Consider the following 109422-nt stretch of genomic DNA (forward strand, 5'->3'; position numbering starts at 1 on the left):
GCGCGCGGTCTGCTCCGCAGACGCGACGCGGAGCCGCTACGCGGCTCTTCCCTTGATCGCTCCGCGATCAAGGACGCCGGTCCACTCCGTGGCCCTGCGTGCCCAGGGCCGCTTCGCGCCCCGGGCGCCAACCGGCTGATGCCGGTTGTGTCCAGCGCTCCGCGCTGGCAACTCGCCTGCTTCGCAGCCGAGTTGACCCGCTTCGCGGGTGGCTGGCTACGGGGTGGGGGTGGCCGGGGTCGGCGTGGAGCGGATAGGTCCGGCGCAGACCGGACAGGATCCGGAGCGGGCCGCCCCGGGCGGGGCCCTGAGTGTGCGTCAAAACTGTACCCCCGCTGGCTTGTCTCAGGAGCAGGCACATGCACCCCGGGCCCGGACCGCTCTTCCGGTGCGGCCGAAGCGGTGAACCCGCGTACCGGCCAACGGAGTTGAGCAGCCGGGGGCGGCGCTGCCCTCCCTCGGATCCCTGGGGCCCGCTACACGTTCACCCTGCCGTTTTCACCGGGATTCGGCGCCCGCTTTCAGCGCCCACTCGGCGTCCCGGGTTCAGCCCACCCGCCCCCTCTCACGCCACGCACCGTGGCACCGCCGCTGAAAGCGGAACGCCGAACCGCTGAAACACCAACGCCGAGCATCACCGGCCGGTGGCCGCGCGGACCTCGGGCCCGGATTCCGGCCGCGCCCCGCGCTCCCCTCCTGACACCCACCGAGAAACCACTACACGCCCCCTCAGAGGCCCCGGAACACCACACCGGCACCAGGGCCGGTAGCGGGTCACAAGCCGTCAGAACGCCGCACACGGCGTGCTGGTGGGGGCGGGAGCGCAGCGACTGCACCCGACCCGGACGTGACCTCACGAATGGGCGGGTTGTCTCGTCGGAGTGGTGAAGGCCGTTCCCGGCACATGGCATAAACGAAGGAGTAGATGGTGAAGCGCGCTACATCGCTTTCTAAGATCAACAGGATCGGTCTGGCCTTGGGTACTGCCACCACTATCGTCGTCGGGTTCAGCAGCGCTGCTCACGCGGACGGGACCAACGTCATGACAGCCTCCCCTGCCCAAGCTGCCAGGGCCTACAAGTGCACCAACTGGAAAACAGATGCCCGTGGTTGGACCGCCGACTGTCAGGTCTTCTGGGGCGAGGCTCGCGCATATGTGGGGTGTACCGACGGTTCGTCGCACTTCGGACGATGGATGGGGCCAGGTAACTGGAAGTTCGGCATGAGCTGCGGCCGCAGCCTGATGGGCGAGTGGGGCCCGGAGTGGAGGAGGTAGCGCCTCTGCACGCCCTGCGGTCCTGCACCTAGCGAGGGGTCCGGCCGCCGCCGTGTTCGCTGCGGGCGGCGGACGGGAGCGTGGGTCTCTCCCCCAAGGGGGGCGACACGGCCCGGCCGGGGCGGGACGCTGCACAGAAAGCCATGACGGGGTCAACCCGGTCCGCCGGCCCCACGCGCGCACACCGCGGCGCACTCATGGCAGCAGGGCCCGTGCTCTTCCGGTCCCCCGAGAGTGTGGGTCCTGCCCCTGCTCGCTGCTGTGCCAGGACGTCCCGCAGGTACTCGGGCGAGTCGACCGGGCCGCACACGACCGCCTTACCCGGAAAACGACAGCGCACTTCACCAACCTGGCGACACCCGTTCCTTCAACAACACCGCCCACCCGGGCCCAACAGCAGTGCAACCACCTGACGCCCACCCGGTGAAAAAGACACGACGCGCATCAGTACCGGGGTCAGTGCCGGACGGCTGGACGGTGATGTGGACGTTGCCGGTGTGCAGGACGAGCGCGGCGTCGTCCGCGACGGCCAGGACGCCGTCCCGGGCAGCCGAGGGGGTGGGCGCCAGGTCGATTCCGAGGTCTGGGTCGGCAAGGTTCAACTGGCGGTACTCCACCAACACCGCGACGGGGCCGCTGAGGGTCATGTGCCGTTCACCCAGAACGCGTCGCCGTCGAGGAGTCGCGGGTCCTGGCAACTCTTCTCGACACAGCGGGGATCGACGATCTCGTCGAACTCGACGCGCCAGGTTAGGTCGGTCCCCTTCATCCCCACCTCTGTTCCCCCGGAACCGCGGCCGCAGACTCAAGTCGACCTTCATCTGGAATCAGCCTTTGTTGGAACAGCAGATGAGCCGGGCGTCAGGTCGTGGTGCTGGTGAGGAGATACTCGCGTTAATAATCGATCTAGGGACAGGGGCGAAGAGTGACTAGCGGGGGCGTGTGGGCTGATCTGGAGGCGTACTGGCCAGCGCAGCGGTTGCTGCGTGATGCGGACCGGCTGCTCGGCAAGATCGAGCAAAGTTACCGGGACGCCCACCCGAACGGAGAGGACCCCTCGACGGGGGATGTGGCCTCGTGGCGGGAAAGTCTGTACGAACTGGCGACCGCGCTGGCCGACGAGGGGCTCGGCCAGGTGTGGATGTTCGTGGAGTACCGCGTTGATCAGCGCATGAACCCCATCGATGTGGTGCTCGCCGGTGTGCACCCGTCAGGCGGCCTGAGCTACGCCGTTTTTGAGCTGAAGCAGTGGGGCGACATCCACCGCCCGCAGCTAACCCCGACCATGGGCCTGTGCCCGGTATGCCGTACTCCGGGCACGGTCTTGCTGTGCCAGTCATGTGCCACCGGCCTCGTCTACGCACCGTTCTACGGGAAGCACAAGAAACATCCGGCCGTGCAGGTGTACGACAACATGGTGGACCTGCGGAAGTACCACAGCATGTTCGACGACCGGTACGTCAAGCTTGTCGGCGCCGCCTACCTGCACGAACTGAAGAGGCAAGACGCCCAGTGGATCAGCATGGTGGGCCCGCACGGGAACATCCCGACGTTCACCGCACGCCAGCCTGCCGCCCTTCGCACGTTCCTGCGCACGCACTTCAGCACGGAATCCGGTGCCGAAGCGTCCGAGTCGCTGCTCACGGGGCGGCGCTCCGGAAGCCTGCTGTCCGATGACATGGGGGCGATCGCCAACGGCCACACCCGGTTCAGCCTCGTGGAAAACCAGCGCAAGGCCGTCGATGCAGTGATGGACAGCGTCACCTCGGTGTCGCCTGCGGCGAAGAAGGTTTACGTCGTCAGTGGCCGGGCCGGCAGTGGGAAGTCCCTTGTTGCCCTGACCCTGCTCGGCGAGGCACGGGCCAAGGGGCATCGCGCGAGCTACGTATCCGGTGGGGCGGCATCCTGGGACAACTTCAGGCGTGGCGCCCGCGGGCACGGCAAGGCCTTCGAAACCCTGAACAGGATCGCTGACAAGCGGGTCCCAGACGAGCTCGACCTCCTGCTGTGCGACGAGGCACACCGGTTGCCGGAGCGGCCGTTGAAGGGCTCCTTCCACATGCGTGACGGCGAGTCGTCAGTGGCCGTCGTCGTCAGCAGGGCACGGGTACCTGTGTTTTTCATCGACGGGGATCAGCGCCTGTTCGCCAATGAGATCTGGACACCCGACGCCCTTCGCAGGGAGATCGCCTGCCTCGGGGCGGAAATGGTCCCCATCCACTTGGACCGTGTGCTGCGCGCCGTCGGAAGCGCCACCTACGACACGTGGGCCCAACAACTGCTGCACGGGCAGCCAGTGCCGTGGGACACAGGCGATCAGGCGGATCCCGAACCGTTCCAGTTGTACTACACCGACCGGGCCGCGCGGATGGAAGAGTTCCTCCGTGCCACTTCAGAAGATCAGGCCAGTGCCAGGATCAGCGCGGGGATGTGCTGGGAGTGGAACGACCTAAGCGGCACCGTCCCCGAAGTCGCCCCCGAGCCAGAGTGGGCGCGGCCCTGGAACGCCGGTGACAATCACAAGACGCCGGGCGTTCCGAAACGCAAGTTCTGGGCGACGCACCCTGGAGGCTTCGGCCAGATTGGCTGCGTTCACACCGCGCAGGGCCTGGAGTACGAGTGGGGTGGTGTGATCATGGGACCTGACCTCACCCGAGGCGCCAACGGGTGGGTGGTGCACCGCGAGCATGTGAAAAGCAAAGCCCGTGACATCAGCACGGACGACGACCTGCTGCGGGCCATCCTCAATGCATATGGGGTGCTGATGTCGCGTTCCATCCGGGGAACGGTGCTGTACTCGGTCGATCCGGCCACCCGGGAGCTGTTCGCCGACCTCGGCGTGCCGAAGCTCTGAGCAACTGGCGGCAGGAAGCGAGTCGGTGGGCCGAAGCCCGGTCGCATGTCCTGCCGCCATACCTTCATCATGCCGTGCCGAGGAGGAGCTGCACACCGTCTGGGCAGGGCTCAACTCACCGACGCCCACCTCCAGGCCCCACACGGTGGGCCGGAAATGACTCTCCCTGTGCCCGGCAGTCACCATTTTCCCTGCCGGACGGGCGGATGCGGTGGGGCATGGCCCGGGAAGTATGTATGGAACTAAGTGACGAGGCGGCTGAACTGCCAGCCGTACGGCACTCGATACAGGCCAGTTCCGGGTATCTCCCCAGGATCCGGTCGCCCGACAATCGTCACTCAACGTGCATTTTCTACGGAAAAGTGTGAGCCAGAACCACAACCCGTGAACAAGGCCAGCGGGCGAGGCGAGTGTCCAATAGACGGCGGATCCGATGATCAAGGAGACGCCTGAAGTGAGCGAGACCATCACCGAGCACGAGGCCGGGCAGGAGCCGGTCGTCGAGCCGGTCGCGGAGGCCGTGTCGGACGAGCAGTTGATCGCGATGCTGGTCGACCGCGCCCGGACGGACGGGCTGCAGTTGACCGGCGAGGGCGGGCTGCTGCAGCAGCTGACCAAGCGGGTTCTGGAGTCTGCCCTGGAGGGCGAGATCACCGATCACGTCGGCTATGACAAGCACGACGCGGCAGGACGGAACAGCGGCAACTCACGGAACGGCACTCGGTCGAAGACGGTGCTGACCGATGTCGGGCCGGTCGAGGTGAAGGTGCCCCGCGACACCGCCGGCACGTTCGAGCCGCAGCTCGTAAAGAAGCGGCAGCGCCGGTTGACCGGGGTCGACGAGATGGTGCTGTCGCTGTCCGCGAAGGGCCTCACGCACGGGGAGATATCGGCGCATCTCGCCGAGGTGTACGGGGCGGAGGTGTCCAAGCAGACCATCTCCACGATCACCGATGCGGTGATGGAGGGCATGGCCGAATGGCAGGCCCGCCCACTCGATCGCGTCTATCCGGTGGTCTTCGTGGACGCCATCAACGTGAAGATTCGCGATGGCAAGGTCGCCAACAGGCCAATCTATGTCGCCATGGCCGTCACGGTCGACGGCACCCGGGACATCCTTGGGATCTGGGCCGGCGACGGCGGCGAGGGCGCCAAACACTGGCTCCAGGTCTTCACCGAGCTGAAGAACCGCGGAGTTGAAGATGTCCTGATGCTCGTCTGCGACGGGCTGAAGGGCCTGCCGGACGCGGTCGAGACCGTCTGGCCCCGGACTGTGGTTCAGACGTGCATCGTTCACCTGATTCGCAACAGCATCCGCTACTGCGCTCGGCAGGACTGGGACAAGGTCGCCAAGGATCTGAAGCCCGTCTACACCGCACCGAGCGAGGCCGCCGCGACCGAGCGGTTCCTGGAGTTCTCCGAGAAGTGGGGCGGCAAGTATCCGGCCGTGATCAAGCTGTGGTCGGACGCCTGGGCCGAGATGGTGCCCTTCTTGTCCTTCGACGTCGAGATCCGCAAAGTGATCTGTTCGACGAACGCGATTGAGAGCGTGAACGCCCGCATCCGCAAGGCTGTCCGGGCACGCGGCCACTTCCCCTCGGAGGGCGCCGCGTTGAAATGCGTCTACATGGCGCTGATGAGCCTGGACCCGACCGGCAAGGGCCGACGTCGCTGGACGATGCGCTGGAAGGCCACGCTCAACGCCTTCCAGATCGCCTTCGACGGCCGCCTCACCCCCACCAACCAGCGATAACTCAACAACCAAGATCAGCCGTTGACTGGACAGACCCCCCCAGACGGTCCTCCGGAGAAGGAACAGCATGGTAGGTCGCGCACCTGTTGCACCCCGGGAGACCGCCGGCCGCAACGTTGCAACAGCCTCCTCGGCCGGACGCACACAGGCGGCAACGCCCGAGATCCAGCTCAGCGGGATGCTGCTGAGGCTGCCGGTGTTGCCACGACGGGAAAATCGGCAACACCGATGCCAACCCCCTGGTGGGCGATGCGGCCGTGCCGTCAGCCGCACCGCCCCTGGGGCTGCCGCCCGGTCACCCCGCGCACGGCCGTGTACCGGGCCGCTCCCCGGTCGACGGCCAGGTCTGCAGGAGGTAGTACTCGCCGGAGTCGTCGTCCGGGTCGGTAGTGTCGAGGGCTTGTGCATGGGCGCGCCCCTGGTTGTGGAGGCGCAGGTGGTAGGTGCCGGGGCCGTACGGGGTCAGGGTGGGCAGGTCTTCGAGGGGGCCGTCCTCGTAGCCGTAGACCACGAGGGTGCCGGTGGTGGAGGTGAAGGTCGCCTCGATACTCCGCTTCCCCGGCGCTGAGGACGTGCCTTCGCGAAGACCTACGGGGCCAAGTGGCCCAAAGCCGTCGTCAAGACCACCGATGATGCGGAGGAACTGCTGGCGTTCTACGACTTCCCGGCCGAGCACCGGATCCACCTGCATCGAGTCGACGTTCTCCACGGTCAAGCTGCGCACCAAGGTCACCCGCGGGGCCGGCAGCCCGGCCGCGGCCCTGGCGATGGTGTTCAAGCTGGTCGAGTCCGCCCAGGACCGCTGGCGCGCGATCACCAACGCCTCCCTCGTCGCCCTGGTCCGCTCCGGCGCCAGGTTCGAAACGGCCTCCGGGTCGAGCGCGAGGAGGCCACCGCAGCCTGATCGCACGTCACTCCATCCGACGACAGCTTCTCGACAACGTCCGCAAGCGGGACGGCGACTGACCGACGAACGGTGGGCGCAGCTCGATGCGCTGGGCATGCGGTGGACGGCAGGCACGGCCAGGAGGAACACGAAGTGACCAGCGGCAACACGATGAGCCTGGGCGCGTACCGCAGCGGGCCGGTGGACCGGGCGGCGAACAACGTACGTTAGGAATAGTTCGGGTGTCTCATGGGCCCTGATGTCTCAGTTGACGGTGGCCCCGCAGGTCTTCGCGACCTAGCGACGCGAGGGTGGAGGTGTCGCAGAAGATGACGTCAGAAGTTATGCGCTCGTGACCTTTCGGTCCTCCCGCGGGGGAGGACCCACTCATGCGGCATACGAATCCCGAGGAACGGATCACCCTTCTCCGGTGATCGCATGCAGCAGCGCGACAACGGCGATCGCGAGGCTGAGGGCGACCGTAAGTCCGGGGTAGTGGACAGCGAGCGCGAACACCGCCGCCGCGATGAGAGCGATCAGCAGCCAGCGCATCGGCAGCCGATCTCCCTGCCCTCCGCTTCCTGTGCTCATGGAGTCCTCTTTCTGACCGAATCTGACTGTGCCAGCGCATGCGCGGAGCAAGTGCGACCGAGGCAATGCCCCTCGGTGGAACCAGACTTGACCATGGCCACCCCGCTGACCAGTGTTGCCAGGGGCTCATACTTGGGGAGAGGGCTCACGTGACGAGAACGACAGAGGAAGGGCCTGATGAGAGGCCTTATGAGGAAGTCTTCGGTGCTGGCGAGGAGACGCTGACCGTCACTCTAAAAGACGGGGCCGAAGCCTGTTTCGGCACCGATGGGGCGGTCACGGTCCGGGCTCCGATGGCTGTCGGCCTGGTGTGCGTGGCCGAGTTCAAGCCCGTGGGCGGCCGACTGCACCTCACCCGCCAAGAGGTGACGAGCGCTGCGGGTGAAACCGACATCAAACCCGACGCTGTGGCCTTCACTCTGAAGCAGCTCCGAGCGGATGCCCGGGAAGCGTTCGACGTGGCCTGGGACAAGCGCGGCGCGGCCTTCGCGGAGCGGAGGATCCGGGCCCTGCCACGGCAGGGCGTGAGCCGTGACGAGGAGCAGATCTTCCAGGCAGCGATCGTCTATAACCTGGCGCTTCTCTTTGGGAAAGACCCCACAAAGACGGTCATGGAGCGCTTCGGATGCTCCAAGGCAACGGCCAAACGCTGGGTGGGCAGAGCGCGCGACGACCTGAAGCTCATCAAGAAACCTGATGAGCTCAAGAACAGGGGCTTCCCCGAAGACGAGATCCCCTGGCTCGAAGCGGACGATCCGCAGTTCATGGCGAACTTCGTCAAGGTCATGGACGAGATGGCCATGATCATGCCGCCCCGCATGTACCACTTGGTGCGGGGAGCGATGTTCATAGAGATGCTCAGCCAGGTCATGGATGGCGAGGGCAGCGGAGGTGAGGGCGCCGATGAGGAGATGCGTTCGGTCGCCCAGCAGTTGCTGTATGCAATAACCGGCACCACAACGCTCGCAGACGAGGACAACGACGCGACGCCCGCAGCGCCGAGTTCCTCCGCGCAGTCCGCAACGTGAGCGGACGGCATCCCCTCCGAGCCACTCGTCCCGTACCAGCGAACGTCCCCAGTCGCGTACGACTCCGTCGTGCACCATCGCGTACAGACCTATGTGCCCAGAAGCGTTTTCGAGCTGGGAGGCTTGCGTCAGCTGCCCTGGGCGGGGACGACGGCCAGCCGCTGGCGGCTGCCGAGCTTCTTCTTCAGCGCGAGGTTCTCCGCATAGAGGTTCGCGGCAACCGTGGCCAGGGCGTCGAAATTTCCCTGGGTCTCGGTAACTTGGGCTTGGGCCTCCCGCAGCTGCTTGCGGAGGTTGGCGATCGTCTCGTCCCGCTGGGCCTCTCCGGGGGTCCGCAGGACCGGGCTGGCAACCTGGGCATCCCACTCGGCCAGGATCTCCTCGGCCCGGTGGACGGTTGCATGGCTGACCTTCGCCTCACGGGCGAGGTTTTCTTTGGTGAGGGCTCCGTCGGTGTATAGGGGCTCGCCGGCCAGCAGCCGGACCATGGCTTCCCGCAGTTTCGTCTCGGTGACGGTGGACACCGGCATCAGAGATCGCCTCCGTTCTCCTTGAAGGTCCGGGTGATCAGCCGGACGTCCGTCAGTCGCAGTTCCAGGGACTCCATGCGAGGAGGCGCCAAGCGCCTCTCGGTAAGGGGGGTGACCAGGTCCTTCTCCTCGGCCAACCAGATCGGTGCGTGAGCGCGGGTGATGGTCGAGTTGCGGCACTTGGCGGGCTGGCGCGGCCCCTGGCCACGCTGGGCGTCCGGGAGCCCTTCCTGGCGAGGGCCTCGGGGCCGGTGGCGGGCACCTTCTTGTCAGCGGTCGACGACGTCCTTGTCGAGGTCGCGGTGGACGAGGTCGACGGTCAGGTGGCGGTCGGTGAACTCCTGGGCGGCCTCGGCCAGTCCGTACAGGGCGGCCTGGACGACGTCGCCGGAGACCACCGCGCGCAACGCCAGTGCCGTCGTCGCGGCCCTGTGGCGCCCGCCGACGCACTGGGTGACGACCGTGATGGGGGCGGGCGTCGGCCTGGCGAGGTACGCCTCGATCTGCAGCACGTCGCCACGAGCAGGGGGCGGATGCCGGGGGTGTCCATCACGGTGTCGCGCACCGCCTTCTCGTGGGCGGTCTGCCCGCGCAGTTGGGGGCTGACCCGGTACGGGTCGGCGAAGTGTGTCCGGAGGTCGAGGGCGATGGTGGCACGGTCCAGGATGTCGGCGTACGAGCCCTCGGCACTGTCGTGCAGGTGGCCGATGGACACGATCGTGACGTCGGCCGGGGCCACACACGGCGTCCAGGTGGGGGCGGGAGCGCAGCGATCGCACCCGAATCCATGAAGCCGCCCCAAACCCCCGAGGAGCGTCTTGTACTGCTGCCCCGCTCTTTTTCCCAGGGGTGGCGGTACAGGAGGCTGTGAGGGGGTTGTCTGGGTTTTTCAGGGGGCTTACCACGGGGGTTGACCAGGGGGAATGCGTCCGGGGCGCCGAAGGGGTGTCACCCCTCCTGTCCTACCCCCTGTCTCCCCTCCTGCCGCTCCCCCTGTCCACCCTCCTATGCGGAGGCTCCTAGGCCACCGCCCGCCCCACCCCTGCCCCCGGAGAAGCCACCATGAGCGAGTCCTCCCGCCCCCTGTCCATCCATGTCGACGGGCGCGAGTTCGTGAGCCGTGAATGGATGGCCCGGTACGCCGGGGCCAGCAAGGGAGCCGTGGCCACCTGGTACAAGAAGCGCGACGAGCAGCCCGAGGAGTCCCGCTTCCCCGAGAAGGCGCACAAGGTCGACCGGGTGGACTACTTCGACCGCGAGGCCTTCGAGCGGTTCCACGCCGCGCACATGGCGCGCAAGGAACAGGCGGTGCTGCCCGCCGCCCCCGAACTGCACACCGGCGACCCCGAGGAGCTCGTACCGCTCCGAGAGGCAGCCAGGATGCTCGGATTCTCCAACGGGTCGGTCATCCGCAAGTACCTGTCTTCCAACTCCGGTTACTTCCCCGAGCCGACCGGGACCGTCATTGTCGAGGGAGGGCAGAGCGCACGGGCGTTCCGCCGCAGCGACCTCCAGAACTTCGACAACCGCCGCACCGGCGACAACACCGGGGCCGCCGGACGCCCGAAGGGCGGGCACCCGGCGCGAGGTATCTCGCCGAAGGTCGAGCAGCGCATCGCCGTCGCCGAGGAGTACCTGAAGAAGATCGGCGGATGGCGCCGCGGCGCCGGGGCCGCACTGGCCGCCCGCCTCCAGGAACCCGAATGGAAGTGGAACCGCGCCGTCGCCGAGGCCCGCGCCCGGCTCGCGGAGCGCGACACCCACTGACCACGGCAACCGGGGCCATGGTCAGTACCCGCCCCGGCAACGGACCACGGAATTTGCGGCACTGACCACGGGGGTGCCGCACTGACCACGGGGGCGCCGCACTGACCACGGGAATGCGGCAGCTGACCACGGGAATTGAGTCCGTCTCATAATCGTGGTCAGTACCTGGTGGTAAGCAAACCGGTAAGCCCGGCACGGGAGATTGACGGCACGCCAGCACTGCCGCCCCCTGCTCCCCGGAGCCCTCCCGTGCACTCCCCCGCGCCCGCCCCACCACACCCGCACCACCAGGCCGCGCCGCGCCCCTGCCCCCGCCGGTGCCGTCCCGTGCCGGAGCGCCCGGCTGCGCCCGCCGCTCGCGGCACCACCAGGCCAAGCCCCCTTCCGGCCCTATGGACCCGCGCCCGACGAAGGGGCGGGGGGCACGGTCCGCACGCGGCCGGGCGTGGACGGGGACCACCCGCACCGTCCACCGGCCCCGGCCCCTCTGCTGGCTTTTGCTGCCGCCCGCCCCGACCGGCCTGCCGGTTGCAACGAGGGCCCGCCCGGATCCCCGCCCGGCGCCCGCCCCCACCGCCGCGCACTTTAAGAGATAGCAGCAGGCCTCTGAACTGCGCTTTTGCCGGAGATATATTCACCAGCATGCATAGATCGATGCTCCCGCACCCCGAGATCCATTCACGCTGCGCGAATACATCGCATCCGTCAAGCAGCAGCGGCACACCGGTGAATGGAACGCGGCGGAACATAGCCCAGAAGCGATATTCCGAGGCTGTCATCCAAGGAAAGAGCCGGTTGCAGTGGTTCAGCCCGCACCACCATGCCCCGCCCCGCGGGGCCGCTGCCCTCGCTGCCCCCGCTGGCCGCCCCCGCCCAGACCAGTGCACCGAGCGCATCGTCCGAGCAGAAGCTGGTCGAGGCGCTCGCCCGGATCAGCCGCACCGGCGGCAGCTACCAGTTCGCGCCCCCGCCCCGGCCCTACGAGTTTTCCGGCCAGACCCACCTCAACGCCTCGCAGGAGATCACCCTCCACCTGTGGCGCTTCCGGCTGACCACGACCGCCCGCGATGTGCTGGACCACCTGGCCGTCACCCACGACGAGCACGGCATCGTCGCCGTCGCCCAGAGGGTGCTCGCCGCCTACTTCGGGTGCAGCCAGGCGAAGATCAGCCGGGCACTCGCCCAGCTGTCGCACCACCACTTCGTCTGGAAGGTGCGGCGCGGCCAGTACCAGCTCAACCCCCGCTACGCGTACCGCTTCAGCAGCCGCAAGCACGCCGTACTGATCGCCCGGCTGGGAGAAGCGACACTGAAGGAACACGCCATCGCGATCCCCGAGACGAGGGTTTGAGATGAACGAGCCGCCGATCGCCAGCGTCCACAACCCCGCCATCTGGGAGCAGTTGCCGAACGCGAAGCTGACCTCCACCGCACGCGACGTCTTCGACATCCTCACCGCCCGCCAATCCCCCGGCGGCGAGGTCCGCATCAAACAGAGCGAACTCGCCGAGCGTCTGGGGATCCCGCCAAGCACGGTATCGCGGGCGATGAGCGAACTGCGCGACCGCGGCCTCATCGACGCCCGCACCCGGCACGGGCGTGTTCTCATCCACCCGCTGTTCGCCGGATACGAGTCACTCGCCCACATGGTCCACCACATCCAGGACCCCGACACCTTCATCTGGCCCCTCCACTTCGACTCCGGCGACATCCGCCCGCCCCGCCGCAACGACCCCCGCACCGGAACCAGCTTCGACCCCAACCCCGGCCCGGACCCCGACGGCGGCGCACCCGCACCCACCCCACGCCCCGACCTGCGCCTCGCGGGCTGACCCCGGCCGCCCGATCGTCAGCGGCAGATCCAGTGACTGCCACCCGCCGGGTACCTGCAGTGCTCACCGGACGGGCGGGTCACCACGACGGCGCCGCCCCCGTACGAGACACGGTCGCCCGCCGCAACGAACACCGGCCGGTCCAGGCCGACATGGAAACCCGAGTCGAGCTGGAACCCGCTGACGAGCAGCATCCGCGGCACCGGAGTGACTCCGTCGAAATCAAAACGCATGGGCCCAGCATCCCCAACGCCCCCGTGCGACCGCGACGGGTTTCCCGCCCCCAGGGCTGCACCAGCCAGCCCCTGGCCAAGATCACCCGCCCGAGGGGCGGCATGCACAGGCGGCAGCACCGGAGAGGCCCCGCCTTACCAAATAGAACACCTGCGCGAACATGAGGGCATGGCAGGCAGACCCACACACACCCAGGCAGCACCCCGTACCCGGGTGCCGCCTCCCGTGCGTGTGGCGCTGCCGGACGGCGAGGTGCGGGCGCTCCTGGCCCGCCAGCAGCAGACCGCCCGCGGCACCTGGGTCTGCACAGTCGCGCTGCGGGCATGGGCAAGCCGGGCCGCCAGCACCGGCGAGGACCTGGTCGAGATCGACGCCCCCGCCGCTCGGGTCGGTAGGGTGCCCGGCGTCTCCTACGACGGGGTCCCGGTCCTGCGCGCCCCGCGCCCCACCGCACCCCCGCCCCCGCCGTCGGCTCCGCGCCGGGTGCCCGCGCCGCCCCCCGGCACCCGAGCCGCCGGATGCGCTCGCTCGGCCTGGCTGGCGCCGTCCGCGGGAAGACCCAGAACCACGGTCCCCAACCCGGCCGATTCCCGGGCCCCGGAACTGCTGGGCAGCAACTTCACCTCTCCGGTACCGGACCAGAAGTGGATCACCGGCTTCGCCTGCGTCCCCACCTACGTGGCGTCCAACGTGCACTGCTTCTCCCAATCGAAGACATCCGGCCCTCGACCGGCAGCGTCGGCGACGCCTACGACGGCTCTGCAAGGCCGAGTGCATCCGCACCAAGGTCTTCCACGACGGTCCCTGGAAAACCGTCTCCGACGTCGAGTACGCCACCGTCTCAGGGGCCGAGTGGTACAACAACCGCCGTCTGCAGGGAAGCCTGCGCATGACCAGCCCCTCCGGGTACGAGGCAGCACACCACGCTGACACAGAATCACGAGCCGACTGATCACCGGCCCCACAAACCACCGGCAGGAAAGTCGGAACGGTTCAGTGATCCCGGCTAATCTCTTGCGGTAACACAAGAGACTGTGTGGTCCCCGCGCACGCGGGGGTGATCCCTGGGGATCTCTAGCGCGTATCTGCTCCCCGCCCATGCGGGGCTCGTTGTTGAGGCTCAGGAAGCCGCCGCCCTCAGCTGTCCGCTACCGGTAGTCCGTTAAGCCCGGCGGCAGAGATCGAGGGGTCTTCCGGCGGTGACCGCGTCGAGGAGGGCTTGGAGTTCGAGCGGCGGGTCATGGCCGGTCCAGGCCCGCCACCAGCGGGCCAGACTGATCGCCGGGTTGAGCTAGGAACGGACGGCGCGTAAGGCCCTGGGCCAGCAGGGCGGTTGGGGCTGGTGGGGCGCGCCGGCTCCCCTCTCTGTGCCCTTGGCGGGGCAGGGGCCCGGTGCGGTGGCGTCCAGCGGTCCGGACGGGGCAAACCACTGGTACCAGCAGAAGGAGAACGCGCAGTTGACCAGAGTCCGGTGGCGGTGGATGGCTCTCTCGGAGCGGACCTGGAAGTCGGCCCGGCCGGGTTCGTCCCTGATCTGTTCGTAGCTCTGCTCGATCCGCGGCCGAAGCCCGTAGATCCGGACGATCTCGGCGAGTCGGCGGGCGGGTACGTGCTGGTGACAGCGCGCGGAGCGTCAGGGTGGGGCAGGTTGGTGGTCAGGTACCAGGTGGCCTTCTCCGGCAGGGTGCCCGGGTCGGTGGTGGCTACGACCAGCACGGGCTCTTGGAGCCGTAGCCGCCCAGGCGGGCGTCGGCGGCCCGCCAGGTCTCGGTGTGCCCCTCGCGACATCCTCGTTCAACCGGCCTCCACCCGCCCGGATGGCCGGGACCGGCCCCGGCCAGAGCGCGGGCGGCGCCGATCGGGGTGTGTGGCTCGTCGGCTCGGGCCCAGCTGCCGCGGCGCAGCTTGAGCGCCACCACGGCCGAAGAGCGGAGCGAGTTGGCGCAGCGTCAGGTTGGTGCGCCAGTACGCCGCAACCAGCCGGTCCTCCAGCGTCAGGCTCCACGGCCGTCCACGCCGCGGCTCATCCGAGACCTCGCGCCGCACGACGGCGATCAGCTGGCCGAAACCACGCGAGCTCAGCCCGGTGAACGGGGCTATCCGGACACCTCACGAAGCCGTGACCAGGTATTACGGAAAACTTTCAACTGGGGATCTCAAGCGCGTCAGACTTTCGGGCGAAGATTCTTTTCCAGATCACCACTCGTAGCTGCCGCGCGTACGTAGGCTGCTGCCTGTCAGCCCTCGCAGCGCGCCCGTCCACGCAAAACGGCCGGACCCGCTGCGCCTCCCCATGCAGCGAGGAGGCCGGGTCCGGCCTGTTCCCACAAACCAGCGACCGAAGGAACTCAGCCATGGTATTACGTCCAAGTCGCCGCTCGGATGACCCGTCCGAGCCGTTCACCGCTCCGTACGCCGTGCTCGCAGCGCTCCTCGCCGCCTGCCCCGCTACGCCTTCTCCGTACGCACCGTGGGTGTGGGGTGCCGTAGTGGTCGTGGTCATCGTTCTGGTGATCGCGTCGCCGCAGTGGGGAGGACGCCGGGCCTGACGGCTGTGCTGCGGTCGGCGTCAAGGATGCGCAGTGCCGACCGCCTGCGCCAGGCGGTCGGCTTCCCTCTACGCCGCTCTACACCGTCCGCCGCCAGTCCCCCTATTCTTTTCGCCTTTACCGTCTCTGTGAGGGCTCGGACCTGTCCCATGTACCCGTGATGCCACCATCCCCAGAGGGTGGAGCGCCCTTCGCTCGACTCTCCCAGCCCGCCCGCACTGCTTGGGCGAAGCATGACCGCAAGACCGACGGTCACCTGCCCCTGTGGAGACACCTGGCCGACACAGCAGCTGTGGCCGGGAAACTCTGGGATGAGTGGCTGCCTGCCCACGTCAAGTCCCTTGTCTCCGAAGACCTTTCGGGGAACGAAGCTGACGCGCGGCGCCTCGTGGTGTTCCTCGCGGGAGTTCATGACGTGGGCAAGGCGACGTGTGCCTTTGCGTGTCAGGTCCCCTCGCTCGCGGACTCCATGCGTACCGCCGGCCTGGAAATGCTTACCGCCGCGCAGTACGCGACGGATCGCCGCTTGGCTCCACACGGGCTCGCCGGGCAACTGCTGCTTCAGGAATGGCTCGACGAGCGTTACGGCATGAGCGCGCGGGTGTCCGGCCAGTTCGCGGTCGTGGCGGGCGGACACCACGGCACACCGCCCGAACATCAGCAGATTCACGATCTTCAGCTCCGCCCCTGGCTGCTGCGGTACCCGGGCGATGCCGAGGAGCTCTGGCGCAGCGTGCAGTACGAGTTGATGGACGGCTGTGCGGAACTAGCGGGCGTTACAGAGATGTTCGCGGAGTGGGGGGGCGTACGGCTTGCCCAGCCGGTGCAGGTGGTCCTGACAGCAGTTGTGATCCTTTCGGACTGGATAGCCAGCTCTGCCGAGTTGTTCCCCTACGATCCTCACTCTTGGCAACCGGTCAGCGCAGCCGGTGAGGCACGCCGTGTCCGAGCTGCCTGGGCGGGACTCGACCTCCCCGGCCCGTGGGCACCCGCGGAGCCGGACCAGTCCGTCGAAGCTCTGTTCGCCGAGCGGTTCGCTCTCCCTGCCGGCGCGAGGGTTCGACCGGTTCAGGTTGAAGCCGTGCGCAAGGCACGCGAGATGGAATCCCCCGGGCTGCTGATGATCGAAGCCCCCATGGGAGAGGGGAAGACCGAAGCTGCATTCGCAGCGGCGGAGATCATGGCCGCAAAGAGTGGGGCCGGTGGGCTTCTCGTGGCGTTGCCCACCCGCGCCACGGTGGATGCCATGTTTCCTCGGCTGCTGGGCTGGCTTCATCGGCAGCCTTCCGACGGCTCGTGGTCCGTGGTGCTGGCGCATGCCAAGGCGGCACTCAACGAGGTCTGGTCCGGATTCATGCATCGCGGGCATCGCACCATCACCGCGGTCGAGTTGGACAGGTCGGAGCAGTTGAGCCCGGTACGTTCTCCTCGCTCCGAGCCTGCTGGATTGCAGGCTCATCAGTGGCTGCGGGGGCGGAAGAAGTCATTGCTCGCCTCGTTCGCGGTGGGGACCATCGATCAGGTGCTCTTCGCCGGGCTCAAAAGCCGGCACCTGGCGCTGAGGCATCTGGCCGTGGCGGGCAAGGTCGTCATCATCGACGAGGTGCACGCCTACGACGCGTACATGGGCCGATATCTCGACCGCGTCCTGGAGTGGCTCGCCGCATACCGCGTACCGGTGATCATGCTCTCGGCGACGCTTCCGGCGGGGCGCAGGCAGGCACTCGCGGCCAGCTACGCGGGAACGTCGTTCGAGGACAGTGCCGTTGAGCAGGATCCTGACGCCTATCCGCTGGTCACTGCCGTGGTTCCCGGCGCCCCGATCCGGTCCGTACGACTTCCTGCCGCGTCGGAGCGTCGGACCGATGTGGCGTTGGAACGCATGGATGACGGCCTTGACCAGCTCGCCGATCGTTTGACGCACGAGCTCCGGGACGGCGGCTGCGCGCTGGTCGTACGGAACACCGTCCAGCGCGTACTGGACACCGCAGACGTCCTGCGCGAGCGGTTCGGTGCGGAGAACGTGACCGTCGCCCACTCCCGGTTCCTGGCCGCCGACCGAGCCGCCCGGGACGCCGAACTGCGGGACACCTTCGGTCCGCACGGCAAACGGCCCCAAGGCGCGCACATCGTGGTGGCGAGCCAGGTGGTCGAGCAGTCTCTCGATGTGGACTTCGATCTGCTGGTCACTGACCTGGCACCGGTGGACCTGATGCTCCAGCGGATCGGAAGGCTGCACCGACACCCGCGGCGACGCCCGCCGCGGCTGGCCCAGGCGCGCTGCCTCGTGACCGGTGCCGCTTGGACATCGGACCCGCCACAGCCCGCGCCCGGATCGGAGTTCATCTACCGGCGGCACGCTCTGCTGCGTACGTTGGCCGTACTCGGGCCGTGCCTCGACGGCGAACCACTCGTGCTGCCCGACCACATCAGCCCGCTGGTACAGGCGGCCTACGGTGAGGGCGAAGTCGGCCCACCGCAGTGGGCGGAGCACTTGAGTGCGGCGCGGACGGAGCACTTCCGCCATCTCGCGGACAAGCGTCAGAAGGCGGAGGCCTTCCTCCTCGGACCCGTCAAGCGGGCCGGCCGTCCGATCTACGGCTGGCTCGGGGCCAACGCCGGGGACGCCGACGACAATCCGGCGGGCCGGGCCCAGGTGCGCGACAGTGAGGAGAGCCTGGAGGTACTGGTCGTTCAGCGGCTGCGTGACGGCTCGCTCGCCACCGTGCCCTGGCTGACGCAAGGGAGGGGCGGTCTGCCACTGCCCACGGACTTCCCGCCCGAGCGGCGTGCTGCCGAAGCCGTGGCAGCGAGCGCGATCACGCTGCCACGGCTGTTCACACATCCCGGGGCGATCGATCGGACCATCGATGAGCTGGAGCGTTTCCTCATCCATGGCTGGCAGGTGAAGGAATGTCCCTGGCTGGCAGGCGAGTTGGTGATCGTTCTGGACGTGGATTGTCAGACCCGCCTGGCAGGCTACGACCTCCGGTACAGCCGTGACGACGGACTGCGGGTAAGCAGTGGCTTTGAGCCGCCGCGCCCCGCGACCGTGCCATTGGCTGCGAGCAAGCCTACGGAGGATGGCGAACATGATCAGAAGCCGGCCCGCGCTATCGCTGCCGCCGACCCCGGCAAGGAGCTGAGCCTGGTGTCACAGGAACCTGTTCCGCCGCAGGGCCCGCCCTCTTTCAACCTCGTGTCGTCAGCCTGGTTGCCGGTCCAGCGCCTCGACGGGAGCACGTCCGAGCTGTCGCTCCTGGAGGTGTTCGCCCAGGCTCCGGACGTACGACGTCTCGTCGGTGATCTGCCCACACAGGATTTCGCTCTGCTGAGGCTGCTGTTGGCGATCGTCCATGATGCGGTCGACGGTCCTGCAGAACTCGACGACTGGGCGGAGCTGTGGGAATCGGACGACCCTTTCAGCGTCATTCCCGACTATCTCAACCGGCATCAGGACCGCTTCGACCTGCTCCATCCCAAGAAGCCCTTCTACCAGGTCGCCAATCTGAGCACGGCGAAGGACGAAATTGCCTCCCTCAACCGGCTCGTCGCCGACGTGCCCAACGGAGAGCAGTTCTTCACCATGCGCCGCACCGGCGTGGACAAGCTCTCTTTCGCCGAGGCCGCACGCTGGCTGGTTCACGCACACGCCTTTGACCCCTCGGGGATCAAGTCCGGGATGGTGGGCGATCCCCGGGCCAGGTCCGGCAGGGTGTATCCGCTCGGTGTGGGTTCCGTCGGCAATCTCGGCGGCGTCTTCGCCGAGGGCAGTACCTTGCAACAGACCCTGCTCTTGAACCTGATCGCCTCCGACGAAGGCGTCGTCGAGCAGCAGAAGAACGACCAGCCCGCCTGGCGCCGCCCCCCGTCCACGGCAGCCGCATCCGACGCCGAACGGCTCGCTGGCGGCCCCACGGGGCTGCGTGACCTTTACACCTGGCAGTCCCGGCGGCTGCGCCTGCACACTGACGCAACCGGTGTGACCGGCGTCGTCCTTGGCTACGGAGACCCGTTGGCGCCGTACGCGCCGTGGAAGCTGGAGCCCATGTCCTGCTGGCGGCGCAGCACGGCGCAGGAGAAGAAGCAGGGGCGGCCGCTGGTCTACATGCCGCGCCAGCACGATCCGAGCCGGGCAGCGTGGCGGGGGCTCGGCGCCCTTCTTCCCGCAAGGCGCTCAGGCTCGGAGGACACCGGGCGCGGCATCCCTGAGTCGCTACCCGCCGGGATCGTCACTTGGTGTTCGATGCTCGCCTCGGAGGGTGTGCTGGATCAACGGTCACTGATCCAAGTGCGGCTTGTGGGCGTGGTGTACGGCACACAGCAATCCGTCGTGGACGAGGTGGTGGACGACTCGGTGGTCCTGCCCGTGGTCCTCCTGCACGAGGAGAACCCGGCTTTTGGCGCCACGGCGATCGACGCAGTGCACGATGCACAGGGCGCGGTCACGGCACTGGGGCAGCTGGCCGGGAACCTGGCGCGTGCTGTCGGCTCGAACCCTGACCCGGCGAGCAGCAGCGCCCGCGATCTCGGGTACGGCGCGCTCGACGGACCGTACCGGAGGTGGCTCGCCGGACTGCGTCCGGACGTTGATCCGCAGGAAGCCCGGACCCTCTGGCAGGCCACCGTCCGGGAGAACGTCGTAGGGCTCGGACTGAAGCTGCTCGACTCCGCGGGGCCCGTCGCGTCGGAAGGACGGATGGCCGATGTCCCCGGCTCCGGTCGCCAGTGGGTCAATGACGCCCGTGCGGAGCAGTGGTTCCGAAGGCGGCTGAACCAGGTACTTCCCTGCCCGCAACGAGAATCGGACGAAGGTAGCTGAATGACCACCGTCATGTCGTCATCATCCGAGAATGCACCGAAGGGACCGTCGAGCGGTGGCTTGCGCCGCCCTTCCCTGAAAGCCCCGGGACAGGCGGTCGACCGCTGCATCGGGCGTCTTCAGGCTCTGTACCGGCAGGACAACTCCAGTGCCGTGGCGGCGCTGGCCCGTCTGCGGCGCGGCATCGGCAAGGCCGCACACGAAGCCCCGGAAAGCTGGGGCAACGACGGCCTGGAAGAACTGTCCACGATCCGGGCGGAACGCGAGGGCGCCGGCCCAGCCGGGGCGGGAGACGATGCCTCGGCGAAGTACTACTCCGCCGATGAGCGCCGGTGGAGCGTCCGACGCGAGCAGGCCGAGGAAAGGGCCGTATTTCTCGCGATCACACTGTGGGCTCTCCACCAGCAGTCCATTCGGGATGCCAACATGCACGGCCATGACTGGGGGCTTGGCCGGTCCGTCCGGTACTTGGCGCAGGGGCCACTGACTGCGGCATCCTTTGAGGCCGCAGCAGTAGCCGACACGAGGCTGAACGAGGAGCTGAACGAGGCTCTCCGTAAACGGTTCGTCCGGATCGGCACATCCACATCGTTCGAGATGCTCGGGGTGAGACTGCGCGAGGTGGTGCTTCTGCTCCGAGGGGCCCGGGTCCCGCTTGACTACGCACGCCTGGCCGATCAGCTCTCCGACTGGCAGGACCCGCCCCGGCAGGCCGAGGTCCGTCGCACCTGGGGCCGTGACTTCCACCTGTCCTCGCGTCGCAGCACCCGTGACAGCAGCGGCACTGCGGGCGACAAGGACGGTATGGACGCCCTACCCGACACCGGCGATTAGAGACCGGTAACGCTTCTGATCGGCTTCACCTCACCCGTTGGCACACCGAGAGGGAACTCCCGTTGACCCGCACCATTCTTGACATCCACATCCTTCAGTCCGTACCGCCCAGCAACCTCAATCGCGACGACACCGGCACCCCCAAATCCGCCCTCTACGGCGGTGTGCGTCGGGCCCGCGTATCCAGCCAAGCGTGGAAGCGAGCCACACGGAAGGCTTTCGCCGACCTGCTCCCCTCCTCCGAACTGGGTGTCCGGACGAAGAAGGTCGCCGATGCGCTCGCCGAGCACATCACCGCACTGGAGCCCTCGTTGGCGGCATCCGCAGCCGTGGAACTGGCCGCGGAAGTCATGCGGGCCGCCACCGGTTCCAAGGTCGACGTGCCCAAGCGCAGGGCCAAGGACGAGGCGGGAGAACGCGAACCGGGCCCCGAATCCTCGTACCTTATGTTCCTCAGCGGTCGCCAGCTCGCAGCGCTGGCGGCAATCGCGCTGGAGCGCAGCCCCGGCGGTGACCTCAAGGCCTTCAAGGAAGCTCTGAAGGACAAGGAGTACAAAGCCCGTATCAAGAGTGCGGTCGACAGTCGTCACTCCGTGGACATCGCGCTGTTCGGCCGTATGGTCGCCGACTCCGCCGGCCTCAATGTCGAAGGTGCCACTCAGGTCGCCCACGCGATCGGGGTGCACCCGTCCGAGATCGAGTCGGACTACTACACGGCGGTGGACGACCGCAACGCCGACGACGAATCCGGAGCCGGAATGATCGGCACCATCGACTTCAATTCGGCGACCCTTTACCGCTATGCCGCTGTCGACATCGACGAACTCCACCGCAACCTCGGCACCGGGCTCCAGGAGAACGAACAACCGACGACACCGGCGCAGAAGGCGGCGAGCGCCTTCCTCGAAGCGTTCATCACCTCCCTGCCCACCGGGAAGATCAACACGTTCGGCAACCACACCCTGCCAGCCGTCGTGATCGTCAAACTCCGCGACAAACGACCCATCAGCTTCGTCGGCGCGTTCGAGGAACCAGTGCCCCAAGGCACGGAAGGCGGCTACGTCCGGGAAAGCTGCAAACGCCTCGCGGCCTACATCCCCGACCTTGAGCGCCAGTTCGACGTCGCGGACGACCAGCCGACATGGGTCTTCCGCGTGGGCGAGGAAACCCGGGCACTCGCTGCGCTGGGCACTGAGGTGACCCTCGGCGCCCTGGTGAATGCCGTCGAGGACGCCATCGCCCAGCGTCTGGGATCACCGGGGTCGGCAGCATGAGTGTGCTGCTCCTCCGGCTGGCGGGCCCTCTCCAGTCGTGGGGGTCCGCCGCCCGGTTCGCTCGCCGTAGCACCGAGAACGCCCCGACCAAGAGTGGCGTCCTCGGCCTGCTCGCTGCGGCCCTGGGCCGCAGCCGGGAAGAGGATCTCTCCGACCTCGCAGCTCTGCGGTTCGGCGTACGGATCGACCAGCCGGGCTCCCGGCTGAGGGACTTCCACACGGCCCACCACAGCGACTCCGGCCGGGCCATGCCCCTCTCCGAGCGGTTCTACCTGGCCGACGCGGTCTTTCTGGCAGGCGTCGAAGGCGACGCCGACCTGCTCCACCGGCTCTACGAGGCACTCCTCGCACCGCACTTCCTTCCGTATCTCGGCCGCCGTTCCTGTCCGCCCTCGCGCCCCGTCACCATCGGCCGGCCGCAGAACACCGCCCTGGAACAGGCGCTGAGGGAAACCGAGTGGCAGGCCTCCGCCTGGTACGTCAGGCAAACCCGGGCGCGGCGGAGCGACGCAACAGCAGCCACCGCAACGCCGACCCTGGACATCCTGATCGACAGTCCTCCCTCCGAAGTCCCGGACTTCTCCGTGCGGGACATCCCGCTGAGCTTCGACCCGAAGCACCGCCAGTACGGCCTGCGAGGCGTCCGCACCCACCAGACCCAGACCCCCGCAGCCCCACGCCCCTCCGCGACACCCCATCCAAATCCCTCGCCCCACGATCCGACCCATGGGCTCCCGCCAGCCGGCAGAACGACTGCACGCCCCAAGCCCTCGTCGACGCCACCACCGGAATCCGGACTCCCGAGGATCCACTGATGTATCTGACCCGCTTCCGCTTCAACACCGCCCGCTCCGGGGCCCGTCGGCTGCTCGGTTCGCCCCACCTGCTGCACGGTGCCGTGAACATGGCATTCCCCGTGCGACCGGCCCGCGACGGCGAGGGCCCGCGCGTCCTGTGGCGCGTCGACCGCGACCACCAGTCGCAGGTCCAGCTGTACATCGTCAGCCCCGCCCAGCCTGACCTGACCCATCTCGTCGAGCAGGCCGGCTGGCCCACCTTGGCCGAACCGGGATGGGCCACCTTCGCCTACGACGGTTTCCTCGGCGCGCTGGCCGCCGGAGACACCTGGAGTTTCCGGCTCACGGCCAACCCGGTCCACAACATCCGCCTGCCCCAGGACAAACCGGGTGACCGCACCCGGCGCACGGCCCACCGCACACCGCGTCATCAGATGCGCTGGCTGCTGGAGCGGCAGGAAAGGGCAGGCTTCGAAGTGATCCGCAAGGCCGCCGACCAACAGCTGACCGAGTCCGGTGACGCACACGAGCTGATAGTCCGGGACCAGGTGCCACTCCAGTTCCACCGCCCGCCGACCGAACGCTCCCGCCAGGACGTCCGCTTCACCCGGGTGACCTTCGACGGACGACTGCGGATCACCGAGCCCGACGCCTTCCGCCGCACCCTCACCCAAGGGCTCGGAAAGTCCAAGGCATACGGATGCGGGCTGATGACACTCGCCCCGGTGAGCAAGCCATGAGCACCGTCGGACGCAGGCCGACGTCCACGCCCCGCGAACTCACCCGGGCCGGAGACCGGGTGTCCTTCCTCTACCTGGAGCGGTGCACCATCCACCGCGACGACAACGCGATCACCGCGACGGACGCGGCCGGCGTGACCCATGTGCCCTCGGCGACCATCGGCACGCTGCTCCTCGGCCCCGGCACCCGAGTAACGCATCAGGCCATGGCCCTGCTCGGAGAATGCGGCGCGGGCGTGACCTGGGTCGGCGAGTTCGGCGTCCGCTTCTACACAGGCGGCCGTGCCCTCACCCGCTCATCAGGACTGATCGAAGCCCAGGCCACAGCCTGGGCGAACCGACGCACCCGACTCGAAGTAGCCCGCGCGATGTACCGGCTCCGCTTCCCCGATCAGGACCCCGCCGGTCACTCCCGCCAAGAACTCCTGAGCATGGAAGGACACCGGCTCAAAGAGTGCTACCGCCGTGAATCAGCCCGCACCGGGGTCCCCTGGCGACGCCGCGACTACCACCGCGACAACTTCTCGGCCGGCGATCCGCCCAACCAAGCAATCACCGCCGCCGCCCAGTGCATGTACGGCGTCGCCCACTCCGTCGTCTCCGCCCTCGGCTGCTCCCCCGGCCTCGGCTTCGTACACTCCGGCCACGAGCGGTCCTTCGTACTCGACGTAGCTGACCTCTACAAAACAGACGTAGCGATCCCGGCCGCGTTCGACGCAGCCTCCGAGGGAGCGGAAGACGTCGCCTCCCGAACCCGCAGAGCACTGCGCGACCGCATCAACGAAACCCGCCTGCTTGACCGTTGCGTCCGCGACATCAAAAACCTGCTCCACTACACGGGAACCCGCGAGACAACAGAGACCGACCAGGACCGCATGTCCTTGCACTCCGACGGCGACACGCACGTCGAAAGCGGGCGCAACTACGGCACAGACGAGCCGATCTGGTGACGGTCATCGTGCTCGCCAACTGCCCGCCGGGCCTCAGGGGCTTCCTCACCCGCTGGCTCCTGGAGATCTCCCCCGGCGTCTTCCTCGGAGCACCCACAACCCGTGTACGAGACATCTTGTGGGCGGAGGTCCGCCAGTACTCCGGCCAGGGCCGCGCCCTGCTCGCCTACCAAACCGACACGGAACAAGGTTTCGCCTTCACAACACACGACCACGCCTGGCACCCGGTGGACCACGAGGGCCTGACCCTGCTCCACCGGCCCTCACCACACGCCCCTCGTCCAGACGGCAAGGGACCGACGCCCCCTCGCCAAGGATGGAGCAAGGCATCGAAAAGGCGCCGGTTCGGCGGCCGGTGACAGCAGCGGAACCTCATTCTCGACGAACCTCACAGCGCGAAAATACACTAAAGGAGCAGTATGTCGGACTCTGCGGAAGTAAGTAAAAACTGCTGTTCCGAAGCATAAACACCCAGGCCGGCTGCTGTGATCCCCGCGCATGCGGGGGTGGTCCCTGGGGGCTCGGCTCATCGCGGCCGGCCATGATGTGATCCCCGCGCATGCGGGGGTGGTCCCCACTTCCGCTTCACCAGCGCGTCCCGGGAGATGTGATCCCCGCGCATGCGGGGGTGGTCCCTGCTTCGCCTGCGCGACGCGCGTGGCGAGGGTGTGATCCCCGCGCATGCGGGGGTGGTCCCCCTCTGGGAAGCCGCCTGACCGCTGATCCGGTGTGATCCCCGCGCATGCGGGGGTGGTCCCCGCCGCTTCGTGGCCGTCGATGCCGCGCGCCAGTGATCCCCGCGCATGCGGGGGTGGTCCCGCACTCGTCATCGTTGTCGGGGTTGCGCTTCAGTGATCCCCGCGCATGCGGGGGTGGTCCCGTGTCGAGCGGCATCTGAGTGGTCGTCAGGGTGTGATCCCCGCGCATGCGGGGGTGGTCCCGCGGCGCACGCGGCTCCTCCGCCAAGACCCAGGTGATCCCCGCGCATGCGGGGGTGGTCCCGTCGGGCCGATGACCTGCATCAATCCGACGCTGTGATCCCCGCGCATGCGGGGGTGGTCCCTCACCGTGCGTCCTGTCCCGGCCGATCTGATCGTGATCCCCGCGCATGCGGGGGTGGTCCCTGAGCTGGGGCACCGGGTCCACCCTCGGCACCGTGATCCCCGCGCATGCGGGGGTGGTCCCGCGGCAATGCGGGAGCGTAAGCCCAAGCCGAAGTGATCCCCGCGCATGCGGGGGTGGTCCCCCACCCAGCCGCAGCCCCCACAGGGCGGCCGGGTGATCCCCGCGCATGCGGGGGTGGTCCCACTGGGCAAGCGCGCAAGGTTTTCGCTTACGTGTGATCCCCGCGCATGCGGGGGTGGTCCCGTGGCGGGACCCGCTCCGACTCCCTGGTCCTGGTGATCCCCGCGCATGCGGGGGTGGTCCCTGCGCCTGCAGCCTGATTCGTTGGCGGCCCAGGTGATCCCCGCGCATGCGGGGGTGGTCCTCTCAGCGGCAGCACGTCGGCGCTGACGACCCCGTGATCCCCGCGCATGCGGGGGTGGTCCCCGGGCTGCCTCGATGCGGTGTGCCTCGCGGCAGTGATCCCCGCGCATGCGGGGGTGGTCCCCCCCGGCTCCCGATCCCGCGCCGACCCCGGCGGTGATCCCCGCGCATGCGGGGGTGGTCCCAAGACCGCCACCGCCACCGAGACCCACACGGGGTGATCCCCGCGCATGCGGGGGTGGTCCCGGCAACTACTGACCTGGTGTCGCTTGACATCCGTGATCCCCGCGCATGCGGGGGTGGTCCCTACGCCAGCACCAGGGAGACCGCCTGATGGAGGTGATCCCCGCGCATGCGGGGGTGGTCCCACCGCGCAGGCCTGCGCCACCCTCACCGCCACGTGATCCCCGCGCATGCGGGGGTGGTCCCGCCTCCCAGTCTTTTCGGGCACAAGAGGATTGGTGATCCCCGCGCATGCGGGGGTGGTCCCGCGGCGATGGCGAGCTCCGCCCCGCGCACGGTGTGATCCCCGCGCATGCGGGGGTGGTCCCTGCCAAGGAGAGCGGCGTCTCGGGGTGTTTTTTGTGATCCCCGCGCATGCGGGGGTGGTCCCCGGGCCGCGCAGGACCTGGTGGCCATGCGGAAGTGATCCCCGCGCATGCGGGGGTGGTCCTGCAGAGCCCGCGCATGCTCTCCTGGCCTGCGGTGATCCCCGCGCATGCGGGGGTGGTCCCAGCAGCGGCATCGCCGCGTGGTAGACCGCGCCGTGATCCCCGCGCATGCGGGGGTGGTCCCTGGAGAAGCCAGCGGGAAGGCAAGCATGAGGGGTGATCCCCGCGCATGCGGGGGTGGTCCGCGGGTACGGCGCGGTAGGTAACCCCGTTCAGGAGTGATCCCCGCGCATGCGGGGGTGGTCCCTTCCTCATCGGGGCACCTCCTTTGCTGGTCTGGTGATCCCCGCGCATGCGGGGGTGGTCCCGGCACCAAGATGACCCCGCCGGCTCGGGTCTGGTGATCCCCGCGCATGCGGGGGTGGTCCCACCGCAAAACGACAGGGAGTTGTGACCATGAGGTGATCCCCGCGCATGCGGGGGTGGTCCCGCCGATGAGGTCGCGCTGCTGGACTACGGGCCGTGATCCCCGCGCATGCGGGGGTGGTCCCTGCTCCGCCGGGCCGCCGTGGCCGCGAGCACCGTGATCCCCGCGCATGCGGGGGTGGTCCCCGCCCCCGGAGGCGCTGTCCTTGGCGGTGTTGGTGATCCCCGCGCATGCGGGGGTGGTCCCAAGACGCGCTTCGACCTCGTCGGAGAGCAGGCGTGATCCCCGCGCATGCGGGGGTGGTCCCCCTGTGGGCCTCATCCACGACGATCAGGTCCCGTGATCCCCGCGCATGCGGGGGTGGTCCCGCCCCGTTGATCGCATCGTCCTGACAGGCGTCGTGATCCCCGCGCATGCGGGGGTGGTCCCTTCCCGGCGTACCCGTGCGCCGTCCAGCGCCGGTGGTCCCCGCGCATGCGGGGGTGGTCCCTCTGCCAGGTTGACGAGGTACGGATCGTGGCAGTGGTCCCCGCGCATGCGGGGGTGGTCCCCGCCGGACGCAGGTCTGCCTGTACGACCTGGTGTGGTCCCCGCGCATGCGGGGGTGGTCCCCCCCCCAGACCACCCAGGGCGACCACGGCGCCGATGTGGTCCCCGCGCATGCGGGGGTGGTCCCGAGCTGCGGGACGGATTCGGAGTTGGGTCGTCCGGTGGTCCCCGCGCATGCGGGGGTGGTCCCTCCGACCGGGGCTTGTAGGTCCGGCACGTTGACGTGGTCCCCGCGCATGCGGGGGTGGTCCCGGCGGTGACCCCGAGGTCTCGGTGATCCCGATGTGGTCCCCGCGCATGCGGGGGTGGTCCCCGGAACGACATCCCGTTCACGGAGCCCTCGGAGTGGTCCCCGCGCATGCGGGGGTGGTCCCAGCCCGGGGGTGCGCGCCTGGCTCGCCCGCTCGTGGTCCCCGCGCATGCGGGGGTGGTCCTTCCCTCCATCTGCGGCTTCACCGCCAGGCTGAGTGGTCCCCGCATGCGGGGGTGGTCCCGCGTCCGTCGACGGGGCGACCGCCGCCCTGGTGTGGTCCCCGCGCATGCGGGGGTGGTCCCCGGTGTGCCGGTGCGGGGCTGGGGTTGGGGCCGTGGTCCCCGGGCATGCGGGGGTGGTCCCAGATCTGGCGTGACATCACAGTGCCACCACTGGTGGTCCCCGCGCATGCGGGGGTGGTCCCGCAGCGTCCGGCATGGGTGCCGCTCATGGCCTGTGGTCCCCGCGCATGCGGGGGTGGTCCCTCCAGGCCCGCCGCACCCGTGCTTCCGATCCGGTGGTCCCCGCGCATGCGGGGGTGGTCCCTGGCAGTGCGCTACGAAGCATCGAGCAAGACAGTGGTCCCCGCGCATGCGGGGGTGGTCCCCGCAGGCCAGAAGATTCCGGACGATTCACGCTGTGGTCCCCGCGCATGCGGGGGTGGTCCCCTCAAGGCTTCCTCAGAGACACCACTGAACCAGTGGTCCCCGCGCATGCGGGGGTGGTCCCCGACCAGGGTGAACGCCCACCCCAGGGCGATGGTGGTCCCCGCGCATGCGGGGGTGGTCCCCGACCAGGGTGAACGCCCACCCCAGGGCGATGGTGGTCCCCGCGCATGCGGGGGTGGTCCCCGGTCGTGCTGCCTGCGGGGCCCGCGATCTTCGTGGTCCCCGCGCATGCGGGGGTGGTCCCCAGTTCACGCGCCACCGCCAGTGCGCTCCGCGGTGGTCCCCGCGCATGCGGGGGTGGTCCCGAGGGCACCACCGAGGACGTACGCCTGCGCGCGTGGTCCCCGCGCATGCGGGGGTGGTCCCGACACCACGCGTGGTGACAACGGTCTCGTCATGTGGTCCCCGCGCATCCGGGGGTGGTCCCGGGCAGTGCAGGCACGGGGGGTCAGTACGCGCGTGGTCCCCGCGCATGCGGGGGTGGTCCCTACGGGGCGCAGCGCTCGGGCCTGGTGGTGTTGTGGTCCCCGCGCATGCGGGGGTGGTCCCGCCAGCGCCACCATCGCGACGCCGAAACTGACGTGGTCCCCGCGCATGCGGGGGTGGTCCCCGCTTCGCCTCGGCCAACCGCTTCGCCGCTTCGTGGTCCCCGCGCATGCGGGGGTGGTCCCTCCACGCCGAACAGCTCGAAAGTGGTGGGCTGGTGGTCCCCGCGCATGCGGGGGTGGTCCCGCGGTGGTGACGGTGGCGGTCGGCCCGCCCCGGTGGTCCCCGCGCATGCGGGGGTGGTCCCAGGGCTCGCCTGTCTTCAGGAAGTGCTGGAACGTGGTCCCCGCGCATGCGGGGGTGGTCCCCTTCAGGACGACGTTCACGAAGCCCCCTCCAGTGGTGATCCCCGCGCATGCGGGGGTGGTCCCTTGAACGCCGCGCGGCCTGCCTGCGCCAGCTCGTGATCCCCGCGCATGTGGGGGTGGTCCGGCGCGACGGGGCCGGCACCCTGCACCTGAGCGGTGGTCCCCGCGCATGCGGGGGTGGTCCCTACTCGGCTCGCACGGTGGTCGCGGTCCTGTCGTGATCCCCGCGCATGCGGGGGTGGTCCCGGGTCGGCCGACTGAAGTACGAGCGGTACCAGGTGATCCCCGCGCATGCGGGGGTGGTCCCAGCCTCCGTGAGACGGCCTACCCCGAGGAGGCGTGATCCCCGCGCATGCGGGGGTGGTCCCCGCTTCCCAGCTTCCTCCCCGTATTCACGGGTGGTGATCCCCGCGCATGCGGGGGTGGTCCCTCCTCGCCGACCTCGACAGCCCCTCACTCGGCGTGATCCCCGCGCATGCGGGGGTGGTCCCTGAGACAAGCAGAAGGGATCGGTCCTCCATGGGTGATCCCCGCGCATGCGAGGGTGGTCCCATCCTCTGGCGGTGGGGAATGTTCGCCTTCGAGTGATCCCCGCGCATGCGGGGGTGGTCCCAGCATGCTGTGGCGGCTGGGCTCGGACGTGCTGTGATCCCCGCGCATGCGGGGGTGGTCCCGCCTTGTGCCATGGCCGGGTCAACGACGGACGGTGGTCCCGCATGCGGGGGTGGTCCCCCCGGACGGCGCTCGGGCCGTAGGCCCGTGGTGTGGTCCCCGCGCATGCGGGGGTGGTCCCTCGTCCGAGGCGAGGGCATCACTCTCTTCCGTGTGGTCCCCGCGCATGCGGGGGTGGTCCCTTCGCTTCGCCGATGGGTACCGGGCCCATGAAGTGGTCCCCGCGCATGCGGGGGTGGTCCCTTGTAGGCGTCCTGCGACGACGTCGACATGTCGTGATCCCCGCGCATGCGGGGGTGGTCCCCTGTTCGGCGAGCGCGGCCGCCACCCGGACGCGTGATCCCCGCGCATGCGGGGGTGGTCCCGCGGGCGTCGGCCACACCGCAGGCACCCTCGGGTGATCCCCGCGCATGCGGGGGTGGTCCCGGTGTTGCCGTCGCGGTGCCGTACGACGGCGGGTGATCCCCGCGCATGCGGGGGTGGTCCCGGGGTGCTAGCGCGCGGCGAGAGCGCGGAGAAGTGGTCCCCGCGCATGCGGGGATGGTCCCCTGGGACAGCTGGAACTGGCCGCCCCGGCCATGTGATCCCCGCGCATGCGGGGGTGGTCCCGACGGCGACGCCTCCCCGCTCGCCTCCGCACTGTGATCCCCGCGCATGCGGGGGTGGTCCCCAGGTGCCGGTGACCAGGACGTGGACGGGCCCGTGATCCCCGCGCATGCGGGGGTGGTCCCAGAGTGCCGATGGCCATCGCTCCGTTCCGGAGGTGATCCCCGCGCATGCGGGGGTGGTCCCTGCTGACTGTGGTCAGCGTCGTACCCGATCACGTGATCCCCGCGCATGCGGGGGTGGTCCCCGGGTGCGGGCGGTGTCGTCGAAGACGGGGGGGGTGATCCCCGCGCATGCGGGGGTGGTCCCAACGTGCCCTACTTCCACCGTGACGCGTCCCCGTGGTCCCCGCGCATGCGGGGGTGGTCCCTCCCTGGCCCTCGGCGGGCTCGGGTCGGGCAAGTGATCCCCGCGCATGCGGGGGTGGTCCCGACGCCATCGTGGCCATCCCGATCGAGACTGCGTGGTCCCCGCGCATGCGGGAATGGTCCCGTCGACGAACAGCCCGATGTCCCGGGGTGCGATGTGGTCACCGCGCATGCGGGGGTGGTCCCGGGGTGATGATCCACCACACCGTCACCAGTCGGGTGGTCCCCGCGCATGCGGGGGTGGTCCCGACGGGCGCAGACTCTCGTCATGAGCACCACGGTGGTCCCCTGAGGTGACGGCGGTGCCCAGCAGGATGGCCGTAGTCCCCGCGCATGCAGGGGTAGTCCCGGGATGGAGCCTCTCACCCTGTCCGGCCTGCTGTGGTCCCCGCGCCTGCGAGGCTGGCCCCCTGCTCGAGCTCATCAAGAAGCTGGACGCCATGTGCTCCCCGCGGGGCCAACGACCAGTGGCCAGTGGCCACTCATCGTACGGAAGCCGCCCCATGGTCAGTGCGTCCAAGGGCATGGTCAGTGCGGCCACCGGCCATGGTCAGTCACACGGGTGCGCCCCGTCCACCACCCCCGCGACCAGTGCCACAACCGGCACGAAAGAGGCGCGGTCAGTCCCCTGGTCAGTACGCGGAACGCCATGGTCAGTGCCCCGGGCGCCCATGGTCAGTGCGCAAAAGCTCATAATCAGTGTGCAGAACGCCGTGGTCAGTCACCTGGTCAGTGACCGCTCCGTCTCGCCTCCATGGTCAGTGTCGAACCGGTACGCAAAAGGGGGCGTGGTCAGTCACCTGGTCAGTTGGACCGGTGGCCGCTCCGCCCCTCTTGCGGCCACCGGCCATAACGAATGGCCAACGGCCAATGGCCGCACGCCCCGGCCACCGGCCAACGCCCCGCGGCCGCCGCGGCCACTGGCCACTCTTCGTACCGGAATCCGCCCCGTGGTCAGTCCCACGGCCGACTCCCCGTACGCCGCCCTCGGGACACGGCCAAAACCGGCCCGCGGAGGGGCGTGGTCAGTTCCATGGTCAGTGCAGCCGCTGAGGCAGCCATGGCACTTCCCGGAGGGTTATTTCCAGAAGTCGGCCCACGCGCGAGCGGCCCGGACGGTCGTCTCCAGGCCGGTGACGCCGTACGCCTCCCAGTCCGCCCACGATGCTGCTTCTGCCTCGGCCAGCACCCGCACGGCGTGGCGGGGCGCCTGGGCAAAGGCGGGAACGGTCCGCGCCCAGTCCGCGGCCTGCTGGGGAGACTGCCCGCCGTCCAAGACCAGACGCAATCCCCACAGGGCTGTGTCGATCCACCCCGGTCCCCGCGCTGCCCATGCCCAGTCGACGAGCCAGGCCTGTCCGTCACCGGCGATGAGCCAGTTCGTCGCCACAGGATCGGCGTGCACAAGCTCCTGTCCTTGGAGGTGGGGCTGGTCCTCGGGGTCGCAGTAGTAACCCCACCGGTCCCACGCCGTCCTCAGCCCGACATCCGGGGCGGGCCAGGTGCTCAGCTCGCGAAGCGCTGTCGCGACGGGCTCCAGGTGCGGCGTTCCTGGGCGGAAGTCTGCCCAGGGAGTCGCCGTCACGCCCTCGAATCCGAGCAGCCGCCAGCCAGCCGCCGACAGGTCCCACAGCAGCTTGGGGGCGAAGGCCGGCAGAAAGGCGTTGACCTTGGCCTCGATCTCCAGCTCGCCAGCCCGCTCGTGATCCTCGGGAAGGCCCTTGAGGAACACCTTGGTGCCGTCCGGGAGGAAGAAGAGAGCGGCGGTGCCTGAGCTTTCCCCTACGGCCATGTCCGTGCTCGGGCAGGCTCCCCCCAGCCGGTCTTCGACCGCCGCGCGGGCTGCTGCGGGGAGCTGCCTGAAACTGCGCCGTTCCACCCGCACGGTCAGGAACCCGCCCCGGGCGGGTTCGGCGGGAACGGCGGGTTCTTGTCCGGGGCCGGACCACTGGGCGGGCGTCCCGGCGGCGGCTTGGACGGCGGACGTGCAGGAGGCTTCCGCGCTTCGACAAGCATCGACAGTGCCATGGGCCCATCCTCCACCAGAGGTACGCCGGTTGAGGAGTTGAGGAGAGGACAAACCGCCCGGGAACGCGTACCACCGGCCAACACGCGTGGCCCGCGTGGCACTGGCCACTGCAGAATCCACCCCCACGGTCAGCGCGGCCAACCGCGTGGTCAATACGACCGCCGCCCACGGTCAGTACGCGGAAGCCCGTGGTCAGTCGCATGGCTCCAGTTGGGCCGGTGGCCACCCCGCCCCTCTTGTGACCACCGGCCGGTACGTACGGCCAGCGGCCAACACCCGTGGCCAACGGCCAATGGCCGCGAGTCTGCGGCCAACGGCCGGCGCGCCGCGGCCACCGTGGCCACCGCCAAAACCGGCGCGGAGAGGGGCGTGGTCAGTCCCATGGTCAGTACGTTGGACGGCATGGTCAGTGCGCGGAACACCGTGGTCAGTCCCATGGTCAGTGACCGCTCCGCCCCGTCCTCATGGTCAGTGCCGAAGGGGCGCATGGAACGCCGTGGTCAGTGCCGTGGTCAGTGCCGCTTCGCACTGACCACGGCACTGGCCGCGGAAAACGTGACCGGTGCGTGACCGTGGTAAGGCCGATCTGGTAAGGGAACCGGTAAGGGCCGGTGGGTTGTCTGCGGGTGTCACCTCCTCCGCAGACAACCCTCCCGGGAGTGCCCGTGTCTCCGCGTTCCACTCGTACTACCTCCTCCGACGAGGCGCCCGCGCCCGTCGCCGACCGGGCCGCGCTCGGTGCGGCCCGGCGCCGGGTGTCCGCCGGCCGGATGGCCGTCTGGGGTGCGCTGGCCGCCGGTCCGGCCGCCCTGGTCCTGGCCGTGCTGCCCGCCCCGCGCACCGTGGCCGCCACCCCGAAGAAGACGGCCACCGTCGTGGCCACTCCTGCTGTGGCCGCCGACCCGTCCGGGTACGCCGAACTCCTGGTGTCCTCCTGGCTGGCCAGCAGCACGAAGACGGTGTCCGAGCCGTCGCGCCGGGTGCAGGCGATGGCGCCGGGCACCGCCCTGCCGGACACCGCCGCTCCGGCCACGATGGCCAGTGCGATCAGCGTGACGGCGACCGCGCCGGGCCGCTGGCAGGTCACCGTCGCCGCCACCGCCAAGGACGGGGCGGTGCGGTACTTCGCGCTTCCGGTCACCGCCGATGGTGACGGCCGGTTCGCCGTCCCCGCCGGACCCGCCCAGGTGGCCGCCCCGGCCCCGGCCGCCGAGGCCACCGAGTCCGGCTACCCGGTGACCGTTCCCACCACCGGGCGGCCGCTGGCCGCCACGGTCGCGGAGTTCCTGACCGCGTACCTGTCCGGCGGGCAGATCGACCGCTACGCCGTGCCCGGGGTGCGGCTGAGTGCCCCTCAGGCCGCCTACCGCAAGGTCGAGGTGGAGCAGCTCGGCGCCGATGAGCAGGCCGCCGCGGCGGAGACGGTCGCGGCCGACAACACCCGGGTGCGGGTGCGGGTGCGGGTGAGGGCCGAGGACACGGCGGGCGGTGCCTGGCCGCTGGACTACGGACTGGCCCTGACCGCGCGGGCCGGACGGTGGGAGATCTCTGCCGTCACCGCCAGCGGCCTTGCCGGGGGTGCCCGGTGACCGAGCTGATTCTGGCCGGGCAGGTCGGTGTGCTCGGCGACTCGTGGATCGCGACCCTGGCCGGCTGGGGCGACAAAGGGCTCAAGGCCGCGCTGATCGTGATCGTGGTCATCACCGTCATCCGCCGCGCCAGCCTGAAGGCAGGCATCGGTGCCCTGTTGCTGATGGTGATCGCGCTCGCCCTCTACGACTCCCGCAATGCCTTGTCGGACAAGTTCGAGGACGAGGTCAACAACCCGGGGCCGCCGAAATCGGCCGCGGTAATGCCGGTCCGGCCCGTGGACCGGGTGCTGTGAGCGGGGCACCGGCGCGGGTCGGCCGGAACTACACCGCCGCCCGCCGCCACCCCTGGGTGCTGGGGCGGGTCGGCGAGTGGAAGCTGCCGTTCGGCCCCTACACGCCGATCCAGCTCACGGTCGCGTTCGTCGGTGCCTTCACCCTGATCAAGACCGTCGACTGGTGGGCGCCCGTCCTGGGCCCGATTCCGATCGTCGGCTGGGGCGTCGCGGTCTGGGCGGTACGGGGCGCACGGGTAGCGGGCCGCGAACCGGTGTCGGCGCTGCTCGGCTGGATCAGCATGCTGACCCGCCCGCACGCCGGACGAATCAACGGACGTACCGCCCGCGACCGAACCCCCCGCACGTTCCGTGGCGGGTTCGTCATCGAGGCCGCCCCCGGCGAACAGCCCGGCGGGGTGGCGTCGCCCGCCCCGGCCACCCGGCGGCCGGCGACCCAGCAGGCGGCGGCCGCCCGGCGGAGCCCGCCCCCGCGACGGCGGCCATCCCGCGCCACCGGCTCGCCTCGTCCCACCGCCGCACGCCCGCAGTCGCGTCCAGGCAGCCGGACTGCCCCAGCGCCGTCCCCTTCCCCGGCCTCGTCCTCGGTGGCCGCCCCTCTGTCCCCGCTGCACCAGCGGCTCGCCACCGCCGCCGCTTCCACGTCCAGTTCCACGTCCAGGAGTTCGTCATGAGGGTCCCCATCCGGCACATCGCCGGTCACCTGCTGTGGTCCGTGCAGGGCACCACCTGGGCACTGTGGCGCATCAGTCCCGAGGGCGGCCGCTACCTCAGCGGCCAGGTCCGCGAGGAAACCCTGACCAAGGTCACCTCCCTGGTGCGCTCGCTGGCCGGAGCGCCCCGGTTCTTCGGTCTGTGCGCGCAGACCGATCCCGGCGAGGTCGCCCTGAAGATGATCGACGGGGTGGCCATGCCGCCGGGCCCCGACGGGCAGCAGCACCCGTGGGCGCAGACCACGGAGGCCGCACTCGATCTGCTGGACGGACAGGAGATGCACCAGCGGACACTGTGGCTGGCCGTCCCCCTCGATACCGCCTCCCGCCGCCACGAGGCGGGGGCTGCTCTCGCTTCCCTGTGGGCGGAGGTGTCCGCCGAGCTCGGGATGCAGGCCGCCCCGGTGCGGCGCAGCGAGGTGACAGCGTGCCAGAAACAGGCCGACCGGATCGCCGCGGCGATCGGCTCCGCGCTGGAACTGCGTCCGGCGACGCCAGCGGAAATCGTGTGGATCATTCAGCACTCCCTGCACCGCGGGCAGCCCGAACCGCTCCTCGCGGAGGCGGCGACCTGCGGCCTGTACGGCGGGCGGGTACACGGCGGGGTACTGCGCTCCCCCTCGTACGCGGACCTGGGACAGGTACGGCTGACCGAAGGCGGCCAGGACGACAGTGCCACCACGGCCGACGACGACCAGGAGAACGAGCCGAGCCACGTGCGGCGCCGGGGGCTGGCGGGCCTGTTCGCCCGGCGGCCTGCTGGGGCGGGTTCGCCGCTGGCACGGCGGTGGCTGGCAGTGGAGACCGAGGACGGCACCGGCTACCAGGCCCACCTCGTTCTCTCCCAGCTTCCCCCGGCGGTAACGGCGGACAGTGCGGATCTGCTGGCCCAGCTCGAAACGCTCCCCTTTCCAGTCGACTTCACCGTTGACATGGAGATCCTTTCGGCCGCGCAGTCCCGCAGGAAGATCCAGCAGAAGAAGAAGGACCTGCACGAGCAGGCCGATCAGTACGGTGCGCAGGTCACCGGGATGCCGTCCTCAGTCCCCGAAGCAGTCGGGGACCTGAACGAGATGGACGCGCGGATGTCGCGGACGTCGGTGGAGGTCGAGGTCCAGTCGGTGACCGTGCTGACCGTGTGGGGAGCCTCCGCGGCCCAGTGCGACACCCGGGCACGTGCGCTGGCCGCCGTGCTGACGCAGGCCGACTACCGGGCGGTGCGCCCCACCGGACGCCAGGAAACCCTCTTCACCCTCGGGCTTCCCGGCACTGCCCGCCCCGCCTCACTGCGCGAGTTCGTCCAGCTGCAAGTGTCCGAGGACTGGGCGTTGATGGGTGCGGTCACCGGCGGGGAATCCGGGGACCCGACGGGGATCCTCATCGGCTATGACCAGGACTGCGGCACCACCCGCCCGGTACTGATCGACCCGGCCGACGCCCCCGCACAGCACGCCTCCGCCTCCCTCGGAGTGGTCGGGGACTTGGGGTCGGGGAAGTCGGTGCTGCTGAAGCTGCTGAAGTCGGGGGTGGTGGACCGGGGCGGGCGGGCCATCGTCATAGACCGCACCCCGGTCCGCGAGTGGGCCGCCTACGCCCAGGGCGCCGCCCCCGGCCGCCACCAGATCGTCGACGCGGCCACCGCCGCGGTGTCGATCGACCCACTGCGGATCTTCGGCGGCGCCACCGGCGCCCACTACGCCCTCTCCTACCTCACCCTCCAGCTGGGCATCGGTGCGATGACGACGGCCGGGTCGGTGCTGCACCGGGCGGTCGAGGAGGCCGCTGCATCTGCGGAGCCGACGATGGCCGGGGTGCTGACCGCCCTGGAAGAGATGGCCGCTGCAAAAAGCGGAGCGAGCGCCCGGCGGGACGCGGCCGCCACCCTCACCGACCTGTTGCAGATCGTGGCCCGCAACCCGCTGGCCGCGATGATCTTCGATCCGACGCTGCCGCCACTGACCCTGACCGGTGGCCCCGGCTCGGACCTGGTGGTGGTCACCACGGCCGGTCTCACCCTGCCCCCGCGCGAGGCGTTCGCCCAGCCCGAAGTGCTGCGGCAGCAGCCGCTGGAGGCGCTGATCGGGCGGGCCGTGCTGTACCTGATCGCCGCCATCGCCCGGCAGGCTGCGTTTGCCGACACCTCCCAGTTCTGTGCTGTGGTCACTGATGAGTGCTACTGGCTGACCGGGTCGGCGGAGGGCACCGCCCTGGTCCACGAAATTCTTCACGACGGCCGCAAGCACGCTGCGGGGATCTTCATGGGCGGCCACGACGCCGAGGAACTCGGCCCCGACCGGGGCCTGCTCGCCTACCGGGTACTGGCCCGCACCTCCGACCGCGCTCGCGCCGCCCGGGGGCTGAAGTGGCTCGGCCAGGACCCCACCGACGAATCCCTCCTGCGCACCGTCACCACCGACCTCTCCCCCGTCGGGCAGAAGGGCCGTGAGGGCGAGATGCTGCTCACCGCACCGAGGCAGAACACCTGCCGCCTCAAGGTCATCATTCCGGCGCTGGCCCGGATCCGCGCCGGGATCTCCACCACCCCAGGTACTGCGCGGCCGCGTCCGACCGCGGAGACCGCACGCCCCAGCCTGGCCAAAGCCGTTCAGGGATCCGTTCAGGGGGCGGGAGTATGAGGGGGCGTCTGCGCCGGCTGGTGCCCGCCCGGTTCGACCGGGGCACTCTGCGGGCCGCCGGGTTCGTTGTGCTGCTGGTCGTCGTGTTCACCGTGGTCGACACCCAGGTCGCGGCCGCCGCCGACGGCAACGGCGGCGGGGGAACGGGGCTGCTGGCCCCGTTGAATCTGACCACGTCCGAGGGGGCCCCGCTGGAGGGCTACCGGCTGGGCTCGAACCCCGGGATCATCCTCAACGTCGCCGACAACCTGCGGGCGTTCCTCCTCAGCGGCGGTTTCTCCGTGGTCCGCATCCTGGTCGGCATCGCCGGGTGGCTGGTCGAGTTCGTCTTCACCTTCCCCCTGCTGTCGATGCTGCTGCGCCCGGCGCAGGAACTCTCCGACACCTACAACCGGCTTGTGGTCGACACGCTCGGCCTGAAGGGGCTGCTGCTGGGCTGGGCGTTCGTCTTCGGGCTGATCCTGTTCGCGCGGGGCAAGGCGGCCCGCGGGCTCGGCGAGATCCTGCTGACGCTGCTGATCGCCGCGTTCGCCGCGTCCGCGCTGATCCGCCCGGACTACCTGCTGGCGAAGGACGGGCCGCTGGACCAGGTCCACCAGGCCGCCGCCGAGGTCGCTGTGGCCACCGTGAACTCCTACGACTTCAACACCCACGGCGAGGCGCCCTGCGCCGGACTGCCCGCGGCCGCGGTCGCCCCCTGCGAACAGCGCGAGGGCGCCAAGGCCGACCCCAACCCCGGCAGCATCAAGGCCAAGGACATCGCCAAGCCGATCCAGGACGTGCTGACCAACGCGCTGGTCGTCAAGCCCTACATGCTGGTGCAGTACGGGCGGATTCTCGACCCGGTCAAGGACGCCAAGGCCTACGCCGTGCACCTGAAGTGGGTCAACGGCAAGTACGACCCGAAGCCCGGCGGTGGCGCCTTGCAGGGCGAGGAGAAGGAGAAGCAGGAAGAGGCGTGCAGCGCGCTCAAGGGGCGCGCGTACGACTTCTGCATGGCGGGCCCCGACGGGCCCTCTCCCGCCGAGATCCCGGGCGAGGACACGAACAGCCCGGTCGACGTGCTGGGATATCTGTCCCCCGAATCGGTGGAGTTCAACAAGTTCGTCGACGAACTGTCCAAGACCGGCCCCACCGGGGCGGCGGCCTCCGAGTACGCGAAAGACAGCTCCTGGGAGCGGGTCGGGGCGGTGGTGCTGCTGGTCATCGCGGTCGTCCTGATCGCCGCGATGGTCGTCGCGATGACGCTGGTGATGCTCGGCACGCAGGCCGCCGAGGTCGGCGCCAGCGCCGGCGGCGGGGTCGCCCTGGTGTGGGGGATGCTGCCCGGCCCGAGCCGGTCCACGGTCTGGAAATGGCTCATGATCTTCATGGCCTCCACCCTGCTCATGTTCGCCGTCGCCGCGTTCATCCCGTTCTTCGGGATCGCGGTCGATGTGGTCCTCACCGACGGGCCCGACCTGCTGCTGGAACGACTGCTGCTGATCGACGCCATCGCCGTGCTCGGACTGGCCTTCCACCGCCGCCTGCTGGCGTCGGCCACCGGGCTCGCCGAGCGCCTCAAGACCCAGATGCGGTTCGCGAAGGTCGGCGGCACCCACCTGTCCGGCGACTCCAGCGAGATCGGCGCCGCGCTGGCCACCTACGCCAACAGCGGCGGCGGGGTGTCGAGCGGGATGCTCCTCGGCGGTGGTGGCAAGGGCTTCAGGGCCGGGCTGCTCGGTACCCGCCAGCGGCTGATGAGCCGTCTTGCGGCGCTCTCGGACGGCACCGGCATGCCGGTGAATGCCGGGGGCATCCTGCGGGACGCCGGCGCCGAGGCCCGCCGGGGCCTGGCCCCGGGCATGATCGCCGCGACCGGTGGTGCGCTGGCCGCCCGCGGGGCGTACGCGCTGCTGGTCGGTGGTCGCCCCGGCGACGACAAGCTCGCCAAGTGGCGGGTGGCCACCGACCCTAAGCTCCCGCCCGGCCAGGAGAAGGAGGACGGGCCGCCGGTCAGCGGTCCGCACGGCACCGGCCCCAACGGCCCCCAGCCTCCCGGCAGCGGAAAGGGCGGCCCGGGAAGCGGCGGCCCGCACGCGCCGGTTCGCATCAACAAGGACGGCGAGGTCCTCCACGACCCGGCGACCGACCGGCCGCTGCTGGGAGTGCGGGCGCACAACCGGCTGGTGCGCTTCCGCGGCTACCGCCTCGCCCGCCGCACGGGACTCGTTGCCTACGGCAGTACGTACGGGCTGCCCGCCACCGTCAAGCGGGCCAACCAGGCACGCTCGGACCTGTGGGCCGACGCGAAGCAGCAGGTCAGCGTCACCAAGGGCCAGTGGGGCGAGGACGGCAGCGAGTGGGAGCCGGTCGGACGGCCCCTGAAGGCGGCCGGGCAGGCCGCCGGGCGGGCCGCCCACCAGGCCGCCGTGAACACAGCGGTAGCCGGCACCATCCTCTCCTCCTCCACACGCAGCGCCTCCACCACTGGCACCTCCCCTACCCCGGTCTCCCGGCCCGCCGAAGGCGCCTCCTACACCCGCCAGCGCGTCAACGATGCCCTGTTCAAGGCACAGCGGGAGGACTGGGAGGCCCGCCGCGCCGAAGAAGGCAACGGGAGCGCCCCGCTGAAGGCGAATCCCCGGCCGGAGCCGGTGCAGGTGCCTGATGAGGTCGCTCCCCGCTCGCCGCAGGACGGGCCGTGCGCGAAGTGTGGCCAAGTCACCCGCAGGTACGGCGTCGGCGGCAACCCGCTGTGCGGGTCATGCCGTACGGCCGCCCCTCCCCTACCGCAAGCGCAGCCCGCACCCGAGCCCAAGCCTGAACGGCGGCCCCGGCAGCCGCAGGAGCCGAAGGGACAGCCGGACAACTTCAACGAGAACGACTGGACTTGGACCACCTACGACGGAAGTGGCGGGGCATGAAGGCCAAGCGGAAACTCGGCTGCCTCGCGGTCCTGTTGCTGGTCAGCGTGGTGTGCTGCGCCGCCCCCGTCTCCGGCGCGCTCAGCGCGCTCAGCGCACTGGCCGCCCAGCCCGAGCAGGGAACGGACGACAACGCGGGCGGCGGCGAAGGGACGTCCGCGGACATCCCCGACCGGATGCTCGCCGCGTACAAGAACGCGGTCAGCAAGATCGGCGGGGAAGTCTCCAAGTGCCGGGGGCTGACGTGGCCGGTGCTGGCGGGGGTGGCCCGCATCGAGTCCCACCACGCCCAGGGCAAGAACATCGCGGCCAACGGAGACATCAGCCCGCGCATCCTGGGCCCGCTCCTCAACGGCTCCTGGGTCGGCGGCAACACCACCGTCTTCAACGACACCGACAACGGCCGGTGGGACGGCACCGCCACCGGCGAACGGGCCGTCGGACCCTTCCAGTTCATGCCCGCCACCTGGAACGGCAGCGGCCGTGACGGCAACGGCGACGGGCAGCGCAACCCGCACAACGCCGACGACGCCGCACTCGGAGCGGCGGTCTACCTGTGCGGAAACGGCCGCAACCTCACCGACCGGTCCCAGCTGCGCAAAGCGCTCTTTCAGTACAACCGCAGCACCGAGTACGGCAATGAGGTCCTCCAGTGGATCGACACCTACACCGAGGCCGCCCGCACCTCCTCCGGCACCAGCGGCACCGGGGTATCGGCGACCGGGCGGGCGAAGAAGGTCATCGACGCGGCGCTCAAGATGCGGGGCACCCCGTACTCATGGGGCGGCGGCACCGCCAAGGGCCCCAGCCGGGGCTCCTGCTGCTCCCCCAGCGGCAAAAGCGGGACCGGCATCAACGGGTTCGACTGCTCCGGGCTGACGACGTACGCGTTCGCGCAGGTAGGAATCAGCCTGCCGAGGACGGCCGCCGCACAGGCAGGGAAAGGGAAGCGGATCCCCGCCTCCGCCGGACAACAGGCGCTGCGCCCCGGTGACCTGGTCTTCTACGGCTACGTCGCCACCCAGAACTCGTCAATACACCACGTCGGGATCTACCTCGGTGGCGGTCGCATGATCAACGCTGCCCGGCCCGGAACCGTGGTGCGGATCGATGCCCTGTCCTCCATGCCCGACTACGCAGGCGGGGCGAGGCTGCTGTGACCCGCCCACCTACCGCCCCGCGGTCCCCGCTCGTACTGCTCGCCGTGGGCGCGCTCCTGGCCGTGCTCGGTGTGATCCTGCTCGCCGAACCCGCCCCGCAGCCACCACCCGCACCCCGCCCGCCGGCCGCCACGTCGACTCCGGGAGGGCCGGGCGACCGTGCACCCGCCAGCACGCCCACCGGTTCCGGTTCCGCTCGCGCACGGTCGGCGGACCCCACTGCCGAAGGGCCCGCGGGACGGCCGAACGCGCTGCCGGTCTCCGGCGAGGGACCACGGGGCGACCCGGCCATCCAGAAGGCGGTGCGGGCGGCGGTGCCCGACGACCTCCCGAAGGAGACCGCGCGGGTGCTCGCCCAGCTCGGCCGGACAGTCCAGGTCGCTGAAGCCACCGGGCGGGGACGCCACTTGTGGCCCACGTACTTCCCGCCGGATCAGCCGGTGCGGGCCTACACCCGGGTCCGGATCCAGGCCGCCGCGGCCCGCGCGGACGGACCCGGCCGGGCGGCCGTGCACCTGGTGTGGGCGGGCGCCGACCCGGCGGGCACCTACCGCAACGGCCGGCCCGCCACCCTCCGCTTCCAGCACACCCCACTCGCGAAAAAGACGACCACTACTGAAGGAGAGGCGTGGACATCGTGGATCCCCGTTCGCTGACGCTGGCCGAAGGCGCGGCCGTCGTGGACTGGGCGGTTGCCCTGGTGCGGCTGATCGCCGACCTTGCCGACTGGGTCACTGCCAGCTTGTGGTGGCTGCTGCCCCTCGCGGCGCTCCTCGCTGTCGGCGGCGAGGTCCTGGTCCGCCGCCTCGCGGACCACGCGAGCCAGTCGCGGATGGCGGTGGAGCTGGTGCCGCACGACGGGTTCGACCCGTCGCTGGAGCAGGTGTTCCGGTACGGGGTGCAGATGGTGCGGGCCTCCGGGAGCGGTTCCTGGTATGTGCCGCGCCGGGCGAAGGCGGTGCGGGTGCGGATGCGCGCGGACGGCCGTACCCCGCTGGCCTACCGGGTCGAGGGCCCGGCCGGGGCCGCGCTGCTCATGCGCACCACTCCCTTCGCCCCGGCGGTCACCTGCCGTGAGGCTCTCCCGCTGAAGAATCCGAAGGCCCAGCACACGGTGCGGGCGGAGTTCGTGCTGCGCGGTCACACGGTGGGGATGCTGCGGGAGGTGCCGTTGGACCCGGATCCGTTGCAGCCGCTCGCCGACGCGGTTGCCGATCTGCGCGCCGACATGGGGGATCTCGCGGAGATCTGTCTCGACATCCAGCGTGCTCCGGCGTGGCAGTTGCGGGCGCGGCGCTGGCAGGCGGTCCAGGAGGCCCGGCGGGGCGAGCACCGCGAGGCCGGCCGGGCGTCGTCGTGGGTGCGCCGGGATACCGAGCGTGCCGAGGACAGTGTGCTGAGCGTGCTGCGGGAGATGTTCAGTACGGAGCGCCGGGGGGAGGGGCGCAGGTGGGTGATGCCGCCCGCTCCGCGCCGGGTGGACCGGGACAAGGCGCTCGGCAAGCTGACCGGCACTCATCTGGTGCGGGTGCAGGTGCTGGTGCGGTGCACCTCCGATGAGGAGGGGCGGGCCCGTGCGCGGCTGCGCCAGCTCGAAGCCGCGCTCGATGTGTTCGGGGGCCAGGCGCGCTGGCAGATGCGGGGCTGGCACCTGGGGCCGTGGCACTACTCCAGCGACAGCCGCCCGGCGTCCCAGAGTTTTGACCACCGGTGGGAGACGGGGCAGATCCGTGCCCCGCGCTCGAACTGGGTGACGCTGGACGAGGTGGCCGGGATGCTGAAGCCCCCCACCATGCACTGCCGTCTGCCGCTGTTGGCCACCATGGTGCCCAGCTGGCAGCCGGGCAACCCGCGTCTGGAGTTGCAGGGGTGGCACCGTACCGGGGACGGCGAGCGGCGGATGCTCGCTACCTTCGAGGCGGAGACGCTGTTCGAGGTGGCGGTCGGCAAGGCCGGGTGGGGCAAGACGGAGCGGGCTCTGTGTCAGGCGGTGGCGCGTGCGCGGGCCGGCGGCGGGCTGCTGTTCGCCGACCCGCACGGCGACTCCTGGCACCGGGCCGCCCCGTACCTCGCGCACCCCGCGCTGAAGGGCCGGATCGTACGGATCGATCTGTCCACCACCCACGGACAGGCCCGGCTCGGCTGCTGGAACCCGCTGGGCATGGACCAGGGGCAGCAGGACTACCAGGTGGTCGCGCAGGTCGTCGACGCGTTCGCCGCCGCACTCGGCTGGAACACTGTCAGCGCACCCCGCGCGCTGACGATCTTCACGAAGGCGGTCGAGGCGCTGGTCGCGGTGAACCGACTCGCTTGCCAAAAGGGTGAGCCGGGGGCGCAGGCCACGGTGTTCCAGGTCCGGGCGCTGCTGCTGGACAAAGTGTTCCGGGATGTGGTCGTGGGGGCTCTGGAGGGTACGGAGGCGGCCGCCTGGTGGCAGACCACGTTTGCGTCGCTGCCCTCCGACGCGCTGCCTGTCGTCCTCAACCCGCTGGACCGGCTCGCCGCCGACCCTACTGCCCGCGCGTTCCTCGGCAACCCGGTCGGGGCGTACAGCATCCGCACCGCGATGGACCGGGGCATGGTGGTGTGGATCTGTCCGGCCGGGGACGGGCCCACCGACCGGCTGCTGGTCTCCCTGCTCATGCGCGACCTGCTGCGCGCCGGGCTCTCCCGCCGCGACCTCCCGGAGAATCGCCGGGTCCCGTTCAAGGGGTATCTGGATGAGCTGATCACTTTGGACGGGGCGGCGTCGGATTCGCTGGCCGCGATGCTGGAGCAGCTGCGGAAGTTCGGGGTGCGGCTGCATGGCATGACCCAGTTGCTGCAGCGGCTCTCGGATCCGGTGCGGGCCTCGCTGCTCCAGAACTCCTCGACGTTGACGACCACGGCCGGGTCGATGGCGGCGATCCGGCACATCACCGGCGAGTGGGGCGAGCGCGTCGCCCCCGAGGTGGTGGCCCGCCTCGGCCGCTACCAGCACTACGCCACCTTCACCGTGAAGGGCGAGCGGGTGGGCCCGCTGCTGCTGGAAGGCCCCCGGCTCGAAGACGTCTTCGGTGAGGGCGCCGAGCAGAGTGACGTCGCCGCGCTGACCCGGGACGCCGACGCGGAGGCCGGTGCCCGCCCGCTGAACAAGCTCGCGCAGACCGCACTCACTCACACCCAGGCCGTCCAGGCCTTCCTCCCGGCGGGCAAGTCCGCCGACAACGACAACGGAGAGTTCCAGTGACGATCATTCCCGCGCCCACCGAGACCCTCGCCGACACCAGGTACGTGCCCGACACCGGCGAGACGATGCGCCACCAGGTCCTGGCCGCGCTGGCCCAGCACCGCATGGCCACCACCCACCAACTGCGCGAACTCCTCGCCGTCCCCAACAGCCTCACCCGTCAGAGGTTCTCCCAACTGATGGTCTCCCTGAAGGGGGACGAACTGGTCAGCTCGATCACCCTGCCCGGAGCAGGAGGCACCCGCGCCTGGTTCCTGGACACGGAGGGCGTGCGGATCAGCCGGGACTGGCCCGAGCTGCGGGGGCGTCCGGCCTACCCCGTGACCACGGCGACCGCGGCGTCCCTGCGCACCGCGCACACTCTGACCGTCGTCCGCGCTCACCTGGCGTTCGCCCGCGATGCGCGGGCGCGGGACGACGAGCACGGGTTCCTGGACTGGACGCCGGAGGTGGCCCACCAGCTGCCCGACGGGGAGCGGCTGATCGCGGACGCCCTGCTGCGCTACACCGTCACCACCGGCGAGGTACGCGCGAAGCTGCGGGCGTTCGTGGAGGTCGACCGGGGCACGATGAGCGCGGAACGCCTGGCGAGCAAGCTGATCGAGTACGCCCGGTTCCGGACCTATGAGCCGATGCCGCCGGGCGGCCGGCGCACCACCGAGGCCGCGCAGGCGGTCACCGGGCCCGCCTGGCAGCGCTGGTACCCGCGCTACCCCAGGGTGCTGTTCGTGCTGACCGGGGTCGGCCGGCGGGCGGCGGCGAACCGGATCGCCGACCTGCGGGCGATGACCGCCGAGCACCCCCAGGTCGCCGCGATGGCCCGCCAGGTGCCGCTCGGGGCAGCGGTCCTGGAGGACATCGAGGAGCAAGGGCCCAGTGCCCCGGTGTGGACCCGGCTCGGGGAGCGTCCCGGACCGTGCGGATGGGCCGAACTCTGAGCCGGAATATGCCCAAAGTTTGCTGGGCGGTCGCGACTGCATACGACTACATGTCGATTTTCCGCAGCCACAGCGTCCCCGTTCATTCCGTATGTCCCATTCAAATCGTTGATAGCAGTGGGCAGTTGACCGCCACTTGCGTAACGTGCCGACTACACAGAACGAGCAACTCCGCTGCCCCACCAGCCCGAACCCGTGCCGCCGCACCTATTGCGGCCCTCCACCGCCACCGACCCGGGGTCCCCATGAGCCGAGCCAGCCTTCCCGTTGCACTTCGCACACGAAACCGAACCGCCATCAGTGCGGTGGGAGTTGCCGTCGCACTCGCCGTCACCGGCTGCTCCGCCGGTCCGGACAAGCCCGAGGCCAAGCCCGCCGCGACCGCCAGCACCAAGCCCACCACCCCCGCGACCCCGACCGCACCGCCCACCAGCGCCGACCCGCTCGCCGCCGAGAAGGTCGCCGTGCTCAAGTCGTACGGGACGTTTCTGCGGGAGCAGGCCAGGGCCTACGAGATCGTCGACTGGAAAGCCACCGATGTGCGCCAGTACGTATCGGGCAAGGCTCTCCAGCAGGTTCACAACGATGTGCAGTCCCTCAAGAGCGCAGGCAATCACGCTCAAGGAGCACCCAAGAACGACTCGAAGGTCACGAAGATCACCATGGGTGGTCCGATTCCGACCGCGACCATCACCTCGTGCATGGACGTGTCCGGCTGGAAGACCGTCGACAAGTCCGGCAAGCCGCTGCCGCCCGTGCCCGGGGCTCTCGACCGTTTCGTCATGGTGAGCACCCTGGAGAAGTGGCCCAACGGCTGGATGACCATTGCGGAGAAGCCGGAGGGCGCATGCGCACCGCGCGCGTAGGGGCCGCCGCCACCGCGGCCGCCATGTGCTCCGTACTCCTCAGCGGTCCGGCATCGGCCATTCCGCTGCCGAACGACGGCTCGTTCGGGAACTGCGCGGGCCGCTTCGGGGCAAAGTGCGTGACCGCCAAGGACGTCAAGAAGGGCGCGGAACGTCCGGCGACGTCAGGCAAGAACAAGAAGCAGACTCCTGCCCGCGCGGGTTCAGGCGCGGCCAAGCCGGACCCGAAGGCACCGGTATGCACCACTAGGGCGATGGACCCGCAGCCGCCGGCCAATAGCTCAGAGCGGCGGGGCTTCAACGGCAAGGGCGCCCTGATCACCGGCACCGTCTATCAGCAGGAGTGCGTCCAGGGCGAGGGCGACAACGTCACCGTGATCGACTTCGTCGGCGGCGCCGAAGGCGGAGGCGCCCCCGCTCCGGCGGTCGACCCGGTGGTGCTCGCCCAGCAGGCGGTCGATTCGATGCTGTTGGAGGGGCCGAAGATCCAGACCGCGCCGAAGAAGGGGGCAACCGGTCTGGTGGGGTTGCCGGTGTGGATGTGGAGTGCGGTCTCGCCCACGACGACCGGCCCGAACAGCGCGTCGGCAACTGCCGGGGCGGTGACGGTGACGGCGACGGCGAGGGTGACGTCGATCCAGTGGTCGACCGGTGACGGCGGCTCGGTGACCTGTGCCGGGCCCGGCACCCCGTACAGCGCGGCGTACGGCAAGAAGCCCTCGCCCACGTGCGGGCACACCTATACGCGCACCTCCGGCAAGCAGCCCGGCGCCAAGTACACGCTGACCGCGACGTCGACGTGGGCCATTGAGTGGCAGGTCCAGGGCAGCGGGCTGGGCGGCGAGTTGACCGAGACGCGTACCGCGGTGCCGCAGCAGCTGGCCATCGGCGAAGCCCAGGCGGTCGGCAGCTGACGCTGCCCCGCCGCATCAGAGAGGCAAGTTCGTGAGCAAGACAGCAACAAAGACGCCGGTGGCCGTGCCCGCGCAGCAGACCCCCGCACCCACGGTGTCGGTGGGGTTCAAGGCGCGGCGGCGCCGTCCGGCGATGGCCGCGCTCGGGGTGGCGCTGATCGCGGCGGGCGGGCTCGGCGGATTCCTCGCCTACCAGGAGACCGGGCACCGCACCCCCGTACTGGCGGTGGCGCAGGCCGTGCAGGCGGGGGACACCATCAAGGACGCCGACCTGGTCGTGGCGTCCGTCGCGTTGGACCCGGCGCTCAAGCCGGTGCCTTCCACTGACCGGGCGAAGATCGTGGGCAAGCGGGCAGCAGCTGCCCTCGTCCCTGGCGCGCTCCTCACTGAGGGGCAGGTCACCGACCGGGCGCTGGTGCGCCCCGGCGAGCAACTGGTCGGCATCGGGCTGAAGCCGGCGCAGCTTCCGGCGAGCCGTCTGTCCCCCGGTGACACCGTGTTCGTGGTCTCCACGCCGTCCGAGGCGGCCCGTGCCGCCCAGAGCACCGGGCAGAAGACGACTGTGCCGAAGTCCCCGCCGACGGTGCAGGCGCGGGTGGTGCGGGTCGGTGACAAGGCCGCCAACACCGGGGACGTCGTCGTGGACGTGGCGGTGCCCGCCGCCAGCGGCCCGTCGTTGGCGGCGCAGGCCGCCACCGGTGACGTCGCGCTCACCCTGGACGCTGGGGGTGCGTCCTGATGGCGGTCACCGCACTGGTCGGCGCCCCCGGTGCGCCGGGGGTCACCAGCAGCGCGCTCGCGCTGCTGCGGACCTGGCCGCTGGAAGAGAACTGGCGGGTACTCCTCGCTGAGTGCGACCCGGACGGCGGGGCGATCCTGCCCGGCGCCCTTCAGGGGCGGCTCCCCGCGGACCGGGGGCTGCGGCACCTCGCGGTGTCCTCCCGGCTCCAGGGCCAGGACCTGGTCGCCGCGTTCTGGACGCAGCTGATCGCCCTGTCCGACCCGTCCGACACGGCCGGGGCACGGCGGCGTCTGCTGCTGCCGGGGCTGACCGATCCCGCGCAGGCCGCGAGCCTGACGGCGGTGTGGGCGCAGTTGGCGGACCTGTTCGCGGCGATCGAGGCCCACCAGCACGACGTACTCGTGGACCTGGGCCGGGCGGGGGCGTTCGGCCCGTCCGGGGTGCTGGCCCTGAAGGCGGACACCGTGCTGGTGGTGGTGCGGGGCACGCTGCGCGGTGTGCACGCGGCGTCGTCACGGGTGGCGGCGCTGCGGCGGCGGATGGAGGGCGAGGACGGGCGCGGTACGTCCGGTCTCGGCATCCTCTTGATCACCGAAGGCGCCTACACCGCCCGCGAAGTGGAACAGGAGCTCGGGGCGCCCGTGGTGATGACGCTTCCCTATGCGCCGAAGGACGCCGCCGTGCTTTCCGATGGCGCCCCCGAGAGCGGCAAGTTCGGGCGTGGTGAATTGATGCGCGCGGCCCGTTCCGGGGCGGCCGCGGTACGTGGGCAGGGCGCGTCCCGGCGGCCGCGGATCACCTCTCCGCTGCACCAGAAGCTGCGGGAGGTGGCCGCCGGTGGACGCTGAACCCCTCTACCCCGAGCCCTTCCGCATCCCCGAGGCCCGCCCCGCAGCGGCGGGCAGTGCGGCCGCACCCGGCGCCATGGGGGCGGGTGTGCCGCAGGTGCGGGTCGACTACCGGGCCGCGCAGGAGCTGAAGCGGCGGGTGTCCGAGCAGCTGCTGGCCGAGCACAAGCACAATCCGGCGCTGGTGGGCGGGGTGCGTGAGCAGCGCGGCCGGGCTTTGATCAATGAGCAGGTCACGGTGTGGGCGGATGCTGCCGCGCACCGGGCGGGCGGCATCCTGCCGGCCGAGGAACAGGCCCTCGCCGCCATGGTGTTCGACATGCTGTTTAGGGCCGGGCGCTTGCAGCGGTACCTGGACGATCCGCTGGTCGACAACATCTACATCAACGGGCACGACAACGTCACCCTCGACTACGGCGACGAGGACCCGGTGCCGGTGGAGCCGGTCGCGGACTCCGAGGAGGAGCTGAAGGAGCTGCTGCGCGACTTGGCGCGGACCAGCGGGCAGAGCGAGCGGACCCTGTCGACGGCGAACCCGATGCTGGCTTTGCGGCTGGCCGACGGGTCGCGTCTCCAGGCCCTCTCGGACGAGATCACCGGCGACCGCACCTTCGTGACGATCCGCCGCCACCGGGTGCAGAACGCCACGCTCAAAGAGCTGATCGGCTACGGCACGATGGACGACACCCTGGCCGGGTTCCTCGCGGCGTGTGTGCGCGGCAAGCGCAACATGATGATCGTCGGGGAACAGGGCTCCGGGAAGACCTCGCTGCTGCGCGCGCTGCTGCGGGAAATCCCTGCTCACGAGCGGTTCGGGACGCTGGAGACCGAGTTCGAGCTGTGGGCGCACCGCAACGGGCATCACACGCAGGTGGTGCCGATGGAGGCGCGGGAGTCCAACGGCGAGCGCGTCGACGGCCGGGGCGCCGGTGAGATCACGCTGATGGACCTCATGCACAAGGCGATGCGTATGTCGCTGACGCGGATCGTGGTCGGCGAGGTCCGCGGCCCGGAGATCACCGCGATGATGCAGGCGCTCACCAACGGCCGTCCCGGCAACCTGTGCACCATGCACGCCAGCAGCCCGTATGTGGTGTTCGACCGCATCGCCGAGCTCTACCTGCTGGCGCAGCAGAACTTCTCGGAGGCCCTCGCCTACCGGCAGATCGCGAACGGTCTGCACTTCATTGTGTTCGTCGACGTCGACACCACCAGCCCCCGCAAGCGGCGGTACGTCTCGCACGTCCTGGAGATCACCGGCATCGGGGAAGGCGGGCGTCCCGCCTACAACCTGGTGTTCGGGCCGCCGCCGGTCACCGGACAGGGCTGGGAGACCCCGGAAGCGCGCGCGGTGCTGCGCACGCCGCCCACGCCCACCACCCTGCGCAGGCTGGAGGCGGCCGGGTTCGACACCGCACTGCTGCACCAGCACACCGTCGCCCCGTGGCCCCAGGGGGGTGCCGGATGAGCGGGGTGCTGTGGTGGGCGCTGTGCGGTGCCCTCCTCACGAGCGGGCTGCTGGCCGTGGTGCTCGGACTGGTCGGCACCACACAGCCGAAGCGCGTGGGGAGGCTGGCTAGGTGGCGGGTGCGGGTGACCGATTCCGCCGGCACCAACGGCACCATGCCCTACCGGGTACTGCTCCCGGCCGCCGTCGTGGTGTTCGTCGCGGTGTGGCTGCTGTCGGGGGTGTTCATGGCGGGGCTGCTCCTGGGCGGCGCCGTCGTCGGCGTGCCGTGGCTGCTGACGCCGACGGCGTCCACGAAGGCGAGGATCGGGAAGCTGGAGGGACTGGCGGACTGGGCGCAGCGATTGGCCGATGTCCTGATCTTGGGGTTCGGCATGGAGCAGGCGCTGATCACCGCACGGAAGAACCCGCCCCCGCCGCTCGCACGAGAGGTCACGGATCTCGCGGACAAGCTCCAGGCCGGATGGACCGCCGAGGAAGCGTTGCGGGACTTCGCGGACGAGCTGGACGACATCACCGCGGACAAGGTCTGTGCCTCCCTCGCCCTGTCGGCCCGGGATTCGGGTCCGGGGCTGGCGCAGGCGCTGGAGGACCTGGCCGCCTCCGTGCGGGAGGAGATCGCGTCCCGGCGGAAGATCGAGGCCGACAGAGAGAAGGCGCGCACGGCGGTGCGGTGGATGACGATCATCACCGTTGCGCTGGTGCCGTGCGGGTTCCTCATCCCCTCCTACACCGCCCCCTACGCCACGTTGCTGGGGCAGTTGGTGATGGCTCTGCTGGGGATGGCGTTCGTCGGGGTGCTGCTGTGGATGCGGTCGCTGGCCACCCACCGGCCCGTCGCCCGCTTCCTGATCGCCGACCCCCGCAGCCGGGTCAAACAAGCCCAGGCCCAGCAGGACCAGCACCAGCAGGAGAAGGAAGGGGTGGGTGTGCGATGAGCGTGACCGGAATCCTGGTGCTGTGCGGGTGCACCGCCGGACTGGGGGCCGCACTCCTGGCCCGCGAGCTCGTGCCCGCACCCCCGAAATTGGGTCCGGCGCTGCGGCGGCTGAACCCGCCGCCCGTGCGGCCCGGCCAGTCCGCGCAGCAGTCCGCTTCCGAGGGCCGGTGGGAGCGGTTCGCCGAGCGGGCGCCGGGGCCGTTCCCGCGCGCCGACCTCGACCTGCTCCAGCAGTCCGCGGAGACGTTCTTCCTTCAGAAGATCGCGTTCGCGCTGGGCGGGCTGCTGCTGCCGCTGATCGTGGTCGGGTCCTGGTCCCTGATGGGGCTCGGCATGCCGTTCGTCGTCCCCGGGGCGCTCGGCATCCTGGCCGCGGCCGCCCTGTGGTTCGTGCCCGACTGGCAGGTCCACGACCAGGCGAAGAAGGCGAGGACCGAGTTCGCCCACGCCGCCGCCGCGTTCCTCGAACTCGTGGCGCTGCGGATGCGGTCGCACGTCGGCGCCTCCACCGCGTTGGAAGAGGCCGCGGCCGTCGGCCGGGGCTGGGCGTACGTGCGGATCCAGGAGGCCCTGGCGCGTGCCCGGTCCGAGAAGGTGTCGCCGTGGCAGGCGGTGGAGGAGCTGGGCACCCAGTTGCGGCTGCCGGTGCTGGCCGACACCGCCGACATCATGCGCCGCTCCAGCGACGACGGCGCCGCCGTCTACGCCACGCTGCGCGCCCGCGCGGACAGCCTGCGCACCGAACTCCTCACCGACGAGGCCGCCGCCGCCAACGCGGACAGCGAACGAATGTCCGCGCCCGGTGCCCTTCTGGCCACCGTGATCATGTTCGCCATCGCGTTCCCCGGCGTCCTGTCGATCTTCAACCTCTAAGCGCCAGCGCACCGCAGGCGCCAACGAGCGTCCGGGTTCGCCACTGCTGTTGACCACCACATGCAAGGAGAGTCATGAAAGAGATGCTGCTCAAGTCCACGGTCCGGGCGCAGGCCGCCGGGCGGCGGGTCCGCGCCCACCTGGAAGAGGTCCGCCAGCGGGCCGCCGAGGACGGCGAGCGCGGCGAGTCCCCGATCCAGACCGTCATCATCATCCTCGCCGGAGTCGCCGGAGCCCTCATCATCGCCGGTGCCCTCGCGGCGCTGTACGCGAAGTACGGCGGCAAGCTAGGCGGCGCGTAGCCGTGCACAGGTGGCAACAGGCTTGGTCACAGGCGGGTGACCGGGGGTTCACCGCGATCCAGACCGCGATCGTGATGCCGGTCGTGCTGATGGTGTTCATCGCCGCCCTGCAAGCCGCCCTGTGGGGCTACGCCCGCAACATCGCCCAGTCCGCCGCCCGCGAGGGCGTCACCGCCGGGCGGATGTACGGGGCCGGTGCCGGGGCCGGGGCGGCACAGGCCCGCAGCCACCTGGACCGCAACGCCGGGAACAACCTCACCGGCCGGACCGTCTCCACCGCCGGCAGCGGCCCCGACCTCATCCGCATCACGGTGACCGGGCGCGCCCAGTCCCTGATCCCCGGGATCCCCGACTGGCCGGTCACCGCCGAGGCCTCCGGGGAAATCGAGCGCTGGACGCTCCCCGACTAACAGTGTGTCAAGAGAGCAGGTCATGAACACAGGGGCATGCAGGGGCCGGTGGGGCCACTGGTGGGCCGCCCGCACCGGCGGCCCGGGTGGGGGTGCGGACCGGGGCAGTGCGCCGATCCAGGCCGTGGTCGTGGTTCCCGTACTGATCGCGTTCGGCCTGTTGTTCGTGGCCGCCGCCCGTCTGTCGATGGCGGGACAGGCCGTGGATGCGGCGTCCGAGCACGCCGCGCGCGCCGCCTCTCTGACGCGCACCGTCGGCGCCGCGCAGGCCGAGGCACAGCGGGCCGCCGCCCAGTCCCTGGCCGGGGACAACCAGCCCTGCACCGCCACCACCGTGCAGGCCAACACCCAGGGCCTGGACGCCGCCATCGGCCAGGCCGCCACCGTCACCGTCACCGTGTCCTGCACCGTCCCGATCGGCGACCTGTTCTTCTTCGGGGGCGGCCCGGGAGTACGCACGTTGAGCAGCGAGTTCGTATCCGTGGTGGATTCCTACCGGCAGCGGGAGGGACAGTGATGACCCGTTCTCTGAAGGCGGCCGCCTCACGCGTGCGCGACATCCTGGCCCGACGGTATGCGGGGACCGGCGATGACCAGGGCAGTATGGCGATCTTCGTGGCGATCGTGACCGTGCCGCTGCTGCTGCTCGGCGGGCTGCTGGTGGTCGACGCCACCGGGAAACTCCGGGCCGCCGGCCGGGCGGATGCCGTCGCAATCGAGGCCGCCCGCGCGGCGGCGCAGGCCATCGACGGGGCCGCCGTCCTCGGTGAAGGGAAGGTCGCCGCCGACCCGGCGACCGCCACCGCGGCCGCGCAGGCCTACCTCGCACGGGCCGGAGTCACCGGGACCGTCAGTATCGGGGGTGGCGGGAAGCGGATCGAGGTGACCGTGGCCGACACGTACGCGACGAAGTTCCTCAGCATGGCCGGGGTCGGCTCTCTCCCGGTCAGCGGGCACGGCCAGGCCAATCTCCTCCACGGCGTGCTCACCCCCCAGGAAGGCAACCAGTGACCCCCAACGCTCCCACCCGTCCCACCACTCCCCGCGCACGGCGCGGCGCCCTCGCCGTGGTACGCGCGCTGCTGTGCCTGGTGGCCGTGCTGCTCCTGGTCGGCGGCCTGCCGGTGCTGCTGTGGCACGCATCCGCCGCCGTCTGGGCCCCCGGCATCGAGGCCCTGGCCCATCTGCTGACCCGTCAGGACACCTCCGCCGTTTTCCTCCTGGCGCTGACCGCGCTCGGCTGGGCAGGGTGGGGTGCGTTCACGCTGTCGCTGGTGGTGGAGGTGCCCGCGCAGCTGCGCGGGCTGCGCGCTCCGAGGCTTCCGGGGCTGGGGGCGGGGCAGCGGGCGGCGGCCACCCTGGTCGGCGGGATCCTGATCCTGCTGCCCGCGGGAACCGCGTTCGCCTCCCCCGCGCAGGCCTCGCCCGTCGCGGTCACCGCACCCCAGGCACCCCAGACCACCCCCGCCGAGAACACCCAGGGGGCGAAGGCGGCGGCAGGGGCGGAGGAGGCGGCGACGTACACGGTGCGCGAGATGAGGCCAGCGGAAAGCCTCTGGTCCATTGCCGAAGCCCAGTTGGGCGACGGCACCCGGTACACGGAAATCGCCGACCTCAACCAGGGCCGCACCATGACCGACGGGCGCACCTTCGACGCGAACGCGCCCATCCAGCCCGGCTGGAAGCTGCGGATGCCCGCCCCGCCCAGAACCCCCGAGGTACCCGCACCGCGCCCGCAGGAAAGCACCGGCACCGACCGGGCGGGAGCGTCGTACACAGTGGTCGCCGGGGACACCCTGACCGGCATCGCCGAAGACCAGCTCGGCGACGCGGAGAAGTTCGAGGAACTCTTCACCGCGAACAAAGGCTCCGCCCTGCCTGGTGGGGGCACCTTCACCGACCCCGACGAGATCGAAGCCGGGCAGCACCTCACCCTGCCCACCACCCCGCCCACGCCGGACGACCAGCCGAAACCCCAGGAGCCGCAGAAGCCCGGCCCGGACCGGGCGCAGCCGACCCCGAGCGAAACCAGCACACCCACGCCCACGAAGCCGGAGCCCTCCAAGCCCGCTGCGGAGAAGCCCGCGCCCGCGAAGCCGTCCACTGCCGTCCCCTCCCCCGCGAAGCCGTCGACGGCCGTTCCCCAGCCCGCGACGTCGGCGCCCGCGAAGCCGCCGGCGTCCGCGTCGAGTACGCCGTCGTCTCCCGCTCCGTCCGCGACGCCCGACCGCGAAGCCGAGGTGCCCGTGCCGCCCGCCAAAACCCCCACCCCGAGCGCCCCGACCACCACCCCGCCCCCGGCCGCTGTTCCTGGCGGTGCTGCGACGGGGCTGGACATGCAGACCATGGTGGGCACCGGGGCGTTGCTGGCCGGGTCGGCGGTGACCGCGCTCGCCCTGAAGCGGCTGCTCCAGCGGCGCCGCCGCAAGCCCGGCCAGCGGATCGCCATCGGCGAGACCAGCCAGGCTGAACAGGCACTGGCCGCCACGGCGGCGCAGGCGAGCCCGGATCTGCTGGACCATGCCCTGCGCGCCCTCGCCCACCGGGCCGCCGGCACGGAGAGCGTGGTGCCGGTGCTGCGGGCGGCCCGTGTCGGCTCGCGCACGGTGGCCGTGCTGCCCGACGACCTGTCCGCCGAACCGGCCTGGCCGTTCACGGCCGGGACAAACGGGTGGTGGAAGCTGCCCGAGAAGGCCGAACTGCCCCAGGAGGCGCGGGACACGGCGCCGCCGTACCCGGGGCTGGTCACGCTCGGGTCCGGCCCGGACGGGAGCCTGCTGCTGCTGAATCTGCCGTCGGCCCGGCACCTGCTGCTGGAGGGCAGCACCCCGCACATCGAGCAGGTGGGCACCTCCCTGGCACTGGAACTCAGCTCCAGCCCGTGGGCCGCCGACTCCGAGGTCCTGGTCGTCGGATTCGGAGGGGAACTGCCGAAGCTGCTGCCGACTACCCGGATCCGGTACGTCGAGCAGGCCGCGCACGCGGTGCGTGATCTCGCCGAGCGGGCCATCGAGGCCCACCAGGACGACGAGGACGCCCCGGCCCGGCCGTGGATACTGATCATCGCCGGGCAGGTCAGCAGCGAGGACGCGTGGGCCCTGGCCGACGCCCTCGACAAGGCCCGCAACGTGCCCGCCTGTGTGGTGCTGCCCGCCGCCGACGCCCGCACCCACTTCCCCGACGCCGACGTCCTGGACGCCGACCTCGACGACACCCACCCGCAGCCACTGCCCTCGCTGGGCGTGGAGGTGCGGCTCCAACGGATGGAACCCGCCGCCTACCAGGACGTACTCGCCTCCCTGGCCACCGCAGAACAGCCCGCGCACAACGCCGAAGGCCCCTGGGCCAACGTCCCGGGCGAGGACTCCCCCGGTACCGAGGTGCCCGCCTCCGAACCCGCCCCGGAGAAGGCGGTGAACGGCACGCCGGTGGTGCTCGGCAAAGGGGAAGCGGCAGCGGACCCGGGGGCGTTCCCCTCGCTGCTCGCCGCCGTACGCACTCCCACCCACGGGGCCACGGCTGAAGCCACCGCACCCGCCCCGGACGACGCCACCGGCGTCTCCGAGGAAACCGCCAAGCCGACCGAGCCGGACACCGGAACCGAGACCAAGCCCGGCACCGAGACCGAGGCTTCCGAAGCAGGCCCGGAGCCGGCTGCCACGGACCAAGTGCCGGAAGCAGGGGCCGAGGCGGGCACGCCGCGGCTGCGGGTTCTCGGGGCGGTCGAGGTGACCGGCCTCAGTGCCAGCGGGCACGGCCCGAAGCTCGCCCAGCTCGCCGCCCTGCTGCACCTGCGGCCCGGCCGCGACCGCGACAGCATCTGCACCGCCATGGACCCCACAGAGCCATGGACGCCCAACACCCTGATGGCCCGCCTGTCCGGGCTGCGCAGCCAACTGGGCTCCGCACCCGACGGCACCCTCTACGTCCCACGCCGCCGCACCGGCACCGACCCCTACGCCCTCCACCCCCAATTCCCCTGCGACTGGCACCAATTCCTCGCCCTCGCCGAACGCGGGCTGGTCGAGAAGGCGGTGGCCCCGCTGGATGCGGCGCTCGCCCTGGTCCGCGGCCGCCCGTTCGGCACCCACCCACCAGAGTGGGCCCACTCCCTCCAGCAGGACATGCTCACCCGCATCGTCGACATCGCGCACACCAGCGCCCGCCACCACACAAAGAACGGCGACTACCCCGCCGCCCGGCAGGCCCTGGCCATCGGCCTGGAGGTCGACGAGACCGCCGAACTCCTCTACCGCGATCTGCTGCTGCTGGAGCACGCACACGGCAACCGGGCCGGACTCCACGCAACCATCGCCCTCATCCAGAAAACCAACCGGGACTGGGGCATCAGCATGGACCCCGACACCGAACACCTCATCGCCGAACTCACACAACAGCAGACACCCTGACCGGCGCTCTGGGTTCCGCAGTTTCGTGAGCACTTCCGCGTGATCATGGGCATCGGTGACGCCCTGTATGCGACTCGGCTTGACCTTCGACCCAGGTCGAAGGTCTACCGTCGGTCGTGTGAGCACGATGAGGATCTCCCAGCTCGCCGAGCGCTCTGGTGTGCCGGCGACCACCCTGCGCTTCTACGAGGGCGCCGGACTCCTTCCGGCCGACCGGACCCCAGCCGGCTACCGGCTGTACGGCGAGACCGCGGTCGAGCGGCTGGCGTTCATCGGCGCGGCCAAGCACCTCGGGCTGCCCTTGGAGGAGATCAGTGAGCTCCTCGGGGTGTGGGAAACGGGCGCCTGCCGGGACGTGAAGGCTGACCTACGGCCGCGGCTCGCCGCCCGTCTCGCTGAAGCCGAGGCACGCTCCGCCGAGCTGGCATCGTTCACCGCCTCCCTGCACACGGCCCTGGACCACCTCGATGCACTGCCCGATCGCGCGAGCCCGTGCGATCCCGAGTGCGGCTTCCTCACCACGCCGACCCCGGCCGCCGGCGACACCCGGCCGGTCGACGTAGTGCTCGCCCCGAGCCGCCAGGCCGCCGAAGTAGAGGCGGAGACGTGGCGGACAGCGTCGGTGGCCTGCTCCCTGAGCGGCGACGGACTGCATGAGCGGACCGCGCAGTGGCGCGAGGCGGTCGACGGCGCCGTGCGGATCACGGTGCCCGACGGGCTGCGGCTGACGCTGCCGGTCGACCGGACGGCACGGCTGGCGGAGCTGGCGGCGGCCGAGCAGCAGTGCTGTCCGTTCTTCGACTTCCGGCTCCACCTCGACGGCCCGCGCCTGCACCTGGAAGTCCGCGCCCCGGCCGACGGTGCGGAACTGCTCGCCGACCTGTTCGGCCGCGCCGGCTGACCGTGCCCCTCCCTGTACCGCCCGCTTCCCTGCTCCGGAGACTTCCTGCCGTGCTCGTCGCCCGCTCCATCGCCCTGTTCGTCGTCGCCGCGCTGTTCGAGATTGGGTGCCTGGCTCGTCTGGCAGGGCATCCGCGAGCACAAGGGCTGGATCTGGATTGGCGTCGGCGTCATCGCGCTCGGCCTCTACGGGGTGGTGGCCACCTTCCAGTCCGACGACAACTTCGGCCGGATCCTCGCCGCGTACGGCGGGATCTTCGTGGCCGGATCGATCGCCTGGGGCATGGTCGCCGACGGCTACCGCCCCGACCGCTTCGACGTCATCGGCGCGCTGGTCTGCCTCGCCGGGATGACGGTCATCATGTACGCCCCGCGCGGCAACTGAGCCGACTGCCCGGGATCAGGAAAGCGCCTGGACGGCGTACACCGCGCCCAGGGCGGTCGCCAGAGCGCCGAGCAGGAGCCGGAGCGCGGTCTCGGGCAGATGAGGCTGAAGTCGGGCCCCGAGATACCCGCCGATCAGTCCGCCCGCCCCGCAGGCCAGGCCCAGCACCCAGTTGGGCGCAACGGAACCAGGACTGGCCAGGGCCAGCACCGCGTACGCGGCGGCCCCGGCGACGGACGTGGTGAACGTCGCGGCGAGAGTGGCCGGGGCGATACGGGCCATGGGCATGCCCCGCGCGGCAAGGATGGGTCCGAGCAGGGAGCCACCGCCGATCCCGTAGATCCCGCCGACCACCCCGACCGCCAGGGCCAGGGCAGCGAGCACGCGCGCCGACGGCTCCGTCGCGTACGGCCTCCGCCGGGCGGGGCTCAAGGTCCGCAGGCACAGGAAGATGCCGAGCGGCAGCAGAAAGGCCGCGACCAGGAGGCGGAAGACGCCGGGGCCGGGGAGGGCGAAGACGCGGACGGCGGCGCCGAGGAGGACGCCGGGCAGCGTCCAGGCAACGAGGCGCCGGGCCAGTGGGCCGCGCAGAGCGCCCTCGCGGCGGTAGCGCCACAGTGCGCCCGGCCCGGCCACCACATTGAACAGCAGGTTCGTCGGCGTGACCGCGGGACTCGGCACACCGAGGACGCTGAGCTGGACCGGCAGGAGGAAGACCGCCCCGGACACGCCGACCGGGGAGGTCACCGTCGAGATCACAAGTCCGGCCGCGAACCCGGCCCAGATCGTCCACTCCACCGTTGCTCCCGCCACTCCTTGATCGCCCGGTCAGTATCGGCGGAGCGGCGGCGGGAGGGCGCCGTGGCAACGAGATGTTCACGAGCAGCCGGTGCAGCCCGGCGCGCAGCCGCTGTACTCAGGTGGCGACTGGTCGGCATCCAGCCGGAGACCGACCGCACCAGCCGCGAGCATCCGCTCGGCGGCGCAACATAGCCCCTGATCGCGCCGGTTAGGGAAACCGGCCTTTGTCGCGATCATTGAAGGACCCACCCACCGCTCAAGGAGGGCACACGCCTGTTCTCAACCACTCCGACCACACTGGTCCGCCGCCACTACGGAGAGTGGCGCCCACGCCCCTCCGAGGTCGAACTTCTGCTCGTGATCACCCGTCAGAAACGGTGCTCACCGGCCGCGGAAACCGCAATCTTCCTGGTCAGAGTGCTCACGGAATCGCGGAACCTACAGCGCAGAGACGCAGATGGCGGTGCGCCGTGTCAGCTCTGTTCGAGGGGCAGGCGAACCCAGGGCCGGTCAAGATGCGGGTAGCGGAAGCATCGCCTCTCCAGGGTAAGGACGGCTTTGGCGTTAAAGAGATTCGCTTGGATTTAAACGTCAAGCCCTACTTTCCAACCAGAAGGAAATCCTGCTTCACTCGGGGGGTGAAATTAATTAAAGGACTCCCCGAGATGGAACCTTACAGCAACGGATCTGTTGTGTCATCAGGGTAGTCCCTGAGAGCCGGGCACACACAATTTAGCCGATGCGTTCAATCCGCTGCCCAGATTGATACCGCGCTGCCCGACCTCTTGATGAGACCCTAAAAATGGCAGGTGGCAGGCTGTGAGACTACGCGTAAGCAGGCTCCATATTGGATCATCCGCACAGAACACCGAAGCCATCCCACCCTTTGACCGAAAAGCATCTGGCGGACGCTTGAATTCCAGGGCCACATTCGTCAGGTCAATGCAACTCAAACAAGGAACGGGGGAACATCTAATGGGCTTCAAAAAGTCTGCCGCGATCCTGGGCGGGACGCTCCTGCTGGCCACCACAGCCACGGTTGGAACGGTGGCAGCCGCACCGGCCTCTGCTCCGTCCTGCGCGGGACCACACGCTCTCCGCAGTTCGCAGGGCCACGCTTCGATCTTCTTCTGCGGCACCAGTTCGATCTTCGGCACGGTCTACGACGACAAGGCGGACGGGAAGTGCCCGCTGGTCATCGTCTATCTCAAGAACGGCGGCAAGCGATACTCCAACTGGGCTGGCCCGAAGGGCGACAGCAGCCCGGTCAACGTCTCCGCCCCGTCAGGCACCTACATCACCTCGGCAGGCATGGGTTACATCAAATGCTGAAATGATCTCGAATGCTGTCTGAGCGGCGTTCCTGATTTCGCTGGCCTGGAAGAGTGCGACACCGGGCCAGCGGAATCGGCGTTCCGCCGCCTGCCTGGCGTTGGAGACTTCGGCACCTCGGGAGCCGGGAAGAACACAACGGCCGCCGCGGCGCACATAAGATCCTGCCGACGAGTTCACTGCCCGGGACCCGGCCCAATCGAAGTGACAGCGGACTACGCGGGACGGTACGGGACTGACCGATCACGTGCGCCCTACGGTGCAGGATTACAGCAGCTACTCCAGAGGTTTACTGGCTTGCCCACCCCTGGGTTGATTTCTTCTGTGTCAAAGCTCCCTAGGGTCTCGTCCACGAATTTCGCACCGGAAGGGCCGGTGCGAACGAACCGGAACACGAGGGGGAAACACCATGCTGAGTCTTCAGAGGGCCGGCATCGCCGCATCAGCGGTTCTCGCCGGGCTGGCCGCTACTCTCTTGCCCGCTGGTGCGGCCACGGCCCAGGACAGTCCCGTCGAGCGCCAGCGTGCGGGGCAGCAGCTCTCGGCTCAGGCCGGCGACGGCTGGGGCTACATGAAGTTTGCGCACTCCCAGAAGTGCGCCGACCTGCCGGCGTGGAACACCGGGAACGGCGTGCAGCTCGATCAGTATGCATGCGCTCCGCAGGGGAACCTCTGGTGGGGGTTCTACGGAGCCAGCGACGGCACGTGGCTGATCAAGAACTACCACAGCCAGAAGTGCATAAACGTCAAGGGCGGGAGCACCGCCAACGGGGCCAAGGTCGTGCAGTGGCCGTGCAGCGCCCAAACGAACGGGCTGTGGTACCTGTCGAAGTACTCAGACGGCACATGGCAGCTCAAGAACGTGAAGAGCGGCAAGTGTCTGAACGTGGAAGGCGCCAGCACGCGCAACGGCGCCGACCTCATCCAGTGGACGTGCAGCGCAGCGAGCAACATGCGCTTCAAATTCATCGACTGACCACCGGGCCAAGTCGAGGCCGCCTTGGCACTGTTGGATCCGCCAGCCTGCGGATCCAACAGTGCCGCAGACCGCACTCAAGAAACCCTCCGCGATCGCGACCCCAGATGTTGCGCCAGGAACACCTACTGACCACCGCGAGCAACCACGGCATCGCCGCTCTTCGCCTCAGGCTGAGCGCGGATAGCCCCCTGATCGCCGTCTGCGGTGTGCGCGTGCGGCCCGACAGTGGGGTGTGAGACCAAGGCGCAGGCCGCGATCCGCAGTTGTGCTTCCCATGCCGCCTCGTCGAGCCCCAGCGTGTACTCGATGCAGCACGCGCATGTCGGGAGCAGCGCAACGAATGCTTGCTCCTCAGCGGACTCGACCTCCGTTTCCGACCATTCGACCGATGCCATCTCGGTGAGCTCCACCTCTCCGGCGGTGAATCGCGTGGCCAGCCTGCGCAGCGCATATCGCCGGGCCAGGTGGTGATCGGGCAGAAGGATCCCCAACTCTCCGAGAGCCTGCTCGAATGCGTCGCGGATGTCCCGGGGGTCCGCGTGACGTGGCAGACCGGCGAGCTCACACAGGGCTGGCGTGTCCACTCCCATGGCGAGTGCCTGGGCCGCAGTCATCGGCAGGTCCTCCGGGCACACCTGATCCGCCTGATACAGCCACGCTGCCTCCACCAAAGGCGGATAGACGCTGCGGACAGGGCTGTCGGGTTCGGATGTGTCGTCTATCGCTGCCATGGTTCATACGATGCCAGCACGGCTCGCGAGCGCACCCGGAGATCTGGACTGTCCCGGCAAACCGCCCTGGCGGAACCAGACAGCTATTCAGGAGTGCCGGTCCCGCGCGACCGGCGGATGACGGGGCTCATCACAGCCAGGAAGAGGTGTCCGGCGTGCGGGCGGGTGCCTACGCTGGCGGGTATGAGCGAGCCGATTCGTGCCACCCCGCCTCGCGGTCCCAAGACCCCGACGCCCCCGGGCCGCCCGAAGGGGCCGGTGACCCCGGACAAGAACCCGCCGGCGCCGCCCGAGCACCCGCCGCCGCCCGGAGCCTGACATGGGCGCGCGCATCGGATGGGCCGATCTTCCGGCCGGGGCCGCCGCGGCGGTGCACCGGCAGGTGGGAGTGCCGACGAAGGCCGTGGACGCTCAGCACGCCGCCGCGTCGGGGGTGGCGGCGCTGCTGACGGCGGCCGACGGCACCACGACCTTCGCGAAGGGGCAGCGCGACCCCGCCCCTGCCCCCGCCAAGGCGCCCGCGGAAGGGGGCAGTTCGTGGTGGGGGCCGTCGTGGTCCGCCGTCGACGAGCTGGACCTGGAGGAGGCGGTCAACCCCTACCTCCCGGCGAGTTCACCGGCCGTGCTGTGGCGGGTGCACGCCGACGGATGGCACCTCCTGGGCTTCGAAGGCCTGCACGGACGAGACGCCGACTTCGCGCCCGGCTCCCCCGACCTGGACGCCGTGGTCGGCGTGCTGGCGGAGCTGGGACGGGTGCGGGCCCCGGAGACGGTGCGGCTGCCGACGGTGTGGGACCGGTGGGGCTACTACTGCGACCCGGCCGACGAGCCCCTGTTCGCCGGCGGGCAGTTGCTGCACACCGATCCGGCCTCGACGAACGTCCTCATCAGCGCACCGGGCCGGGCGCATCTGGTGGACTGGTCGTGGCCCGCGACCGGCCCGTCCTGGGTGGACGTGGCGCTGTGGGGGATGCGGCTGATCTCCACCGGCGGGCACTCCCCCGCCTCCGCGTGGCAGTGGGCCGCCCGGGTACCGGGCTGGACGGACGTGGACCCTGTCGCGGTGCAGGCCCTGGTGCGGGCGGAAGGCCGCCGGTGGCGCGACCTCACCGACGAAGTACCCAGCGCCGCTGCCATCGCGGACGCCGCCCACACCTGGGCGGACAGCGTCGGTCTCCAGCGACAGGCCTGACCGGCACCCCCCTAGCTTCATCTAGCCCCCCCTAGACGCATTCGACTAGGGGGGGCCAGAGTTTTCATCTCGTCCCGAGGAAGGTTCGGAGTGTGGATTTGCCCAAGATCGTGGCCCATCGTGCCGATGGTGGGTGGGCACTCGAAATGCAGGGAATCGCCCCCGCCTACGTTCGCAGGCTGAGCGAGGCAGCCGAGTGTGGACGTGCCCTCATGAAGGCCGCAGACGTGCCCGGGGTTGAACACGGCGTGCAACTCAAGGTCGATCTCGGCGACGAGCTCAACCGGCGCGTCAAGGCTTCAACCCAGGCAACTGTTGACGCTCACAGGGCCCAACTTCAAGCGGCAGCGGAGCTTCGACGAACAGCGTCAGCTCTCAAGAGCCAGAACTTGACCGGCCGGGACATCGCCCACATTTTGGGCGTCTCGCCCCAACGGGTATCCCAACTGCTTACCCAGCCCGCGACCAGAAGTTAGAGCACAAGCTGAGTACCCGACGGCCACGGCCGCTGTCGTCCCCGGTACCCGACCAGGTATCTCAACAACGTGGCTCAGCGTCTGCCCCCGCCGCCGTCATCGTCCTCGTCCAGCTCCGGCGTGTCCGGGTCGCGCAGCGGACACAGGGCGCCAACGGCCGGACGCTGGCGGTGAAGCTGTAGCAGCCGAGCAGATGCGGGTGCCTGCCTGAGTATGTGCTCTCGGTGGCAGGCACCCGCCAGGGACGCGCCGTTCCAGGGTCCGGGGAACGGCGCGCCGCTGGGGCCCGCTCCGGCGCCCCATCCCGAACCACCCCAAGGGTGGACAGGTTCGCCCGAGCGGGGGTCTGAGGGCTACGACGCAGTCACACCATCCGCGGATATCAGCCCGACGACAGCGAGACCGGGCTGCCACAGAACCTGGTCCATCGGGTAGCCGGCAGCCGCTTCCGCGGCCTCCGTCCGGGCGAGGGCGTCAGGGTCCGGGGGCGTTGCCGGATCCCGGAGTAGGTGTTGCACCGCCTCGCCGAGGTAGAGGTTCAGGCGCGCGTACGGCCGGGCATGCAGGGCCTGGACCCGCCATCCTGTCGCGACGGGTGGGAAGGGTTCGAGGCTCGCACCGGACCGCACGAGGGCGGCGGTGGCCACGTACGCCAGAGCCTGAACAACGCCACGCTCCGCGAGATCGGGTGCCATGCCCGGGTGCGCCCCCTGGACCGCGCGCGTCAGGTGCTCGGTCCCGTCGTCGTCCAGCAGACAACGGGGGCACACGCTCACTGTGGTGCCCCCTTTCGTGGGAAGCCGGCCCCAGCCGCCGCACAAAGCAGGCAGACGTCGCGGGCAGGTGATCGTGGCGGCTACTCATCCTCAGGGGCGTCGTCCGGGCCGTCATCAGAGCCCCCGACCGGCGACCACAGCAGCGTGTAACCGTGGGCCGGGCAGTGGGACCGGAAGGTTCCCGACTCGGGATACTCGTGCTCCTCGTCCTCGTCTCCGCCTGGGCAGCGGGTCATGTGCCGATGACTCTCGCTGCGCACGGCGCGCAGGCATACACGGTGGTATCGAGGCTGTGGGCCCCGATACTGCCGCGCGCTTTACCGATGAGCACGGCGTCGGCCGCTGTGGCAATCGAGACCCGGCAGTAGCAGCAGGCCCACCCCGACCGCTGGCGGGAGTTCAGATCGTGGGCGGAAGGAATCCGCCTGTCCGCGGCCGGGGTACTCACGACGACGCACCCGCCAGACGCGAGACACCGACCGACACCATCTCGCCGACACGGCCCAGGTCGCACAGGCGGCCGGGCTCCCGCGGCGGCACCACCCAATACGCCCCGGGCGGTGCGAGCTGATCGGCCCGCGGCACTGCCAGCCACCCCTGCGAGAGGTAGCGGGCTGCGGGAGAATGCCAGCGGACTGCGCCACCCACCCGCACCAGCGGGTAGAACCAGCGCTCGTCATCCTGGATGACCGGGCCGCCGAGCAGATTCGCCAGTGTCTGGCCCACCCCTGCCGGCCGGACATTCACGAGCGCCGCGTACAGCACATCGGCGGGAATGCGAATCGTGTCGAAGAGCGCGCCAAGCGGCAGCATCGCCATTCTCTGCCGGGCCCACTCGGCCTGTGCCTGAGGGGGAACGTGATGTGCGTAAGCAAGCCACTCTTCCGTCCCGAGCCCCTGCATGCCGGGTTCCGCCCGGTGGGCCGCGCAGCCGACGAGGGGCCGCTGACGACTCTGCCCGTCGCCATCTGTGGTGACGATGCCCGCCGGACGGAGCTCACCCCTCGCACTCCCGCACCCGTAACAGGCGCCGCCGTGCGGCCGGGCCGGGCTCATGTCCTCCCCTCGCGGGGGTAGCGCCTTTTGTGCCACGTCGTCCTCCTGACCTCGTGCTCAGGACGATCGTGATTCACAAGAACGGCCACAAGTACCCCTGTCGGGGGTACCGCTACGAGGCCTGGCACCACTGGGCAAACTGCGTCAGTTCCTCGGCATCGGCACGCTTGAGGCGCCGCAAGGTTCCGGCATCCTCCTTCACCCACCGGTGCTCACGGGTGTGCTGGGGTGCGACGCGCCTGGCGACCTTGAGGCTCTCGAAGGCACGGTCGGGGCGACCTGCCCACAGCTGCGCGCGAGCGAGCTCGATCCAGAAGCCGCTCCTGCGCTCCGCGGGAAGGGCCTGCGGAGGAGCCCACTCACCGGCAGCGGCGAGCGCCTGGCTCACATGGTCCCCACCGAGGCTGACGGCGACGGACACCTGGTGGATGCGCACCGAGTCAGGCCCCCAAGCCGTACCGAGGAAGACTCCTTCCCGCTCCCCTTCGGACAGAGCTCTTGCCTCCGCCAGGTGGGCCGCTGCCGCTCCTGCGTTGGCAGCCCGACCCGCGACGACCGCGGCCCGCATATGGAGGGTGCCGCGACTCGCGCGTGTCGCGGGGCCCACGGGCGCGGGTGACCGGTCGATGGCCTGCTCCAGCACGCGCAGGCCCGCGTCGTGGGCCGCGGCGGCGAAGAAGGTCTCCGTGCGGACGTAGGCGACGACGCTGTCAAGGAGCGGGTCCTGCGCCTGCGGCGCGGCCCAGCGCATGAGCTCGACGAGTCTGGCGGAAAGGTCGTGCGCACCGTACTTGTAAGCGACGGCGTCAGCGGTGCGGCAGGCACCGACGAGGAGGGCGGCGATCGCTGCGCGTTCCGCCGGGGCTGCGCTGGCGAGCGCTCTGCTGAGCTCACCAAGAAGCGGGGGAAGGTGGCGGCTGATGCGCACGTACTGTGCTCCGAGCCGCCACTGCGTCGCCTCGGCGACGGCCAACTCAAGGTCCTGGAGCGGGCGCACGGGGCCGTCGTCGGGCACATCGCAGGTGGCGATGATCCGCGAAAGGGCCGGCATGCCCCGATGGACACGGTCGTCGGGCCGCTCAGAGCCAGGCAGCAGCCGGCTCGTGTCCACGTTCAGCGCCGTGGCAAGGTCGTCCAGGGTCTGGGCAGAGACACCGCGTTCATTTCGCTCGACCTTGCGGATGGTGCCGAGGGAAACCCCCGCCCGCTCGGCGAGTTGGGCCTGGGTGAGTGAGGCGATGCGCCGTTCGTACGCGACGCGTGGGCCTACCCCGTGGTACGTGATGCTGGGCATACTGGACTCCCCTCGGGCTGCACCCGAACCGTACCCAGGCGGAAACCTCGCCGGTGCGCAAACGACCGGCCCCGACCCGCGAGGGGACGGCGCCTTTCACGGGCTGCTAGCGGAGGTTGACCAGTTCGGCAAGACTGTCGACGACCCAGTCGGCGTTCGCCTGCACCTCCAGGCTGTCGGCCCACAGATGCCCCCAGGGGCCACGGCGAAGATGAGCCGTGCGCAGGCCGGCAGCGCGCGCGGGAACGCTGTCGTTCTGCGGGTGGTCGCCGACGTAGACCACCGTCTCGGCCGGTCCGGCGGCCAGGTCCACGACCCTCCCGAAGAAAGCGCCGCCGGGCTTCGCGATGCCCCACTCCCCCGAGGTCGCGATGACGTCGGCAGGGAGGTCCAGCCCGCGCAGCAGCTCACCAGCCCTGCTCGTCTGGTTGCCCGCAATGATGACCCGGAGACCAGCTTCTTGCAGCGCCGCCAGCGCCGGCCTCACGTCCGGATACAGGTCCGTCTCGTCGAGGTACTCACCACGCCCGGCTGCCTCGCGCGCCCGATAGGCGGCGGGGATGTCGATACCGGGCTTGAGGAGACGCAGCGCGTCCGCGTTGTCGCGCCCCTGAGCAACGACCGCTCCGACGAGAGCGGACACAGTATGGCGAGGCACGCCGAGCCAATCCGCCCACGAAGCCCAATAGCGGTCGTCACGGACGAGGGTCTCACCGATGTCGAACGCAATGGTGGTGATCACCCGCCGCAGTGTAGGACGGATGCTGGCAGACACCACACCCCTGCCCCAGGCTCCTTCGTCGACGTGCTCCCCGGGTGCCCGAGGCCGCGGACGGATTCCGCCCCCACATCTCCGTGGCGTACTCCGCCGCCGATCCCTCCGGTCCCGCCGCCAGGGCCCTCGCCGCAGTCAGCGAACAGCCGGCCCGCGCCCGCATCACGGCCGCGGAACTGATCGTCCTGCACCGCGACCATCGCATGTACGAATGGGAACCCCACACCAGCATCCGCCTCGCCGGACCAGCCCAGCAAGCGGACCGGGGCGGGCCGTCACGGCCATTCGCCTCCCGCCCCGAGCCCGGCCCATCCCACGGGCCACCAGCCGCAGGTGGCACCGCGCCAAGGGAGCCCAGGACCACCGTCGCCCCCGGCCCCTGCCCGGCCGCCCCGCCCAAGAACCGCCACGCGGACGGTCCCCGGGGAGCGGCAGCATGCAGCACTGCCCGGTCGCTCTCCCGCCGGGGCGAGCAGGACCGCGGCAGCAAGCCCGGAGGTCAATACGTGTCGTCGCATGTCCCCTAAGCGGCCCGGGCCTCCGACTGGTGCGGGGTCGTTCCCCCTGATGACTCAGAAGAGATGGTCAGCGCCTTCGGTCAGGCCTGACGAGATCCACGGACACCGTGGGGAACTCGAAGCGCAGATCACCCATCACGGTGTCGGGGCGCGGCCCGGCGCTGCCGTAGTGGTAATCCAGCACGGCGCTCGCCATCCGATGTCATAGCCGTCGGGAAGAATCTCCCGCATGGCTACAACTGCTGCTGATTACATGTGGTTCGAGGAAGGCTTCCCGGACCTCGCCGAGTCCTATTGCGTCACCCTCGTGCACGACGTGACCCCGCACGAGCTGATACGCAGGTTGGGTGGCCAGCCCGAGCCCGAGGTCACCGGCGCCGCTGCACTCGTCGACACCGCGTACGCCCTCTGGGGCCCCAGCACCACGCAGACGTTCTTCGGAATGACGGCGCTTGGAGCCTGGACCCTCATGGTCGAGCCCAATGGCTGGCACGGAGTGAACAAGGCGAAGGCCCTTCCCGCATCGGTGGGCACCCGCTGGATCTCCCACTACGACAACGCACACGCCAACAACGACGGTACGTTCTTCTGGGCCGAGGACACCGAACTGCGACTCCACTTCGAACTCCGCGATGCCGAACACCGTTCGGGCACCTGCGCCGACGACCTCCTCGAAGTGATCCGCCACCTCGGCTTCGTTTTCCCGGAAGAACCGTCCGACACCGACGACGACCTTGCCGTGCCGGCCGCCTTCGCACTCGCCGAGCACCTCACCGGCCTCCGCATCACCCCGGCCCTCCTCCGAGACACCACCTTCATCTGCGGCACCGCCGAGATCCGGTGACTTGCCGGTAGAACGGTGAGTGGGAAAGACGGAAACGGCAGGACGAGCTCAGTCCAGCTGCGTGTAGAGGCTCTCGCGCAGGTACCTCTTCTGCACCCACCCGTCCGGGAGGTTCTTGCGCGTCCCGTCCGCGGTGAACCCGTCGAAGGCGGCGTGCACCCATCCCTTGGACGCCTTGTCGGGGTACGCGGAATCGTGAACCTTCCCCTTGATCGCGGACACCTGGAGACTGGGATCTTGAGGTTCCAGAGGAAGTAGCACCAGGTGGGAAGCAAGTACACGAAGCGGTACACCGCGGAGTTCAAGCGGGACGCGATCGCGCTCGTCGACTCCTCGGGCAAGACAGTCACCGCCGTCGCCCGGGAGCTCGGCATCAGCTCGGAGTCCCTGCGCGGCTGGTACCGCCAGGCCAAGGCGGACCGGGGTGAGGGACGGCCCGGTGAGCTCACCACGGCCGAGCGCGAGGAACTCAGGCGGTTGCGCAAGCTCGCCGCCGAGCAGGCCAGGACGATCGAGGTCCTGCGAAAAGCCGCGGTCTTCTTCGCGAAGGAGAGCGATCGGTGAACGACACGTACGCGTTCATCGAGGCGGAGAAGACCACCCACGGCGTCGCTTTCCTCTGCAGGCTGCTGAAGGTGGCCCGTTCCTCCTTCTACGCCTGGCTCGCCGCAACGAAGACCCGGGCCGCCCGCGCGGCGGCCGACGAGGCCCTGGTGCACGAGATCACCGTCATCCACGTCGCCTCCCGCCAGACCTACGGCGTCCCGCGCATCCACGCCGAACTGCGGCGGCCGGGGCGGTGCGTGAACCGCAAGCGCATCGCCCGCCTGATGCGCGAGCACGGCATCCAGGGCGCCCACCGCCGCAGGCGGCGGTCGCTGACCCGGCCCGACAGGAAGGCGAAGCCGGCACCGGACCTGATCGGCCGCGACTTCCACGCCGACCTGCCCGGCACGAAGCTGGCCGGCGACATCACCGCCCTGCCCACCGGCGAGGGCTGGCTCTACCTCGCCTGCTGGCTGGACCTGGCCACCCGCGAGGTCATCGGCTACTCAATGGCCGACCACCACCGCGCCACTCTCGTCGTCGACGCGCTGAAGATGGCCGCCGGCCGCGGCCGCCTCCAGCCCGGCTGCACAGTGCATTCGGACCGCGGCAGTGAATACACCAGCAACCAGCTCCGGTGCGAAATAGCCGAGTTGAACCTTCGGCAAAGCTGCGGACGCACCAGATCTTGCTTCGACAACGCCGCCGCGGAGGGTTTCTGGGCCCTGCTCAAAGAAGAGATCGGCACCCGCGTCTGGCCCGACCGGGCCACCGCCCGCGCCGAGGTCTTCGACTTCATCGAGACCTTCTATAACCGCCGCCGGCTGCGCAAGCACAAGACCTTCGGCTACCTCACCCCAGCCGAGACCCGACAGCGGCAACAGCACGTCCTCGCCGCGTAACGAACGAGTGTCCGAGAGCACGGGGAAACTTCACACCGCCCCTGCCCCGGACCTCACTGCAGGGCCCCTCCCCGGCCGGTTTCAGGCCACCGCCACGCTCCCGTCAAGTCGCTCCGGCGAGATCACCTACTACGCCACCGTCACCGAACGGTCGGGAACCACCGACCACCTCCACCTCATCGGCAGCCCACCACCACGACGCACGTCTGCACCCGATGCCCCGGATCAATGAGCCTCCGCCAACCTGAAGTCGCAGTTCAAAGGGCTGGTGTGACCGGTCCTCGGGGCGCTCATGCTGGTCGTGGGCGGCAGTCCACGGAGAAGATCGTCTGTCGCCGCTGGATTGCTGATGTCTGTCAACCGGTTTGTCGATGGGTTGACGCGGCGGGCAGAGTGTCACTGTGAAATGGCAACACCGGTCGTGCCAGGCACCTCGCCGGGGCGGCGTTCTGCCCGCCTTCGGCGGCAAACTGGCGGTGGCCCGGTGCTGATCGACGCAGACAAGGAGCACAGCCAAGTTGAGCAGCAGCCACCTCTTGTTCGTCTCCCCGTGCGGGAAGGAACAGCGACCCGGAATGCATGAGCCTGCCGACCTGTACACAGGCCGGCTGTTCGAGCTCCGGCGGAAGGCCATCAAATCGCTCCGCACTATTAATCGCGGCCCGGCTTTCATCCTCTCTACCCGGCACGGACTCATAGAGCCCCGCGGCACGAAGTACGCGATGTACGACGCTGCTGATCGTGAGACCAGCGTCGAGAGAGTCCAAGCCCAGGCCGCAGCCCAAGGCATGCTCGATGCCCAGGTCATCGCCGTTGCGTCGATCGGCGACATCGCCTTCCTCCGGGAAGTGTTCGGCCATGACCAGGTAGTGGACATGTGCCGTGAGGTGATCCCGGACGTAAGAGCCGGGGGCGCCGCCGTCAAGCCCTTGGCCATGGCCAAGTACATCGCGGACAACCCAGGCCGTTGCTCCACGTACATCAAGAAGCCCTCGCCAACTTGATTTCCGCTGGTCGCGAGGGCTGGTGTGACGTCATCGGGGGGGTCTCGGGCCAGTCGCGGACAGGAGTCCGCCGTCTTGATCGTCCGGCAGGGGGCATCGGTGGTCTGTTCGTTTCCAGCTCACGAGGCAGGGCGGGTTCGTAGGCTCGTGGGATGACGGAGATCAGCGAAGTCGCCGAACGCGTCGCCGCCCGTCGGGCCGAGCTCGACGAGGGGGAGAAGTTCCTGGCCGAACGCCTCGCGGAAGTCCGCGCGGAGCGCAAGGATCTCGCAACGGCGATGCACGTTGGGGAACGCATACACGCTCAGCTGGGGACGGAGAAGGCCGCCACGCAGGCTGTTTGAGCACGAGTTCATCCTCAACACCAAGGGCGATACCGGCCTGTACAACTTCGGCAACTGATCGCGCCAGACACCCCTACTCGGGAGCCAGGATGACCCGCACCACCCCGCCAAGGCCCTACGACGTCACGGCGGCCCTGCCCCACCTGGCTCCGCTGGCACGGCCGGCGACCCGGCTCCACCCGCGACCCGGGTCGCCGACCCCTCGGAACAGTTCGGTCGGCGGGCCCCTCCTGTGGCCCGCCACCGAACCGTGGCCCCACTGCACGGGCCCGCACGTCTGGGACGAACACAATCCAGCGCAGTCCCCCGACGATGTTCGATTGCAGCGGCGGATCTACGAGACGGCAGCCGACCGTGCCCAGGGAGATCCCCGTCTCCTCCAGTACACGCCCGAGGAGGAAGCCGCCGATGAATACGCCGGAGCGGGACGTCCGTGGCCCGAGGGGCCCATCGCCATGCTGCCCGTTGCTCAGCTGTACCGTCGCGATGTCCCGCTGCTGAACCCGCCCGGGCCGGCCGACCTGCTCCAAGTCCTGTGGTGTCCCTTTGACCATCCCGCACACCCCAGGACCGCGGTGTTCTGGCGGACCGCCGCTTCGATCACCGACGCCCTCACCGCACCGCCCGAACCCCCCGCGATCCAGTTTCCGGGCTATCTGCCGCAGCCATGTGTGCTCGCACCGGAACACGTGACGGAGTACCCCAACGATCTGGAACTGAGCCAGGAACTCAGGCAGCAACTGGAGGACTGCGACGTATGGCGGGCGGCCGCCGCTGACGCCGACGAAACACCGGGAGGCTTCTACAGCGAAGAACTGTCCGTCTCCCCCGGCTGGAAGCTCGGAGGCTGGACCCGCTGGGGGCTGACCGACCCGCAACCCCGGCAATGCGAGGTCTGCGGCACCGAACTGAACCCACTGCTGACCATCGCCACAAGGGAATGGGTCGGGGCAACCAGCACATGGATCCCACACGAGGACCAGGCCGCCCCAGCCTCTCCCCTCGACCCGTACCCGGCAGAACCGACCAAGGTGCAAGTCGCTGACGCATACGACCTCCAGCTCTACGTCTGCCCTGTATCCCCCGATCACCCGCACCTCGACCTGGTCCAATGAACCCTTCAAGCAGTCTTCCTCCAGGATGAGTTGGACGAGTCGTCTCTAGCCGCAGAGGGCTGCGGGGGTCTGCCGCACGATCGGGTGACATCTTGGCCTGCCCCCTGTCACCCAAACCTGCAGCAGACCCGCCGGACCCGGTGAGGGAACACAGAGTTGGCCCGAGACCTTGTTGGGAGTTCGGGCCAACGTGTGCGTGGCTAGGGCAAACGGTCAATGGCGTAGAGAACCACGCCGATGACGATGAGGGCGGCAGCAACCCACAAGGCCTTGCGCTGCCAGCCCGAATCACGACGTGCAGTCATCTTTCATCCCCTATCCTGCCCCAATGAACCCCAACGCTGCTCCGACGGCACCCCAGTCTGCCGATGCGGGGTCGTAGTAGCGGGCCCTCAGGTGGTAGAGGCCGGTGGGGCATCGCCCCGCTCACCAGGACTGCACCTGGGCGAGGCGCCGTTCCAGTTCGTTGTCGAGGTCCTTCTCCTGAACCTCTGCGGGTGCGTATCTGTTCCATTCCTGGAGCGCGATCCGCGCGGCGGCCGCACGGTCGGCGCGCTCCTGCGGGGTGAGCAGGGTGTCGGCGAGGCGGGCGAGGTAGGCGCGCAGCGAGAGTCCCTCGGCGGCCGCGATCGCCGCGAGCCGGTTCTTGGCTTCCTCGGGGATCCGAACGTTCGCATCAGACATGGTGATGCTCCTTCCCATGCCTTCTGGGTACGGGTACGTACCCGTCGGGTGTTCAGGGCAGACCGGGGTGAGGGGTCTGCCGTAAAGGAGTCGGCTACTCGCTTGCCGTGGCCTGGGCAATCGTGGCGGCGCTGGCGGGAAGGCGCGCGGCCTGCGCGCTCTGGCGGATCTGCTCCGCCTTCCACTGGTTTCGCGGCGCCCGGCACGTGTCTGCCAACGATGCAGTGGAGGGGCCGCAGACAGCGGGCTGTCTGCGGCCCCCGAGCGTGCAGTACCGATGTACCGCGCGGGCTGCTGACCTAGCTCACGCAACCAGAATCATGATCACGCCGATGAGCACTACAGGCGCGGCAATCAGAACTCCCCGAAGGCTCTTGTTCCGCCGTGGTCCTGCAGGGTCACTGGACAACGCCACGCTCATGAAGACAGCGATTGCCAGGCAACCTGCAACGAGGAGGCCATAACCCACTTGTTCCATCATCAACACCCGTCAGAGAACAAGCACGCCACACCACCGACACCGCCAGCGATGCCAGTTGACAAGCTGATTCCGCCCCACGTGATCGCGACGACACTGCCGGCGGCTACCGCCACCGCACCGACTCCTGTGCCCATGCTAACGACTCCCAGAGTTGCAACAGTGATCTCTCCTGCGGATGGGGGTCTTTCCCGCATCGGTTGGGAAGGACCCACCGCCGTGTTCTGGCTTGCTGGTTACTGCGCAATGGCGTGGATGAAGGCCGTCCACGAGGCGGCTGACGTCGTGACGTTGGGGCGGGAGGCGTCCTTGGAGTCCCTCACGCTGACGTGGGTTTCGATACGGACCTCGACGCAGTTGTTGCCGGTGGAGTCGGAGTACGTCGACTTGCGCCACGGGGGTCGGCCGTCGTGGTGTGCGGTACGGGGGGCGTCAGGCATCAGTCAGACCTTTGGCTAGTTCGAGCATGATCTTTGGTGTGTCTTCGGGCGATTCGGCCGAGGCGGTCATCGCACTGAACCAGGCGGTGAACCTGTTGACCTCGGCGGGCTTGTCCGACATGGACAGTGCGCCCCAAGGGGTATCGGCCTGAACCGTGGTCGGCAGGGGCTTCCCAAGGTCCAAGATCGTAAAGTTGTGGGGGAACATCGGGCCTTCCTTCCGAAGGCGGTAGACCTGGATTCGGATGTTGTCCCTCTGCGACAGCCGGGCGATCTCGTCGAACTGCTCCCGCATGACTTCCGGGTCTCCCACCGGGCGCACCAGGGAGGCCTCGTGGATGATCGCCTCCAGTTTGACCGGCCGTTCGGTGCGCAGAATCGACTCCTGCTTCCGCCGCATCCTGAGTTCCGTGTGGTTGCGGACGAAGGCCACGGTGGTGTCGTTGATGGCCCGGTCTGCTTCGAACATGGAGCGCGCGTACGCCTGGGTCTGCAACAGACCGGGAATCAGCGTCGCGTGGTAGGTGCTCACGGTCCTGGAGACCTGCTCCAGGCCCAGGAAGGTCTTCATGTCCGCGCGCAGGTGGTCAAACTCCTGCGTCAGCCAGTCGGTCTTGGCCGCGTCGCGGTGAAGCACGATGAGTTCTTCACACAGGGGTTCGCCTTCAGAAACGCCGTACAGCTCGAGCAGGTTGAGCAGGTCCGCCTTGGTGGCGATGACGCCGTTGCCCTTCTCCAGCCGCTGCATCTTGTACTCCGAGAACCGGGGCAGCACCTCGGCCGCCTCCGCCTGGGTTATCCCCACGTTCTTGCGCAGCACCCCGAGATGTAGTCCCAGCACGACCTTGCGGGCGGTGACCCCGACCGGTTTTCCCACGCCTGCATCCTCCTCTTGGAGAGCTACCGCTCTAGCGTCTAGAGCCTGGGCTCGGAGGGCAAGAGCTGCCGCTGCTGGTGCCCCAGCCCGGAGTCTGGCACCGAGAGAGTCCCTTCCGCACCCCAGCTAGAGGCTCTGGCATATACCAATACACCTGCAATGCAGTTTCCTTGCAGGACTGCTTGCAGGTGAACTCTGGCACGCGCAAATGTAGTTGAGCCTCCTCCCGCAGTAGCGGGTACGGCAGCCCCCCACTCTCGGCGCCCCTCGGACGCGCCTACCCGACCACAGAGGAATGGGCGATGCCTCCACCGATGCCCCGCAGCGCAACTCTGCTGGAGCCCTCCGTCGACCCCGGCCCACTGCCGCAGTGCGCGGTCTCAGTCGTGGCGTTCGCCACGACCGGCACTCCGGCCGACGGAGTGTGGGTCGGCCGGATACGCCGTGCCGTCGGTGAGCACCTGGGGAGCGTTTACCCCAAGGCCTCCACGAACCCCAACCTCCAAGAGGAGGTGGCCCAGGTCGTCTCCGAACTGGTCACCAACGCACTCGTGCACGGATCCGGCGATGTCGTGGTATCCACCCGCACGTGTAACGGCACGGTGCTGCTCTCCGTCGAGAGCGGACTCGGCATCCAAAAGCCGTGCACACGCACCGCGCAGCCGGAGGACGAGAACGGACGGGGCCTGGCCCTCGTGGAGCACCTCTCCTCGGCGTGGGGCGTGACCCACCGAGGTACCAGGCTGCAGGTATGGGCGAAAGTCCCGGTCCTGCCCGGTCGGCCGCGGTGAGCGCCCTGTGGCACGGCATCAACTGGCCGGCCCTCGCCATCGCCCTGGGACTCCTGGCCTTCGTGGCCGTCCTCATGCTCCTGCCGCCGCCGAACGACAACGCGACCGCCGACGACCGGCCACAGGGAGACGACCAATGACCACGGCTCCCACTCCGGGACTCCCGACGAGCCAGCCCCAGGCTGCCCGCGCGTACACCCCGGACATCCCGTACGCCCTGGCCACACCGCGCCTGGAGCGGAGTGGGCGCGCACCGTGCTGGTGGTACGGAGCCGGGGCGGGGACGTCGAGGAGGCGGCTCAGGCGGTGGGGCGCCTGGTCCTGTGCACCGTGCGCCACCAGGTGGCGGACGGGCTCGTGCAGGACTGCCGCCCCTTGAGTCTGTGCCGCGCCACGGACAGGAGCGACTGCCTGCGGGTTCAGGTGCGCGGCGCCTGCCCGCGGTTCCCCGACCGCGAGACGCTCGCCGCTCTCGTGCCGTCGCCGGCCTGGTACCTCCACCAGGACTCGACGAGCACAACCCTCCAAGCCCTTGTGCCGGGCGGTGTGGCATGACCCGCCCGGCAGAAGGAGACGACTTTGATCGATGTGGAGCTGACGTGACAACTCCTGAGACCACCAGTGCCGCCGGCCTTACCGCGCTCGACGAACAGTTACGTGCCCATCCGGAATGCCTGTCCCCCGCCTGGCTGAACGGCGTGGTCGACACCCTGCGTGCCGCGTTCGACCACTACCGGCAGGAAATCAAAACCGGGGAGATCCCGGACGGGCTCAAGGCCCGGTTCGCTGCCGTCACCGACCGCCACGACCGGCTGATCGACGCCTACCACGAGGCCGTCAGCGACGACGCACGCCTGGTGCACGCCCGCACCCTCATCCAGCACCTGGGCATTCTGATCGCCGTCCGCACCGCACAGGACGCGCTCCTCGCGCAGGACGCGGCATGAACGCTCTGCCCGCTCCCCCGGCGGGGCACCACCCGTTGTGGTCGGAGAAGTTCCAGACCGATCCCGAGACGCTGTCGCGACTGCTCCGTGAACTCCGGCAGATGCCGGTGCTGGAGGAGATCCTGGACGCGGCCGGGGACATCCTCAGCGAACAGGCCCTGGCCCTGACCGAACTCCGCCCCCTGGCAGGCCAGTTGTCCGCAGACCTGCGCCGGATCGTCGCCCTTGCCACGGGCGGCCGGGGCAGTGGCGACGCCGCCGTGCAGGCGCTGGTGGGCCGGGCACAACAGCTCGTCGTATCGGCGTGGCCCAAGCCGCCCGAGGGGCTGCGGATGTGCCTGCGGCAGGCGGCCGGCGTGGTGGTGGCCCTGGTCGACCGCCTGACCGAGATCGACGCTCTGGACGAGGTCGCACCGGTCGATGCTGCCGACCGCGTCCACTGCCACCAGGCGGACACCGAGCGCGCGCACGCGCGCCCGGTCCAGCGCCCACCTGTGGCTCCGTACTACATACCGATTCTGGAGGCACGCACGTGACCACCCCGCCGGAGACCGGCCCTGGCCATACGGCCCCGACCTCCCAGCACGAGCCCGCCGACGACCCCGCCGGGGTGCGCGCAGGGTGCACCGAAATCCTCCAGTGGCGGATGCCGCCCGAACACCGGCGCATCCGCGAAGCCGCCAGCGACCTCCACACCTGGTACTGGAACCTCGCCCACCACCTCGACAACACCCTGTACAGCCCCGCCGACTGGCCGGACCACCAGGCCGTCCTCGCTCGCGGCCGGGAGCTGGCCGGAGACGCATCCCCGATCTACGCCACCGGAGCGAACGAACCGCTGGAAGCCCTGGCGTACGTCCAGGCCCTGGCCCGGTGCGTACGCGCCCTCGCCCGCACCTTGGAGACCCAGCACCGCCTGACCCCCGCCATCCGCCGCCAACAGCAACGCACAGCTCTCCACCTCGCCCGGGGGCTGCGGTGAACGGCATCGCGGCGGACGCCGACTGGATCGCGGTCATCATCAACCGGGCCACGCGCCAGATCGGTGAACCGACGGCCCGGGAGACCGCCGAACTCACTGACGATCTGGTCACAGCGGCCAACACGCTGCTGCCGCAGCTCGACCTCAGTCGAGTGCCCCCGCCCCGTCGTGCGCGGCTCGCGCGTGCGGTCACCACCAGCCGGTTCCTTATCGAGCACAAGCGCAGCGGCCTGGGCGTCGACGGCGGCTTCTGTACCGACCTCGGCTGCCAGCTGCGCCGCATCCAGTACGCCGTCCTCCACTACAACCCGCCCCCGGACCACGGGAGCTGACATCCGTCCGGCGTTATGGGGTCACGCCCGGCGCCAAACCGCATCGCTGCCGTGGGCTCTCCCCCGCGACAGCGGCCCTCGTATTCAGAAGCGCAGCTCAGACTGCCCACCGACTCCGTCCGGGCATTCTCCCGATCCTCGCACTGGCCGCTCCCCGCCCTGTACTGGGTGACCGGCAAAGTCCGCGCTGCGTTGCCCACCCAGGACCCACCACACTGCTGCCATCCCGGTCATCTCATCGAGAAGAAGGGACGGTCCGAACGGAGATCCGCCGCAACAATTCGGGGCACTGCTCCCCTCAACTGCCTTCTGCTAGCAGGATGTGCGGACCGGCAACATACCGGCCGCATAATCCGCCCGCCCCTTCTGCCTTGGACTGAACCCATGAGCACCACACTCATCACCGAGCACCCGGCATGGCACCGGCTTGAGGACGGAGGTGCGCTGCGCGTCGTCGAGTCGGCGGAAGCCTTCTGGTCCGCCCGCTGGGCCGACGGCACCCTGCACATCCAACCCTCCTGCTCCCGCACCGTTCACACACCAGCACCACAGGTGGCCAGAGCATCGGCCCACGACCTCCCCGACCACCCCCAGTTGCAGCCCCTCGTGGGGGAACTGGCGAAGCTGGAAACCGTGGAGCGCCTCACCAACCCCTCGCTGTGGGACGCACTGGCAACAGCGGTGCTGCGCCAGGTGGTACGGGCCGGACAGGCGAAGAAGGTCTACCGGGCGTTCTGCACTGCCCACGGGCGCAGCATTGCCACCACGGGAGGCCCCCTGTCAGTGGTGCCGCAGCCCGAGGCCGTGCTCGGGCTGGGCGACGCGGCGTTCTCGGAGGTGGGCGCGGCCTTCCACCGCGACGCGCTGCGGTACGCCGCCAAGGCGTACCTGGAGCACGGGCCGGCCTGGCAGTTGCTCGACGCCGACAGCCTGATGAAGGAACTGCTCGGGGTGCGCCGTATCGGTCCGTGGACGGCGGCGGCCGCAGCAGCCGACTTCACCGGCGACCACGCCGTCTACCCGCACGGCGATCTCGCCGTGCGGACCTGGGCGGCCAGGGCCGCGCCCACCATGCCCTTCCCGACATCCGATGGCGAGTTCGAGACCCTGTGGCGGCGCTGTGCGCCGGACCGGGTCGCCCTGCACACCTTGACCCTGTTCACTCTCACCTGGGGGAACCATGTCCGCAGCACACCGCACGAAGGAGCACCGCACCAACCCTGAACTGATCGCCGGCGCCGACCCCAGGCGCCCACTGGACTGCCTGTTCGTGAACGCGCCGTTACGGGACTACCGGCTGCGCCCGCGGACGAACGACTACACCCTGCCGGTGCTCGGCCTCGGCTACATCGCGACCTACGCCAGGGACATCGGCGGGTTCAACGTCGGCGTCCTGGACGCCGAGACCCATGGGCTGGGCGTCCAGGAGACGGCCCGCCTAGTCAACGAGGCCCGGCCGCGGTGGGCGGCCATGAATCTGCTGGCCCCCACCTACGAGCTGTCGGCGCAGATCGCCGCCGTGCTCGATCCGCAGATCCGTCTCATGGTCGGCGGCCACCACGCCCGGGCGATGCCCGGCCGCATCCTCACAGACCCCCGCCTGGCACGCCTGCACGCGCTGGTCATCGGCGAGGGGGAGAGCAGAGTGGCCGCCCTGCTCGCCGACCACACCCGCCGCACCGTCCTGCCCGGCGTCATGTGGCGCGACCCGCTGCTGAAGACCACCGCGGTCGGCATGCCACGCCCCGGCGAGGATCTGCACCGGTGGACCGCACCGCCCATCGACGAACTGCGTCTCGACCGCGCCTTCCTGCCGCAGGACCCCTACCGCGCCGACGACGGCAGGATCGAGTGCAACCTGGTGTGCAGCAGGGGGTGCTACTACAACTGCGACTTCTGCGGTGCAGCGCTGTCCGCGAACCCCGACATCAAGATCAGGACCCGCACTCCCGAGAACATCGTCGCCGAGCTCGACGAGCTGCACGCCGCATACGGGGCGACCGCGTTCCGTATCGTGGATGACCTGTTCCTCGGAGCCGACGTCATCATCCGGCCGCAGATGGCCGCGTTCGCACACCACCGGGTCGGAGAAAGGTACGTGTGGGATGCGACGGGCCGCATCAACATCTTCGACAAGGCCGACGACGCCCTGCTCGACACCCTCGCCGCGAACGGGCTGCGCGAAGTCGCGCTCGGGATCGAATCGGGCAGCGACACCGTCCTGGCCCACATGGACAAGCGCATCACCGCCCGGATGACGGAGGAGGTGACCGAACGGCTCCTGGCACGCGGCATACACGTCAAGGGGTACTTCATCCTCGGGCACCCCGCCGAGGGCCGCGAGGACCTGGACGCCACCCTGCGCCATATCCATCACCTGTGGGCTCTCGCCGACCGCCTGCCGGGCAACTTCCGGGCCTCCGCGTTCGAGTTCCGCCCCTACCCGGGCACCCCCGTCTGGAAGAACCTTATCGACGCCGGCCACGATCCCGACGCCCTGCTCGCCTACGCCGACGTGGACCTGACCTCGAACGGGGCCGAGGAAGCCATGCGCGCCCGCGACGAGTTCAACTTCAGTGTCGGCATCCAGTTCGGCGGCACTCCCCTGCCCGAGGTACGCAGCGCCCTCGCCATGCTCACGCGCGAACAGCACCACCGCAACCGCGAAAGCAGCGCGGCATGACGCCCCGCCCCGGGGTCTTCGTCACGGTCGACGGCCCGAGCGGCGTAGGGAAATCCACCGTGCTCTCCACTCTGGAAGCCGTGCTCTGTCAGCGCGGGCGCGCCGTGCACGCCACCGCCGAGCCCTCCACGAGCCCGCTCGGCACCTTCACCCGGGCCCACGCCGACCACATCCACGGCCACGCCCTGGCCTGCCTCGTCGCGGCCAACCGTTACGAACACCTGGAACACGACGTCCACCCGGCACTCGCCACCGGACACACAGTGATCTGCGACCGCTACCTGGCCTCCACCCTCGTCCTGCAGCAGCTCGACGGCGTGCCCGAACCATTCCTGCTCGCCGTCAACTCCGCGATCCTGATGCCCGACCTCGCCGTGATCCTCACCGCCGCACCCGCCACCATCACCGGCCGCCTGGCAACGCGCGGGCGCCGCCACCGCTTCCACCACGACCCCCACGGGCCCGCACGCGAAGCAGCTCTCTACACGGCCGCCACGAACACCCTGGTCTCGCTGGGCGTAGCCACCCTCGCTATCGACACCACCCGCATCACCCCAACGGAGGCCGCCGCCCGAATAGCCGACGCAATCCCCCACACCCCGGTAGCGTCATCTGCCACACCAACCCCCCGCAACCGACCGGTGAACCAATGCCCCACACCGCCAAGCCCGTGATCGACACCCACGTCTTCCTGCGCAACGGAGACAAACTCCTGCTCTCCCAGCGGGGCGGCCCCTACGGCTACGGCCGATGGCATGCCCCCAGCGGGAAACTCGACCAGGGCGAACCCTGCCGCCACGGAGCCGCCCGCGAACTGCACGAAGAAACCGGCGTCGTCGTCGACCCCCACCACCTCCGCCTCGTCCACACCGTGCACCACCGGCAGAACGAAGACATCGAACGCATCGGCCTCTTCTTCGAAGCCACCCAGTGGCAGGGAGAACCCGAGAACCGCGAACCGGACAAATGTCTGGCCCTGGCCTGGTACTCCGTCCACGAACTCCCCGACGACATCATCGAATACCCCGCCGCAGGCCTGCACGGCTACCTGCACGACGAAGGAGGACTGACCGAACACGGATGGACCCCCTAGCGGTCACTTCACTCCTTCCCCGCCAGGAGAACTACGCGGGCCGGCGGAGCGCAGCGCACGGCCCGACACTCCTCCGGCGAGGTCTGTGAGGTGCGCGCCCATCCTCCGGACACCCTCCGGCACAGGTCCTGCCGACGCAGGCCGCCCCCTGGACTGCAACTCTTCGGCAGGGCCCCGCAGTGTCGTCCAGCGCGGCCTGACGAGCCGCACTGGACGCCCCCCGAAGGCTTGCGCGATGCCGCATCTCGGGCTGCACCAGCCACGTGGAGCCCCTCCGCAAGGACCGGCAGGGCGGCAGCGGCAGCGGCAGAAGAAAAGTGGTCGCACCGGCGCAAGCCAGTGAGCTCCTTCGTACGACCCCACTGAAGTGGGAATGACACCATGGGACCTTCCCTCTTGGGGACAGCCCGCTGGATTCCCTGCTGCCGCTGTGGAGGCTCGAATTGAACCGGCGCCGCTTCCTCGCCACCTCTGCCTACTCCGTTGCCGCCGCGGCCCTGCCCCTCACCCAGGTCCACGAGATCGCCGACCGCACCAGAGCGGCACGCACCGGCGGCACGGCCGGAATGGCCGAGGTCGAAGCGGTGCGCGACATGGTCCGCGTCTTCTCCGAGATGGACGAACGCCACGGCGGCCGCCACGGGCGCAGCGCCCTGGTCACCTATCTCCACGACGAGGTAGCCCCCCTGTGCCGGGGGCGCTTTCGCACCGAGGAGATCCGCCGTCAGATGCTGTCGGCGGCCAGCCGCGGAGTGCACCTGCTGGGCTGGAAAGCGTACGACGCCGGCCAGCAGGGCCTCGTTATCTATAGCTCTTAGGACTCCTGAGGCACGTGAGAATCATGTGCTCATTGCTCTGTTCCTGAGAGGTATCTGCTAGGTGTTTGGCACGTCTGTTACGTACGCCTCTGCGCGTACTTTCAAGGCCGAGAAGGCCGTCTCGGCGGATGGTTCCGTCCGCTGGGTCATCGCATCCGACGAGTACGAGCTGCACTCGGAGTCGAGTGCGTACTTGGCCTCGTTGCGGTCACGGGACTGCTCGATCAACACGGAGCGCGTGTACGCGGGACGGGTCGCGTTGTACCTGACGTACTGCGCGGCCAACGGCCTGGACTGGGCCGCGCCGGGCTTCGTCGCGCTGTCCCGGTTCCTGCACTGGCTGGTGGAGGAACCGCTGCCGCTGCGGGGAAGCCGGAGGCGAACGGAGCCGCGTCATCGCTCGAGGACGACGGCGAACCAGATCCTGACCACGGTCGGCGAGTTCCTGCGGTTCGGCGTCCCGAACGGCTGGGTGCGACCGGAGACGGCCGCGATGCTCTCGGAGGAGAAGTACCTGTCGTTCCTGCCTCCGGGGTACAGCGCGGGTGAAGACGGCCAGTACCGCGTCATCAACGCGAAGACCATCAAGTTCAACGTCGCGGTGCCGGGCTACGAGTGGCTGAACGACGAGCAGTTCGAGCAGCTGGTCAACGTCACGACCCGGGCCCGCGACCGCTTCCTGGTCTGCCTGCTGGGCGCGACCGGAATCCGGATCGGCGAGGCGCTGGGCCTGCACCGGCAGGACATGCATCTGCTGTCCACGTCGGCGTCGCTGGGCTGCCAGGTGCTCGGCCCACATATCCACGTCCGGCGCCGCCAGAACGCCAACGGCGCCCTGGCCAAGTCCCGCATGCCGCGGTGGATCCCGGTGGACGAGAACCTGGTGTCGCTCTACGCCGAGTACGCCTACGAGCGCGAGCCCATACCCGAGGCCGCCGACTGCGACATGGTGTTTGTCAACCTCTTCCGGGCCCCGCTCGGCAAGCCGATGAGCTACCCCAATGCCAAGGATCTGTTCGACCGCCTGGCGGCCAAGGCAGGGTTCACGGCCCGCCCGCACATGCTGCGTCACACCGCGGCGACCCGGTGGATCCGCAGCGACACCCCGCGCGATGTCGTGCAGAACCTCCTTGGTCATGTCTCGCCGTCCTCCATGGACCCGTACGTCCACGCCACTGAGGCCGACAAGCGCGCCGCTGTCGATCGTCTCGCGGCCAACCGCCGCCAGGGGGTGCAGGCGTGAACAGCAGCCTCGCCTCCGTCACCCCCATCCCCGCACGGCCTGCCGACGACGGTCGGCTCGAGCAGTGGCGAACCTTCCTCGCCGGGAAGATCGACCCATCCTGGCGTGAGGATGAGTGGGACGGCACGTCCTGGCTGTTCACCGGCGACCTGGACAACCCGCGCACTGCCGCCTACCGGTGCCGCACTCCCGAGTGCCTATCGGTGCTTCCGTCCCCGCACAGCAGGTGCCAGTTCTGCAGAGAGGCCCTGCGGGACAGCGGCCTGAACGAGGCAGAGTTCGAGGCCAGTTACCGCCGCGACCCGCAGCGTTACCTCGTCTACACCCGGCCGAGCCAGTGCATCGCTGGCATCAAGGGAGACCGGTGCCGCCGCTCGGCTGCCAGCCGAGGGCTCTGTCGCTCCCATCATGCGCGATGGCACCGGGTGTTTCGCCGCGACGGTCTGGCGAACACCGACGAACAGCTCGTGGAGTGGGCTGCCGGGGTGCCGGGCCTGGACCCCGCACCGTCCTGCATCGTCGGCGGCTGCCCGCTGGATGGTGTCGTGAGCTCGGGCCTCTGCGGCACCCACTACGAGCGGTGGAAGAAGGCCATGTCTCAGTCCCCGCAGCCGGTGCCGGCGGAGACTTGGGCCCTCACCGCGGTCCCGTATCTGACGGGAGCGCAGTTCTCCCTGGCTGGGCTCAGGCCGGTGGTGCGGTTGGAGATGCTGCTCGGCCTGCAACAGCGTGACGCCATCGCGGGAAGAGTGGTTCCGCGGGTCATGCGGTCGCTCGCCACGCGACTGACCGGCTTTGCGAGCCTGATCCTGGGCACGACCGAGGCGGACGTGATGCAGGCCATCGAGGGCCAGACCAACGGCCTCTACTTCTGCGGTCAGACCCTGCACTACCTCCGCGTCGCCTTCGACGAGTTCAACGGGATCGACCCCACGCAGCGTCCTGTTTGGGACGTTGCGGCGCTCGGCATCGCCGCCGCGACTAACTGATCGTTTCAGAATGAGTTTGGTTCTGGGGCTTGGCAGTTGAGGTGCCCGGACGGCAGAGTTCTGTCTGTGCCGGATGATCTTGTGCCTGATGACTTGTGGGAGCGGGTAGCGCCGTTGTTGCCGCCGCGCCCTGCGCGGCGGCATCGCTATCCGGGCCGGTTGCCGGCGGATGACCGTGCTGCGCTTCGCGGCATTGTGTACGTGTTGTCCAAGGGCGTGAGCTGGCGGGACGTGCCGGCGCAGCGGACTGGGTGCAGTGGGGTGACGGCCTGGCGGAGGTTGAGGGACTGGACCGAGGCGGGTGTGTGGCCTCACCTGCACGAGGTGCTGCTGGCCGAGCTACGGGCGACGGGCCTGCTGGAGATGGACGATGCGGCGATCGACGGCTCGCACATCAGGGCGCTCAAAGGGGGGCTCACACCGGACCTTCGCCGGTCGACCGGGGCAGGCCGGGCAGCAAGCACCACCTGACTACCGACCGGCACGGAACCCCGCTCGCCGTCACCCTGACCAGCGGAAACCGCCACGACGTCACCCAGCTCCTGCCGCTCCTCGATGCGATCCCGGCGATCCCGCGCATCCGTGGCCTGCGCGGTCGCCCGCGCACACGGCCACGCAGGCTGTTCGCAGACCGGGGCTACGACTTCGACAAGTACCGCCGCCTGGTGTGGAAGCGTGGGATCAAGCCGCTCTTTGCCCGACGCGGCGTCGCCCACGGATCGGGCCTGGGCAAGACCCGCTGGGTGGTCGAGAGGACCTTCGCCTGGCTCCACCAATTCAAGCGCCTGCGCATCCGCTACGAGATACGCGCCGACCTCCACCTCGGTCTGCTCCAACTCGCCTGCATCATCATCTGCTTGAGACGACTCCGAACCTCATTCTGAAACGATCAGTAAGCACGGACGCCGACGCTCGGGCACCATCGACTTCACCCAGATCCGGCAGCCATGGCTACGAGAGGTGACCATGGACTGGGCCCGCAGCACCCACCCCACCGCGCACCGGTTGTCGGTCCGGCTCACAGCCTGCACTCACGCCTCGCGGGCACTTTCAGTACGCCCCGGCGAGGGCACGGACTCCTCGTCCTTGAAGTTCGCCGACATGACCGCGATCGCGGACTACTTCAGCACCCTGAACAGGGCTGACGGCACCGAATACACCAACAAGTACCGCAGCAGCCTGCTGACCGGCTTCTGGCAGGTCCTCGAATTCGGTCGCCAGGCCGGACTGATGGATGAAGTTCCCGGCGGATTCACCCGCCACCGCTCACACAGGATCGTCGAGGAAGACCCGAACGAGGACGACATCGGCAAGGCGATACCCGAGTCCGTGATCCACCAACTCGACCAGAAAATAGACCCGTTGGCAGTCGAGGCGACCTATGGTGCCCTGGGGTCCGCAGACATCAAGAAGCTGTTCCGCACGATCTACCTGCTGCTGCGGGACACGGGACGCCGGCCTCGCGAGATCGCATCGCTGAAGGTGGACTGCCTGGAGTACATCGACGGCGACTACAACCTCATCTGGGACAACCACAAGGGCAAACGGCTGCGACGCCGGCTCCCGATCGACTCCGACACCGTGAGGACGGTCCAGGACTGGCTCGAGGTGCGCAAGCGGATGCCGCGGAGCGAGCACGGCGGCCGCTACCTCTTCCCGGCCCCGACCGATCGAAGCGCCGAGAAGTACATCCCCACACTGACGATCTCCAGAGTCATCCGGCAGTGGGCCGACGCGATTGAGCATCTGGACTCGGAAGTCCTGGACAAGGACGGCACCCCGCTGCCCTTCGACCGCTCGTTGATCTATCCCTATGCCTTCCGGCATTCATACGCTCAGCGACATGCGGACGCCGGCACCCCACTTGACGTGCTCAAAGAGCTTATGGATCACCGGGATGCCTCCACCACCATGGGCTACTACAAGGTGTCCTTGAAGCGGAAGCGGGAGGCCGTGAAGACGATGCGACTGCATGTCGTCGACCGCTCCGGACGCCCGGCCCCGATGGCCTCCAACGTGTCCTACGAGCGACGTTCCGTCGCGGTCCCGTTCGGCGGCTGCGTCGAGCCTAGCAACGTCAAAGCGGGCGGACACGCCTGCCCGATCCGCTTCCAGTGCGCTGGCTGCGGCTTCTACCGTCCCGACCCCTCCTACCTGCCCGCCATCGAGGACCACATCCGATCGCTGAAGGCCGACCGGGAAACCGCCGAAGCCATGGACGCCGAGGAATGGGTCGTGCGCAACATGGCCGAGCAGGTGGCCTCGTTCAAGGACGTGGCCGAGCGAATGAAACAGCAGATGGACAAGCTGGACCCCGCCGAGCGGGCTGAGATCGAGGAAGCGAGCAAGATCCTCCGCAAGACCCGGGCCGCGAACGGCCGCACCACCCTGCCGGTGACCGTCATCCAGCGTCAGGAGCGCGGCGCATGAGTGGCAAGCGCACCCCCGCCGAAGTCCTCGCCGACTCCCGTCGGCGCGACAGCCGCCGCAAGCGCGCCAAGGTACTCGAGACCGTCGACGCGCTGGTCAGCAGCGACCAGCCGGTGACGTTCGCGGCGGTCGCGAAGACCGCAGGAGTGTCGAACTGGCTCGTCTATGCCGATGGAGTACGCGAGCACATCCAGACGGCACGAGATAAGCAGGCCGCTCGAGTCCAGCGTGGTCGCGCAGCTGGCACGGTGGCCAGCGCGGACGGACTGAAGACCGACCTGGAACTGGCCCGCCAGGAGATCTCATCGCTACGGATCGAGCGCGACAAGCTCAAAGGCGCCCTGCAACGTCAACTCGGCCAGCAGCTCGACCAAGTGGCCGCCAGCGACCTGACCGCCCGGATCAACGAGCTGACCCAGCAGAACCAACGGCTGATCGACGAGCGAGACGCCCTGGAACGGGAAAACGCTGAGCTCGAAGCAAAACTCGCCGAGACAGAGGAAGACCTCGGGGCCGCCCGCACAAGCCTGCGACAGATGATCCGCTCGGAGAACACCTGACCCGCACGAGGGGAGTGAAGCAACCAGGGCCCGCGTCCTCAAAGATGCGGGCCCTGGTGCACTACTTCTTCCTCGTGGTGATGAAAGCGGCGAAGATGGTCGCGGTTGCGGTGATGGCCGCGGCAATGACGATCTCCACTCCTTCCCTCCCTCCCATCGCAGGTGATCCGGTGGCACTGACCACCTTGGCGTCAGGCGGGGAGGGAGTGGGGATCGTCTAAGAATCTGCATCCCGCGGTGGACGCTGTCCGCTGTCCCTAGGGTGAGCGCATGGGAACGAAGAAGCCTCCCCAGGCTCTGCTCAGGTTGCTACCCGCGGTTCACGCAGCGCTTGAGCGGCATGGCGCAGGTGCGAGCGGCTACTCGGAGGAGCGTCTCCGCCGCGATCGGCTGGATCATCTGATCCCGCTGCCCGGGCGAGACGGGGTGACCGACGAAGAAGCCGAGCAGGCCATGTTCTTCGCTGCGATGGCCCGTTCGAAGACTGGCCATTTGTGCCCGGGGGTCCGCTGGTATCTGCTCGCACTGAGTCCGGAGCCGAAGGCCACCGACGTTCTTCGAGGCCAACTCGAGCAAGCGCTGGACCGCGTGGAGAAGCGCGGCTTCAAGGTGCCGAAGCTGCCCACGCAAGGAGAGAAGAACACCAGCGAACATCTGGATGAGTACGCGCTCAAGGCCGTAGGGGCGATGCGTCAGTTCATGCTCTCCCTCGCCTCTCGTCTCGGGGAGGATGATGAGGGCAGCAAAGCAATCCTGAGCGAACTAGAACTGCTGTTCCCTTCGGCTGAGCTAGATCCGCGACGTCGGTCATCGGCCGCGGCGTTGCGGGATGCGGGGAAGATCCTTTCGAATGCGTTCGGTCGGCCGATGAGCCGGGAGGAGACGAGCCGCATCTTCGAGACGCAGGCCAAGGCAGGCAGCATGCTGCTGCCCTTGGTCGATGTGGTGATGGCTCAGCAAGCGGATCCAGGGTCTGTCGCCCGCATCACGGATCCTGCTTACGTGCATGGACTTCTCCATAGCGCGCGCGTTGACGATCTTCGCGCTGTCACGCTGAGGTTCTACTCGCGCAGGGTCAACGGCCTCTCAGACCGTCACGAGTACGCAGATCAGCAGTGCAAGCCGGCTTCCGGCACCGACGCCTGGACGTTGTGCGCCCTGCTCGAGCCGACTCATTCGTTCTTTTGGGAGCTTGCCGAGGGCTACAGCGGTGGCGCGATGAATCACATCGTTCAGCAGATCGAGCGATCCACCAACGCGCCGACCACGATGGGGCCTTGAACGAGGGTTTCCCACGCTGTTCAAGACCCCTCGATCAGGCGGCGCGGACCACGCGCATGACCTGCTCAGCAACACGTGCCTCACGTTCCTGACATGCAGCATGAGCCTTGACCTGCGCAGACTCTTGACAACTCTAGATAAGCCTCGCCCAGCGCTACTACCTCCAGTCCTACGCCCTGGCCGTGGAGTCCGGGGCCACCGGCCACGACGGGTTCGTCATGCGCACCATGGCGATGCAGGGGCTCAAGCTCCACCGCCCCGAGCACTGCCTCGCCCTCGCCGAAACCGGGCTCAACACCGCCAAGGGCAAGGTCGACGCTCAGAGCGAGGCACTGTTCCGTGTCGTCCTCGCCCACACCCTCGCCAAGACGGGACAGCGCAGAGCCGCCCTTGCGGAAGCAGAACGCGCCCACGTACTCCTGGCCGGCGAGCCCGGCGACACCGTGCCGTTCTGGGCACTCACCTGGGGGCCGCCCGCCGCCTCCGTCTACTCCCGGACCGCGAAAGTGTACGAGACGCTGGGCGAGCAGCGGGCAGCCGCCCAGCGGTACGCCCGCGCCGCAGCCGCCCGCCCGGCCGGCACCTACGCGCGGATTGTCGCCCTCGACCTCGTCGCCGGAGCACAGATGCACTACCAGCGCGGGCACATCGAACAGGCCTGCTCCGTGTGGGGCCGGGCGATGGACCACATGGACGGCGTGGGCTCCGTCCGCACCCGCACAGCCGTCACCGCCATGCGCAAGGACCTCGCCCCGTACCGCAGCCGCGGCCTACGCTCCGCCATAGATCTCGACGCACGCGCCGTCGACTTCCTGACACACGCCTAACCCGAAACCCAGCAACTCTCTCTGCCGTTCACCGTGACGTGCAGGCAAGCTCCGGGACAAACAGAACCTCGAGGGGACGCATCCGTTCCGCGACCGCCACACACCCACCACCCGCCCCCACTGCCCAGCGGCACGCGCACTGACCTGCCACTCGAACCAGAGGGCCCGCGGCCTGACCGACCGTGATGACGTCGTCTCTCCGCTTACAGCGGCCATACGCCAGGGCAGCGAGTCCTGCCTGCCGCCAAGACAGCGACTACCTCCCGCACCGGCAGGCACGCCGAACAACGACAGCAAACCTGCGGGACACAGGACCTTCACCCGCGCATAAAACACCACGCAAAGAACCCTAGAAGCTATATTATCCAGCTTCCATGCACGGGAGTACCCATAGGCAACGGCACACAGGCCCGTCACTCCCGCACGACCTCCCTCCTCCGCCCTTCACCTCCACATCGATGAGCGGGGCCTGGCCGGTAGACCCGCAGGTGGGCGACGACGGCCCGGAATTCTGGTGGCCGGACGACCACAGCTGGGTGGTCACCACCGACTACGACCTGCTGTCCACCTACATCGGCTGCTCGGTGACGACCGCCGAGCGAATTCTCCGTGACGACGTACTCGAAGCATTGCCGGTCACAGCGCAGACGCGCGTCGATTGGTACGCCGACCGCCCAGCATGATCAGGAGCAGCCACATCAGCACTCCGAATCGACCAGACCAAGGCCCTGAACTTGGCACTCGACCTTTGACGAGACAAAGCGTGATCCGTCAAGATGCGGTGAGAGTCACTCGAGGTTCGGTGCGACGGGTCAGCAGCTGCGCCAGCACGACGGCGCCACACTTGTGACCGGCCGGAATCGGGTGCTTGCCCTTCGAGGCGGGGGTTCAGTCGCCGGAGCGCAGCCGGACGAACCGCACGCTGCTATGGCGTCCGTCGACCTGCAGCTCCACCACAGGCCCGTCGGCCACCGTGTGCATGGGGTTGCCCGTCCCGTATCTCGCCGGGGCCTGTCACGCCGCCGGTGAGGCCGTGCCCACCTGGCGGGCAGCCATGGTGTCCAGGCGGTCAGCCGGGAGCCGTCGGTGAGTTCGGCGACCACCGTGACCACCGTGGGGGGCCGCCGGACCGGGCCGATGACAGCGATCAGCCGGCCGTCGACCGGGTGGAAGTGCCGCGTCTTCAGCCTTTGACTGCACCACTCGCAGAATCGCCAGTGCACACGTCTGGGCCCGCGGGCAGCTTCGCAGGACGAGATCACGGCCGCCACCCGCGCGGGCGGACCGATACTGACCCACGCGCACTGACTTCGCGCTGGGACTCGTGCCAGCGCAGCCGTTCCCGGCGAAGGCGGCGTCGTTGTCGGTCTCTTCTGAGTCGCTTTCCGCATGCAGTACCCGCGACCAGGAGCAACAACAACGCGAGCAGAGCGGCCACGACCGCCTGGGCGGTGCTGGCAATAGGTAGATCAGTCCGGGTCAAGCCGTAGGCGGTGGCTGCCGAACATCCCGACCCCGTGCTCAGCACGAGCAAGTACCGGCCCGTCGGGTCAGGCACCGCCTGCCCCTGGGCTCCCCACTGCTTGAGGCCTTCAGCGAACCAGAAGCCCACCAACGCCACCGTTTCCAACCCTGACAGCAGCACGGCCAGGGCAAGGTCCGCAAGGAACTCCATGTTCATCATGTTCGGGCAGGCGAGTAACAGCCCGCCAGAGTACGACTACTCAGGTTCCTGGTGCCTGCGGGCTGGAGAAGTTCCGGACGCAAGCCAAGGTCACCAGGATCTAGGGTGGTTCCATACCTCTGTCGGGGCAATGTCCCAGGACGTGCCAGCGATCCCCCTGAGGTCGTAGAACAGTGCCCAGGTCACCACGCTGTCACCAGAGCGTTGAGTGCCGCGCTCCATCACAAAGCTGTCGCAGTAGACGTCTCCCTCGCCGTTGATCCTGATTCCCTCGCCGTTTCGAGCGCGTATGCCTCCATCTCCTGGTCAAGTTCGGAGGGCACCCTGCCCACGAGCCGTATCCCCTCGTGAGTGACCTGCGGACCGCAGAGGCCATCGACCAGCACGCACGACAGGCCCACGCCCTCCACGAAGTAGCACTTCGCGACCGCCCGGTCGAGGTAGTGCGACGTAGTCCGGCGGAACTCGACACGCCACTGTGCGCGCTTGCCGTCACACCAGAGCCCAAGGTCTTCCTGCGCGGCAGTGAGACCATGTTCTCCCATAGCAGTGATGGCCTCTTGCCTCTCCATGCCGAAGCGCAGCGGCCCGATGCTCTGACGCGGAAGGTACTCCCAGTGGCCCCGCTCGGAGTCCGCCAGTACCACCCAAAGATCCGTGTTCATGGACTGATGATCATCCATGCACTGTCTTCACACGAAACCCGCCCGGAAGTTCCGGAAGAAGCGCCTCAGGCTGCGGGGCGAACCGTCGGTGTGCCCAGCGGAACTCGGCCTGTACATCGGGCGACCCGGGTGGCGTCGGCGTGCTTCTGGCGTAGTAGCTGGAGGGGGAGATCGATGCCCTCGATCTCCCCCTCCAGCCCTCCGTCTCGGCGCAGTCCCGATCAGGACGTCGAACGCGACGAAGCAGATCTCGCCGTCCAGGATCAGCGCGGTGTCGAGAGACGTGCCCAGCGCGGCGGCCAGGGCGGGGAACTCCGGGGCCAGGTCGCGGCCACTACGCGACTGCACGACCGCACCCCCGGCCCGAAAGACCGGCGTCCGGATCCGGTCCAGCTTGGGAGTACTGACAGCTGCCGGGCAGCGCATCCACCGCAGGGATCTCCGACACCGTCCCCGGGCCCATCACCTCCACAGGAGGTCGCAGCACCTGCCGTTCGGTGCCCATCTCCCCAGCATCAGCCGAGGGGACGCCCCAGGCCTGCGGACATGCCGCTGGCTACCGGGCGAGGGTGACCTTGAGCGGAACGTTGGCGCAGGTAACGGCGATCTGGGCGAGGGCATTGGCTTCGGCCGGGTCGACGGCCAGCTGCCAGCGGATCTTGGTCGCCGCCCAGTCGGCGGCATACGTGCAGTGGTCGGCCTCGGTCGGCGGCATCCACGTCGTGGGATCCTGGTCCGCCTTGGACCTGTTGGTCTTCGCGGACACCGCGATCAACGAGCGCGGGTCCCCCAGGTCGTTGGCGTACGCCTGGCGCTCGGCCGGCGTCCAGGCCGACGCCCCAGTTGGTAGGGGGCGCTATTCGAGGTGCGCGGTATTCGCCGCAGCTGTCTTCAGGGCGCCTGTGCTGAGGGGTGACGCCGAGGCAGTCCTCCTCACCAACCGTGAGAGGTGGGCTGGCTGGACGAGGACGGGTTCCGTCAGGCGTGTGGGGGTGTGCTGAGGGTGTGTGCCAGGGACCGGTGGGTGTAGGTGAGGACGAGGGCGGTGGTGATGAGGATGATGTCGAGGAGTGCGATGGAGGCGAGGGGTGGGATCCAGATGGCGGCGACGCCGGCTGCGATGAGGGCCGCGCAGCCGAGGAGTCGTTCTGCCCATGCGCCGTGTGCGGTGGTGTGGAAGTACCAGGCGGTGGCGGCGAGGTAGAGGACGGGGCCGCCGAACAGGAGGAGGGCGAGAGTGGCGGAGCCGTGACCGGTGGGATGGTCGATGGCGAGTTCGCTGCCGACGGCGAAGGCGACGAGTGCTGCGAGGACGACGTAGGCGCAGTTGATGCCGAGCCGGACGGTGCGCATGGGGTCGGTGGCGGCGACGGTGGTGGTGATGAGGGTTTCGGCGCCGCCGAAGTAGACGGCCCACAGGGCGACGAGGGCGGCGAAGATGCCGGCGGTGGCGAGAATGCCGGGGGTGGTGAGGGGTGTGTCGGCGAGGGTGCGGCCGGCGGTGAGGACGGTTTCGCCGAGCAGGATGATGAAGAAGAGCCGGAGGCGTTCGACCATGTGCTCGGCGTCGAACTCCAGCTCTTGGCTGCTGAGTGTGCGGCCGGGGAGGGGGTGGGCGAGCCACGTGCCGGTGAGGTCGATGAGGGCCGCGGCGCCCCACCACCACAGGCGCGTGTCGGGGCTGACGGTGGCGCCGGCGATCCATAGTGCGGCGGAGGCCGTGATCCAGACGAGTGTGCGGCGGAAGTGTTCGCGCAGGGGGTCGCCGCGGGCGGCCAGCGCGGTGGTGGCACAGGCGCCGAAGAGGATGGCCAGCAGGGGGACGACGAAGGCCCAGGCGCGGTCGTCGAAGGCGTGGGGGATGGCCGCGTTCATGAACAGGCCGAGGCCCATGACGCCGATGATCATCCAGCGTGTCACCTGGCGGCTGACGTCGAGGAGGGTGGCTTCCATGCTGGTGTAGGCCCATGAGCCGAACACGGCGATCAGCAGGACCGCGGTCTCGGCGGCGCCGCGCCAGGTGAGGTGTTCCAGGAGGTGGTGGGAGAGCTGGGAGACGGCGAAGACGAAGACCAGGTCGTAGAAGAGTTCCAGCGGCGACACCTCCCGCCGCATTCGCTGGGGCTGGGGGACGCTGCTCATGGTCGGGATCTCCTACGCCTGGGTGCGGGCGGGGCTCGGCGCCTGCGCGGCGGATGCATGGATGCCCACCTGCGGCGGTCTCGTAACGCTGTTTGCTCCTGGCAGGGCTTGTGCCGCCCGGCCCGGGGCGGGGCGGCACGTTCACCCGGTCGGCGGGTTCAGGAGAGGCGGGCGGTGAACCAGTCGATCATCTGCTCGGGGTTCTGGGGGAAGTAGTTGTAGCCGTCGAAGCGGCGGCTGGTTCCCTCGATCCAGTGCAGCTTCTTGTCGGTGGTGGCGAGGTTGTCGTAGATGCTCTGGACGTCTTCGGGGCGGGTGCTGGAGTCGTGGTGGACCTGGGCGACGAGCGTGGGGACGGTGACGTCCTTCGCGTAGGCGAGGGGGGACAGTTCGTCCAGGTCGAAGCCGGTCAGGTTCTTGATCTCGGTCTCCAGCAGGCCGATGCCTCCGGGGACCTGGGCCAGGGCGGTCTCGGCGAGGGCGCGCAGGGAGACGGGCTGGACGGCGACGAGGGCGGTGAGGTTCTCGAACTCCTCGGGGTGCTTGGACAGGGCGACGATGGTGGAGTTCGCGCCCAGGCAGCGGGAGAGCAGTGCGATGCGGGAGTTGTCGACGCCGAGGCGTTCGCGGCCGTAGCGGATCGATCCGATCACGTCGCGGTATTCGAACTGGCCGATGCCGACCAGGCCGCCGTTGGCGGCGCCGCTGCGGCCGTGGTTGCGCAGATCGTAGGCCAGGATGTTGTATCCGGCGTCGTGGAGGTGCTTGTAGTCGGGCAGGAAGTTGATCTCGAAGTCGGCGAAGGGGGTGGCGTACTGGGGCAGGTGCCCGGGGTAGCCGTAGCGGTTGGCCGGCATGGGGTGGTTGGCGATGACGAGCTTGTCGGAGTCGGCCGGGATGAACCAGCCCTCCAGCGGGGTGCCGTCCTGGGAGGGGAAGGTGACGTCTTCGTAGGCGAGGCCGTACTCGTCGGGCCGGCGCAGGACCGGGACGCGCCGGGTGTAGGCGAATCCCTGGGCCAGGGTCGAGGCGATCGTCTCGGGCGAGGGCATGCTCACGGGTGGCTCCACATCAGGGGTGCTGGGGCCGGCGAGAGGGCGGGCACGCCCTCTCGTCCGGTGGGGGCTGAGTGCGCGGTGGCCGGCCGGGGCCGGTGTCCGGGGTTGCTCAGAGGTGCTTGTTGAAGAAGGGGATGAGGGCGTCGAGGGCGGGCTGGACGGCCTCGGGCTTGTCGTAGAGGTCGTAGTGCGAGACGTCGGGGATGATGAGGAGTTCCTTGTCCTTCGAGGCGGCGAGGTCGAAGACGGTGTGCGCGTCGCGGTAGGCGCCGAACTCGCCCGGCTTGTTGCCGGCGATGAGCAGCAGGGGCTGGGTGAGTAGCTTGTCCGCGAGGTGGTAGGCGTCGAAGCCGACCGTGGGGGCGAGGGAGGAGAACAGCCACAGGTTGGTGCCGTGGGGGTGTGCACCCCGGGGGGTCTTGTAGTACTCGGTGGCCTCCGCGACGTCGATGTGCATCGGGGGCACGAGGCCGAGTTCCTTGGCCTTCTCGACCGACGGGGGCAGGGAGCTGTCGCGGCGCTCTTCGCCTCCGCGGGCCTCGGCGGTGCGCTGCTTCGCGATGGCTTCCAGGGTGGTGATGGCGGCGTCGGGGGACATGTCGCCCTGGCGCAGCAGGCGGCCGAGGTTGACTCCGGTGACGGTCGCGACGGCCTTGAAGCGGCGTTCGGTCATCGCCGCGGACCAGGTGTAGCCGCCACCGGCGCACATGCCGAAGACGCCGATGCGGTCCTCGTCGACGTAGTCGAGGGTGACGAGGTAATCGGCGGCGCAGCGAAAGTCCTCCACGCGCCAGGTGGCGTCTTCGAGCTGGCGGGGCTCGCCACTGCTGCCGGCCTGGAACCCGGCGTCGAAGGCGAGGACGACGAAGCCTGCTTCGGCGAACGCCTTGCCGTAGACGGATCCGGAGGTCTGTTCCTTGCAGCTGCCGACGGGGTGGGCGCTGACGATGGCCGGGTACTTGCGCGCCGGGTCGAAACCGGGCGGGAAGTGGATGTCGGCGGCGACGTCGATGTGCTTGTTCTTGAAGGTCACGGTTTCCACGGCTGACGCCTCCTGATAGAGGGATCCGGTCGCGCGGCGCCTGGGCAGCCGCGCCGTTTATCGAATGTTTTGCGGTAATTTCACCGTTCCACATCGGCCGGCCGGCGTGCAGGGTAGGGATCCTTACCCCCATCCGCTGCCCCATACAGGGAGGGGCCGGGCCCCACGGCCGGCGCTGTGCGGCCTGGCGCGGTGGCGGGCGGGCGGTTCAGTCGAAGACGGGACGGTCGCCGTCGGTACCGGGCTTGTTCACGCCCAGGTCGCAGCGCACCCAGCGGGCCGGATCCTTGATGATCTCGACGGCGAGGGCGGCCACAGACTTCCGCGAAACGGTCGTGCCACGGAACGGCTCGTCACGCTGCGTGACCTCGTAGTCGATCTCGTCCTTGTCGGAGAGCCAGGCCGGCCGCAGGATCGTGTAGTCCAGCGCGGAGGCGGTGATCACATCGGCCGCCGACCGGTAGGTGCTCAGCGTCCCGGCGCCGATCGTCTGCGTGTTCCAGCGGCCGAAGGCACCGGGCACCTCGTCGTAGATCCCCAGGGCCGTGACGAACACCAGGCGGCGCACGCCGGCACCGTTCATCGCCGCGACGATGTGCCGTGCCAGTTCGTCGAGGTTTCCGGCGAGGTTCGCGTAGACGACGTCCTGCCCCTGCACCGCCGGGCCGAGCACGTCCGGATCCAGCACGTCACCCTCGATCACGCGGGCACCCGCCGGCACATCCGCCAGCCCCGTCCGCTCACGTGCCAGCAGAGTGAGTTCCGCCTTCTCGTGCCCGAGCATGTCCACGGCCCACCGGGCGATCCGCCCGCCGGCACCGAGGACGAGGACCTTGGCCGTCATGACCACACGCTCCCTTTCCCAGATGGACGCCCCCTGCCATCAGACGATGGCAGGAAGTGCGGCGCGTGCGCAGGGTAGGGATCTCTACCCCTGTCCTGAACTGCCCGTTTGTGCGGTCGGCCGTAAAATGGGCCCCAGAAGACACGGCCGGGCGGGCGGCTCGGAAGCCCGCACCGGGGTAGAAATCCCTACCCCTCTCACCCCGGAAGAGGAGACGGGATACGGCAGTACGGTGGCGCCATGGGTAAGGACGCGAATTACAGCGAGCTCGGCCAGTTCCTCAGGGCGCGACGCGCAGACCTGACACCTGCGGACGTCGGCCTGCCCACCGACGGGGCACACCGCCGCGTACCCGGACTGCGCCGTGAAGAAGTCGCCCAGCTCGCGTCGATCAGCGTTCAGTACTACACCCGGGTCGAGCAGGGCCGCATCCAGGCGTCCGTGCCCGTGCTGATCACCCTCGCCGAAGTCCTGCACCTCGACAACGACCAGCGCACCTACCTCCTCGAACTCGCCGGACGGGAGACCCCGCGCCGACGCCGGCCGAAAGCACAGGAAGTACGGCCCCAGACCCGCCGCCTACTGGACGCGCTCAGCGCACCCGCCATCATCCTGGGCCGCCGCATGGATATCCTGGCCTGGAACCCGCTCGCCGCGGCGCTCCTCACCGACTTCTCGCAGCTCACCGACAAGCAGCGCAACTACGCCCGCCTGGTCTTCTCCGACTCGGAGCTGAGACGGCGCTACATGGACTGGGAGAAGGTGGCGCCGGACTGCGTCGCGTTCCTGCGCATGGAATCGGCCCGCCACCCGGACGACCCCCAGCTGAGCGAACTGGTCGGCGAACTGGCCATCAAGGACCCGCACTTCCGCCAGTGGTGGGCGGCCCACAATGTCGCCGCCCAGACCACCGGCGTCAAAAGACTCCACCACCCCCTCGTCGGCGAACTCACCCTCGACTGGGAAACCCTCGCCTGCGCAACCGACCCCGACCACCAACTCGTCGTCTGGACCGCCGCCCCCCACACCACCAGCCACGAAAGCCTCGATTTCCTGGCCTCATGGGTCCACGCCCCAGCCGACCCCGACGACCCCGCCCACGGGCCCGCCACCGACGTCCCCTCAGACACCCACCCCGCGCATCGCGCCACACCCCCGTCCTGACCTACCGGAGCCACCGGTCCAGAGGAGCGCGGTCGCGCCGTCCACATGCGCTGTCACCACACGGCCACGGGGTGCCTCACGGGTATCCGTGTCCGTCGGCGAGCCCCGGTGCACCGCTCGACACTGGGGCCCCAGTACGTACGGCCGCCCTGACTCAGGGGGCAGCCTTGTAGACGACGGTTGTGACTGGGCAGTCTTCGGCGAGGCTGCGGAGTGCCTGGTGCTCGGCTTCGTCAATGGCCAGGTCCCAGCGCAGCTTGGTGCCGACCCAGGTGGCGGCGTAGGTGCAGTGGTAGGTGGCGTCCGTGGGCAGCCATTCGGCCGGGTCCTTGTCGGCCTTCGAACGGTTGGAGGCTGCGGTGACGGCGATCAGGGTGTCGGGGCTGTCCTGGTCGTTTGCGTACGCCTCACGCCGCGCCGCACTCCACGGCGCCTGCTCGGAGTCGTAGACCTCGGCGAGCGGGACGAAGTGGTCGACGTCGAGGCGGGCCGCGTCGGTGACCACGACGTTGTCGTACTTGCTGAGCCAGGACCCGCCCGTCAGCGCACAGCCAGCCGCGACCTGGGGCGCTTCGACGGCTTCGGCGAGGATGACCTCCTTGCGGGTGTTGCACCCGTCGGCCGCGTTGAGGCCCTTGTTCCAGTGCTTGTACAGGCGCCGGTCGTACCCCTCACGGTGCTCGGCGGCGACGGGGAGGCGGTCGATGGCATCGAACAGCGGCAGCACCTGCTCCAGCGCACCTGCGCCGGGGAGGCGCTCCGGGGCGCCGGTGGCCGGCTGCGGGAGGGTGGTGCTGCTGGCCGAGGCTGGCAGGGAGGCGGTAAGCAGGGGGAGGGCGGCGAGGAGCAGCGCGGGCAGCCCGCGGCGCATCATGGTGGTGATCACGACTGCGTTCTAGTCGTCTCGGCACCCGGCCCGGAAGGCACCTGCAGGACGTATCACCCGAGTGGGTGGCGGGCTTCACCGGAGAAACGATCACTGCACATGGGGTGTGCGTGTGATGCCGGGGGCTCGTCGGCGGGCCTGGAGGTAGGCGGTCCAGTCGCTTCCGGTCCGCCTGCGCCACGCCTGTGCGGTGATGATGTGCATGCCCAGGAGCGGTGCGAGGACGGCAGGCGGCATGTCCTGGGCGAGCTGGATCAACGCGGTTGCGCGCGAAGGCCGCACCGAGATGCCGTGGGCGGCCAGTGCGCGCGAGAGCGGGCCGGTGGAGCGGTGGCTACCCGGCCGGGCTCCGGGGAAGAGCCAGCTGCTGGAAGTCGCGGCCCAGCCGTGGTGGAGCTGTTGCTCAGCAAGGCGGCACAGCAGACGGTCCAGAGGGTCTGGGAGGCGGATAGGGGTGTCGTCCAGGCGCAGAGTGGTGCGGCCGTCGGTGGTGTCCAGGTGTGCGGTGGTGAGGGTGACGATGCGGCTGAGATGCTGTCCGAACAGCAGGAGCAGTGAGCCGGCCACGCGTACGTCCAAGGGCAGTTCTTCGTCGTGAAGGCACTGCTGGAGGAGGTCCCAGTGGGTGTCTTCGTCCAGGAGTTCGGGCTCGGCCTTGCTGCGGTGGGGCACTGTCAGCTCGGTGCAGTGTCCGCGGCGGGTGGCCCAGACGAGGAAGTCGCGCATCTCGTAGCGGGTGGTGGGCCCGCCTGCGAGCCACTGGTCGACCTGGTGCTGTGTGGCCTTGTCCAGACTCACGCCGAGGGTTGCGAGGTGCTGCAGGAAGTCGACGGCGGCGTTCATGCGGGTGGCTGCCCACGTGGTACGGCCGCGGGTGCTGGGGCTGCGGGCAGCCCGGCGCCGGGCACGGGGCAGGACTGACCAGCGGACGTAGGGGCGAAGCACTGGTGCGTACTGCGGGTGGCGCTGCAGTGCCCGGGCGAGGTGGCGTTCGATGCCGGCCAGGTGTTCATCGCGGTCGGGGAGGATGCCGTAGGCGACGAGGAGGCTGCGGAGGTAGTCCGTGCTCTGTGCACCGCCTCGTCCTGTGGAGACGGCGAGGGTGTCGAGGTCGGCGTGGGTCAGTGGCTGGCCGGAGGCTGCGATGTCGCGTAGGAGGCGGGCTGATTGCGAGTTCCGCAGCCAGGTGAGGACGGTCCGCGGGGACTCGGCGGTCAGCAGGGCCTGGTGCAGGGGGCCGAGTTGGGCCGCAGGCTCGGGCGGCAGGCCGCTGATGAAGGTGGTGAGGTGGTCTGCGACCGCGCAGCGATCGCAGAAGTCACCAATGTGAGGACTGCTGGCGGCAGCGCAAATGGGGCAGGCATAGGGGTCCGGGTACCCGGCGCAGGGGCCGCAGGTCCGCTGTCCGTCGGCGCGCGCGATCAGCACTTTCACCGTTGAGCAATCCGGGCAGGGGATTGGATGGCTGCGGGCGTGGCGGTAGCAGCGTTTGCAGACTGGTCCGATCGGCCAGCGGGCGCAGACCGGTGAGCTGGTCGTGCACAGGGCGCAGGGGACGGGTGGCTGCGGCTGGCAGGTGGAGCACACCCGCTGGTGGCTGGGCCGACCACAGCCGGTGCACGCGTGGGTCCCGGTGCGCTGCCGGTTGCGGCAGGGGGTGCAGAGATCTGCGATGGGCCGCGGGCGGATGCGTCCGCACTCCGAGCAGGGGCCGACGTTGGCATGGGCGGCGAGGGTTCCTTCGCATCCGAGGCATACCCGTCCTTCCTCCACCAGGCGGCGAAGGCGCCGTACGCGTCCGCAGCGGACACAGGCCGGAGCTCTGACCTCGCTCAGCCCCTTGTCGCGCAGGGCGGTGATGAGTCGCTGTACCGATGCGGGGGCCAGGGAAGAGCCGCTGACGAGCGCGTCAGGGTGCTCGCGCAGATGGGCCCGGGTACGGCCACGTGCGGACGGCGTCATCTCCCTCACGACCTGAAGTGCCTTGTCCGGGGAGAGACGGGGAAGGAACGCGGTCAGCATCCCGGCCAGCTCCACCCACGCCTGGGGAACGCCGTCAGGCATGGTCACAGGCCTTCCGGGCGACGCACGCGGGTACGGCGGGAGGGCGGCGCCACCGCAGAGGCCGCGCTTTCGCCGGACGCGGCCGGCTTGACGACCTGGACGCGCACTTCGACGACGTCGATCAAGTCGGCCGGGGTGCACTGCAGGATCCCGCACAGCGCGGCCAGGGTATCCATCGACAGGCGCTGCGGATCCTGGGTCACCAGCCGGTACACCTGCTCGCGGGACAGGTGAATGCCGTACTCGGCCAACTTCGGCACCAGGTCGGTGGTCTGGAACATGTCCCGGTCCGCCATCAGCCGGCGCAGGTTCCACCGGAACCCCATCTGCTTCCTCACCGCGTCCTCCTCCCCTCGCGCGTCTGTGCACGCTGTGCCCGCCGGTGCAACGAGTCCTCCAGCAGCCGGTTGCGGTACTCGTCCGACACCCACGTATACAGCGCCGTCGTGGCCGCATACCGGTGGCCGACCTGGTCCTGGACAAACCGTTCGGGGTAGCCGAACTCGATCAGGTGCGTGATGTAGGTGTGCCGCAGGCAGTGCAGTTCCAGGGCCTGCTCCAGCCCGGCCAGATCACGGACGAGAGCGAAGACCTCGTCGAGGCGCCGGGGGCTGATCCTGCCGCAGCGCTCGGTCACCCACAGCGCCGGATGCGCCCCCGCCCCGAACCCGGCCCGCACCTCGCTCGTCCACTCCTCCAGCAGCGGGACGATCCAGTCCATCTCCGGGACCGTGAGCACGGTCCGCCGCTTTGGCGGACTGCCCCGCGACGCCTTGCCGAACCGGACCTCCACGGCGCCGAAGCGGCCGTAGTCCTTCGCCCGCGGGTTGTGCCGCAGGTCGTGCAGGTCCAGCATCACCGCCTCCCGGCGCCGGGTGCCGTACGCGTACACGGACTTGAGCATGACCGCGTCCCGCCAAGCCGACAGCACCCCCTTACGGCCGCGGCGCCGAATGTCCTCGACCCGCTCGTCCGCCGCGTCGAACAGCGCCTGGAGCTCCTCATAGGTCAGGGCCCGCCGACCAGGGCGGCCCTCGTACTCAGCAACGTGGTCGACGGTATTCCAGTCGTGGCACACCTGCACCGGCGCCTGGCCGAACTCCTCCAGACAAGCGGCCGCCCACCCGTAGCGGGCGTCGGTCACGAACGAGCAGAACATCCGCAGATCGCTCTGCTGCCCCTGCACCGTCGAGTGCGCCAGCGGCGACTGGCCCGACAGCTGAGCGGAGAAGTACGCCTCGACGTCCTCTGCGGTCCACTGCCACGGATACGTCCCGTTGAACACGGCGAACCGGCGCACCAGACTCACACGGTCCGCGACCGTCTTCTTCCCCAACAGACGGCTCTGCTGCTGCCGCGCCCAACCCGCCAGCATCGCATCGAACATCGCTGGCGCCGGGTCCAGTGCCCGCACATTCCTTGGAACCACCAGGCGCACCGCACCCGGAGCATCGACCCCATCCACGCCCACTCCCGCCGTTGCATCCGATGCAACATCGTGGCGTCAGGTCGACGTCGCCCCAGTCCAAAGCCCATCACGCCACCCGAAAGAGTGGCCTCCCCACAACGCTCCACCAGGCCAGACCTCGCCCCACCGGAGAGCGGAATGATGCACCCGGCACAACACCGCCTACTTGGAGTCCCAGGCTTCAGCGAGCGGGACCAGGTGGTCGATGTCCAGGCCCTTGGCGTCATCCAGGTAGCTGTCGTCGTAGGCGGAGTACCACCGTCCCCCGGTGAGCTGGCACTTCGCGCCCTGCTCCGGGGCGAGAACGGCCTCCTCCAGGAGCACTTCAGCCCGGGTGGTGCACCCGTCGCGGTCCTCGTCCACCCAGTGGCGGAAAGCGGTGCGCACGTACCCGGTGCGGGACTCCTCCGCGACCGGCATCTCCGCCAACGCCTTCTCCAAGGGCAGCATCAGCACGTCCCCGCGCTCCCCCCACGCCCCCGCCCCTGGAGGTGCCGCCTGTGCGGCGGCGGCCGGGGCGAGCAGCCCGGTCACGAGTGCGGCCGCGGTGGCCATGGTCATCAGTGTGCTGCGTACGCGCATCGCGTCCCCGCCGTCCCTCGAAGATCACAAACTGTCGTGATCTTCGTAGCGGGATGCGGGGACCACAGGCAGGAGAACGGACGGGGCCTCACCCGGACGAACGGTAAGCGTGATGATCAGCCCGCCGCGCAAACAGCCGCACGAGGAACGGAACGCACTTCCCTGCCCGAAGGTGTCGGACTGAAGGGTGTTTCCGGTCTGGGGCGCGGAGCCGTTGAGAGTGAGCAGGAATGATGCCGATGCGATCCCACAGGCGGTGGGTCACCGTTGCCGGGCTGATGGGAGTCTGTGCCGTGCTGACGGCGGGGACCGGGGCGGGGAGTCCCCTCAACGGGCGGGCGGTGCAGCCGGCCGTGCTGAGTTCGGCTGCTCAACCGGTGCGGCCGAGTGCCGATCAGACCGGTGCATCGGAGCTCGTGGCACAGTGCGAGGCGGGAAAGGCGCATGTGCGGCGGTTCGATCTGTGCGTGGTCAACCGGGTGACGGTCACGGCGTTCGACAACAAGAAGCCGGTCGGGAACGCGACGTTCACCATCGGACGGCACATGACCCTGCAGCCCAAGAGCCTCAAGTGGGCGGAGACGGTGTCGGTCTCCAAGGCAGTGATCGTGGGCAAGGCCGGCGGTGTAGCGGTCGCCCTGGCCGTGGCCCCGGCCAAAGGGGTGAAGGCGAGCAGCACGTTTCCCAAGGGCAGGAAGCTCGGCGCATCCGCGTTCTCCGGCAGGATCAACTACACCGCCGCGGTCACCAAGGGCAAGAAGCTCAGCAGCACGGTCACCTACCACTGGACTTTCACCAAGCCGGGATACAGCTTCAGCAAACTGAAGCTGTCCTCGTTCGCCTTCCGGTGCGACGACACGTTCTACTCCCGCCCCAATCCCGCACGCCGTACCCTCTCGCCGGGATGTGCGTGGACGCAGGCACCGGCCATCCTCGACATGTCCGGCCTCCGCGAGATCGCGGCCGGGATCCGGCAGGTCCAGGCCCGCGGCCAGCACTACGAACGGATCGGCTCGCCCCGCCCCCTGCACCGCCAGGACGACCCCGTCAAGCAGACCGACAACCGCAACGCGGTCTGCCCGCGCAATGCCGTCCCCCCGGCTCCCGGGCTCTCCTGCGACGAGTACCCCTTCGCGAGCACCAAGGAGGGCGGCCTGCGCCTCGCGAAAGAGGACCGCGGAACCCGCTGGGTTCCGGCAAGCGAGCAGAACCAGCAGGGCGGGAAACTCACCACCTTCTACAAGCAGTACCGCGTCCTGGTGAACGACCCCTTCTTCGTCCGCGCCTGACCACCCCGACACCCGGCCGCACCCCGGCGGCCGGGACAGGTCTTCTCCGTTCCGTCCATTCCCAGGAGCGCCGCCGCGATGGCATCCACGGAAGTCACCCTCAGCGTCGAGTACGGACAGTTCCTCATCCTCGACACCAACGCCACCCCCGACGCGGACGACCCGGTCAACGGGGCCTTCGCCAACGGGCTGGCCGGGGTGGGCGCCGGCGGACGCTGCGCGACAGTGCTGACCGGCACCGGCTTCGGCACCGTCCCCGCCACCCTGGAAACTGCCGGCACCGCCCCTGCCCCGCCCGCCTCCGGCTGGCAGGACATCGTCGAGCTCAGCATGTTCCTGCCCGACTGGGGACCGATACTGCTGTCACCGGACACCGGCGAAGGATGCGAGTTCCCGCTCGTCGACCACAGCGCCCCGCCTCCCGCCCTGGACACACTGAACGGCGAGGAATGGGAAGCAGCCAACGCCTCACACTGCCACTGGTGGAGACTGCGCATCCACGCCCAAGGACGCGACACCGCCCACGCCTCCGAGCCGCACGAGCGGTACCTGATCCAGGCATGGCCCGCACCGCCCACACCGCTTGCAGCCCTCAAACTCACCGATGCCCACGGCACCCGCCTCCGTGGCAAGAACGCACAGGCCCCCGCCGACGATTGACGGCACCTCTGGCGCCCCTCCCCCGCAGGGACAACGGCCGCCAGCCACTGCTGCGCAACCGGGACACCCATCGGCCGCACGGGCGTGTTCCCGCAACCGCACGCTCGGCGACAACTCCGCGACGCCCCGACCGTGTTCTCCACCTACAACGACGTTCTGGTCACCGCCCACTCGTCCGCGTTCCGCGCACCGCGAGCGAACGGCACCTCCGCCAAGTGCGTCGTAGGCCGTGCCCCGCACCCGTCGGTCAGGCGGTGCTCTCCAAGTCACTGATCTGCTGGGCGGACCCTCCGAAGGTCTCGGGCGACGGCGACCATCGCGCATGCCGAACGGAACACGCCCACGCTGGCGGGGCAGACAACCATTCCGTCACATCGCTTCCGTCACCGGTTCCCCGTGTCTTGAAGGCCATCGGCCCCGACCCGTTCTCCGGGTTCCACGACCGTTCACGCGATGCTGTCAGCAGCGGGAGGAGGTGGGCAGGTTGGCGTACTCGATGCCCTTGAAGTAGACCGTGCTGGCGGACCCGTCAGCGAAGGCGATCCAGATGTTGTTGGTGTAGTCGTTGTCCGTGATGGTCGGGAGATACCTGCGGGAAAGAGTCCCGCTCCCAGGGCCAGGCTATGCCGCCCATTTCGTGGGACAACTACGGACAGGTTGTTCATTATCTGCTGGAGATCCCGCTGCTGCGGTTGCTCAGAAGACCTTCGGGTAAAGGCGAGCAGTTGCAGGAACGCAGGTGGGTTTATCCAGGGCGGTTCATGGTGGCCCTCTTCCGTCGTCCGCTCATCTGAGTAGACGCCCCTGGCGGTGACCGCTGCCATCCCACCCACGGCCACAGCGGCTCCTGCGGCTACGACTGCACGTCGACTCTTCGACATCAGGGCCTCGCCTTCGGTCTCGCGCAACTCAGTGCCTCATAGCTCCCTGTTCTCATTCTCAGTCAGTAGATATTCTCTGCCTCAAATCCCAGAATAAGGTCCTCCATCGCCTCGGGCATGGGGCGGAAACGGGCAAGCCAGTCTGAAACGATGTACAGCCTGGAGGACTCGTCAATGCCGAGAGGATAACGCTCCTCTATCTGCCCAACCGGATACAGCAGGACATCAGCCTCCTCACTCCATTCCGGAAAACGATCCTCGTCACCGTCGACCAATAGTGGATTGAGCTCGAAGGGGACACGCGCAGCTGTCACACCTGGCCCCCGGACCGGCACCCGAAGCCCACCGAACTCTGACAGGAAGCTCTGTGCAGCAGGATGCATGTGTATCCCACGGTTCGCGTAGAAATCTCGCCATCCGCCAATCTGGACACGGCGTCCTTCCCTCCAGCCGGATCGCTTGAGGACCTTTTCTACGTCGCTGGGAAACTCCATCGACCATCACCTTTTCCCCCTCCTCACCATGTGAGGAGCTGCAGATCTCGCCACCTTAGTGGAAGCCTGTCCGACTGGACCGCGGGCCTTGACCCCGAATCCTGAACACGGGTTATGCGGCTGGTGCCAGCGTAGTTGGTGTGCGGTGGAGGGCGTTCTCGAAGGCGATCGGTGATCGTTGTCCGAGGCGGGAGTGTCGGCGTCGGGTGTTGTAGCGGTGGAGCCAGCGGAAGGCGTCGAGTCGGGCCTCGCGCTCGGTCGGCCAGCTCTTTCGTCCTTGCAGGGTCTCGCGTTTGAAGGTCGCGTTGAAGGACTCGGCGAGTGCGTTGTCCGCGCTGGACCCGACCGCGCTCATGCTCCGCCGAACCCCTGCTGACCTGCAGGCTTCGGCGAAAATCCTGCTCGTGTACTGAGCTCCGTGGTCGGTGTGCATGATCGATCCGGCGAGACTGCCGCGGGTGCGGACCGCCGCGGCCAGGGCGTCGGTGACGAGGTCCCCGCGCATGTGGTCGGCGATCGCCCAGCCGGCCAGACGGCGCGAGGCGAGATCGATGACGGTCGCCAGGTAACAGAACTTCCCGCCGTCGATGGGC

Annotated in this window: 100 protein-coding genes, 3 pseudogenes and 1 CRISPR repeat array; of the genes and pseudogenes, 70 read left to right on the forward strand and 33 right to left on the reverse strand. The window is 69.4% G+C overall.

What is annotated here, in order from left to right:
- Positions 1-1617 precede the first annotated feature (1617 nt).
- Positions 1618-1923, reverse strand: coding sequence for a hypothetical protein (locus ACFYVL_RS40085; protein ID WP_389254192.1), 306 nt, complete (start codon positions 1921-1923; stop codon positions 1618-1620).
- Positions 1920-2045: a hypothetical protein gene (locus ACFYVL_RS40090; protein WP_389254194.1), complete on the reverse strand. Its 126-nt coding sequence runs from the start codon at positions 2043-2045 to the stop codon at positions 1920-1922. The genes ACFYVL_RS40085 and ACFYVL_RS40090 overlap by 4 nt, the downstream gene beginning before the upstream one ends.
- Positions 2046-2216: 171 nt before the next feature.
- Here ACFYVL_RS40090 and ACFYVL_RS40095 point away from each other — a divergent pair, with 171 nt between their 5' ends.
- On the forward strand, positions 2217-4130 hold the full coding sequence (locus tag ACFYVL_RS40095) for a DNA/RNA helicase domain-containing protein (RefSeq protein ID WP_389254196.1): 1914 nt from the start codon (positions 2217-2219) through the stop codon (positions 4128-4130).
- Positions 4131-4674: 544 nt separating this feature from the next.
- Positions 4675-5883 (forward strand): IS256 family transposase, encoded by a 1209-nt coding sequence (locus ACFYVL_RS40100; RefSeq protein WP_389254381.1) that lies wholly within the window; start codon positions 4675-4677, stop codon positions 5881-5883.
- Positions 5884-6178: 295 nt separating this feature from the next.
- Here ACFYVL_RS40100 and ACFYVL_RS40105 read toward each other — a convergent pair whose 3' ends face one another.
- The gene (locus ACFYVL_RS40105; RefSeq protein WP_389254198.1) at positions 6179-6559 is read right to left on the reverse strand and encodes a hypothetical protein; all 381 of its coding nucleotides are present in this window, start codon (positions 6557-6559) and stop codon (positions 6179-6181) included.
- Here ACFYVL_RS40105 and ACFYVL_RS40110 point away from each other — a divergent pair.
- A pseudogene (locus ACFYVL_RS40110) lies at positions 6455-6749 on the forward strand (transposase); the annotation flags it as partial. The gene ACFYVL_RS40105 and the pseudogene ACFYVL_RS40110 overlap by 105 nt on opposite strands.
- A gap of 437 nt (positions 6750-7186) precedes the next feature.
- Here ACFYVL_RS40110 and ACFYVL_RS40115 read toward each other — a convergent pair.
- Entirely contained in the window at positions 7187-7360 is a 174-nt protein-coding gene (locus tag ACFYVL_RS40115; RefSeq protein WP_389254200.1) for a hypothetical protein, read from the reverse strand.
- A gap of 149 nt (positions 7361-7509) precedes the next feature.
- Here ACFYVL_RS40115 and ACFYVL_RS40120 point away from each other — a divergent pair, with 149 nt between their 5' ends.
- Positions 7510-8388 carry a hypothetical protein gene (locus ACFYVL_RS40120; RefSeq protein ID WP_389254202.1) on the forward strand — a complete coding sequence of 293 codons (879 nt, stop codon included), beginning with the start codon at positions 7510-7512 and terminating at the stop codon, positions 8386-8388.
- Between the two features lie 128 nt (positions 8389-8516).
- Here the strand turns inward: ACFYVL_RS40120 and ACFYVL_RS40125 are convergent, their stop codons facing one another.
- The gene (locus ACFYVL_RS40125) at positions 8517-8918 is read right to left on the reverse strand and encodes a hypothetical protein (RefSeq protein ID WP_389254204.1); all 402 of its coding nucleotides are present in this window, start codon (positions 8916-8918) and stop codon (positions 8517-8519) included.
- A gap of 269 nt (positions 8919-9187) precedes the next feature.
- Positions 9188-9430, reverse strand: a complete 243-nt coding sequence (locus ACFYVL_RS40130; RefSeq protein ID WP_389254206.1) for a hypothetical protein — start codon at positions 9428-9430, stop codon at positions 9188-9190.
- 550 nt (positions 9431-9980) lie between these two features.
- Between ACFYVL_RS40130 and ACFYVL_RS40135 the strand changes: the two genes are divergently transcribed.
- The 3 genes from ACFYVL_RS40135 to ACFYVL_RS40145 all read left to right on the forward strand — a co-directional run bounded on the left by ACFYVL_RS40135 (position 9981) and on the right by ACFYVL_RS40145 (position 12517).
- The gene (locus ACFYVL_RS40135) at positions 9981-10685 is read left to right on the forward strand and encodes a hypothetical protein (RefSeq protein ID WP_389254208.1); all 705 of its coding nucleotides are present in this window, start codon (positions 9981-9983) and stop codon (positions 10683-10685) included.
- A gap of 820 nt (positions 10686-11505) precedes the next feature.
- Positions 11506-12036 (forward strand): hypothetical protein, encoded by a 531-nt coding sequence (locus ACFYVL_RS40140; protein ID WP_389254210.1) that lies wholly within the window; start codon positions 11506-11508, stop codon positions 12034-12036.
- Between the two features lies 1 nt (position 12037).
- Positions 12038-12517 carry a helix-turn-helix transcriptional regulator gene (locus ACFYVL_RS40145; RefSeq protein WP_389254212.1) on the forward strand — a complete coding sequence of 160 codons (480 nt, stop codon included), beginning with the start codon at positions 12038-12040 and terminating at the stop codon, positions 12515-12517.
- A gap of 17 nt (positions 12518-12534) precedes the next feature.
- On the opposite strand, the gene ACFYVL_RS40150 is transcribed toward ACFYVL_RS40145, so the two are convergent.
- Positions 12535-12750, reverse strand: a complete 216-nt coding sequence (locus tag ACFYVL_RS40150) for a hypothetical protein (protein WP_389254214.1) — start codon at positions 12748-12750, stop codon at positions 12535-12537.
- A 1882-nt stretch (positions 12751-14632) separates the two neighbouring features.
- Positions 14633-14851, reverse strand: a pseudogene (locus ACFYVL_RS40155) (IS5/IS1182 family transposase); the annotation flags it as partial.
- A 609-nt stretch (positions 14852-15460) separates the two neighbouring features.
- Between ACFYVL_RS40155 and casA the strand changes: the two are divergent.
- From casA to cas2e, 7 genes are all read left to right on the forward strand, one after another.
- Entirely contained in the window at positions 15461-20122 is a 4662-nt protein-coding gene (casA, locus tag ACFYVL_RS40160) for a type I-E CRISPR-associated protein Cse1/CasA (protein ID WP_389254383.1), read from the forward strand.
- Complete coding sequence (gene casB, locus ACFYVL_RS40165) at positions 20123-20956, forward strand: type I-E CRISPR-associated protein Cse2/CasB (RefSeq protein WP_389254216.1); 834 nt, start codon at positions 20123-20125, stop codon at positions 20954-20956.
- 62 nt (positions 20957-21018) lie between these two features.
- The gene (cas7e, locus tag ACFYVL_RS40170; protein ID WP_389254218.1) at positions 21019-22230 is read left to right on the forward strand and encodes a type I-E CRISPR-associated protein Cas7/Cse4/CasC; all 1212 of its coding nucleotides are present in this window, start codon (positions 21019-21021) and stop codon (positions 22228-22230) included.
- Positions 22227-23045, forward strand: coding sequence for a type I-E CRISPR-associated protein Cas5/CasD (cas5e, locus tag ACFYVL_RS40175; protein ID WP_389254220.1), 819 nt, complete (start codon positions 22227-22229; stop codon positions 23043-23045). The genes cas7e and cas5e overlap by 4 nt, the downstream gene beginning before the upstream one ends.
- Complete coding sequence (cas6e, locus tag ACFYVL_RS40180; protein WP_389254222.1) at positions 23045-23767, forward strand: type I-E CRISPR-associated protein Cas6/Cse3/CasE; 723 nt, start codon at positions 23045-23047, stop codon at positions 23765-23767. The genes cas5e and cas6e overlap by 1 nt, the downstream gene beginning before the upstream one ends.
- Positions 23764-24717 (forward strand): type I-E CRISPR-associated endonuclease Cas1e, encoded by a 954-nt coding sequence (cas1e, locus tag ACFYVL_RS40185; RefSeq protein WP_389254224.1) that lies wholly within the window; start codon positions 23764-23766, stop codon positions 24715-24717. Before cas6e ends, cas1e begins: the two co-directional genes overlap by 4 nt.
- Positions 24714-25076 carry a type I-E CRISPR-associated endoribonuclease Cas2e gene (gene cas2e / locus ACFYVL_RS40190; RefSeq protein ID WP_389254226.1) on the forward strand — a complete coding sequence of 121 codons (363 nt, stop codon included), beginning with the start codon at positions 24714-24716 and terminating at the stop codon, positions 25074-25076. Before cas1e ends, cas2e begins: the two co-directional genes overlap by 4 nt.
- A gap of 126 nt (positions 25077-25202) precedes the next feature.
- Positions 25203-31461: a CRISPR direct-repeat array (repeat unit 29 nt; unit sequence GTGATCCCCGCGCATGCGGGGGTGGTCCC).
- 830 nt (positions 31462-32291) lie between these two features.
- Here the strand turns inward: cas2e and ACFYVL_RS40195 are convergent.
- On the reverse strand, positions 32292-33005 hold the full coding sequence (locus ACFYVL_RS40195) for an aminoglycoside phosphotransferase (protein ID WP_389254228.1): 714 nt from the start codon (positions 33003-33005) through the stop codon (positions 32292-32294).
- Between the two features lie 902 nt (positions 33006-33907).
- Here ACFYVL_RS40195 and ACFYVL_RS40200 point away from each other — a divergent pair.
- The 23 genes and pseudogenes from ACFYVL_RS40200 (at position 33908) to ACFYVL_RS40310 (ending at position 59766) form a co-directional block, all read left to right on the forward strand.
- Positions 33908-34831 carry a conjugal transfer protein gene (locus ACFYVL_RS40200; protein WP_389254230.1) on the forward strand — a complete coding sequence of 308 codons (924 nt, stop codon included), beginning with the start codon at positions 33908-33910 and terminating at the stop codon, positions 34829-34831.
- The gene (locus ACFYVL_RS40205) at positions 34828-35127 is read left to right on the forward strand and encodes a hypothetical protein (protein WP_389254232.1); all 300 of its coding nucleotides are present in this window, start codon (positions 34828-34830) and stop codon (positions 35125-35127) included. Before ACFYVL_RS40200 ends, ACFYVL_RS40205 begins: the two co-directional genes overlap by 4 nt.
- Complete coding sequence (locus ACFYVL_RS40210; RefSeq protein ID WP_389254233.1) at positions 35124-35801, forward strand: hypothetical protein; 678 nt, start codon at positions 35124-35126, stop codon at positions 35799-35801. The genes ACFYVL_RS40205 and ACFYVL_RS40210 overlap by 4 nt, the downstream gene beginning before the upstream one ends.
- Positions 35798-38476: an ATP-binding protein gene (locus ACFYVL_RS40215; protein WP_389254235.1), complete on the forward strand. Its 2679-nt coding sequence runs from the start codon at positions 35798-35800 to the stop codon at positions 38474-38476. Before ACFYVL_RS40210 ends, ACFYVL_RS40215 begins: the two co-directional genes overlap by 4 nt.
- Positions 38473-41382: a hypothetical protein gene (locus tag ACFYVL_RS40220; protein ID WP_389254237.1), complete on the forward strand. Its 2910-nt coding sequence runs from the start codon at positions 38473-38475 to the stop codon at positions 41380-41382. The genes ACFYVL_RS40215 and ACFYVL_RS40220 overlap by 4 nt, the downstream gene beginning before the upstream one ends.
- Complete coding sequence (locus ACFYVL_RS40225) at positions 41379-42542, forward strand: NlpC/P60 family protein (protein WP_389254239.1); 1164 nt, start codon at positions 41379-41381, stop codon at positions 42540-42542. Before ACFYVL_RS40220 ends, ACFYVL_RS40225 begins: the two co-directional genes overlap by 4 nt.
- Positions 42539-43198 carry a hypothetical protein gene (locus ACFYVL_RS40230; protein WP_389254241.1) on the forward strand — a complete coding sequence of 220 codons (660 nt, stop codon included), beginning with the start codon at positions 42539-42541 and terminating at the stop codon, positions 43196-43198. The genes ACFYVL_RS40225 and ACFYVL_RS40230 overlap by 4 nt, the downstream gene beginning before the upstream one ends.
- Entirely contained in the window at positions 43171-45771 is a 2601-nt protein-coding gene (locus tag ACFYVL_RS40235; RefSeq protein ID WP_389254243.1) for an ATP/GTP-binding protein, read from the forward strand. The genes ACFYVL_RS40230 and ACFYVL_RS40235 overlap by 28 nt, the downstream gene beginning before the upstream one ends.
- Positions 45768-46709, forward strand: coding sequence for a replication-relaxation family protein (locus ACFYVL_RS40240; RefSeq protein ID WP_389254246.1), 942 nt, complete (start codon positions 45768-45770; stop codon positions 46707-46709). The genes ACFYVL_RS40235 and ACFYVL_RS40240 overlap by 4 nt, the downstream gene beginning before the upstream one ends.
- Before the next feature lie 305 nt (positions 46710-47014).
- The gene (locus ACFYVL_RS40245) at positions 47015-47575 is read left to right on the forward strand and encodes a hypothetical protein (protein ID WP_389254247.1); all 561 of its coding nucleotides are present in this window, start codon (positions 47015-47017) and stop codon (positions 47573-47575) included.
- On the forward strand, positions 47557-48489 hold the full coding sequence (locus ACFYVL_RS40250) for an ATP/GTP-binding protein (RefSeq protein WP_389254249.1): 933 nt from the start codon (positions 47557-47559) through the stop codon (positions 48487-48489). The genes ACFYVL_RS40245 and ACFYVL_RS40250 overlap by 19 nt, the downstream gene beginning before the upstream one ends.
- 31 nt (positions 48490-48520) lie before the next feature.
- Positions 48521-49228 carry an SAF domain-containing protein gene (locus tag ACFYVL_RS40255; protein WP_389254251.1) on the forward strand — a complete coding sequence of 236 codons (708 nt, stop codon included), beginning with the start codon at positions 48521-48523 and terminating at the stop codon, positions 49226-49228.
- Positions 49228-50079, forward strand: a complete 852-nt coding sequence (locus tag ACFYVL_RS40260; RefSeq protein WP_389254253.1) for a hypothetical protein — start codon at positions 49228-49230, stop codon at positions 50077-50079. Before ACFYVL_RS40255 ends, ACFYVL_RS40260 begins: the two co-directional genes overlap by 1 nt.
- A complete protein-coding gene (locus ACFYVL_RS40265) occupies positions 50069-51547 on the forward strand; it encodes a CpaF family protein (protein WP_389254255.1) in 1479 nt (492 codons plus the stop codon). Before ACFYVL_RS40260 ends, ACFYVL_RS40265 begins: the two co-directional genes overlap by 11 nt.
- Positions 51544-52485: a type II secretion system F family protein gene (locus ACFYVL_RS40270; RefSeq protein ID WP_389254256.1), complete on the forward strand. Its 942-nt coding sequence runs from the start codon at positions 51544-51546 to the stop codon at positions 52483-52485. The genes ACFYVL_RS40265 and ACFYVL_RS40270 overlap by 4 nt, the downstream gene beginning before the upstream one ends.
- Positions 52482-53360, forward strand: coding sequence for a type II secretion system F family protein (locus ACFYVL_RS40275; RefSeq protein WP_389254257.1), 879 nt, complete (start codon positions 52482-52484; stop codon positions 53358-53360). Before ACFYVL_RS40270 ends, ACFYVL_RS40275 begins: the two co-directional genes overlap by 4 nt.
- Positions 53361-53434: 74 nt before the next feature.
- Positions 53435-53662 carry a hypothetical protein gene (locus tag ACFYVL_RS40280; protein WP_389254259.1) on the forward strand — a complete coding sequence of 76 codons (228 nt, stop codon included), beginning with the start codon at positions 53435-53437 and terminating at the stop codon, positions 53660-53662.
- A 2-nt stretch (positions 53663-53664) separates the two neighbouring features.
- The gene (locus ACFYVL_RS40285; protein ID WP_389254261.1) at positions 53665-54072 is read left to right on the forward strand and encodes a TadE family protein; all 408 of its coding nucleotides are present in this window, start codon (positions 53665-53667) and stop codon (positions 54070-54072) included.
- Positions 54073-54094: 22 nt separating this feature from the next.
- A complete protein-coding gene (locus ACFYVL_RS40290; RefSeq protein WP_389254262.1) occupies positions 54095-54589 on the forward strand; it encodes a pilus assembly protein in 495 nt (164 codons plus the stop codon).
- Entirely contained in the window at positions 54589-55083 is a 495-nt protein-coding gene (locus tag ACFYVL_RS40295) for a hypothetical protein (RefSeq protein ID WP_389254263.1), read from the forward strand. The genes ACFYVL_RS40290 and ACFYVL_RS40295 overlap by 1 nt, the downstream gene beginning before the upstream one ends.
- Positions 55080-58481 (forward strand): LysM peptidoglycan-binding domain-containing protein, encoded by a 3402-nt coding sequence (locus ACFYVL_RS40300; protein WP_389254265.1) that lies wholly within the window; start codon positions 55080-55082, stop codon positions 58479-58481. The genes ACFYVL_RS40295 and ACFYVL_RS40300 overlap by 4 nt, the downstream gene beginning before the upstream one ends.
- A 118-nt stretch (positions 58482-58599) precedes the next feature.
- Entirely contained in the window at positions 58600-59382 is a 783-nt protein-coding gene (locus ACFYVL_RS40305) for a MerR family transcriptional regulator (RefSeq protein ID WP_389254267.1), read from the forward strand.
- 50 nt (positions 59383-59432) lie between these two features.
- Positions 59433-59766, forward strand: a pseudogene (locus ACFYVL_RS40310) (YnfA family protein).
- A 15-nt stretch (positions 59767-59781) separates the two neighbouring features.
- Here ACFYVL_RS40310 and ACFYVL_RS40315 read toward each other — a convergent pair.
- Positions 59782-60564, reverse strand: coding sequence for a sulfite exporter TauE/SafE family protein (locus ACFYVL_RS40315; protein ID WP_389254269.1), 783 nt, complete (start codon positions 60562-60564; stop codon positions 59782-59784).
- A gap of 978 nt (positions 60565-61542) precedes the next feature.
- On the opposite strand from ACFYVL_RS40315, the gene ACFYVL_RS40320 reads away from it, so the two are divergent.
- Positions 61543-61899 (forward strand): hypothetical protein, encoded by a 357-nt coding sequence (locus tag ACFYVL_RS40320; RefSeq protein WP_389254270.1) that lies wholly within the window; start codon positions 61543-61545, stop codon positions 61897-61899.
- A 409-nt stretch (positions 61900-62308) separates the two neighbouring features.
- On the forward strand, positions 62309-62875 hold the full coding sequence (locus ACFYVL_RS40325; RefSeq protein ID WP_389254272.1) for an RICIN domain-containing protein: 567 nt from the start codon (positions 62309-62311) through the stop codon (positions 62873-62875).
- A gap of 125 nt (positions 62876-63000) precedes the next feature.
- Here ACFYVL_RS40325 and ACFYVL_RS40330 read toward each other — a convergent pair whose 3' ends face one another.
- Positions 63001-63609, reverse strand: a complete 609-nt coding sequence (locus tag ACFYVL_RS40330) for a hypothetical protein (RefSeq protein ID WP_389254274.1) — start codon at positions 63607-63609, stop codon at positions 63001-63003.
- A 319-nt stretch (positions 63610-63928) separates the two neighbouring features.
- Between ACFYVL_RS40330 and ACFYVL_RS40335 the strand changes: the two genes are divergently transcribed.
- Entirely contained in the window at positions 63929-64801 is an 873-nt protein-coding gene (locus tag ACFYVL_RS40335) for an aminoglycoside phosphotransferase (protein WP_389254276.1), read from the forward strand.
- An 829-nt stretch (positions 64802-65630) separates the two neighbouring features.
- On the opposite strand, the gene ACFYVL_RS40340 is transcribed toward ACFYVL_RS40335, so the two are convergent.
- The 4 genes from ACFYVL_RS40340 to ACFYVL_RS40355 all read right to left on the reverse strand — a co-directional run bounded on the left by ACFYVL_RS40340 (position 65631) and on the right by ACFYVL_RS40355 (position 69145).
- Complete coding sequence (locus ACFYVL_RS40340; RefSeq protein ID WP_389254278.1) at positions 65631-65972, reverse strand: hypothetical protein; 342 nt, start codon at positions 65970-65972, stop codon at positions 65631-65633.
- 525 nt (positions 65973-66497) lie between these two features.
- On the reverse strand, positions 66498-66872 hold the full coding sequence (locus ACFYVL_RS40345) for a hypothetical protein (protein ID WP_389254280.1): 375 nt from the start codon (positions 66870-66872) through the stop codon (positions 66498-66500).
- Between the two features lie 349 nt (positions 66873-67221).
- Positions 67222-68403, reverse strand: a complete 1182-nt coding sequence (locus tag ACFYVL_RS40350; protein WP_389254283.1) for a helix-turn-helix domain-containing protein — start codon at positions 68401-68403, stop codon at positions 67222-67224.
- A gap of 106 nt (positions 68404-68509) precedes the next feature.
- Entirely contained in the window at positions 68510-69145 is a 636-nt protein-coding gene (locus ACFYVL_RS40355) for an HAD family hydrolase (protein ID WP_389254285.1), read from the reverse strand.
- A gap of 780 nt (positions 69146-69925) precedes the next feature.
- Here ACFYVL_RS40355 and ACFYVL_RS40360 point away from each other — a divergent pair.
- Positions 69926-70540 (forward strand): DUF6461 domain-containing protein, encoded by a 615-nt coding sequence (locus ACFYVL_RS40360; RefSeq protein ID WP_389254287.1) that lies wholly within the window; start codon positions 69926-69928, stop codon positions 70538-70540.
- A 48-nt stretch (positions 70541-70588) separates the two neighbouring features.
- On the opposite strand, the gene ACFYVL_RS40365 is transcribed toward ACFYVL_RS40360, so the two are convergent.
- A complete protein-coding gene (locus ACFYVL_RS40365) occupies positions 70589-70762 on the reverse strand; it encodes a hypothetical protein (protein ID WP_389254289.1) in 174 nt (57 codons plus the stop codon).
- Between the two features lie 42 nt (positions 70763-70804).
- Here ACFYVL_RS40365 and ACFYVL_RS40370 point away from each other — a divergent pair, with 42 nt between their 5' ends.
- The 5 genes from ACFYVL_RS40370 (at position 70805) to ACFYVL_RS40390 (ending at position 74451) form a co-directional block, all read left to right on the forward strand.
- A complete protein-coding gene (locus ACFYVL_RS40370; RefSeq protein WP_389254290.1) occupies positions 70805-71104 on the forward strand; it encodes a transposase in 300 nt (99 codons plus the stop codon).
- Positions 71101-71988 (forward strand): IS3 family transposase, encoded by an 888-nt coding sequence (locus ACFYVL_RS40375; RefSeq protein ID WP_389254292.1) that lies wholly within the window; start codon positions 71101-71103, stop codon positions 71986-71988. The genes ACFYVL_RS40370 and ACFYVL_RS40375 overlap by 4 nt, the downstream gene beginning before the upstream one ends.
- Before the next feature lie 518 nt (positions 71989-72506).
- Positions 72507-72992 carry a DUF6884 domain-containing protein gene (locus ACFYVL_RS40380; RefSeq protein WP_389254294.1) on the forward strand — a complete coding sequence of 162 codons (486 nt, stop codon included), beginning with the start codon at positions 72507-72509 and terminating at the stop codon, positions 72990-72992.
- A 152-nt stretch (positions 72993-73144) separates the two neighbouring features.
- On the forward strand, positions 73145-73336 hold the full coding sequence (locus tag ACFYVL_RS40385) for a hypothetical protein (RefSeq protein WP_389254296.1): 192 nt from the start codon (positions 73145-73147) through the stop codon (positions 73334-73336).
- 320 nt (positions 73337-73656) lie between these two features.
- The gene (locus tag ACFYVL_RS40390; RefSeq protein ID WP_389254298.1) at positions 73657-74451 is read left to right on the forward strand and encodes a hypothetical protein; all 795 of its coding nucleotides are present in this window, start codon (positions 73657-73659) and stop codon (positions 74449-74451) included.
- A gap of 426 nt (positions 74452-74877) precedes the next feature.
- On the opposite strand, the gene ACFYVL_RS40395 is transcribed toward ACFYVL_RS40390, so the two are convergent.
- The 3 genes from ACFYVL_RS40395 to ACFYVL_RS40405 form a co-directional block, all read right to left on the reverse strand.
- The gene (locus tag ACFYVL_RS40395) at positions 74878-75135 is read right to left on the reverse strand and encodes a hypothetical protein (protein ID WP_389254300.1); all 258 of its coding nucleotides are present in this window, start codon (positions 75133-75135) and stop codon (positions 74878-74880) included.
- A gap of 714 nt (positions 75136-75849) precedes the next feature.
- The gene (locus ACFYVL_RS40400; RefSeq protein WP_389254302.1) at positions 75850-76053 is read right to left on the reverse strand and encodes a DUF397 domain-containing protein; all 204 of its coding nucleotides are present in this window, start codon (positions 76051-76053) and stop codon (positions 75850-75852) included.
- Positions 76046-76930 (reverse strand): helix-turn-helix domain-containing protein, encoded by an 885-nt coding sequence (locus tag ACFYVL_RS40405; protein WP_389254304.1) that lies wholly within the window; start codon positions 76928-76930, stop codon positions 76046-76048. The genes ACFYVL_RS40400 and ACFYVL_RS40405 overlap by 8 nt, the downstream gene beginning before the upstream one ends.
- 302 nt (positions 76931-77232) lie before the next feature.
- Here ACFYVL_RS40405 and ACFYVL_RS40410 point away from each other — a divergent pair, with 302 nt between their 5' ends.
- The 21 genes from ACFYVL_RS40410 to ACFYVL_RS40510 all read left to right on the forward strand — a co-directional run bounded on the left by ACFYVL_RS40410 (position 77233) and on the right by ACFYVL_RS40510 (position 92589).
- Positions 77233-77721, forward strand: a complete 489-nt coding sequence (locus tag ACFYVL_RS40410; protein ID WP_389254306.1) for an ATP-binding protein — start codon at positions 77233-77235, stop codon at positions 77719-77721.
- Positions 77718-77861, forward strand: a complete 144-nt coding sequence (locus tag ACFYVL_RS40415; protein ID WP_389254308.1) for a hypothetical protein — start codon at positions 77718-77720, stop codon at positions 77859-77861. The genes ACFYVL_RS40410 and ACFYVL_RS40415 overlap by 4 nt, the downstream gene beginning before the upstream one ends.
- 115 nt (positions 77862-77976) lie before the next feature.
- Positions 77977-78276 carry a hypothetical protein gene (locus ACFYVL_RS40420; protein WP_389254310.1) on the forward strand — a complete coding sequence of 100 codons (300 nt, stop codon included), beginning with the start codon at positions 77977-77979 and terminating at the stop codon, positions 78274-78276.
- A 44-nt stretch (positions 78277-78320) separates the two neighbouring features.
- Entirely contained in the window at positions 78321-78668 is a 348-nt protein-coding gene (locus ACFYVL_RS40425) for a hypothetical protein (protein ID WP_389254312.1), read from the forward strand.
- Positions 78665-79204 carry a hypothetical protein gene (locus ACFYVL_RS40430; RefSeq protein ID WP_389254314.1) on the forward strand — a complete coding sequence of 180 codons (540 nt, stop codon included), beginning with the start codon at positions 78665-78667 and terminating at the stop codon, positions 79202-79204. Before ACFYVL_RS40425 ends, ACFYVL_RS40430 begins: the two co-directional genes overlap by 4 nt.
- On the forward strand, positions 79201-79650 hold the full coding sequence (locus ACFYVL_RS40435) for a hypothetical protein (protein WP_389254316.1): 450 nt from the start codon (positions 79201-79203) through the stop codon (positions 79648-79650). Before ACFYVL_RS40430 ends, ACFYVL_RS40435 begins: the two co-directional genes overlap by 4 nt.
- Positions 79647-79982 (forward strand): hypothetical protein, encoded by a 336-nt coding sequence (locus tag ACFYVL_RS40440; RefSeq protein WP_389254318.1) that lies wholly within the window; start codon positions 79647-79649, stop codon positions 79980-79982. Before ACFYVL_RS40435 ends, ACFYVL_RS40440 begins: the two co-directional genes overlap by 4 nt.
- Positions 79983-80366: 384 nt before the next feature.
- Positions 80367-81206: a hypothetical protein gene (locus ACFYVL_RS40445; RefSeq protein ID WP_389254320.1), complete on the forward strand. Its 840-nt coding sequence runs from the start codon at positions 80367-80369 to the stop codon at positions 81204-81206.
- Positions 81163-82665: a B12-binding domain-containing radical SAM protein gene (locus ACFYVL_RS40450; protein ID WP_389254322.1), complete on the forward strand. Its 1503-nt coding sequence runs from the start codon at positions 81163-81165 to the stop codon at positions 82663-82665. The genes ACFYVL_RS40445 and ACFYVL_RS40450 overlap by 44 nt, the downstream gene beginning before the upstream one ends.
- Positions 82662-83339 (forward strand): dTMP kinase, encoded by a 678-nt coding sequence (tmk, locus tag ACFYVL_RS40455; protein ID WP_389254324.1) that lies wholly within the window; start codon positions 82662-82664, stop codon positions 83337-83339. The genes ACFYVL_RS40450 and tmk overlap by 4 nt, the downstream gene beginning before the upstream one ends.
- The gene (locus ACFYVL_RS40460) at positions 83315-83758 is read left to right on the forward strand and encodes an NUDIX domain-containing protein (RefSeq protein ID WP_389254327.1); all 444 of its coding nucleotides are present in this window, start codon (positions 83315-83317) and stop codon (positions 83756-83758) included. The genes tmk and ACFYVL_RS40460 overlap by 25 nt, the downstream gene beginning before the upstream one ends.
- Before the next feature lie 443 nt (positions 83759-84201).
- The gene (locus tag ACFYVL_RS40465; RefSeq protein WP_389254329.1) at positions 84202-84576 is read left to right on the forward strand and encodes a hypothetical protein; all 375 of its coding nucleotides are present in this window, start codon (positions 84202-84204) and stop codon (positions 84574-84576) included.
- Positions 84577-84637: 61 nt separating this feature from the next.
- Positions 84638-85819 carry a tyrosine-type recombinase/integrase gene (locus tag ACFYVL_RS40470; RefSeq protein WP_389254332.1) on the forward strand — a complete coding sequence of 394 codons (1182 nt, stop codon included), beginning with the start codon at positions 84638-84640 and terminating at the stop codon, positions 85817-85819.
- Positions 85816-86808: a hypothetical protein gene (locus ACFYVL_RS40475; protein WP_389254334.1), complete on the forward strand. Its 993-nt coding sequence runs from the start codon at positions 85816-85818 to the stop codon at positions 86806-86808. Before ACFYVL_RS40470 ends, ACFYVL_RS40475 begins: the two co-directional genes overlap by 4 nt.
- 66 nt (positions 86809-86874) lie before the next feature.
- A protein-coding gene (locus ACFYVL_RS40480; RefSeq protein ID WP_389254336.1) for an IS5 family transposase occupies positions 86875-87692 on the forward strand; the annotation gives its coding sequence in 2 pieces (ribosomal slippage) (positions 86875-87214 and positions 87214-87692; 819 coding nt in all).
- A gap of 202 nt (positions 87693-87894) precedes the next feature.
- The gene (locus tag ACFYVL_RS40485; RefSeq protein ID WP_389254338.1) at positions 87895-89238 is read left to right on the forward strand and encodes a tyrosine-type recombinase/integrase; all 1344 of its coding nucleotides are present in this window, start codon (positions 87895-87897) and stop codon (positions 89236-89238) included.
- Positions 89235-89798: a DUF6262 family protein gene (locus tag ACFYVL_RS40490; protein WP_389254340.1), complete on the forward strand. Its 564-nt coding sequence runs from the start codon at positions 89235-89237 to the stop codon at positions 89796-89798. Before ACFYVL_RS40485 ends, ACFYVL_RS40490 begins: the two co-directional genes overlap by 4 nt.
- Positions 89799-89854: 56 nt before the next feature.
- The gene (locus tag ACFYVL_RS40495; protein WP_389254342.1) at positions 89855-90019 is read left to right on the forward strand and encodes a hypothetical protein; all 165 of its coding nucleotides are present in this window, start codon (positions 89855-89857) and stop codon (positions 90017-90019) included.
- 49 nt (positions 90020-90068) lie between these two features.
- Positions 90069-91079, forward strand: a complete 1011-nt coding sequence (locus ACFYVL_RS40500) for a hypothetical protein (protein WP_389254344.1) — start codon at positions 90069-90071, stop codon at positions 91077-91079.
- A gap of 182 nt (positions 91080-91261) precedes the next feature.
- Positions 91262-91906: a hypothetical protein gene (locus tag ACFYVL_RS40505; RefSeq protein ID WP_389254346.1), complete on the forward strand. Its 645-nt coding sequence runs from the start codon at positions 91262-91264 to the stop codon at positions 91904-91906.
- A gap of 458 nt (positions 91907-92364) precedes the next feature.
- Positions 92365-92589, forward strand: coding sequence for a hypothetical protein (locus ACFYVL_RS40510; RefSeq protein WP_389254348.1), 225 nt, complete (start codon positions 92365-92367; stop codon positions 92587-92589).
- A gap of 575 nt (positions 92590-93164) precedes the next feature.
- Here ACFYVL_RS40510 and ACFYVL_RS40515 read toward each other — a convergent pair.
- The 7 genes from ACFYVL_RS40515 to ACFYVL_RS40545 form a co-directional block, all read right to left on the reverse strand.
- The gene (locus tag ACFYVL_RS40515; protein ID WP_389254350.1) at positions 93165-93590 is read right to left on the reverse strand and encodes a DUF6234 family protein; all 426 of its coding nucleotides are present in this window, start codon (positions 93588-93590) and stop codon (positions 93165-93167) included.
- 221 nt (positions 93591-93811) lie between these two features.
- Positions 93812-94255: a hypothetical protein gene (locus ACFYVL_RS40520; RefSeq protein ID WP_389254352.1), complete on the reverse strand. Its 444-nt coding sequence runs from the start codon at positions 94253-94255 to the stop codon at positions 93812-93814.
- A gap of 556 nt (positions 94256-94811) precedes the next feature.
- Complete coding sequence (locus ACFYVL_RS40525; protein ID WP_389254354.1) at positions 94812-95021, reverse strand: hypothetical protein; 210 nt, start codon at positions 95019-95021, stop codon at positions 94812-94814.
- 212 nt (positions 95022-95233) lie between these two features.
- Positions 95234-96397: a low temperature requirement protein A gene (locus ACFYVL_RS40530; RefSeq protein ID WP_389254356.1), complete on the reverse strand. Its 1164-nt coding sequence runs from the start codon at positions 96395-96397 to the stop codon at positions 95234-95236.
- Between the two features lie 158 nt (positions 96398-96555).
- Positions 96556-97449, reverse strand: coding sequence for an alpha/beta hydrolase (locus ACFYVL_RS40535; protein WP_389254385.1), 894 nt, complete (start codon positions 97447-97449; stop codon positions 96556-96558).
- Positions 97450-97564: 115 nt separating this feature from the next.
- Positions 97565-98497 (reverse strand): alpha/beta hydrolase, encoded by a 933-nt coding sequence (locus ACFYVL_RS40540; protein ID WP_389254358.1) that lies wholly within the window; start codon positions 98495-98497, stop codon positions 97565-97567.
- A gap of 208 nt (positions 98498-98705) precedes the next feature.
- Positions 98706-99341, reverse strand: a complete 636-nt coding sequence (locus tag ACFYVL_RS40545) for an NAD(P)H-binding protein (RefSeq protein WP_389254360.1) — start codon at positions 99339-99341, stop codon at positions 98706-98708.
- A 240-nt stretch (positions 99342-99581) separates the two neighbouring features.
- Between ACFYVL_RS40545 and ACFYVL_RS40550 the strand changes: the two genes are divergently transcribed.
- Positions 99582-100505 carry a helix-turn-helix domain-containing protein gene (locus ACFYVL_RS40550; protein WP_389254362.1) on the forward strand — a complete coding sequence of 308 codons (924 nt, stop codon included), beginning with the start codon at positions 99582-99584 and terminating at the stop codon, positions 100503-100505.
- 154 nt (positions 100506-100659) lie between these two features.
- Here ACFYVL_RS40550 and ACFYVL_RS40555 read toward each other — a convergent pair whose 3' ends face one another.
- The 5 genes from ACFYVL_RS40555 to ACFYVL_RS40575 all read right to left on the reverse strand — a co-directional run bounded on the left by ACFYVL_RS40555 (position 100660) and on the right by ACFYVL_RS40575 (position 105484).
- Complete coding sequence (locus ACFYVL_RS40555; protein ID WP_389254387.1) at positions 100660-101388, reverse strand: HNH endonuclease family protein; 729 nt, start codon at positions 101386-101388, stop codon at positions 100660-100662.
- 93 nt (positions 101389-101481) lie between these two features.
- Entirely contained in the window at positions 101482-102825 is a 1344-nt protein-coding gene (locus ACFYVL_RS40560) for a hypothetical protein (protein WP_389254364.1), read from the reverse strand.
- A 632-nt stretch (positions 102826-103457) separates the two neighbouring features.
- Entirely contained in the window at positions 103458-103793 is a 336-nt protein-coding gene (locus tag ACFYVL_RS40565; protein ID WP_389254366.1) for a helix-turn-helix domain-containing protein, read from the reverse strand.
- Positions 103790-104830 carry a tyrosine-type recombinase/integrase gene (locus ACFYVL_RS40570; RefSeq protein ID WP_389254368.1) on the reverse strand — a complete coding sequence of 347 codons (1041 nt, stop codon included), beginning with the start codon at positions 104828-104830 and terminating at the stop codon, positions 103790-103792. The genes ACFYVL_RS40565 and ACFYVL_RS40570 overlap by 4 nt, the downstream gene beginning before the upstream one ends.
- 255 nt (positions 104831-105085) lie before the next feature.
- Positions 105086-105484: a hypothetical protein gene (locus tag ACFYVL_RS40575; RefSeq protein WP_389254370.1), complete on the reverse strand. Its 399-nt coding sequence runs from the start codon at positions 105482-105484 to the stop codon at positions 105086-105088.
- Between the two features lie 467 nt (positions 105485-105951).
- On the opposite strand from ACFYVL_RS40575, the gene ACFYVL_RS40580 reads away from it, so the two are divergent.
- Complete coding sequence (locus ACFYVL_RS40580; RefSeq protein WP_389254372.1) at positions 105952-106794, forward strand: NucA/NucB deoxyribonuclease domain-containing protein; 843 nt, start codon at positions 105952-105954, stop codon at positions 106792-106794.
- A gap of 78 nt (positions 106795-106872) precedes the next feature.
- On the forward strand, positions 106873-107454 hold the full coding sequence (locus tag ACFYVL_RS40585; protein WP_389254374.1) for a hypothetical protein: 582 nt from the start codon (positions 106873-106875) through the stop codon (positions 107452-107454).
- Positions 107455-108397: 943 nt separating this feature from the next.
- On the opposite strand, the gene ACFYVL_RS40590 is transcribed toward ACFYVL_RS40585, so the two are convergent.
- Both ACFYVL_RS40590 and ACFYVL_RS40595 read right to left on the reverse strand, forming a co-directional pair.
- Positions 108398-108829 (reverse strand): SUKH-3 domain-containing protein, encoded by a 432-nt coding sequence (locus tag ACFYVL_RS40590; protein ID WP_389254376.1) that lies wholly within the window; start codon positions 108827-108829, stop codon positions 108398-108400.
- Between the two features lie 112 nt (positions 108830-108941).
- The coding region (locus ACFYVL_RS40595; RefSeq protein ID WP_389254378.1) for an IS3 family transposase at positions 108942-109422 on the reverse strand (481 nt) is incomplete at its 5' end.

The organism is Streptomyces sp. NPDC004111, from assembly GCF_042874215.1.
GTDB lineage: Bacteria > Actinomycetota > Actinomycetes > Streptomycetales > Streptomycetaceae > Streptomyces.

Coding starts and splice junctions, on each gene's coding strand:
- cas1e (WP_389254224.1), top strand. CDS start 23,764: ATGAGCACCGTCGGACGCAGGCCGACGTCCACGCCCCGCGAACTCACC.
- ACFYVL_RS40510 (WP_389254348.1), top strand. CDS start 92,365: ATGAGCGGGGCCTGGCCGGTAGACCCGCAGGTGGGCGACGACGGCCCG.
- ACFYVL_RS40515 (WP_389254350.1), bottom strand. CDS start 93,590: ATGATGAACATGGAGTTCCTTGCGGACCTTGCCCTGGCCGTGCTGCTG.
- ACFYVL_RS40410 (WP_389254306.1), top strand. CDS start 77,233: ATGCCTCCACCGATGCCCCGCAGCGCAACTCTGCTGGAGCCCTCCGTC.
- ACFYVL_RS40335 (WP_389254276.1), top strand. CDS start 63,929: ATGGGCGCGCGCATCGGATGGGCCGATCTTCCGGCCGGGGCCGCCGCG.
- ACFYVL_RS40545 (WP_389254360.1), bottom strand. CDS start 99,341: ATGACGGCCAAGGTCCTCGTCCTCGGTGCCGGCGGGCGGATCGCCCGG.
- ACFYVL_RS40125 (WP_389254204.1), bottom strand. CDS start 8,918: ATGCCGGTGTCCACCGTCACCGAGACGAAACTGCGGGAAGCCATGGTC.
- ACFYVL_RS40135 (WP_389254208.1), top strand. CDS start 9,981: ATGAGCGAGTCCTCCCGCCCCCTGTCCATCCATGTCGACGGGCGCGAG.
- ACFYVL_RS40445 (WP_389254320.1), top strand. CDS start 80,367: ATGAGCACCACACTCATCACCGAGCACCCGGCATGGCACCGGCTTGAG.
- ACFYVL_RS40290 (WP_389254262.1), top strand. CDS start 54,095: ATGAACACAGGGGCATGCAGGGGCCGGTGGGGCCACTGGTGGGCCGCC.
- ACFYVL_RS40250 (WP_389254249.1), top strand. CDS start 47,557: ATGCGCACCGCGCGCGTAGGGGCCGCCGCCACCGCGGCCGCCATGTGC.
- ACFYVL_RS40295 (WP_389254263.1), top strand. CDS start 54,589: ATGACCCGTTCTCTGAAGGCGGCCGCCTCACGCGTGCGCGACATCCTG.
- ACFYVL_RS40570 (WP_389254368.1), bottom strand. CDS start 104,830: ATGCTGGCGGGTTGGGCGCGGCAGCAGCAGAGCCGTCTGTTGGGGAAG.
- ACFYVL_RS40535 (WP_389254385.1), bottom strand. CDS start 97,449: ATGCCCTCGCCCGAGACGATCGCCTCGACCCTGGCCCAGGGATTCGCC.
- ACFYVL_RS40100 (WP_389254381.1), top strand. CDS start 4,675: ATGCTGGTCGACCGCGCCCGGACGGACGGGCTGCAGTTGACCGGCGAG.
- ACFYVL_RS40500 (WP_389254344.1), top strand. CDS start 90,069: ATGGGAACGAAGAAGCCTCCCCAGGCTCTGCTCAGGTTGCTACCCGCG.
- ACFYVL_RS40325 (WP_389254272.1), top strand. CDS start 62,309: ATGCTGAGTCTTCAGAGGGCCGGCATCGCCGCATCAGCGGTTCTCGCC.
- ACFYVL_RS40460 (WP_389254327.1), top strand. CDS start 83,315: ATGCCCCACACCGCCAAGCCCGTGATCGACACCCACGTCTTCCTGCGC.
- ACFYVL_RS40145 (WP_389254212.1), top strand. CDS start 12,038: ATGAACGAGCCGCCGATCGCCAGCGTCCACAACCCCGCCATCTGGGAG.
- ACFYVL_RS40550 (WP_389254362.1), top strand. CDS start 99,582: ATGGGTAAGGACGCGAATTACAGCGAGCTCGGCCAGTTCCTCAGGGCG.
- casA (WP_389254383.1), top strand. CDS start 15,461: ATGCCACCATCCCCAGAGGGTGGAGCGCCCTTCGCTCGACTCTCCCAG.
- ACFYVL_RS40260 (WP_389254253.1), top strand. CDS start 49,228: ATGGCGGTCACCGCACTGGTCGGCGCCCCCGGTGCGCCGGGGGTCACC.
- cas6e (WP_389254222.1), top strand. CDS start 23,045: ATGTATCTGACCCGCTTCCGCTTCAACACCGCCCGCTCCGGGGCCCGT.
- ACFYVL_RS40530 (WP_389254356.1), bottom strand. CDS start 96,397: ATGAGCAGCGTCCCCCAGCCCCAGCGAATGCGGCGGGAGGTGTCGCCG.
- ACFYVL_RS40400 (WP_389254302.1), bottom strand. CDS start 76,053: ATGCCTGACGCCCCCCGTACCGCACACCACGACGGCCGACCCCCGTGG.
- ACFYVL_RS40490 (WP_389254340.1), top strand. CDS start 89,235: ATGAGTGGCAAGCGCACCCCCGCCGAAGTCCTCGCCGACTCCCGTCGG.
- ACFYVL_RS40320 (WP_389254270.1), top strand. CDS start 61,543: ATGGGCTTCAAAAAGTCTGCCGCGATCCTGGGCGGGACGCTCCTGCTG.
- ACFYVL_RS40590 (WP_389254376.1), bottom strand. CDS start 108,829: ATGGAGTTTCCCAGCGACGTAGAAAAGGTCCTCAAGCGATCCGGCTGG.
- ACFYVL_RS40430 (WP_389254314.1), top strand. CDS start 78,665: ATGAACGCTCTGCCCGCTCCCCCGGCGGGGCACCACCCGTTGTGGTCG.
- ACFYVL_RS40270 (WP_389254256.1), top strand. CDS start 51,544: ATGAGCGGGGTGCTGTGGTGGGCGCTGTGCGGTGCCCTCCTCACGAGC.
- cas5e (WP_389254220.1), top strand. CDS start 22,227: ATGAGTGTGCTGCTCCTCCGGCTGGCGGGCCCTCTCCAGTCGTGGGGG.
- ACFYVL_RS40150 (WP_389254214.1), bottom strand. CDS start 12,750: ATGCGTTTTGATTTCGACGGAGTCACTCCGGTGCCGCGGATGCTGCTC.
- ACFYVL_RS40140 (WP_389254210.1), top strand. CDS start 11,506: ATGCCCCGCCCCGCGGGGCCGCTGCCCTCGCTGCCCCCGCTGGCCGCC.
- ACFYVL_RS40225 (WP_389254239.1), top strand. CDS start 41,379: ATGAAGGCCAAGCGGAAACTCGGCTGCCTCGCGGTCCTGTTGCTGGTC.
- tmk (WP_389254324.1), top strand. CDS start 82,662: ATGACGCCCCGCCCCGGGGTCTTCGTCACGGTCGACGGCCCGAGCGGC.
- ACFYVL_RS40195 (WP_389254228.1), bottom strand. CDS start 33,005: ATGGCCGTAGGGGAAAGCTCAGGCACCGCCGCTCTCTTCTTCCTCCCG.
- ACFYVL_RS40395 (WP_389254300.1), bottom strand. CDS start 75,135: ATGTCTGATGCGAACGTTCGGATCCCCGAGGAAGCCAAGAACCGGCTC.
- ACFYVL_RS40090 (WP_389254194.1), bottom strand. CDS start 2,045: ATGAAGGGGACCGACCTAACCTGGCGCGTCGAGTTCGACGAGATCGTC.
- ACFYVL_RS40275 (WP_389254257.1), top strand. CDS start 52,482: ATGAGCGTGACCGGAATCCTGGTGCTGTGCGGGTGCACCGCCGGACTG.
- ACFYVL_RS40585 (WP_389254374.1), top strand. CDS start 106,873: ATGGCATCCACGGAAGTCACCCTCAGCGTCGAGTACGGACAGTTCCTC.
- ACFYVL_RS40330 (WP_389254274.1), bottom strand. CDS start 63,609: ATGGCAGCGATAGACGACACATCCGAACCCGACAGCCCTGTCCGCAGC.
- casB (WP_389254216.1), top strand. CDS start 20,123: ATGACCACCGTCATGTCGTCATCATCCGAGAATGCACCGAAGGGACCG.
- ACFYVL_RS40345 (WP_389254280.1), bottom strand. CDS start 66,872: ATGGCGATGCTGCCGCTTGGCGCGCTCTTCGACACGATTCGCATTCCC.
- ACFYVL_RS40450 (WP_389254322.1), top strand. CDS start 81,163: ATGTCCGCAGCACACCGCACGAAGGAGCACCGCACCAACCCTGAACTG.
- ACFYVL_RS40115 (WP_389254200.1), bottom strand. CDS start 7,360: ATGAGCACAGGAAGCGGAGGGCAGGGAGATCGGCTGCCGATGCGCTGG.
- ACFYVL_RS40360 (WP_389254287.1), top strand. CDS start 69,926: ATGGCTACAACTGCTGCTGATTACATGTGGTTCGAGGAAGGCTTCCCG.
- ACFYVL_RS40220 (WP_389254237.1), top strand. CDS start 38,473: ATGAGGGGGCGTCTGCGCCGGCTGGTGCCCGCCCGGTTCGACCGGGGC.
- ACFYVL_RS40280 (WP_389254259.1), top strand. CDS start 53,435: ATGAAAGAGATGCTGCTCAAGTCCACGGTCCGGGCGCAGGCCGCCGGG.
- ACFYVL_RS40085 (WP_389254192.1), bottom strand. CDS start 1,923: ATGACCCTCAGCGGCCCCGTCGCGGTGTTGGTGGAGTACCGCCAGTTG.
- ACFYVL_RS40340 (WP_389254278.1), bottom strand. CDS start 65,972: ATGGCACCCGATCTCGCGGAGCGTGGCGTTGTTCAGGCTCTGGCGTAC.
- ACFYVL_RS40520 (WP_389254352.1), bottom strand. CDS start 94,255: ATGAACACGGATCTTTGGGTGGTACTGGCGGACTCCGAGCGGGGCCAC.
- ACFYVL_RS40215 (WP_389254235.1), top strand. CDS start 35,798: ATGAGGGTCCCCATCCGGCACATCGCCGGTCACCTGCTGTGGTCCGTG.
- ACFYVL_RS40350 (WP_389254283.1), bottom strand. CDS start 68,403: ATGCCCAGCATCACGTACCACGGGGTAGGCCCACGCGTCGCGTACGAA.
- ACFYVL_RS40575 (WP_389254370.1), bottom strand. CDS start 105,484: ATGACCATGGCCACCGCGGCCGCACTCGTGACCGGGCTGCTCGCCCCG.
- ACFYVL_RS40385 (WP_389254296.1), top strand. CDS start 73,145: ATGACGGAGATCAGCGAAGTCGCCGAACGCGTCGCCGCCCGTCGGGCC.